General features: G+C 55.0%; 108 protein-coding genes, 1 other RNA gene and 1 other annotated feature (1 of these 110 only partly in view). Of the genes, 53 read left to right on the top strand and 56 right to left on the bottom strand.

All coding sequences use genetic code 11. The features are described from left to right. Positions 1-372: 372 nt before the first annotated feature. From clpB to rluD, 3 genes are all read right to left on the bottom strand, one after another. Positions 373-2,946 carry an ATP-dependent chaperone ClpB gene (gene clpB / locus BMI79_RS17070; protein WP_076943306.1) on the bottom strand — a complete coding sequence of 858 codons (2,574 nt, stop codon included), beginning with the start codon at positions 2,944-2,946 and terminating at the stop codon, positions 373-375. 130 nt (positions 2,947-3,076) lie between these two features. Then, on the bottom strand, positions 3,077-3,808 hold the full coding sequence (gene yfiH / locus BMI79_RS17075) for a purine nucleoside phosphorylase YfiH (protein WP_076943307.1): 732 nt from the start codon (positions 3,806-3,808) through the stop codon (positions 3,077-3,079). Then, positions 3,808-4,785, bottom strand: coding sequence for a 23S rRNA pseudouridine(1911/1915/1917) synthase RluD (gene rluD, locus BMI79_RS17080; protein ID WP_076943308.1), 978 nt, complete (start codon positions 4,783-4,785; stop codon positions 3,808-3,810). The genes yfiH and rluD overlap by 1 nt, the downstream gene beginning before the upstream one ends. Positions 4,786-4,918: 133 nt before the next feature. Between rluD and bamD the strand changes: the two genes are divergently transcribed. From bamD to pheA, 4 genes are all read left to right on the top strand, one after another. Beyond that, entirely contained in the window at positions 4,919-5,650 is a 732-nt protein-coding gene (gene bamD / locus BMI79_RS17090; protein WP_076943309.1) for an outer membrane protein assembly factor BamD, read from the top strand. Between the two features lie 292 nt (positions 5,651-5,942). Beyond that, positions 5,943-6,281 carry a ribosome-associated translation inhibitor RaiA gene (gene raiA / locus BMI79_RS17095; RefSeq protein ID WP_076943310.1) on the top strand — a complete coding sequence of 113 codons (339 nt, stop codon included), beginning with the start codon at positions 5,943-5,945 and terminating at the stop codon, positions 6,279-6,281. Between the two features lie 126 nt (positions 6,282-6,407). Continuing rightward, positions 6,408-6,534, top strand: a sequence feature (Phe leader region). Then, a complete protein-coding gene (locus tag BMI79_RS24120; RefSeq protein ID WP_197062210.1) occupies positions 6,409-6,456 on the top strand; it encodes a hypothetical protein in 48 nt (15 codons plus the stop codon). It overlaps the preceding feature by 48 nt. A gap of 166 nt (positions 6,535-6,700) precedes the next feature. Then, a complete protein-coding gene (pheA, locus tag BMI79_RS17100; RefSeq protein ID WP_076943311.1) occupies positions 6,701-7,858 on the top strand; it encodes a bifunctional chorismate mutase/prephenate dehydratase in 1,158 nt (385 codons plus the stop codon). 73 nt (positions 7,859-7,931) lie between these two features. Here the strand turns inward: pheA and gcvP are convergent, their stop codons facing one another. From gcvP to BMI79_RS17135, 7 genes are all read right to left on the bottom strand, one after another. Then, the gene (gene gcvP / locus BMI79_RS17105) at positions 7,932-10,811 is read right to left on the bottom strand and encodes an aminomethyl-transferring glycine dehydrogenase (protein ID WP_076943312.1); all 2,880 of its coding nucleotides are present in this window, start codon (positions 10,809-10,811) and stop codon (positions 7,932-7,934) included. A 91-nt stretch (positions 10,812-10,902) separates the two neighbouring features. Beyond that, entirely contained in the window at positions 10,903-11,289 is a 387-nt protein-coding gene (gene gcvH, locus BMI79_RS17110) for a glycine cleavage system protein GcvH (RefSeq protein WP_076943313.1), read from the bottom strand. Between the two features lie 29 nt (positions 11,290-11,318). Beyond that, positions 11,319-12,416 carry a glycine cleavage system aminomethyltransferase GcvT gene (gcvT, locus tag BMI79_RS17115; protein WP_076943314.1) on the bottom strand — a complete coding sequence of 366 codons (1,098 nt, stop codon included), beginning with the start codon at positions 12,414-12,416 and terminating at the stop codon, positions 11,319-11,321. Between the two features lie 542 nt (positions 12,417-12,958). Continuing rightward, positions 12,959-14,161 carry an FAD-dependent 2-octaprenylphenol hydroxylase gene (gene ubiI / locus BMI79_RS17120; RefSeq protein ID WP_076943315.1) on the bottom strand — a complete coding sequence of 401 codons (1,203 nt, stop codon included), beginning with the start codon at positions 14,159-14,161 and terminating at the stop codon, positions 12,959-12,961. Positions 14,162-14,206: 45 nt separating this feature from the next. Next, a complete protein-coding gene (gene ubiH / locus BMI79_RS17125; protein WP_076943316.1) occupies positions 14,207-15,385 on the bottom strand; it encodes a 2-octaprenyl-6-methoxyphenyl hydroxylase in 1,179 nt (392 codons plus the stop codon). A 1-nt stretch (position 15,386) separates the two neighbouring features. Continuing rightward, positions 15,387-16,700: a Xaa-Pro aminopeptidase gene (gene pepP / locus BMI79_RS17130; protein WP_076943317.1), complete on the bottom strand. Its 1,314-nt coding sequence runs from the start codon at positions 16,698-16,700 to the stop codon at positions 15,387-15,389. 59 nt (positions 16,701-16,759) lie between these two features. Beyond that, a complete protein-coding gene (locus BMI79_RS17135) occupies positions 16,760-17,338 on the bottom strand; it encodes a YecA/YgfB family protein (protein WP_076943471.1) in 579 nt (192 codons plus the stop codon). Between the two features lie 308 nt (positions 17,339-17,646). Here BMI79_RS17135 and zapA point away from each other — a divergent pair, with 308 nt between their 5' ends. The 3 genes from zapA to BMI79_RS17150 all read left to right on the top strand — a co-directional run bounded on the left by zapA (position 17,647) and on the right by BMI79_RS17150 (position 18,844). Further along, positions 17,647-17,976, top strand: coding sequence for a cell division protein ZapA (gene zapA / locus BMI79_RS17140; protein ID WP_021179791.1), 330 nt, complete (start codon positions 17,647-17,649; stop codon positions 17,974-17,976). A gap of 41 nt (positions 17,977-18,017) precedes the next feature. After that, a non-coding RNA gene (gene ssrS / locus BMI79_RS17145) (6S RNA) lies at positions 18,018-18,201 on the top strand. A 34-nt stretch (positions 18,202-18,235) separates the two neighbouring features. Further along, a complete protein-coding gene (locus BMI79_RS17150) occupies positions 18,236-18,844 on the top strand; it encodes a 5-formyltetrahydrofolate cyclo-ligase (RefSeq protein WP_076943318.1) in 609 nt (202 codons plus the stop codon). Between the two features lie 45 nt (positions 18,845-18,889). Here the strand turns inward: BMI79_RS17150 and serA are convergent, their stop codons facing one another. Both serA and rpiA read right to left on the bottom strand, forming a co-directional pair. Beyond that, positions 18,890-20,128 carry a phosphoglycerate dehydrogenase gene (gene serA / locus BMI79_RS17155; protein ID WP_076943319.1) on the bottom strand — a complete coding sequence of 413 codons (1,239 nt, stop codon included), beginning with the start codon at positions 20,126-20,128 and terminating at the stop codon, positions 18,890-18,892. Between the two features lie 311 nt (positions 20,129-20,439). After that, a complete protein-coding gene (gene rpiA, locus BMI79_RS17160) occupies positions 20,440-21,099 on the bottom strand; it encodes a ribose-5-phosphate isomerase RpiA (protein WP_076943320.1) in 660 nt (219 codons plus the stop codon). 152 nt (positions 21,100-21,251) lie between these two features. Here rpiA and BMI79_RS17165 point away from each other — a divergent pair, with 152 nt between their 5' ends. Continuing rightward, the gene (locus tag BMI79_RS17165; RefSeq protein ID WP_076943321.1) at positions 21,252-22,145 is read left to right on the top strand and encodes a LysR family transcriptional regulator ArgP; all 894 of its coding nucleotides are present in this window, start codon (positions 21,252-21,254) and stop codon (positions 22,143-22,145) included. 225 nt (positions 22,146-22,370) lie between these two features. Here BMI79_RS17165 and BMI79_RS17175 read toward each other — a convergent pair whose 3' ends face one another. The 3 genes from BMI79_RS17175 to BMI79_RS17185 all read right to left on the bottom strand — a co-directional run bounded on the left by BMI79_RS17175 (position 22,371) and on the right by BMI79_RS17185 (position 24,777). Next, complete coding sequence (locus BMI79_RS17175; protein WP_076943323.1) at positions 22,371-23,099, bottom strand: oxidative stress defense protein; 729 nt, start codon at positions 23,097-23,099, stop codon at positions 22,371-22,373. An 84-nt stretch (positions 23,100-23,183) separates the two neighbouring features. After that, the gene (argO, locus tag BMI79_RS17180) at positions 23,184-23,801 is read right to left on the bottom strand and encodes an arginine exporter ArgO (protein ID WP_076943472.1); all 618 of its coding nucleotides are present in this window, start codon (positions 23,799-23,801) and stop codon (positions 23,184-23,186) included. A 157-nt stretch (positions 23,802-23,958) separates the two neighbouring features. Next, positions 23,959-24,777, bottom strand: a complete 819-nt coding sequence (locus tag BMI79_RS17185) for an IclR family transcriptional regulator (RefSeq protein WP_076943324.1) — start codon at positions 24,775-24,777, stop codon at positions 23,959-23,961. A gap of 374 nt (positions 24,778-25,151) precedes the next feature. On the opposite strand from BMI79_RS17185, the gene BMI79_RS17190 reads away from it, so the two are divergent. From BMI79_RS17190 to araD, 11 genes are all read left to right on the top strand, one after another. Continuing rightward, positions 25,152-26,693 (top strand): sugar ABC transporter ATP-binding protein, encoded by a 1,542-nt coding sequence (locus BMI79_RS17190; protein ID WP_076943325.1) that lies wholly within the window; start codon positions 25,152-25,154, stop codon positions 26,691-26,693. After that, positions 26,683-27,768 (top strand): ABC transporter permease, encoded by a 1,086-nt coding sequence (locus tag BMI79_RS17195; RefSeq protein ID WP_076943326.1) that lies wholly within the window; start codon positions 26,683-26,685, stop codon positions 27,766-27,768. The genes BMI79_RS17190 and BMI79_RS17195 overlap by 11 nt, the downstream gene beginning before the upstream one ends. Positions 27,769-27,782: 14 nt before the next feature. Then, positions 27,783-28,871, top strand: coding sequence for an ABC transporter substrate-binding protein (locus BMI79_RS17200; protein WP_076943327.1), 1,089 nt, complete (start codon positions 27,783-27,785; stop codon positions 28,869-28,871). A 14-nt stretch (positions 28,872-28,885) separates the two neighbouring features. Beyond that, entirely contained in the window at positions 28,886-29,734 is an 849-nt protein-coding gene (locus BMI79_RS17205) for an SMP-30/gluconolactonase/LRE family protein (protein WP_076943328.1), read from the top strand. Between the two features lie 255 nt (positions 29,735-29,989). Then, the gene (gene yiaK, locus BMI79_RS17210; protein WP_076943329.1) at positions 29,990-30,988 is read left to right on the top strand and encodes a 3-dehydro-L-gulonate 2-dehydrogenase; all 999 of its coding nucleotides are present in this window, start codon (positions 29,990-29,992) and stop codon (positions 30,986-30,988) included. 10 nt (positions 30,989-30,998) lie between these two features. Continuing rightward, positions 30,999-31,487, top strand: coding sequence for a NanQ anomerase/TabA/YiaL family protein (locus BMI79_RS17215; RefSeq protein WP_076943330.1), 489 nt, complete (start codon positions 30,999-31,001; stop codon positions 31,485-31,487). 363 nt (positions 31,488-31,850) lie between these two features. Continuing rightward, positions 31,851-33,149 (top strand): MFS transporter, encoded by a 1,299-nt coding sequence (locus BMI79_RS17220; RefSeq protein ID WP_076943331.1) that lies wholly within the window; start codon positions 31,851-31,853, stop codon positions 33,147-33,149. Continuing rightward, a complete protein-coding gene (locus BMI79_RS17225) occupies positions 33,146-34,639 on the top strand; it encodes an FGGY-family carbohydrate kinase (protein WP_076943332.1) in 1,494 nt (497 codons plus the stop codon). The genes BMI79_RS17220 and BMI79_RS17225 overlap by 4 nt, the downstream gene beginning before the upstream one ends. Then, the gene (gene ulaD, locus BMI79_RS17230; RefSeq protein ID WP_076943333.1) at positions 34,636-35,292 is read left to right on the top strand and encodes a 3-keto-L-gulonate-6-phosphate decarboxylase UlaD; all 657 of its coding nucleotides are present in this window, start codon (positions 34,636-34,638) and stop codon (positions 35,290-35,292) included. The genes BMI79_RS17225 and ulaD overlap by 4 nt, the downstream gene beginning before the upstream one ends. Before the next feature lies 1 nt (position 35,293). Next, a complete protein-coding gene (locus BMI79_RS17235) occupies positions 35,294-36,154 on the top strand; it encodes an L-ribulose-5-phosphate 3-epimerase (protein ID WP_076943334.1) in 861 nt (286 codons plus the stop codon). Continuing rightward, positions 36,148-36,849 (top strand): L-ribulose-5-phosphate 4-epimerase, encoded by a 702-nt coding sequence (gene araD, locus BMI79_RS17240; protein ID WP_076943335.1) that lies wholly within the window; start codon positions 36,148-36,150, stop codon positions 36,847-36,849. The genes BMI79_RS17235 and araD overlap by 7 nt, the downstream gene beginning before the upstream one ends. A 58-nt stretch (positions 36,850-36,907) precedes the next feature. Here the strand turns inward: araD and mscS are convergent, their stop codons facing one another. From mscS to epd, 4 genes are all read right to left on the bottom strand, one after another. Further along, a complete protein-coding gene (gene mscS, locus BMI79_RS17245; protein ID WP_076943336.1) occupies positions 36,908-37,774 on the bottom strand; it encodes a small-conductance mechanosensitive channel MscS in 867 nt (288 codons plus the stop codon). Positions 37,775-38,073: 299 nt separating this feature from the next. After that, positions 38,074-39,153, bottom strand: coding sequence for a class II fructose-bisphosphate aldolase (gene fbaA / locus BMI79_RS17250; protein WP_076943337.1), 1,080 nt, complete (start codon positions 39,151-39,153; stop codon positions 38,074-38,076). A 172-nt stretch (positions 39,154-39,325) separates the two neighbouring features. Next, a complete protein-coding gene (pgk, locus tag BMI79_RS17255; protein ID WP_076943338.1) occupies positions 39,326-40,489 on the bottom strand; it encodes a phosphoglycerate kinase in 1,164 nt (387 codons plus the stop codon). Positions 40,490-40,561: 72 nt separating this feature from the next. Next, positions 40,562-41,578: an erythrose-4-phosphate dehydrogenase gene (epd, locus tag BMI79_RS17260; protein WP_076943339.1), complete on the bottom strand. Its 1,017-nt coding sequence runs from the start codon at positions 41,576-41,578 to the stop codon at positions 40,562-40,564. A 584-nt stretch (positions 41,579-42,162) separates the two neighbouring features. Here epd and BMI79_RS17265 point away from each other — a divergent pair. Next, complete coding sequence (locus BMI79_RS17265; protein WP_076943340.1) at positions 42,163-42,450, top strand: putative quinol monooxygenase; 288 nt, start codon at positions 42,163-42,165, stop codon at positions 42,448-42,450. Between the two features lie 88 nt (positions 42,451-42,538). Here BMI79_RS17265 and tkt read toward each other — a convergent pair whose 3' ends face one another. Continuing rightward, the gene (tkt, locus tag BMI79_RS17270; RefSeq protein WP_076943341.1) at positions 42,539-44,533 is read right to left on the bottom strand and encodes a transketolase; all 1,995 of its coding nucleotides are present in this window, start codon (positions 44,531-44,533) and stop codon (positions 42,539-42,541) included. A gap of 297 nt (positions 44,534-44,830) precedes the next feature. Here tkt and loiP point away from each other — a divergent pair, with 297 nt between their 5' ends. Further along, entirely contained in the window at positions 44,831-45,583 is a 753-nt protein-coding gene (loiP, locus tag BMI79_RS17275) for a metalloprotease LoiP (protein ID WP_076943342.1), read from the top strand. 225 nt (positions 45,584-45,808) lie between these two features. Here the strand turns inward: loiP and BMI79_RS17280 are convergent, their stop codons facing one another. The 14 genes from BMI79_RS17280 to BMI79_RS17345 form a co-directional block, all read right to left on the bottom strand. Then, the gene (locus tag BMI79_RS17280) at positions 45,809-47,446 is read right to left on the bottom strand and encodes a thiamine pyrophosphate-binding protein (RefSeq protein ID WP_076943343.1); all 1,638 of its coding nucleotides are present in this window, start codon (positions 47,444-47,446) and stop codon (positions 45,809-45,811) included. Positions 47,447-47,487: 41 nt separating this feature from the next. After that, positions 47,488-48,957 (bottom strand): aldehyde dehydrogenase, encoded by a 1,470-nt coding sequence (locus tag BMI79_RS17285; RefSeq protein ID WP_076943344.1) that lies wholly within the window; start codon positions 48,955-48,957, stop codon positions 47,488-47,490. A gap of 19 nt (positions 48,958-48,976) precedes the next feature. Then, positions 48,977-49,771: an aspartate dehydrogenase gene (locus BMI79_RS17290; protein ID WP_076943345.1), complete on the bottom strand. Its 795-nt coding sequence runs from the start codon at positions 49,769-49,771 to the stop codon at positions 48,977-48,979. A 14-nt stretch (positions 49,772-49,785) separates the two neighbouring features. Beyond that, positions 49,786-50,580 (bottom strand): SDR family oxidoreductase, encoded by a 795-nt coding sequence (locus tag BMI79_RS17295; protein WP_076943346.1) that lies wholly within the window; start codon positions 50,578-50,580, stop codon positions 49,786-49,788. Beyond that, positions 50,577-51,395: an alpha/beta fold hydrolase gene (locus BMI79_RS17300; protein WP_076943347.1), complete on the bottom strand. Its 819-nt coding sequence runs from the start codon at positions 51,393-51,395 to the stop codon at positions 50,577-50,579. The genes BMI79_RS17295 and BMI79_RS17300 overlap by 4 nt, the downstream gene beginning before the upstream one ends. Then, positions 51,395-51,919 (bottom strand): cupin domain-containing protein, encoded by a 525-nt coding sequence (locus BMI79_RS17305; protein ID WP_076943348.1) that lies wholly within the window; start codon positions 51,917-51,919, stop codon positions 51,395-51,397. Before BMI79_RS17305 ends, BMI79_RS17300 begins: the two co-directional genes overlap by 1 nt. Positions 51,920-51,937: 18 nt before the next feature. Beyond that, positions 51,938-53,200, bottom strand: a complete 1,263-nt coding sequence (locus BMI79_RS17310; protein WP_076943349.1) for an MFS transporter — start codon at positions 53,198-53,200, stop codon at positions 51,938-51,940. Positions 53,201-53,223: 23 nt separating this feature from the next. Further along, positions 53,224-54,435 (bottom strand): NAD(P)/FAD-dependent oxidoreductase, encoded by a 1,212-nt coding sequence (locus BMI79_RS17315; RefSeq protein WP_076943350.1) that lies wholly within the window; start codon positions 54,433-54,435, stop codon positions 53,224-53,226. Next, the gene (locus BMI79_RS17320; protein WP_076943351.1) at positions 54,432-55,373 is read right to left on the bottom strand and encodes a VOC family protein; all 942 of its coding nucleotides are present in this window, start codon (positions 55,371-55,373) and stop codon (positions 54,432-54,434) included. The genes BMI79_RS17315 and BMI79_RS17320 overlap by 4 nt, the downstream gene beginning before the upstream one ends. Before the next feature lie 118 nt (positions 55,374-55,491). Further along, on the bottom strand, positions 55,492-56,286 hold the full coding sequence (locus BMI79_RS17325; protein WP_076943352.1) for an IclR family transcriptional regulator: 795 nt from the start codon (positions 56,284-56,286) through the stop codon (positions 55,492-55,494). Between the two features lie 28 nt (positions 56,287-56,314). Further along, positions 56,315-57,070: an SDR family oxidoreductase gene (locus BMI79_RS17330; RefSeq protein ID WP_076943353.1), complete on the bottom strand. Its 756-nt coding sequence runs from the start codon at positions 57,068-57,070 to the stop codon at positions 56,315-56,317. Further along, entirely contained in the window at positions 57,067-58,110 is a 1,044-nt protein-coding gene (locus tag BMI79_RS17335) for an aromatic ring-hydroxylating oxygenase subunit alpha (protein WP_076943354.1), read from the bottom strand. Before BMI79_RS17335 ends, BMI79_RS17330 begins: the two co-directional genes overlap by 4 nt. Before the next feature lie 19 nt (positions 58,111-58,129). Further along, positions 58,130-58,438 (bottom strand): recombinase-like helix-turn-helix domain-containing protein, encoded by a 309-nt coding sequence (locus BMI79_RS17340; protein WP_076943355.1) that lies wholly within the window; start codon positions 58,436-58,438, stop codon positions 58,130-58,132. 2 nt (positions 58,439-58,440) lie between these two features. Continuing rightward, complete coding sequence (locus tag BMI79_RS17345) at positions 58,441-58,758, bottom strand: non-heme iron oxygenase ferredoxin subunit (RefSeq protein WP_076943356.1); 318 nt, start codon at positions 58,756-58,758, stop codon at positions 58,441-58,443. A 308-nt stretch (positions 58,759-59,066) separates the two neighbouring features. Between BMI79_RS17345 and BMI79_RS17350 the strand changes: the two genes are divergently transcribed. Beyond that, on the top strand, positions 59,067-60,251 hold the full coding sequence (locus BMI79_RS17350) for a M20 aminoacylase family protein (protein WP_076943473.1): 1,185 nt from the start codon (positions 59,067-59,069) through the stop codon (positions 60,249-60,251). Positions 60,252-60,275: 24 nt separating this feature from the next. Further along, entirely contained in the window at positions 60,276-61,574 is a 1,299-nt protein-coding gene (locus BMI79_RS17355; protein WP_083704471.1) for an MFS transporter, read from the top strand. A 61-nt stretch (positions 61,575-61,635) separates the two neighbouring features. On the opposite strand, the gene rluF is transcribed toward BMI79_RS17355, so the two are convergent. The 4 genes from rluF to msrB form a co-directional block, all read right to left on the bottom strand. Next, positions 61,636-62,499: a 23S rRNA pseudouridine(2604) synthase RluF gene (rluF, locus tag BMI79_RS17360; RefSeq protein WP_076943358.1), complete on the bottom strand. Its 864-nt coding sequence runs from the start codon at positions 62,497-62,499 to the stop codon at positions 61,636-61,638. A 55-nt stretch (positions 62,500-62,554) separates the two neighbouring features. Then, positions 62,555-63,475, bottom strand: a complete 921-nt coding sequence (speB, locus tag BMI79_RS17365; RefSeq protein WP_076943359.1) for an agmatinase — start codon at positions 63,473-63,475, stop codon at positions 62,555-62,557. Positions 63,476-63,670: 195 nt separating this feature from the next. Further along, a complete protein-coding gene (gene msrA, locus BMI79_RS17370) occupies positions 63,671-64,393 on the bottom strand; it encodes a peptide-methionine (S)-S-oxide reductase MsrA (protein WP_076943360.1) in 723 nt (240 codons plus the stop codon). Positions 64,394-64,417: 24 nt separating this feature from the next. Further along, a complete protein-coding gene (gene msrB, locus BMI79_RS17375; RefSeq protein WP_241680004.1) occupies positions 64,418-64,918 on the bottom strand; it encodes a peptide-methionine (R)-S-oxide reductase MsrB in 501 nt (166 codons plus the stop codon). A 760-nt stretch (positions 64,919-65,678) separates the two neighbouring features. Between msrB and BMI79_RS17380 the strand changes: the two genes are divergently transcribed. From BMI79_RS17380 to BMI79_RS17445, 14 genes are all read left to right on the top strand, one after another. Then, positions 65,679-66,212, top strand: a complete 534-nt coding sequence (locus tag BMI79_RS17380) for a fimbrial protein (RefSeq protein WP_158069125.1) — start codon at positions 65,679-65,681, stop codon at positions 66,210-66,212. Between the two features lie 66 nt (positions 66,213-66,278). Continuing rightward, the gene (locus tag BMI79_RS17385; RefSeq protein ID WP_076943362.1) at positions 66,279-66,971 is read left to right on the top strand and encodes a fimbrial biogenesis chaperone; all 693 of its coding nucleotides are present in this window, start codon (positions 66,279-66,281) and stop codon (positions 66,969-66,971) included. Between the two features lie 105 nt (positions 66,972-67,076). Continuing rightward, positions 67,077-69,611: a fimbria/pilus outer membrane usher protein gene (locus BMI79_RS17390; protein ID WP_076943475.1), complete on the top strand. Its 2,535-nt coding sequence runs from the start codon at positions 67,077-67,079 to the stop codon at positions 69,609-69,611. 49 nt (positions 69,612-69,660) lie between these two features. Further along, on the top strand, positions 69,661-70,677 hold the full coding sequence (locus BMI79_RS17395) for a fimbrial protein (RefSeq protein ID WP_158069126.1): 1,017 nt from the start codon (positions 69,661-69,663) through the stop codon (positions 70,675-70,677). A gap of 38 nt (positions 70,678-70,715) precedes the next feature. Beyond that, the gene (locus tag BMI79_RS17400; RefSeq protein ID WP_076943364.1) at positions 70,716-71,225 is read left to right on the top strand and encodes a fimbrial protein; all 510 of its coding nucleotides are present in this window, start codon (positions 70,716-70,718) and stop codon (positions 71,223-71,225) included. Positions 71,226-72,352: 1,127 nt separating this feature from the next. Then, the gene (locus BMI79_RS17405) at positions 72,353-72,898 is read left to right on the top strand and encodes a fimbrial protein (RefSeq protein WP_076943365.1); all 546 of its coding nucleotides are present in this window, start codon (positions 72,353-72,355) and stop codon (positions 72,896-72,898) included. Between the two features lie 85 nt (positions 72,899-72,983). Then, entirely contained in the window at positions 72,984-73,505 is a 522-nt protein-coding gene (locus BMI79_RS17410) for a fimbrial protein (protein WP_125828833.1), read from the top strand. 79 nt (positions 73,506-73,584) lie between these two features. Beyond that, the gene (locus BMI79_RS17415) at positions 73,585-76,158 is read left to right on the top strand and encodes an outer membrane usher protein (protein ID WP_076943367.1); all 2,574 of its coding nucleotides are present in this window, start codon (positions 73,585-73,587) and stop codon (positions 76,156-76,158) included. A gap of 26 nt (positions 76,159-76,184) precedes the next feature. After that, positions 76,185-76,925 carry a fimbria/pilus periplasmic chaperone gene (locus BMI79_RS17420; protein WP_244157357.1) on the top strand — a complete coding sequence of 247 codons (741 nt, stop codon included), beginning with the start codon at positions 76,185-76,187 and terminating at the stop codon, positions 76,923-76,925. A 49-nt stretch (positions 76,926-76,974) separates the two neighbouring features. Further along, a complete protein-coding gene (locus BMI79_RS17425; RefSeq protein WP_158069127.1) occupies positions 76,975-77,505 on the top strand; it encodes a fimbrial protein in 531 nt (176 codons plus the stop codon). A 15-nt stretch (positions 77,506-77,520) separates the two neighbouring features. Next, the gene (locus BMI79_RS17430) at positions 77,521-78,027 is read left to right on the top strand and encodes a fimbrial protein (RefSeq protein ID WP_076943369.1); all 507 of its coding nucleotides are present in this window, start codon (positions 77,521-77,523) and stop codon (positions 78,025-78,027) included. A gap of 12 nt (positions 78,028-78,039) precedes the next feature. Next, on the top strand, positions 78,040-78,552 hold the full coding sequence (locus BMI79_RS17435) for a fimbrial protein (RefSeq protein ID WP_076943370.1): 513 nt from the start codon (positions 78,040-78,042) through the stop codon (positions 78,550-78,552). Between the two features lie 12 nt (positions 78,553-78,564). Next, positions 78,565-79,089: a fimbrial protein gene (locus tag BMI79_RS17440; RefSeq protein WP_076943371.1), complete on the top strand. Its 525-nt coding sequence runs from the start codon at positions 78,565-78,567 to the stop codon at positions 79,087-79,089. Positions 79,090-79,098: 9 nt separating this feature from the next. After that, positions 79,099-80,037, top strand: coding sequence for a hypothetical protein (locus tag BMI79_RS17445; protein WP_125828837.1), 939 nt, complete (start codon positions 79,099-79,101; stop codon positions 80,035-80,037). Between the two features lie 244 nt (positions 80,038-80,281). Here the strand turns inward: BMI79_RS17445 and speA are convergent, their stop codons facing one another. Beyond that, a complete protein-coding gene (gene speA / locus BMI79_RS17450) occupies positions 80,282-82,270 on the bottom strand; it encodes a biosynthetic arginine decarboxylase (protein WP_422066800.1) in 1,989 nt (662 codons plus the stop codon). Positions 82,271-82,495: 225 nt separating this feature from the next. After that, a complete protein-coding gene (locus tag BMI79_RS24610) occupies positions 82,496-82,639 on the bottom strand; it encodes a hypothetical protein (RefSeq protein WP_422066799.1) in 144 nt (47 codons plus the stop codon). A gap of 488 nt (positions 82,640-83,127) precedes the next feature. Between BMI79_RS24610 and metK the strand changes: the two genes are divergently transcribed. Next, the gene (metK, locus tag BMI79_RS17455) at positions 83,128-84,282 is read left to right on the top strand and encodes a methionine adenosyltransferase (RefSeq protein WP_076943374.1); all 1,155 of its coding nucleotides are present in this window, start codon (positions 83,128-83,130) and stop codon (positions 84,280-84,282) included. 102 nt (positions 84,283-84,384) lie between these two features. Here the strand turns inward: metK and BMI79_RS17460 are convergent, their stop codons facing one another. The 3 genes from BMI79_RS17460 to hrpB all read right to left on the bottom strand — a co-directional run bounded on the left by BMI79_RS17460 (position 84,385) and on the right by hrpB (position 89,951). After that, on the bottom strand, positions 84,385-84,561 hold the full coding sequence (locus tag BMI79_RS17460) for a Hok/Gef family protein (RefSeq protein WP_425272359.1): 177 nt from the start codon (positions 84,559-84,561) through the stop codon (positions 84,385-84,387). A 335-nt stretch (positions 84,562-84,896) separates the two neighbouring features. Next, the gene (mrcB, locus tag BMI79_RS17465; protein WP_076943375.1) at positions 84,897-87,401 is read right to left on the bottom strand and encodes a bifunctional glycosyl transferase/transpeptidase; all 2,505 of its coding nucleotides are present in this window, start codon (positions 87,399-87,401) and stop codon (positions 84,897-84,899) included. Positions 87,402-87,500: 99 nt separating this feature from the next. Further along, on the bottom strand, positions 87,501-89,951 hold the full coding sequence (gene hrpB / locus BMI79_RS17470) for an ATP-dependent helicase HrpB (RefSeq protein WP_208611213.1): 2,451 nt from the start codon (positions 89,949-89,951) through the stop codon (positions 87,501-87,503). A 67-nt stretch (positions 89,952-90,018) separates the two neighbouring features. Between hrpB and thpR the strand changes: the two genes are divergently transcribed. The 6 genes from thpR (at position 90,019) to folK (ending at position 95,230) form a co-directional block, all read left to right on the top strand. Continuing rightward, positions 90,019-90,561, top strand: coding sequence for an RNA 2',3'-cyclic phosphodiesterase (gene thpR, locus BMI79_RS17475; protein ID WP_076943376.1), 543 nt, complete (start codon positions 90,019-90,021; stop codon positions 90,559-90,561). After that, complete coding sequence (gene sfsA, locus BMI79_RS17480) at positions 90,558-91,265, top strand: DNA/RNA nuclease SfsA (protein ID WP_076943377.1); 708 nt, start codon at positions 90,558-90,560, stop codon at positions 91,263-91,265. Before thpR ends, sfsA begins: the two co-directional genes overlap by 4 nt. 305 nt (positions 91,266-91,570) lie before the next feature. After that, on the top strand, positions 91,571-92,026 hold the full coding sequence (gene dksA, locus BMI79_RS17485; protein ID WP_076943378.1) for an RNA polymerase-binding protein DksA: 456 nt from the start codon (positions 91,571-91,573) through the stop codon (positions 92,024-92,026). Between the two features lie 197 nt (positions 92,027-92,223). Next, positions 92,224-93,135, top strand: a complete 912-nt coding sequence (gene gluQRS / locus BMI79_RS17490; RefSeq protein ID WP_076943379.1) for a tRNA glutamyl-Q(34) synthetase GluQRS — start codon at positions 92,224-92,226, stop codon at positions 93,133-93,135. A 62-nt stretch (positions 93,136-93,197) separates the two neighbouring features. Then, positions 93,198-94,745: a polynucleotide adenylyltransferase PcnB gene (pcnB, locus tag BMI79_RS17495; protein ID WP_076943380.1), complete on the top strand. Its 1,548-nt coding sequence runs from the start codon at positions 93,198-93,200 to the stop codon at positions 94,743-94,745. Further along, on the top strand, positions 94,745-95,230 hold the full coding sequence (folK, locus tag BMI79_RS17500; protein ID WP_076943381.1) for a 2-amino-4-hydroxy-6-hydroxymethyldihydropteridine diphosphokinase: 486 nt from the start codon (positions 94,745-94,747) through the stop codon (positions 95,228-95,230). The genes pcnB and folK overlap by 1 nt, the downstream gene beginning before the upstream one ends. Before the next feature lie 11 nt (positions 95,231-95,241). On the opposite strand, the gene qseC is transcribed toward folK, so the two are convergent. Together qseC and qseB are read right to left on the bottom strand one after the other, a co-directional pair. Further along, positions 95,242-96,600 (bottom strand): quorum sensing histidine kinase QseC, encoded by a 1,359-nt coding sequence (qseC, locus tag BMI79_RS17505; RefSeq protein WP_076943382.1) that lies wholly within the window; start codon positions 96,598-96,600, stop codon positions 95,242-95,244. After that, positions 96,588-97,259, bottom strand: a complete 672-nt coding sequence (qseB, locus tag BMI79_RS17510; protein ID WP_076943383.1) for a quorum sensing response regulator transcription factor QseB — start codon at positions 97,257-97,259, stop codon at positions 96,588-96,590. The genes qseC and qseB overlap by 13 nt, the downstream gene beginning before the upstream one ends. 431 nt (positions 97,260-97,690) lie before the next feature. Here qseB and panB point away from each other — a divergent pair, with 431 nt between their 5' ends. The 3 genes from panB (at position 97,691) to panD (ending at position 99,918) form a co-directional block, all read left to right on the top strand. After that, on the top strand, positions 97,691-98,485 hold the full coding sequence (gene panB, locus BMI79_RS17520; protein ID WP_076943384.1) for a 3-methyl-2-oxobutanoate hydroxymethyltransferase: 795 nt from the start codon (positions 97,691-97,693) through the stop codon (positions 98,483-98,485). 61 nt (positions 98,486-98,546) lie between these two features. Next, positions 98,547-99,401 (top strand): pantoate--beta-alanine ligase, encoded by an 855-nt coding sequence (gene panC, locus BMI79_RS17525; RefSeq protein WP_076943385.1) that lies wholly within the window; start codon positions 98,547-98,549, stop codon positions 99,399-99,401. A 136-nt stretch (positions 99,402-99,537) separates the two neighbouring features. Beyond that, complete coding sequence (gene panD, locus BMI79_RS17530) at positions 99,538-99,918, top strand: aspartate 1-decarboxylase (RefSeq protein ID WP_076943386.1); 381 nt, start codon at positions 99,538-99,540, stop codon at positions 99,916-99,918. Positions 99,919-99,992: 74 nt separating this feature from the next. Here panD and BMI79_RS17535 read toward each other — a convergent pair whose 3' ends face one another. The 3 genes from BMI79_RS17535 to BMI79_RS17545 form a co-directional block, all read right to left on the bottom strand. After that, positions 99,993-101,285, bottom strand: coding sequence for a polysaccharide deacetylase family protein (locus BMI79_RS17535; protein WP_076943387.1), 1,293 nt, complete (start codon positions 101,283-101,285; stop codon positions 99,993-99,995). A 181-nt stretch (positions 101,286-101,466) separates the two neighbouring features. Further along, on the bottom strand, positions 101,467-102,237 hold the full coding sequence (locus BMI79_RS17540) for an ABC transporter permease (protein ID WP_076943388.1): 771 nt from the start codon (positions 102,235-102,237) through the stop codon (positions 101,467-101,469). Further along, positions 102,234-103,157 (bottom strand): ABC transporter ATP-binding protein, encoded by a 924-nt coding sequence (locus tag BMI79_RS17545; protein ID WP_076943389.1) that lies wholly within the window; start codon positions 103,155-103,157, stop codon positions 102,234-102,236. The genes BMI79_RS17540 and BMI79_RS17545 overlap by 4 nt, the downstream gene beginning before the upstream one ends. Positions 103,158-103,346: 189 nt before the next feature. Here BMI79_RS17545 and can point away from each other — a divergent pair, with 189 nt between their 5' ends. Continuing rightward, positions 103,347-104,003, top strand: coding sequence for a carbonate dehydratase (can, locus tag BMI79_RS17550; protein WP_076943390.1), 657 nt, complete (start codon positions 103,347-103,349; stop codon positions 104,001-104,003). 58 nt (positions 104,004-104,061) lie between these two features. Here can and hpt read toward each other — a convergent pair whose 3' ends face one another. Both hpt and cueO read right to left on the bottom strand, forming a co-directional pair. Further along, complete coding sequence (gene hpt, locus BMI79_RS17555; RefSeq protein ID WP_076943391.1) at positions 104,062-104,598, bottom strand: hypoxanthine phosphoribosyltransferase; 537 nt, start codon at positions 104,596-104,598, stop codon at positions 104,062-104,064. Between the two features lie 94 nt (positions 104,599-104,692). Then, a complete protein-coding gene (cueO, locus tag BMI79_RS17560; protein WP_076943392.1) occupies positions 104,693-106,330 on the bottom strand; it encodes a multicopper oxidase CueO in 1,638 nt (545 codons plus the stop codon). A 217-nt stretch (positions 106,331-106,547) separates the two neighbouring features. On the opposite strand from cueO, the gene BMI79_RS17565 reads away from it, so the two are divergent. The 5 genes from BMI79_RS17565 (at position 106,548) to BMI79_RS17585 (ending at position 110,272) form a co-directional block, all read left to right on the top strand. Continuing rightward, positions 106,548-106,895, top strand: a complete 348-nt coding sequence (locus tag BMI79_RS17565; protein ID WP_076943477.1) for a YacC family pilotin-like protein — start codon at positions 106,548-106,550, stop codon at positions 106,893-106,895. A 112-nt stretch (positions 106,896-107,007) separates the two neighbouring features. After that, a complete protein-coding gene (speE, locus tag BMI79_RS17570) occupies positions 107,008-107,871 on the top strand; it encodes a polyamine aminopropyltransferase (RefSeq protein WP_076943393.1) in 864 nt (287 codons plus the stop codon). A gap of 27 nt (positions 107,872-107,898) precedes the next feature. Next, positions 107,899-108,693 (top strand): adenosylmethionine decarboxylase, encoded by a 795-nt coding sequence (gene speD / locus BMI79_RS17575; RefSeq protein ID WP_076943394.1) that lies wholly within the window; start codon positions 107,899-107,901, stop codon positions 108,691-108,693. Positions 108,694-109,117: 424 nt separating this feature from the next. Next, positions 109,118-109,390, top strand: coding sequence for a CD3324 family protein (locus BMI79_RS17580; RefSeq protein WP_076943395.1), 273 nt, complete (start codon positions 109,118-109,120; stop codon positions 109,388-109,390). A 135-nt stretch (positions 109,391-109,525) separates the two neighbouring features. Next, entirely contained in the window at positions 109,526-110,272 is a 747-nt protein-coding gene (locus BMI79_RS17585) for an SAM-dependent methyltransferase (protein WP_076943396.1), read from the top strand. Positions 110,273-110,490: 218 nt separating this feature from the next. On the opposite strand, the gene BMI79_RS17590 is transcribed toward BMI79_RS17585, so the two are convergent. The 6 genes from BMI79_RS17590 to BMI79_RS17615 all read right to left on the bottom strand — a co-directional run. Beyond that, entirely contained in the window at positions 110,491-111,249 is a 759-nt protein-coding gene (locus BMI79_RS17590) for a DeoR/GlpR family DNA-binding transcription regulator (RefSeq protein WP_076943397.1), read from the bottom strand. A gap of 13 nt (positions 111,250-111,262) precedes the next feature. Beyond that, a complete protein-coding gene (locus BMI79_RS17595) occupies positions 111,263-112,276 on the bottom strand; it encodes a D-threonate 4-phosphate dehydrogenase (RefSeq protein WP_076943398.1) in 1,014 nt (337 codons plus the stop codon). After that, positions 112,236-113,507, bottom strand: coding sequence for a D-threonate kinase (gene dtnK / locus BMI79_RS17600; RefSeq protein WP_076943399.1), 1,272 nt, complete (start codon positions 113,505-113,507; stop codon positions 112,236-112,238). The genes BMI79_RS17595 and dtnK overlap by 41 nt, the downstream gene beginning before the upstream one ends. Further along, the gene (locus tag BMI79_RS17605) at positions 113,504-114,460 is read right to left on the bottom strand and encodes a 2-keto-3-deoxygluconate permease 1 (RefSeq protein WP_076943400.1); all 957 of its coding nucleotides are present in this window, start codon (positions 114,458-114,460) and stop codon (positions 113,504-113,506) included. The genes dtnK and BMI79_RS17605 overlap by 4 nt, the downstream gene beginning before the upstream one ends. 194 nt (positions 114,461-114,654) lie before the next feature. Next, entirely contained in the window at positions 114,655-115,017 is a 363-nt protein-coding gene (gene yacL, locus BMI79_RS17610; protein WP_076943401.1) for a protein YacL, read from the bottom strand. Positions 115,018-115,233: 216 nt separating this feature from the next. Next, a protein-coding gene (locus BMI79_RS17615) for an AAA family ATPase (RefSeq protein WP_076943402.1) crosses the window boundary here: on the bottom strand, positions 115,234-115,343 show its 3' end. It continues 1,006 nt past the right edge of the window; the window shows 110 of its 1,116 coding nt (coding positions 1,007-1,116); its start codon lies off the right edge, out of view; the stop codon is at positions 115,234-115,236.

The following is a 115,343-nucleotide window of genomic DNA, read 5'->3' on the forward strand; positions in this document are numbered from 1 at the left end:
GTTACCGGTATGTTTCTCGGTAACGCGGGAGGCAGATAATACGCTTTCCCGCTGAAGAGTCAACCTTTTTTCTCTGTTGAGAACGGTGTTTTCACCGGGTTGGTTCTTCCTGGCTGGGCGACCTTGTCAGTCGTTGTTCCCGGTCAGTGGAGGCGCATTATAGGGAGTTCCGCGCCGGCCGCAACCCCTAAATTCAAAAAATGCCTCAAGCGTTCAAAAAACAGACAAAAACATCCTTTGAGGGTGTTTATTAGCCAGAAAGAGACCGCTTTTAGCGATCTGAACCAAGAAAAGGCACCAACTAAGCTAAACAAAAAGAAAGGGGGCGGTTCATACAGCACCGCCCCCCTTTGCTACAAACACTGACAACACTTACTGCTTGGCAACAATATGCTCGTTTTCCACATCCAGCGTCACAGGTTTGCCCGGTATCAGTTTCCCAGAGAGGATTTGCTGCGCCAGCGGGTTTTCGATTTCCTGCTGGATAGCACGCTTCAGTGGTCGAGCGCCATAAACCGGGTCGTAACCGGTTTTACCCAACAGCTCCAACGCTGGCTCAGTGATACTCACCTCATAACCACGCTCTTCCAGACGTTTGTATAGGCGAGCCAACTGAATCTTGGCAATCGCTGCAATATGTTTCTGGCCCAGTGGATGGAACACCACCACCTCATCAATACGGTTGATGAATTCCGGGCGGAAATGATGGCTCACCATCTCCATAACCGATTCTTTCATCTGCGCATAGTTCATCTGGCCAAAATGTTCCTGAATCAGATCGGAACCTAGGTTAGAGGTCATGATTACCACGGTGTTGCGGAAATCGACGGTGCGCCCTTGCCCATCCGTCAAGCGCCCGTCATCCAACACCTGCAATAGAATGTTGAACACATCGGGATGTGCTTTTTCCACTTCATCGAGCAGAATCACCGAATAAGGCCGACGGCGTACCGCTTCCGTTAAATAGCCGCCCTCTTCGTAACCGACATAACCTGGAGGTGCCCCAACCAACCTTGAGACGGAGTGCTTCTCCATAAACTCGGACATGTCGATACGCACCATGGCGTCATCACTGTCGAACAGGAATGAAGCCAGCGCTTTACACAGTTCCGTTTTACCTACCCCCGTTGGGCCAAGGAACAGGAATGAGCCGATCGGCCGGTTCGGATCGGAAAGCCCCGCCCGGCTACGACGAATGGCATTAGATACTGCAACCACGGCTTCGTCCTGCCCAATCACGCGCGAATGCAGCTCTTGCTCAAGACGCAACAGTTTGTCACGCTCACCTTCCAGCATTCTGGCGACCGGAATACCGGTAGCTTTTGCCAATACTTCGGCAATCTCCGCATCGGTAACACGGTTACGCAGCAGCTTCATGGTCTTGCCTTCAGCCTGTGTCGCAGCAGCGAGCTGTTTTTCCAGTTCCGGAATTTTGCCGTACTGCAACTCAGACATGCGGGCAAGATCGCCCAAACGGCGGGCCTGCTCCAGGCTGATTTTGGCCTGCTCAAGCTCAGCTTTGATATTCTGCGTACCGGAAAGCGAGGCTTTCTCCGCTTTCCACTCTTCTTCCAGTTCAGAATATTCACGCTCTTTCTGCTCGAGTTCACTGCTCAGCATCTCCAGGCGTTTTTTACTGGCATCATCAGATTCTTTATTCAGCGCCTGCTGTTCCAGCTTCAACTGGATGATACGGCGCTCCAGACGATCGAGCGATTCAGGTTTGGAGTCCATCTGCATACGAATGCTGGATGCTGCTTCATCGATCAGGTCAATGGCTTTATCCGGCAACTGGCGATCGGAAATATAACGATGCGACAAGGTCGCCGCTGCCACAATCGCCGGATCGGTAATCTGCACATGGTGATGCAGTTCATAGCGCTCTTTCAATCCACGCAAAATGGCGATGGTATCTTCGACCGTCGGTTCTGCCACATAGACTTTCTGGAAGCGGCGCTCAAGCGCGGCATCCTTTTCTATATACTGACGATACTCATTCAGCGTGGTGGCACCCACACAGTGCAGCTCCCCACGGGCCAGCGCTGGCTTGAGCATGTTGCCCGCATCCATCGCGCCGTCGGCCTTACCGGCACCGACCATCGTGTGCAGTTCGTCGATGAACAGAATGACGCTGCCTTCCTGCTTGGAGAGATCGCTCAACACCCCTTTCAGGCGTTCTTCAAACTCACCGCGATATTTTGCCCCGGCAATCAACGCGCCCATATCCAAAGAAAGTACACGCTTATGCTTGAGCCCTTCCGGCACTTCGCCATTAATGATGCGCTGCGCCAAGCCTTCGACAATCGCCGTCTTACCGACGCCCGGTTCACCGATCAGAACAGGGTTATTTTTGGTACGGCGCTGTAATACCTGAATGGTACGACGGATTTCTTCATCGCGGCCGATGACCGGGTCAAGTTTACCCTGCTCGGCACGCTCGGTGAGATCGATGGTGTATTTCTTCAATGCCTGACGCTGATCTTCCGCACCTTGATCATCCACGCTGTCACCACCTCGCATTTGTTCAATGGCTTTGGAGAGTTTATCCGCCGTTGCGCCAGCCGCTTTCAGCAGATCGGTCAACGTACCGCGATCTTCAAGCACCGCCAGAACAAACAGCTCGGAAGAAATAAATTTGTCTGCGCGTTTTTGCGCCAGTTTGTCGCACAGGTTGAGCACGCGCACCAGTTCGTGTGACGGTTGAACGTCACCACCAGTCCCTTCAACCTGCGGCAGACGGGTTAACGCCTGATCGATCTCGCTGCGCACACGCCCGGCGTCGATCCCGGCAGAAGTTAACAATGGGCGAACCGTTCCTCCCTCCTGATTGAGCAATGCGCTCATCAGATGTAACGGTTCGATAAATTGATTGTCGCGCCCTAGGGCCAAAGATTGGGCATCGGCGAGGGCAAGCTGGAACTTGTTGGTAAGACGATCCAGACGCATAACACCTCCAATATAGTGCAGAATTGCTACAGGAGATTAAATGAGGTCATCCCTCAAATTTTCAAGGTTATTCTGGCACTATATTATCAGTACAACGTCATGCATCTGTGGATCGTCCTAGGGCAGTAGGTTATCTCACCCAGATCAAACTTGCCAGACGTCCGGTTACTCCATCGCGCCGATAGGAGAAAAAATGACTCATTTCGCTCACGGTACATCGATTTCCACCGTAAATGGCGAAAATACCCGCACGCTGAAGGCGCTGGCGTGCCAAAAGATAGATATCGGCGAGAAATTTATCGCCATGGGGAGTAAATGCTGAAGCCGCCGCAGTATCTGCGGCAATAAACGCCGCGCGCACTTCTGCCCCCACTTCAAACTGCTGTGGGCCGATGGCCGGGCCAAGCCAGGCCGTGATTTTCCCCGGCACAGCGACAAAGTGTTCTATCGTGCGCTCTAAGATGCCATTACAGAGCCCACGCCAGCCCGCATGAGCGGCGGCCACTTCATCACCAGCCTGTGAAGCAAACAGCACCGGCAGGCAATCCGCCGTCATCACCGCACACACCTGCCCAGCCACCCGGCTGTAAACCGCATCGGCACGCAAATCATCCGGCGTTCGCCCGTCCAACGTCAGGACTCGAGTTCCGTGCACTTGCTCTAGCCACAGCGGCATCTGCGGTAAACCCGCTCCTACCATCAGCCGTTGACGGTTATCAGCCACTGCCTGGGCATCGTCACCCACGTGAGCCCCCAGATTCAATGAATCGTAAGGCGGTAGGCTGATCCCCCCATGACGGGTGGTACTGCAGGCCTTTACGCCTGCAGGTATCGGCCAATCGGGCAAAATGAGCGCGTCCATTACCAATCCATTTGGTCTTTGAATTCTTCGGTATCCGCTTTCAGCGCCTCGATCAGCTCAACCATATCCTGCGGCAATGGCGCATGCCATTCCATCTGGATACCGCTGATGGGGTGATACAAACGCAGCATCGTGGCGTGCAATGCCTGGCGATCAAACCCACGCAGGGTGTTGATGAATGCCTCTGATGCCCCTTTTGGCGGGCGCGGACGGCCACCATACAGCGGGTCACCCACCAGCGGGTGGTTGATGTGTGACATATGCACACGGATCTGGTGAGTTCTGCCGGTTTCCAGGCGCAGGCGCAGGCGGGTATGCGCACGGAAATGTTCCATAATGCGGTAGTGCGTTACCGCCGGTTTCCCCATCGGGTGCACGGCCATATGGGTACGTTTGGTGGAATGGCGCGCGATCGGCTCTTCCACCGTGCCCCCCGCGGTCATGGTGCCAATCGCCACCGCTTCATATTCCCGGGTGATGTCACGCGCCTGCAGTGCTTCTACCAGGCGGGTTTGCGCCGGGACGGTTTTCGCTACCACCATCAGGCCGGTGGTATCTTTATCCAGGCGGTGCACAATACCGGCACGCGGCACATCGGCAATTTCCGGGTAATGATGCAGTAACGCATTGAGCACCGTGCCATCCGGGTTACCGGCACCTGGGTGCACCACGAAATCGCGAGGTTTGTTGATCACCAGAATATCGGCGTCTTCATAGACGATATCTAATGTAATGTCCTGCGGTTCCCAACGGGCATCTTCTTCTATCTGTGCATCAATGGCGACCGTCTCTCCCCCCAGTACCTTCTCTTTCGGCTTGTTTACGGTTTTGCCATTGACCTGTACCCGATCTTCCAGGATCCAATCTTTTATGCGCGATCTGGAATAATCAGGGAACAATTCGGCCAAAGCCTGATCTAAACGTTGTCCGAGTTGAGTTTCGGCCACCGTTGCGGTGAGTTGTACTTGTTGTGCCATATGCAGCTTCTTTCGTTAACGTTGGGTTTTCACGGCGATGCCGTTTAATATAATGTGCTATTGTAACTGGTCTTTTGTCGGGAGCTTAACGGACAGTCTCCCGGAATAACACCCTGAGGATAATCAAAACGTCATGACGCGTATGAAATATCTGGTGGCGGCAGCCACGTTGAGCCTGGCGCTGGCTGGTTGCTCCACATCCAAGGATGCGGTTCCCGACAGCCCACCTTCGGAAATCTATGCTACTGCCCAGCAAAAACTGCAAGACGGTGACTTTAAGGGCGCGATTAAACAGCTTGAAGCGTTAGATAACCGCTATCCTTTCGGGCCGTACTCCCAGCAGGTCCAGTTGGATCTGATTTATGCCTACTATAAATCTGCCGATTTACCGTTGGCGCAGGCTTCTATCGATCGCTTTATGCGCTTGAACCCAACGCACCCGAACATTGATTACGTCATGTACATGCGCGGTTTGACGGATATGGCGTTGGATGACAGTGCGTTACAGGGCTTCTTCGGGGTTGACCGTTCTGACCGCGATCCGCAATATGCCCGCGCCGCATTCCGTGATTTCAGCCAGCTGCTTCAGCAGTATCCGAACAGCCAGTACGCCACTGACGCATACAAACGTCTGGTGTTCCTGAAAAACCGTCTGTCTAAGTATGAGCTTTCAGTGGCGGAATACTACACTAAACGCGGTGCTTACGTCGCGGTCGTTAATCGCGTTGAACAGATGATGCGTGAATTCCCGGACACTAAAGCGACCCGTGATGCGCTACCGCTGATGGAAAATGCCTATCGTCAACTGGAGTTGAATGCTCAGGCTGACAAAGTGGCGAAAATCATCGCTGCCAACCCGGCGTAACCTTTCAGGTAGTCACAGAAGTAAAAAACGGCAGCTTCGGCTGCCGTTTCCATTTGCGGTAAATCCACAAGCAAAAACACAATGTTAACAACCTTTTGCTGCTTGTTAACCTATCAATAATGCGCGTTCTGTCAGTAAGACTCAAGTGTTAGATAGCTGTTTCAGAGCCTAAATCACAGATTGCATTAACTTTGCAAAAAGTGACAAAAATACGTGATTTCTCTCACCCATTTCAGCAAAAAGCGAGTTATGCTGAACATATCCAAGACGGAAAGACAAAGAGGTAAGTTATATGACAATCAACATTACCAGCAAACACATGGATATCACCCCCGCAATCCGTAGTCACGTCGAAGACCGTCTCACCAAACTGGATAAATGGCAGGCTCAACTGATTAACCCGCATATTGTTTTATCCAAAGAACCTAAAGGGTTTGCCGTAGACGCAACCATTACCACCCCTAACGGCCCGCTGGTTGCCAGCGCAAAACATGAAGACATGTACACCGCCGTTAATGACCTGATCGCCAAACTTGAGCGTCAGCTGAACAAAGTGCAGCACAAGAGCGAAGCGCGCCGCGCATACGCTAGTGTGAAAGACATTGCTCCGGAAGTGATCCCGGAAGAGTAATCGCCTTTTCATGGTTGTTTTTCATCAAACGCGCCCTCGGGCGCGTTTTTTGATTACCGGTTTTTATTGACACAGAGAAAAGCCAGCGGTTACCTTAAAACCTGATGCATAGCGATTTTGGACAACAATGACTCGTAAACCGTTTTTCTTCGCATTCTTTTTTACCTTCCCCTGATTGGGAGGCGTTTCGTCGTGTGATAAAGAATGCGAAGACGAACAACCAAGCCTCCTGAAAACAGGGGGCTTTTTTTATGGCTATTTAACGACTTTACCCAAAATAATTCGCGTTGCCTGTAGGCGGCAACTGAGTGAAACCCTAGGGGCATAGATAAGCTCTGTGACTAGGGTGAACGAAGGCAGCCAACCCCCAAGCAGCTTGAAGTATGAAGGGTATATAAGAACACAAGGCAAAGCTGATTATGACTGACAACCCGTTACTCGTGCTGCGCGAACGCATCAGCGCACTGGATCTGAAACTGCTGGCACTGCTGGCAGAGCGTCGTGAGCTGGCGGTGGAGGTGGGCAAAACCAAGCTGCACTCACACCGGCCAATCCGCGATAAAGAACGTGAACGCGACCTGCTGGATGCGCTGATTAGCGCCGCCAAACCTTATGACCTTGACGGTTTTTACGTCACCCGCCTGTTTCAGCTCATCATTGAAGACTCTGTGCTCACGCAACAGGCCCTGTTACAGCATCAGCTTAACCAAATCAGCCAGCACTCTGCGCGCGTTGCTTTCCTCGGCCCCAAAGGGTCTTACTCGCACCTTGCGGCACGCCAATACGGCGCTCGCCACTTCGATCAACTCATCGAATGCGGCTGCCAGAAATTCCAGGATATCTTTACCCAAGTTGAAACCGGCCAGGCGGATTACGCCATTCTGCCAATCGAAAACACCAGCTCTGGTTCAATCAACGATGTGTACGACCTGCTGCAGCACACCAGTCTGTCGATCGTCGGGGAACTCACGTTACCGATCGATCACTGCGTACTGGTTGCTGGCGCAACCGATCTGAACCAGATCGAGATCGTTTACAGCCATCCACAACCTTTCCAGCAGTGCAGCCAGTTTATTAATCGTTATCCACATTGGAAGATCGAATATTGCGAAAGCACCGCTGCCGCCATGGAAAAAGTGGCTAAACTGAATTCACCAAAGGCGGCGGCATTGGGCAGCGAAGCCGGTGGTGCGCTGTACCAACTGCAGGTCCTTGAGCACAATCTGGCTAACCAGCAGCAGAACATTACCCGGTTCATCGTGCTGGCACGCAAAGCGATCGAAGTCTCAGAACAGGTTCCCGCCAAAACTACGCTGATCATGGCCACCGGCCAACAGTCAGGTGCACTGGTAGAAGCTTTGTTGGTGCTGCGTGACAACGGCATCATCATGACCAAGCTGGAATCACGCCCGATCAACGGCAACCCGTGGGAAGAGATGTTTTATATTGATGTACAGGCCAACCTGCGCTCTGAATCCATGCAGAAAGCCTTGAAAGATCTGACGCCAATCACCCGTTCATTGAAGGTGCTAGGGTGCTATCCGAGCGAAAATGTGGTGCCGGTAAACCCATCTTAAGACCAAAAATTCCAGGTATAAAAAAACCCCCGCATCATGCGGGGGCCCTTAGTCAAAAACCTGGCTGATTGTGTTACTGGTATTCGCTCATCGGTACGCAAGAACAGAACAGATTACGATCGCCATAAACATCATCAAGGCGTTTCACGCTCGGCCAGTACTTGTTTTCACGCACACCCGCCACCGGGAATACCGCCAGTTCACGGCTGTAAGCATGCTGCCAGTCGCTGACCAGTTCGGCCTGAATATGCGGCGCATTCACCAGTGGGTTATCGTCCAACGGCCATTCGCCTTTGTGCACCCGGTCGATCTCGCTGCGAATCGCCAGCATCGCGTCAATAAAGCGATCGAGCTCTGCTTTGCTTTCCGACTCGGTCGGTTCCACCATCAGCGTCCCCGCGACCGGGAACGACATGGTAGGCGCATGGAAACCGTAATCGATCAGGCGTTTGGCGATATCCATTTCGCTGATGCCGGTCTGCTCTTTTAACGGACGGATATCGAGAATACATTCGTGCGCCACGCGATGATCGCGGCCAGTATACAGCACCGGATAAGCCTCTTTCAGGCGGGTTGCGATGTAGTTGGCATTCAGGATCGCCACCTGGCTGGCCTGCTTCAGGCCTTCCGCCCCCATCATGCGGATATACATCCAACTGATAGGGAGGATAGAAGCACTGCCGAACGGCGCAGCAGACACCGCGCCCTGCTGTGTGGTCACACCGTCGATCTGCACCACGCTGTGGCCCGGAACGAAGGGGGCCAAATGCGCTTTAACGCCGATGGGCCCCATACCTGGGCCACCACCGCCGTGTGGAATACAGAAGGTTTTATGCAGGTTAAGGTGCGACACATCGGCACCGATGTAGCCCGGCGTAGTAATGCCCACCTGAGCGTTCATATTGGCACCGTCGAGATACACCTGACCGCCGAACTGATGCACAATCTGGCACACTTCACGGATGGTTTCTTCATACACGCCGTGAGTTGACGGGTAGGTCACCATGATGCACGAGAGCTCATCCCCGGCCAGCTCCGCCTTCATTCGCAGATCGTGCAGATCGATGTTGCCGTTCTTATCGCAGGCCACCACCACCACGCTCATGCCCGCCATCTGGGCAGAGGCCGGGTTGGTGCCGTGTGCGGAACTTGGGATCAGGCAGATATGACGGCCCGCTTCGTTGCGGCTTTCGTGATAACGGCGGATCGCCAGCAAACCGGCATATTCACCCTGGGCACCGGAGTTGGGCTGCATGCATACCGCATCATAGCCGGTCAGTTGCACCAGCCATTGCGTGAGTTGGCCAATCATCTGCTGATAACCAGCGGCCTGCTCTGGCGGGCAGAACGGATGCAGTTCAGCAAATTCAGGCCAGGTGATCGGGATCATTTCCGCCGCGGCATTCAGCTTCATGGTGCAGGAGCCGAGCGGGATCATCGCCTGATTCAGCGCCAAATCTTTGCGCTCCAGGCGATGCATGTAGCGCATCATCTCGGTTTCGCTGTGGTAACGGTTGAATACCGGATGAGTAAGGATCGGATCTTTACGCAGCATCGCCGCCGGGATTGATGCGCTACCGTTGCTGACTGCCGCGTCCAACGCATCGATATCCAACCCATGGTTATCCCCCGCCAGCACGGCAAACAGCGCCTGCACGTCTTCGCGCGAAGTGGCTTCGTCCAGCGTGATGCCCACTGCACCGTGAATATCGGTGCGCAGGTTAATACCGAAGCTTAATGCTCGCTCCAGCACTGCGGCTTTGTCTTTCACTTCCACGGTCAGAGTATCGAACCAGGTTTTATGGCGCAGTGGCAAGCCCGCCTGTTGCAGGCCTGCGGCCAGAATATCGGTCAGGCGGTGGATGCGCCCGGCGATACGCTGTAGCCCCTGTGGGCCATGGTACACCGCATACAGGCTGGCGATATTGGCCAGCAGCACCTGCGAAGTACAGATATTCGAGTTCGCCTTCTCACGGCGGATATGTTGCTCACGGGTCTGCATCGCCATGCGCAGCGCGGTATTACCGGCTGCGTCACGGGAAACACCAATGATCCGGCCCGGCATTGAGCGTTTGAATTCGTCACGGCAGGCGAAGAACGCCGCGTGTGGGCCACCATAGCCCATCGGCACGCCAAAACGCTGTGCGGAACCAAACACCACGTCTGCGCCCTGTTTGCCCGGAGCAGTCAACAGCACCAGCGCCATGATATCGGCCGCCATGCTGGTAATGATTTTACGGTTCTTCAGTTCAGCCAGCAAAACGCTGTAATCGTGCAGTTCCCCGGTGGTGCCCACCTGCTGCAGCAGCACGCCGAACACGCCTTGCAGCTCCAGCACTTTCGCAGGTTTATCGACGATCACTTCAAAACCGAAGGTTTCGGCACGGGTGCGCACCACGTCCAGCGTTTGCGGATGTACATCGTCGGCCACAAAGAAACGGTTAGCGTCCTTCAGCTTGCTGGCGCGCTTGGCCAATGCCATCGCTTCTGCGGCGGCGGTGGCTTCATCAAGTAGTGAGGCAGAAGCCAGGTCCAGCCCGGTCAGATCGAGCGTCACGGTCTGGAAATTGAGCAGCGCCTCGAGGCGGCCCTGCGATACTTCTGGCTGATAAGGAGTATAAGCGGTGTACCAGCCCGGGTTTTCCAGCATATTGCGCAGGATCACCGGCGGCGTCAGCACCGCGCTGTAGCCCATACCGATGTAGGATTTATAACGCTGATTTTGCGCCGCAATCGCCTTCAGTTCGGCCAATGCCTGATGTTCAGTAACCGCATCCCCCACCGGCGGTGGCCCAGGCAGTTGAATATCTGCCGGCACAATCTGTTGGATAAGCGCGCTGAGCGTGCGTGCCCCCACCACGTCCAGCATCTGCTGCTGTTGCTGCGCAGAAGGGCCGATATGGCGTTCAATAAACGCTTCGCTGTGTTCAAGTTGGCTGAGTGTCTGGGTCATTGCTACAAATTCCTGAATGCTTGCGAGGTACGGGATAGAGCCTGAACTGCAAAACGCCCCGCTGTGAGTCACATGCGGGGCGTTGAACTGATTACTCGTCGATGGAGGCTTGGTATGCATCAGCATCTAGCAGGCTATCTAGCTCTGCTTCGTCAGATGCCTTGATACGGAACAACCAGCCATCGCCATACGGCTCGCTGTTAACCATCTCTGGAGAGGCATCCAGCTCACCGTTGACGGCAATGATTTCACCGCTGATTGGCGCATAAATATCGGAAGCTGCCTTCACGGACTCTGCAACGGCGCAGTCATCACCGGCAGAAACGGTCGTGCCGACTTCCGGCAGATCGACAAAGACCATGTCACCCAGCAATTCCTGTGCGTGTTCGGTAATACCCACCACATATTCGCCATTACCTTCATCACGCACCCACTCATGGGATGCGGCGTATTTCAGTTCTGATGGCACATTACTCATTAGCCTGCTACTCCTTCGAAAAATAAAAACTAATTGATCACCGATTTACCAGCGCGCACAAAACCGGGCTTAGTCACTTTTACTGGCATTTCCCGGTTGCGGATCTGTACCACCGCCTGCTCGCCGATACCGGCAGGCACGCGCGCCAGCGCAATACTAAAACCCAGGGTTGGTGAGAAAGAGCCGCTGGTGATCACCCCTTCATGCACCCGCCCGGTTGCATCGGTGAAACGCACCGGCAACTCATTACGTAATACGCCTTTTTCCGTCATGATCAAGCCGACCAGTTGTTCCGTGCCCTTTTCACGCTGCTGTTCCAACGCCTCACGGCCAATAAATGGGCGATCCTGCGGTTCCCAGGCGATGGTCCAGCCCATATTGGCCGCCAGCGGTGAAACCCCCTCGTCCATTTCCTGCCCGTACAGGTTCATACCGGCTTCCAGGCGCAGGGTATCGCGCGCCCCCAGCCCGGCGGGCTTAACGCCTGCGGCCAGCAGTTGCTGCCAGAAGCTGGCCGCCTGCTGTTTTGGCAGAGCAATTTCATAGCCTGCTTCACCGGTGTAACCGGTGGTGGCGATAAACAGATCCCCGGCCTGCACACCAAAGAAGGGTTTCATGCCCTCTACTGCCTGCTTTTGTTGCGGGGTAAATAAGGTGGCGGCGCGTTCTTTGGCCTGCGGGCCTTGCACCGCGATCAGCGCCAGATCGTCACGCACCGTCAGTTCGACGCCGTAGGGCAGAGCATGCTGTTCGATCCAGGCTAAGTCTTTGTCGCGCGTGGCGGAATTCACCACCAGGCGGAAATAGTCTTCGGTAAAGAAGTAAACGATCAGATCGTCAATCACGCCGCCGGACGCATTCAGCATGCCGCTGTACAGTGCTTTACCGGGTTGAGTGAGCTTGGCGACATCGTTCGCCAGCAGGTAGCGCAGGAATTCACGGGTGCGGGCACCGTGCAGATCCACGATGGTCATGTGGGAAACATCAAACATGCCCGCATCCTGGCGCACGTTGTGGTGCTCATCAAGCTGAGAACCGTAATGCAGCGGCATCATCCAGTCATGAAAATCGACCATGCGCGCACCGCACGCCAGGTGCTGATCGTACAGTGGGGTTTGCTTTGCCATCTTTTCCCTCTTTCCACTCAAAAAGCCGAAGACAGGGTGTTGCTACGCAATAAGGCAGTGTGGCTCGTGGAACATCTCACGGGCCTGATTACGCGGCGCACGCTGACTGCTCAATACACATTACCGTGCTGGCATAGCTCGTAAACCAACACAGCGCAAACGATACCTTTACCTTGAACTTACCACTGAACGGGGGCGTTAACCATAAGTTAAAATATACCCAACCGCACTCAAGCGTAGTCAATTGCCGCGCTAGTGTGCAGAGTTTTTCACTGGAAAAATGCGCCTAAAGGCACAAAATTAACAATTGAAGCGGAAAACATCCGAAATTATATAACAAAAAAGCGGTTAGCCGGGCGCTTTCGGCTTTTCAACGCCAGCCATGAAATTAGAAAAAGTAATGATTAAAACCAACTGGAATTAGAATTTCTCAAATGAAGGGTGGGATAAGAAAAAACGATGGCGGCCTCAATCGGCAAGTTTTGATACGAGGAAATAAAGGAGAAACTGAAGAGGCCAGCACACTGGCCTCGGTATAAAGGTTATAGCAACCACTCAGGCAAGTCGTTCAACCCCATCGCCTGACGCACCAACTTAGGCTTCACGCCCGGCAGGCTATCTGCCAAGCGCAGGCCGACGTCGCGCAGCAGTTTTTTGGCTGGGTTGTTGCCGGCAAACAGCTCGCGGAACCCCTGCATGCTGGCCAGCATCACCGCCGCTCCATGCTTGCGGCGGCGCTCATAGCGGCGCAGATACAGGTGCTGGCCGAGATCTTTGCCCTGACGCTGCAAGCGTTTCAGTTCAGATATCAGTTCGGCTGCGTCCATAAAGCCCAGATTCACCCCTTGCCCAGCCAGTGGATGCACGGTATGCGCCGCATCCCCCACCAGCGCCAGACGATGGGCGGCAAAGCTGCGGGCATAACGCCCGGTGAGTGGGAAGGTCAGGCGTTCACTTTCCAACTGGCAGTTGCCCAAGCGCATATCGAAAGTCATCGCCAATGCGCGATTAAAGGCCACTGGTTCCAGTTGCTTCAGCCTTTCAGCTTCTTCCGGTGCCACCGACCAGACGATGGAGCTTAAATGCGGATCGTTAAATGGCAGGAAAGCCAGAATGCCGTCACCGTGGAAAATCTGGCGTGCCGTCGCTAAATGCGGTTCTTCGGTGCGAATAGTCGCCACCAGCGCGCTGTGGCGATAATCCCAGAAGGTCAGCGGAATATCAGCGTGCTGGCGCAGCCAGGAATTGGCACCGTCGGCCCCCACCACCAGGCGAGCGGTCAACATGCGGCCATCTTCCAGCGTGATAAAGGCATCATTCTCGCCCCACGCCACCTGTTTCAGCGCCGCTGGTGCGATCAACGTGACGTCGGCCAAGGTTTGCGCCTTTTTCCATAGCGCCTGCTGGATCACGTCATTTTCAATAATATGGCCCAAATGGCTGAAACCATATTCGTCGCCGCGAAAGGCGATCTTGCCGAAACTGTCCCGATCCCACACTTCCATCGCGTTATATGGGCTAGCGCGCAGATTGAGAATGTCATCCCACACGCCAATCTGTTGCAGCAAGCGTTCGCTGGCAGCGTTAATGGCGGAGACGCGCAGCGCCGGTTGTGCCTGCAACGGCGAGTTTTCCGGCTGCCGCTGTTCCAGCACCGCCACGCGCAGGCCGCTGCCCTGCAAGCCGCAGGCCAACGCCAATCCCACCATACCGCCACCGGCGATAATCACATCAAATGATTGCATGCTGCTTGAATTCCTTAAATTAGCGGACGTCCCAAAAAGGGATATTTAGCGCTCAACCCAGCCTAAAGTACGTTTGGCAAAAGCATCACGCACTGCCGGTAACTGCTCCATCGCCATCAGCCCCAGATTACGCCCGGCAACCAACGGCGCATAGTCGTTGGCAAACAGGCGGATCAAACCGTCGGTCACGCCGATCGTCGCCTGCTGATCCTGTTGCCGCCTTTGCTGGTAGCAGCTCAAGAGCGCATAAGCCCCTAGATCTTCACCAGCCTGTGCCGCTTCAGCCAGCGTTTCTGCCAGCGACATCACATCGCGCAGGCCCAAGTTAAAGCCCTGCCCGGCGATCGGGTGCAACGTCTGTGCCGCATTCCCCACCAGCGCCAAACGGTGGCTGACATGCTGATTCGCCGTCAGCAGGCTGAGGGGGTAACTGTGGCGCTTGCCTGCTTTCAGCATCTTGCCCAGCCGCCAGCCGAATGCCTGCTGTAATTCAGCGAGAAAACGCGCGTCATCCCAGCGATCCACCTGCGCACGATCTTCTTTGGCGTGGCACCACACCAGCGAGCTACGCCCTTGTGACATCGGCAGCAACGCCAATGGCCCGAAGCGGGTAAAACGCTCAAAGGCTCGGCCCTGCGGCGCTTGCGAGGTGGTGACATTGGCGATGGTCGCAAACTGCGGGTAATCACGTTGCTGCCACTGCACATTACAGGCCTGCGCCAATGCCGAGCGCGAGCCGTCCGCGGCAACCAGCAGTTGCCCGCTCAAGCGCCGCCCATTGTCTAACTGCACTTCCGCCTGAGTCAGCGTACGCAACACATCAACCACTTTGGCCGGGCAATGCAGCGTAACGCCGGGGGCTTTCGCCAGCAGCGCAAACAACCGCTGCCCAGCATCGTGCAACTCAATCACCTGCCCTAACGCATCAACCCGATAATCCTGCGCATAGAGATTCACAAACCCAGCATGGCCGCGATCGCTGACATGTACATGAGTAATCGGCGTGGCGCAATCGCGCAACGCAGGCCAGATGCCGATGCGCGCCAACTGCTGACAGGTTCCCTGCGCCAGAGCGATGGCTCGGGCGTCGAAACCAGGGTGTGTACGATCGTCAGGCCGCGTTGCCTCAACCAGATCGACCGCCACCTTGCCTTGAGTCAGGGATGAAATCGCCAGCGCCAGCGTTGCACCCGCCATCCCACCGCCAACAATAATGATGCTCATGCTATCTGGCCGCCGCCATCAGGGCTTCGATCGCATCGGCGTCCTTCACCACGCTGGCGGTGAGATTCTCATTGCCGTCTTGGGTAATCAGGATGTCATCTTCAATACGGATACCGATACCACGGTACTCCTGCGGCACGTCGGCATCTGGCGCGATATACAGACCAGGCTCGACCGTCAGCACCATGCCCGGCTCCAGAATGCGGTCACGGCTTGGGGAGCCGTAGTGACCAACGTCATGCACATCCAGCCCCAGCCAGTGGCTCAGGCCATGCATAAAGAACGGGCGATGCGCCTGCTCGGCAACCAGATGCTCTACCTCGCCCTTCAGCACGCCCAAATCAACCAGGCCAGCGATCATAATGCGCACCACCTGATCGTTCACCTCACGGATGCTGATCCCCGGTTTGAACATCTCTAAAGCACGGTTGATCGACGCCAGCACAATGTCATATACCGCACGCTGCGGTTTGCTGAATTTGCCGTTTACCGGGAAAGTACGAGTGATATCACCGGCGTAGCCACGATATTCACAGCCAGCGTCGATCAGCACCAGATCGCCGTCGCGCATTTCGCATTCGTTCTCGGTGTAATGCAGGATACAGCCATTCTCACCGCTGCCGACGATGGTATTGTAAGAAGGGTAACGCGCGCCGAGGCGGCCGAATTCGTGCAGAATTTCCGCTTCCAGTTGGTATTCAAACATTCCGGGGCGGCACTTTTCCATGGCGCGGGTGTGGGCCAGTGCGCTGATCTCACCGGCGCGGCGCATCACGGCCAGTTCTTCCGGCGATTTAAACAGGCGCATTTCATGCAGCCACGGGCGGTAATCGGTCACGCTCGCCGGGGCTTGCAGGTTCTGGCGGAAGCCTTTGCGTAGTTTATCCAACGCTGCAAACAGGATCTCATCCGCATAAGCGTATTGCCCCTGCGCGTGGTACACCACGTCGAGGCCGTTAAGCAACAGGTGCAACTGATCATTGATCTCGTTAAATGCCAAGGCGCGATCCACGCCCAGTTTCGCCGGCGCGGCCTCTTGCCCGAGGCGGCGGCCAAACCAGATTTCCGCCGTCAGATCCCGTACCCGGTTGAACAGGACGCTGTGATTATGGGTCTCATCGCTTTTCACCAGAATCAACGCGGCTTCCGGCTCATTAAAACCGGTCAGATACCAGAAATCACTGTTCTGGCGATAGGGGTATTCAGAGTCTGCACTGCGTGTCGCTTCCGGGGCGGCGAAAATAACCGCTGCACTGCCCGGTGCCATTTTCGCCAACAGCGCCTGACGGCGGTTGTGAAATTCCTGCTGAGTCATTCACCTTCTCCTGAAATCGGTTGAGCTGTGCTGATGAACAGCCGCGCAGAACTGCGCAATCAATGTAATGTCGGTTTGTTAACTTCCGGTGCCGTCGGCTTGTGACGGGTAAACTCGGTATGGCAGAGGATGGCGACGACGCGCACATATTCCACCACTTCTACCAACGACTGCTCCAACTCTTCCTGATCTTCGTCTTCGTCGTAGCCCAGTTGAGCGATGTTGCGCAGATCGTCGATCGCCTCACCCACTTCATCTTTCACCTGCGCCAGTTTTGGCTGCATCATGCCCAATCCCAGCAAGAAATGGTTCACCCATCCCGCCAGTGCGTCAGCACGCTCAAACACGCTGACCGTGTCACCTTCCGGCATCAGCAACTGGAACATAAACTCATCGTCTTCCAGCGTATCGCGAGTCGCTTCATGCAGTTGCTGTAACGGCACACCCAGCGTCTGCGGGAAAGCCACACCTTCGTTGGTCAGTTCAAACACCAGCATCTGCCAACTGGCATCGCGGTTGCCACCGCACAGCAGGCCGCTGATCAGGCCATGCATTTCTGCGGCCGTTAAGGCTACCGACTGCTGGTTGAGAGCAACGGTCAAAGATTGGTAACTTGGAAATGTATTCTGTATGGACATGCGCATTCGTCGTCGTTGGCAGGATAAGTTCGTGTTATGCTACCACCAAGGTCCGTCGCTATACCAGTTGAGCACAACACCTCAGTGGCGCGTTATAGTCGTGGCGTTTTAACCTATCGACCAGGCAAAATGGCGGTAAGTACGCATTTTGAAACCCTTTTTTGTCTGGTAATGTTGAGCGCTATCGATTAAAACCGGTACTGAAAAAGTGTTGTATCTTGGTACCGAGATATATATAGTGGCGCCCGCTTTGAGTTGCACGGCACAAGCTGGCCGGAGCTGGCGCGAAATTTAGGCAGGAAGGTGGCATGTCTGCACAACCGGTAGATATTCAAATTTTTGGCCGTTCGTTAAGAGTCAATTGCCCGCCAGAACAACAAGATGCGTTGAACATGGCAGCAGAAGATCTTAACCAGCGGTTGCAAGATCTCAAAGTTCGCACTAGAGTCACAAATACAGAGCAACTCGTTTTCATCGCAGCATTGAACGTCTGTCACGAACTTGCTCAAGAACGCTTGAAAACGCGTGACTATGCGGCCAATATGGAACAAAGAATTCGTATGCTGCAACAGACCATTGAACAGGCACTGCTTGAACAGGGTCGCATCTCTGAACGTCAGGATGCACAATTCGAATAACTTAAGTTGCTGAAGTTGAAGGTTTCGGCAATGAGTAAAAAATTTCTCTGAGATGTTTGCCAGCGGGCCAGTCCCCTGAGCCGATATTTAGTACCAATAGAATGTGATGACTCGTGATCGGTGTGCATGCTCGGCCCGTCCGAGAAGCCTTAAGGTTGCGACATCATGTTCACCTTGAACCATGGGTTCAAGGGTTACAGCCTGCGACGGCATCTCGGAGATTCCCTTCACTCGTGGTTTACCACACAAGTTCGCTACTATGTCTTTTCAGCCTCAGTTTATCCAGCAACGCCAAACCATCCGTAATACCATTCGCCAACGGCGCAGAGCCTTAACGCGCACGCAGCAGCATGGCTTTGCGTTACAGATCGCCGCACGCCTCGTCCAACATCCGCGTATTCAGGCCGCACAGCGTATAGCGGTATTTCTATCCTTCGACGGTGAGTTGGATACCCGCCCGCTGATCGAGCAGCTATGGCAACGGGGCAAACAGATTTATCTGCCGGTATTGCACCCGTTCAGCCACGGCAATCTGCTGTTCCTGCGCTATACCCCAGATACGCCGCTGGTGCGCAACCGCTTTAATATTCTAGAGCCTGCGCTGGATGTGCGCTGCGTATTGCCGGTGTTGCAGTTGGATGTCGTTCTAACGCCGCTGGTGGCATTCGACGCGTTAGGCCAACGCCTGGGAATGGGCGGCGGATTTTACGATCGTACCCTGCAGAATTGGCAGCATGGCGGCCCATACCCAATGGGGCTGGCACATGATTGCCAGCAGGTAGATCCGTTACCGGTGGAACACTGGGATATCCCGCTGCCGGAGATCATCACGCCCTCACAAATCTGGGCTTGGCAGAAGCTGGAATAGCAAAAGGCCGGATCGCTCCGGCCTTTTGGTCTAACACAACCTTAATCAGAACAGCAGGCGTGCGCGGATAGTGCCTTCGATCGCTTTCATCCGTTGCAATGCGGCATCTGCACGCTCGGTTTCCGCTTCGATATCGATCACCACATAACCGATTTCCGCACCGGTCTGCAGGTACTGCGCGGCGATGTTAACGCCTTCTTCTGCGAAGATCTGGTTAATCTGCGTCAGAATGCCTGGGCGGTTTTCATGGATATGCAGCAGGCGGCTGGAGTTCGGGCCATGCATCGGCAGTGAAACTTCCGGGAAGTTAACCGCAGACAGCGTAGAACCGTTGTCGGAGTATTTCGCCAGTTTCCCGGCCACTTCGTCCCCGATGTTTTCCTGCGCTTCCTGGGTCGAGCCCCCGATGTGCGGCGTCAGCAGCACGTTATCGAACTCGCATAGAGGTGAATTGAACGGATCGCTGTTGGTGGCAGGCTCTTCTGGGAATACGTCAATCGCAGCCCCCGACAGATGATGACTCGCCAGCGCATTGCAAAGCGCAGGAATATCCACCACGGTACCGCGCGAGGCGTTAATCAGAATCGCCCCCGGCTTCATCAGCGCTAGCTCTTCTGTACCAATCATATTCTTGGTCGACGGCGTTTCCGGCACGTGCAGCGTTACCACGTCGCTCATATTGAGCAGATCGGATAAGTGGCGCACCTGCTGAGCGTTGCCCAACGGCAGTTTGTTCTCAATATCGTAGAAGAACACTTTCATACCCAGGCCTTCCGCCAGGATACCAAGCTGGGTACCAATGTGGCCGTAGCCGATAATCCCCAGCTTCTTGCCACGCGCTTCATAGGAACCCACGGCCAGTTTTTGCCACTGGCCACGGTGTGCTTTGGCGTTGGCCATTGGGATACCGCGCAGCATCAGCAGCAGTTCGCCCAACACCATTTCAGCCACGGAACGGGTATTGGAGAAGGGGGCGTTAAATACCGGGATACCGCGTTTGGTCGCCGCTTTCAAATCAACCTGGTTGGTACCGATACAGAAACAGCCCACCGCCACCAGTTTCTCTGCGGCAGCAAAGACTTCTTCGGTCAGATTGGTGCGCGATCGAATACCGACGAAATGCGCATCGCGGATGGATGCCTTAAGCGCTTCGGTGTCTAATGCACCTTTGTGGTATTCAATGTTGGTATATCCGGCCGCACGCAGGCTGTCTACCGTGCTTTGATGAACCCCTTCCACCAACAGGAATTTAATCCTGTCTTTCTCCAATGATACTTTTGCCATTTACCCGACCCTATATTCAGACTTCAGAAACGACTGTCACAAAACAGCACATCCCCCCAACATAACAAAAATAACGCGCCCGGCAATACAAACGATTGCCCGCCGATCAGCACAAGGCTCATTGATGCCGGTGGTTTCTGGTGGAAGATGCCATAGTGGGAGAATTTAGTAGGAGCTTAGCGGAGGTTATTGGCATAACGTGACATATATCACTAAATTTAGCGCTTTTAAGATAAGATATTTTTTAGCCCAAAATCGCCAGAAGCGGCAAACCATCAGGGCGCAAGCTACTGCGCCCCTGTTCAGCGCCTTTATTTAATCACTTTCTTGACGCCATCCGGCGTGCCCACCAGCGCAACGTCCGCACCACGGTTGGCAAACAGGCCGACGGTGACCACCCCGGCGATACCGTTGATCTTGTTTTCCAACGCTACCGCATCAAGAATGTTCAGGTTATGCACGTCCAGAATCACGTTGCCGTTGTCGGTCAGCACGTTCTGGCGGTATTCCGGCAGGCCGCCCAGCTTCACCAGCTCACGCGCCACATAAGAGCGCGCCATCGGGATCACTTCCACCGGCAGCGGGAATTTACCCAACACATCAACCTGCTTGGTTGAATCGACAATACAGATGAATTTGCGGGCAATCGCGGCAATGATTTTCTCGCGGGTCAGGGCCGCACCGCCGCCTTTGATCATCTGCATATGGCCGTTGATCTCGTCCGCGCCGTCAACGTAAATATCCAGCGAATCCACTTCGTTGCTGTCGAAAACGTGGATCCCCAGGCTTTTCAACTTGGCGGTAGAGGCGTCGGAGCTGGATACCGCCCCTTCAATCTGATTTTTGATCGAGCCGAGCGCATCAATAAAATGAGCCGCCGTAGAACCTGTGCCAACCCCCACGATGGTGCCGGGTTTCACATATTCCAGCGCCGCCCAGCCTACCGCTTTTTTCAGTTCATCCTGAGTCATGTGTGTTCATTGCCTGTGTGCGAAAACGTGTGCGTATTATAGGGTAAATCGCCGTTTTGCACTCAGACGGGATCACACTTATTTCACCCGGAAAAGCGCAAAAATGTGGCATAGTGCAGGTATCAAATTATTTTTATAGGGATATCTCTCCGATGAAACGCCCAGACTATCGAACGCTGCAAGCGCTGGACGCGGTGATTCGTGAGCGTGGCTTTGAGCGCGCGGCACAAAAACTTTGTATCACCCAATCGGCAGTATCCCAACGTATCAAACAGTTGGAAAACCTGTTCGGCCAACCGCTGCTGGTGCGCACCGTGCCACCGCGCCCGACTGAACAGGGGCAGAAACTGCTGGCGTTACTGCACCAGGTTGAGCTGCTGGAAGAGGAGTGGCTGGGGAATGATAATGGCGTCGATACCCCATTATTGCTGTCGCTGGCGGTCAACGCCGACAGTCTGGCAACCTGGCTGTTACCGGCGTTGAAACCGGTTCTGACGGACTCACCGATCCGCCTGAATCTGCAGGTCGAAGACGAAACCCGCACCCAGGAACGCCTGCGCCGGGGTGAAGTGGTGGGTGCGGTGAGTATTCAGCCGCAGCCGTTGCCGAGCTGCCTGGTGGATCAGTTGGGCGCGCTGGACTATCTGTTCGTCGCGTCCAAAGGCTTTGCCGAGCGCTACTTCCCCAACGGCGTGACCCGCACCGCGCTGCTGAAAGCCCCTGCGGTGGCGTTTGATCATCTCGACGATATGCACCAGGCATTTCTGCAGCAGAACTTCGATCTTTCGCCGGGCAGCGTACCCTGCCATATCGTTAACTCCTCGGAAGCCTTTGTGCAGCTGGCACGGCAAGGCACCACCTGCTGTATGATCCCGCATTTGCAGATAGAGAAAGAGCTGGCCTCGGGGGAGTTGATCGATCTGACGCCGGGCCTATTCCAGCGGCGGATGCTGTTCTGGCACCGTTTTGCGCCGGAAAGCCGCATGATGCGCAAGGTCACCGATGCGTTGTTGGCTCATGGGCATCAGGTACTAAGGCAAGACTGATATAACCTTCATCTTTCACGTTGCAGGTATGTTGGTTGCGCTTTCCTGCATATTGAAATCTATTGGGTATATACCCAAATAATTCGAGTTGCTTGTAGGCGGCAACAGAGCGAAGCCCCAGGAGCTTACTCCAGTAAGTGACTGGGGTGAGCGAGGGCAGCCAACACCCAAGCAACTTGAAGTATGACGGGTATAGAGGGCGCAATGGCTGCGCCCTGCGGGCTATTACTGCGCCGCGTTACGCTGCAACTCAAACACCACATCGACCTGATCGTCAAAGTGAATGCTCTGCTGCTCGTAGGTCTGCGCCGCATCGTTTTCCGGTGCAGCAGCCGCTTTAAACATACGCGCTACCGGCATAGGTTGCGCGTTGGCCACGTGATAGCGAATGCTGTAAACCGGCCCCAAGGTCGCCTTAAAGCCTTTCGCCAATGAGGCTGCTTGCTGAGTGGCGTTTTCAATTGCTTTCTGGCGCGCCTGCTCACGATAAGCATCCGGGTTGGCCACACCCAGTTCAACCGAGCGAATCTCATTCAGGCCAGACTTCAGCGCCCCGTCCAGCAGATCGTTCAATTTATCCAGTTGGCGCAGCGTCACCTGCACCTGGCGCACCGCACGATAACCTTTCAGCACCGACTCACCGGTTTTCAGGTAGTCATATTCCGGCTGCGTGCGCAGATTAGCGGCGTTGATATCTTTCTTTTCAATACCGTTTTTTTGCAGGAAATCGAAATATTGCGCCACGCGCCCGTCGACCTGCGTTTTCGCCTGGGCGGCATCTTTGGAGGTAACGCTGACTTCGATCGCCAACGTGGCGATATCTGGCGTCGCATCCACGCTGGCCGTACCGGAAGTGATCACGTGCGGCCCAGCGGGCAATTCCGCCGCCTGCAGCGCCAGAGGTAACGCCCCAAATCCAATCATTGCGGCCATGGCCAATGCTTTCAGCTTCACAGGTGTCTCCTTTAGATGGCTTATTGCCTAAAGCTAAAACCTAACATATCCGGCGGAGATTTAAATTCGGATTAGTGACAAATTCTACAGATTTGCTCCACTCCAGGCCAATTGTAGTGCAATCGCCCACATCACCACGCCAACCAGAACGTTGATAATCCGTTGTGCCAGCTGGGTTTGCAGCCACGGAGCCAGCCAGGAAGCCAGCAAGGCCAAAGCGAAGAACCAGGCGAGCGACGCGCTGGCCGCCCCAAAGGCAAACCAGGAGCGCACCTCAGGCGCCAACTGGCTGCCAAGGCTGCCGAGCACCACAAAGGTATCAAGATATACATGCGGGTTCAGCCAGGTCACCGCCAGCATCGTCACCACAATGCGCCAACGGCTTTGCTTCATCTCTTCGGCGGTGGCTAGGGCCAAGTGCTGGCTGAACGCAGTGCGGAAAGCCCCCCAGCCGTACCACAACAGGAAGGCCACTCCCCCCCAGGTGACCAGCAACAGCAGTAGCGGCGAACGGCTCAGCAAAGCGCTACCGCCAAAAATACCGGCGCAGATCAAGGCGATATCGCTCAATGCGCACAGCGAGGCAATCATCAGATGATATTGGCGGCGGATCCCCTGGTTCATCACAAATACGTTTTGCGGCCCCAGCGGCAGGATCATCGCAGCGCTCAAGGCAAAGCCTTGCAAAAAGATGGTTAACATTTTGTTTCCTCTGGCTATAGAATGCAGGGCTTTTGGCAGCACCTCGAAGGCTGGAACACCAGAAAAGCGGCGCGTGTTATTCAGCACGCGCATCATACGAAGAGATAATTATTAGGGGAAATGGATATTTCTAATCAGGTATCAGCAGAGCTAATGTTCAGCCGTGAGTCACAAACCCCAGCTCCTGAGAAATGCGCTGCGCGGTGGCAAGCAGCGGTTTCATCAGCGCTTTCACCCCAACCTGCTGCAGCTTGGCAGTCGGCAGAGAAACCGATACCGCATAAGGCACCCGCTGCTGAATGTCGAACACCGGTGCGGCAATACAGGAGACGCCCAGCTCATTCTCTTCACGGTCCATCGCCATGCCCCGTTTGCGAATATCCGCCAGTTCTTCATACATATCCGGCAGTTGGGTAATGGTATTGCGTGTTAACGGCTGGATCGTCTGCTGATGGGTTTGCCAATAGTAATCCGGATAATCGCTCTTACCGTAGGCCATAAAAATTTTGCCCATGGCCGAGCAGTACAGCGGCATATGCTGGCCGATATAGGCACGGGTGCGCATCATGCCGGTGGTCGGCTCCAGCTTGTAGATCAGGATAACGTGATCGTCTTCACGGCTGGAAAAGTTCACGGTTTCGCCCACTTCCAGATTCAACTGTTCCAGATGCGGTGCGGCTACATGGATGATATTCAGCGAGGAGAGTGCCTTCTGGCCAATAGAAATAAATTTGGTGGTCAGCCGATAGCTACCGGGGGACGGTGCCTGGGTGACGTAACCGCTGGCGTGCAGCCCTTGCAGCAAGCGATGCACCGTGCTCTTGTTCATCTCCGCCAGCTCGGAGAGATGAGCCAGCGGGCAACCATTGGGGAAGTTGCTCAATATCTCAATCAGTTGCAAACCACGGAACAGGCTCTGGCTGCCCAGAGGTTTATCCTTTTTATCATCTCTCTCATCAATAGCTTTCAGGCTCATAGCGAAATCTCTCCAATGTCGAACCATTCGTCCATACCACGGCATGATCGGCAGGCTCTTTACCGGAGATGTTACTCCAATGGCCGCACCAGGTGAAGATGGAACGCCGTTTCATTGTCAGCAGCCACGTTAAAATGCGCAACGTTCTGGCAACTTATGAAGTGAGTTATACATCACAAATTCGCAAAGACAAAAATAACCCATTGTTTATTAAAAACAATTAAAAACTTTCGGGCTTTGCTTTAGCGCAAGGTTAGGCATATCATTTTTGAAATTGAATTTCGCATAATGAAATACACGGTAGATTTAACCACCAATAGTTCACTAACCTGCCCCAGGCAGGTTGCGCGAACCGGACACCACGGGGGCATCACATGACGCAGAGCAATGCGCATCAACCCATTCTGACACTCAGCCATATCGTGAAGCGGTTTGGCGGCAACATCGCGGTTAACGATGTCAGCCTGCAGGTGATGCCCGGCGAAGTGCTGGCGCTACTGGGTGAAAACGGGGCTGGCAAATCGACGCTGATCAAAGTATTGGCTGGGGTTTACCCACGCGATGGCGGTGATATTCGCTTTCAGGGCCAGAGTATTGTTTCAGCGGCGGCGATAAAGAGTGCCAACCGCCAGCCGATTGCCTTTATTCATCAGGACTTGGGGCTGATCGAATGGATGACGGTGGCAGAAAACATGGCGCTGGTGATGGGCTTTCCACGCCGTTTCGGGCTGATCGACTGGCGCGCCATCCGCCGGCGTGCCGCCGAGGCGTTGCAGGATGTGGGGATTGCGCTGGATCCCGACGCCCGGGTGTTTGAGCTTTCACGCACCGAGAAATCGCTGCTGGCGATCGCACGCGCGGTGGCGGTCAACGCCGAACTGCTGGTGCTGGACGAACCCACCGCGTCGCTGCCCGCCAACGACGTGCGCCATCTGTTTGCCGTGATCAACCGGCTGCGGGCCAGAAAGGTCGGCATGATCTATGTCACCCACCGCCTGGATGAAGTGATTGAGATTGCCGATCGGGTGTGCGTGATGCGCGACGGGCGCTACGTCGCCGGGGGCAACACCGCCGACTACTCGCTGCGCGATCTGGTGCAGACGATCGTCGGCGAAGCGATAACGGGCGATCAGCGCGCACCGCTGCCGGTGCGGCAACCGCCGGTGCTACAGCTCAACAACGTGGTAGTCGGTGAGATTGGCCCGGTCAGCTTCAGCCTGCAGCCGGGTGAAATGCTGGCCTTGGCCGGGCTGCGCGGTGCCGGGCAGGAAGAGATCGGCCGCCTGCTGTTTGGCCTGCGCCAGCGCGATGGCGGTGAAATCCAGTTCCGCAATCAGCCTTACGCTGCCACCAACCCACAACAGGCGATCGCCTGCGGCGTTTCGCTGGTGGCGGGCGATCGCACCGGCGAAAGCCTGGTGATGTCGATGAGCGTGCGCGAAAACCTGTTCCTCAACCCGTGCGCCAGCGGCCGCAAGCTGCTGGCGCGCTACAGCCGCCGCGCCGAAACCACCGCCAGCGAGCAGAAAGTGCAGCAGTTCGACGTGCGGCCAAAGGACGTTGATATCGATATCAGCGCCCTCTCCGGCGGCAACCAGCAGAAAGTGGTGATGGCGCGCTGGCTGCACCTGGGTGCTCCCTTGCTGATCCTGGAAGATCCTACCGCCGGCGTCGACGTCGGCGCGCGGGCGGAAATTTACCATCTATTAAATCAATCCCTGGCGGCAGGCGTGGCGGTATTGGTGATCTCCAACGACTTCGAGGAGATCGCCCATATCTGTAACCGCGCCTTGGTCTTCAACCGGGGAAGCGTGGTTGGCGAACTGCAGAACCAGCAGGTCTCGTTCGCCAATTTATTGGAGCTGGCCTCTGCCAGCACCGGGGAAGTTGCGCTGGAGAAACAGCATGTCGAATAAAACATCCGTTAAATCAACGGCATTAGAGCAACGTGTCAGCCTGACGCAGGACGGCGCTGGCCCGTGGCTAATGCAGATCCTCACCCGCTACGGCCTGCTGTTGCTGTGCGTCATGCTGGTGATCCTGTTTTCACTCACCACCCCGTCGTTTGCCTCCATGCTGACGCTGCAGGCGATCCTGTCGAGCAAAGCCAAGATTGCCCTGCTGGCGTTGGCCGCCACCATTCCGATGATCGTCGGCAAGATCGACCTTAACGTCGGTTTCGGCATTGTGCTATGGCACATTCTGGCGATCACCCTGCAGGTGGAATACGGCTTTTCCTGGCAGATGGCGGTGTTGGCCGTGCTGGTGATTTCCGCGCTGTATGGCCTGCTGAACGGCATTCTGGTGGCCTTGGCTGATATCGACAGCTTCGTCGCCACTCTGGGTTCCGGCACCGTGCTGTATGCCATCGCCCTGTGGCACTCTGGCGGGCGGCAGATCGTCGGGGATTTGCCCGACGCCTTTATCGCCCTGCATCACACCGAAATTGCCGGTATCCCGATCGTCGCCTTCTATGTGCTGATCGTGGCCGTGGTCCTGTGGTTGATCACCGAGCACACGCCGCTCGGCCGCTGCATGTATGCGGTAGGCGGCAACCCGGCGGCGGCTCGGCTGAACGGCATTTCCGTCAACCGCTTCACCATTGGCGCTTTTATCGCCTCAAGCGTGCTCACCGGTTTCAGCGGCGTGCTGATCGCCGCTGAACAAGGCGTCGGGCAGGCCAGCGTCGGCATGGATTACCTGTTACCGGCGCTGGTCGGCGCCTTCCTCGGCAGCACCACTATCCGCCCAGGCCGGGTCAACGTCTGGGGCACGGTGGTCGGTATAGCCATTCTGGCGATCGGCATTGCCGGTATCCAACAGTTTGGCGGCGAGTTCTGGGTTGAACCGTTATTCAACGGCGCCACCCTGCTGCTTTCCATCACGCTGGCGGGTTATGCCCAGCGCCGCCGGTTACTCAATCAAAAAGCGGTACAACACAGTCAGGCGGCTTTAGCCGAAAACAATAACCAGAAAGCGATCAATCCTTAATCAGGAGTTCACGTATGAAACGTTTTTGGATGTTATCAGGGGTCACCACGTTGCTGTTAGCCACCGCACCGGCGTGGGCGGATGCTTACCTCGATCAGGCCACCGCCGCGGTCAATAAGGCCACGGCCAGCGCCACACAATGGGACGGCCCCACCAGCGGCCCACGCTTGCAGCCGAACAAGAAAATCATCTTTATTGCCTCCGACATGAAAAACGGCGGCGTCCAAGGGGTGCAGCAAGGGCTGAGCGAAGCGGCCAAAGCGGCTGGCTGGCAGTTGGAAACGCTGGACGGCGGTGGATCGGTGAAGGATCAGCTGTCATCACTCAACCAGGCGATTGCTCAGAAGCCAGACGGCATCGTCATCGGTGGCTGGAACCCCAACGTCGCCAAGATCCCGCTGAAAAAGGCGATTCAGCAGGGCATCGTGCTCACCGCCTGGCACGCGGTGCCGGAACCGGGCCCGATCGCCAAATACGACGTGTTCTATAACGTTACCTCCGATTCCAACGAGGTAGCACGCATCGCGGCACAGTACGCGGTGGTGAAATCCGGCGGCCAGGCCAGCGTGCTGATCTTTACCGATTCGCTGTACCAGATCGCGCTGGACAAGGCTAACGTGATGAAAGAGGAGATCGGCAAATGCAGCGGCTGTAAAGTGGTGGAGTTCATCGACACGCCGCTGGCGGACACCGCCAACCGCATGCCCGCCATGACCTTCAGCCTGCTGCAGAAATACGGCGATCAATTCCAGTATGCGCTGGCGATTAACGATCTGTATTTCGACTTTATGGCCCCGGCGCTGAAAACCGCCGGGAAAGGCGGCCAAAATGCGCCGCATAACATCTCTGCCGGCGACGGTTCTATTTCTGCCTATCAACGCATCCGCTCGGGCGACAGCCAAGCCGCCACCGTGCCAGAGCCGCTGAAACTGCACGGCTGGCAGCTGCTGGATGAGTTCAACCGCGCCTTTGCCAACCAGCCGCCATCTGGCTACGTTACCCCGGCGCACCTGGTCACCCGCGATAATATCAGCGCCAATAACCTGTATGACCCGCAAAACGGCTATCAGGAACATTACAAAACCATCTGGGGCGTAAAATAAACGGAGGGGCTGGCATGAACGCACAATCATTGGAACGCTTATGCTCGCCCGCCATCTGGGCCGAAGGCCCGGTATGGCTGCCACAACAGGATGCCGTGGTGTTCAGCGATGTGAAGGGTAACCGCATGTTTCGCTGGGCGCGCAACGGGGAACTCAGCCTGTGGCGCTCCCCTTCGAACTATGCCAACGGCAATGCCCGCGACAGCCAAGGGCGCGTGGTCAGTTGTGAACACGGGCGGCGCGCCATCAGCCGCACCGAGCATGACGGCAGCATCACACTGCTGGTGGAACGCGTTGACGGTAAGCGCTTCAACTCCCCCAATGACGTGGTGGTGCGCTCCGACGGCACCCTGTGGTTTACCGATCCGCCTTACGGCATCATCGGCGACGAAGAGGGCTACAAATCAGAAAGCCAGGTGATCGGCTGCTACCTGTACTGCTTCGATCCCCGCGACGGCTCGCTGAATATCGCTGCCAGCGATCTGCAGCGGCCCAACGGCCTGGCTTTTTCACCAGACGAACGCCTGCTGTACGTGGCGGATATGTCGATCGTCGATTTCCCCACGCTTGGGCGCAGAGAACTGCGGGTCTACCCGGTAGAAGGGCGCAAACTGGGGGCTAGCCGCCATTTTGCCCAGGTTGCGCCCGGCTTCCCGGACGGCTTTTGCCTGGATGCTGCCGGTAATCTGTTCTGTAGCTGTGCCGATGGCATCACCATTTTTAACCCTCAAGGCCAGAAAATCGGCAAGATCGCCGTGCCGGAGCGGGTTTCCAACTGCACCTTTGGCGGGCCAGAGGGTAATGAACTGTACATCACTGCCACCACGTCGCTGTACCGGGTTACCCTGAATACTCACGGGTAAACACGGGTTATACCAATGCAGGGTGAGCCCGCCTCGCCCTGCTTCCCCACGTCTGTAGCACGCCAACACCACCAAAATGTGTCGACGATCACAAAATCGCCACATCAATTTAACCCACTGTTTTTAAGCACTAATTTTCCATTCCTCTGCTTTGACTTCCCCCCCATGCAGGTATAGCATTTATTTGAAATGTGATTTCGCATAATGAAATTTAAAGAGCATGAAAAATACAGATCGCCGTAACGGAGAAGCAGCATGAGAGTGAGTTACACCGAACTAAAACAGCAATTCAAACGCGTGTTGCTGGCACGGGGCGTGGCGGAACAGACGGCGGATGAATGTGCCGCAATGTTTGCGGAAACCACCGAAAGCGGTGTCTATTCCCACGGCGTAAACCGCTTTCCGCGCTTTATTCAGCAGTTGGAGGCCGGTGACATCGTTCCCGACGCCAAGCCGAGCAAGCTGCTGGCGCTGGGTGCTATCGAGCAGTGGGATGCCCATCAGGGGATCGGCAACCTGACCGCGCGCCAGATGATGGATCGCGCCATGCAACTGGCGGATCAACACGGTATCGGCCTGGTGGCGCTGCGTAATGCCAACCACTGGATGCGCGGCGGCGGCTACGGCTGGCAGGCGGCGGAAAAGGGTTATATCGGCATCTGCTGGACCAACTCGATCGCCGTGATGCCGCCTTGGGGAGCCAAACAGTGCCGCATCGGCACCAACCCGCTGATCGTCGCCGTGCCGAGTAACCCGATCACCATGGTGGATATGTCGATGTCGATGTTCTCTTACGGCGCACTGGAGATGAATCGCCTGGCGGGCAAAACGCTGCCGGTGGACGGCGGTTTCGACAATGACGGCAACCTGACGCGCGATCCGGCCACTATCGAAGAAAATCGGCGCATTCTGCCCATGGGTTACTGGAAAGGCTCGGCGCTGTCGGTGGTGCTGGATATGATCGCCACCCTGCTTTCCGGTGGCAGTTCCGTGGCGGAGGTAACTGAAGATCACCGCGACGAATATGGCGTTTCGCAGGTGTTTATCGCCATCGAGATCGAACGTTTGATCGACGGCAAAACGCGCGATGAAAAATTACAGCGCATCATGGACTACGTTACCAGCGCCGAACGCGATAACCCCGATGTCGCTATTCGCCTGCCTGGCCACAGGTTCCCACGCGTCCGCGCCGAGAATCAGCGCGATGGCATCCCGGTTGACGACCGCATCTGGGCGCGCATTCAGGCACTTTAAGGAGCAGACCATGATTTTCGGCCATATTGCCCATACGGCAGCAGAGCACTATCCCCCGGCAATCGCTAAAGCGGTGGCCTATTTGCAGAACACCGACTTCACCGCCCTGCCCGCCGGGCGCTATGAAGATGCGGAAACCGGCTATCTGGTGCAGGTGTTGGATTTACACACGCAAAATAAAGATGAGCTGCGGCCAGAAGTGCACCGCAAAAATATCGACGTGCAGTTTCTGGTGAGCGGCACCGAACTTATCGGCGTCGCGGCAGATAATGGTCAAAACCTTATTGAACAGGAGTTATTGGAACAGCGGGACATCATTTATTATCAGAACGTGGAAAATGAATCTTGGTTAACCATGCAGCCCGGCAATTTCGCGGTATTTTTCCCGCAGGACGTTCATCGCCCAGGCTGTATTAATCAGCACCCCTGCGATATTAGAAAAGTGGTGGTAAAAATACCGGTGGCATTAATTTCAGACAAGAAAGAAATACTAAATTAATCATCCAATACTAATGAGTTAAGACTATTCAGTTCCCTCTCCCTCGGGGAGAGGGTTAGGGTGAGGGGTATGGCACCGAGTTAAAGCCCCTCACCCCGGCCCTCTCCCGCAGGGAGAGGGGGCGTCATATGATATCAAGTGCTACGAGAAATTTATTCGCGCTATACCCAAACGACTTGGAGCTTTCAGCTTCAGGTAATTAAAGGAATGCCATTATACCCAAAATAATTCGAGTTGCAGGAAGGCGGCGATGCAGTGAATCCCCAAGAGCTTACTCAAGTAAGTGACTGGGGTGAGCGAGGAAAGCCAACGCACATGCAACTTGAAGTATGAAGGGTATATTTATATGAAGGTATTGATAATATGAATACAGCCTCTATTTCTGTTGGCCGTAGCCAAGCCATACCTAAATTACGCTGGTTACGCATAGTGCCCCCTATTCTTATTACCTGCATTATTTCTTATATGGACCGCGTTAATATCGCTTTCGCCATGCCCGGCGGTATGGACGAAGAATTAGGCATTACCGCTTCAATGGCCGGATTGGCAGGCGGTATTTTCTTTATCGGCTATCTGTTCCTGCAGGTGCCCGGCGGCAAACTGGCGGTTAATGGTAACGGCAAGAAGTTTATCGGCTGGTCGCTGCTGGCCTGGGCGGTTATTTCCGTGCTCACTGGCTTGGTCACCAACCAATATCAACTGCTGTTCCTGCGTTTTGCCCTCGGCGTCTCCGAAGGCGGCATGCTGCCGGTGGTACTGACCATGATCAGCAACTGGTTCCCAGACCAGGAACGCGGCCGTGCCAACGCCATCGTGATCATGTTTGTGCCGATCGCCGGCATTCTCACCGCCCCGCTTTCTGGCTGGATCATCACCGCCTGGGACTGGCGCATGCTGTTCCTGGTGGAAGGTGGGTTATCGCTGCTGGTGATGGTGCTGTGGTATTTCACCATCAGCAACCGCCCGCAAGAGGCGAAATGGATCTCGCAGGCAGAGAAAGATTACCTGATCAAAACCCTGCACGACGAACAGTTACTGATCAAAGGTAAAACCGTGCGCAATGCGTCGCTGCGGCGCGTACTGGGCGATCGGATCATGTGGCAACTGATCCTGGTGAATTTCTTCTACCAGACCGGCATCTACGGCTACACCCTGTGGCTGCCGACCATCCTTAAAGGGCTGACCAACGGCAATATGGAACAGGTCGGGATGTTAGCCATCCTGCCCTATATCGGCGCGATCTTCGGCATGCTGATTATCTCCACCCTGTCTGACCGCACCGGCAAACGCAAAATCTTCGTCTCCCTGCCGCTGGCCTGCTTTGCCCTCTGCATGGCGCTGTCGGTGCTGCTGAAAGAGCACATCTGGTGGTCCTATGCCGCATTGGTTGGCTGCGGGGTATTTATTCAGGCCGCAGCCGGGGTGTTCTGGACCATTCCACCGAAGCTGTTTAACGCCGAAGTGGCCGGTGGCGCACGCGGGGTGATCAACGCCCTCGGTAATCTGGGCGGGTTCTGCGGGCCCTATATGGTCGGCGTGCTGATCAGCCTGTTCAGCAAGGACGTCGGGGTTTACAGCCTGGCGGTCTCGCTGGCGATTGCCTCGCTGCTGGCACTGATGTTGCCGAACAAATGCGATCAAAGCGCAGGGAGCGCGCCATGAAATATTGGTTAGGGCTGGATTGCGGCGGCACCTTTATTAAAGCCGGGCTGTATGACCTACAGGGAAACGAACTGGGGATTGCCCGCCGGAATCTGGCCATTATCGCGCCTCAGCCCGGCTGGGCGGAACGGGACATGCCCGCGCTGTGGCAAACCGCCGCCGCAGTGATCCGCGAAGTGCTGGAGCTCTTTGGTATCAAAGCTACCGCCGTTCAGGGCGTGGGCATTTCGGCTCAGGGGAAGGGGCTGTTCCTGCTGGATCGACAGGGCCAGCCGCTGGGCAATGCCATGCTCTCTTCCGATCAGCGGGCGCTAGCGCTGGTGCAGGCATGGCAGAAAGCCGGGATTCCACAGGCGCTGTACGAGCAAACCCGCCAGACGCTGTGGACCGGCCACCCGGTTTCGCTGCTGCGCTGGGTGAAACAGCATCAGCCGGAACGTTATCGCCAGATCGGCAGCGTGCTGATGGCGCACGATTATCTGCGCTACTGCCTGACCGGTGAACTGGCCTGTGAAGAGACCAATATCTCTGAGTCCAATCTGTATCAGATGGCACGGGGCCGCTATGAACCCGCGCTGGCACAGTTGCTCGGGATCGGCGAAATCGTGGCCGCTCTGCCGCCAATCGTCGGTTCCGCCGAAGTTGCTGGCAGGGTCAATAGCTCCGCCGCCGCCGCAACCGGCCTGCTGGCGGGCACGCCGGTGGTGGGCGGGCTGTTCGACGTGGTGTCCACCGCGCTGTGCGCCGGGTTGCAGGATGAAACCCGGCTGAACGCGGTGATGGGCACCTGGTCGGTGACCAGCGGGATTAGCCAAACGATTGAAACCGGCTTCGATCACCCGTTTGTTTATGGCCGCCATGCCGAAGCGGGCCAATACATCGTGCATGAAGCCAGCCCAACCTCCGCCGCCAATCTGGAGTGGTTCTGCCAGCAATGGGGGATGCACGATTACCGCCAGCTCAACCAGTGGGTGGCAGCCTTGCCGAAAGCGGGCAGCCAACTGCTGTTTGCGCCTTTCCTCTACGGCTCCAACGCCGGGCTGGGCCTCTGCGCCAGCTTCTACGGCATGCAGGCCTTCCACCAGCGCGAGCACCTGGTACAGGCGATCTTCGAAGGGGTGGTGTTCTGCCATATGACCCACCTGAAGCGCATGTTGCAACGCTTCCCGCACACCCGCGCGCTGCGCGTGACCGGCGGCCCGGCGAAATCGGCCCCGTGGATGCAGATGTTGGCCGACGTCAGCGGCCTGCCGCTGGAACTGCCACAGGTGGAAGAAACCGGCTGCTTGGGGGCGGCGATGGCCGCCATGGTCGGCACCGGCGCGTTCCCAGACTTTACCGCTGCCCAACAGGCGCTGGCACCGCGCCTGGAAAGCGTGCAGCCAGACGCACAGGCGCAAGCGGCTTACCAGCACAAATACCAACGCTATCAGGCGCTGATTGGCGCGTTACAAACGCTGCAAAGCGGCCACTCCAAGGAGGCTTTATGACCATCAAACCGCGCCTGCAACTGGCGCTCGATCACACCCGGCTGGATGCGGCCCTGCAAACGGTAGAACGCCTCCATCCGCATGTCGACATTATCGAAGCAGGCACCATTTTGTGCATCAGCGCCGGGATCCAGGCGGTACGCGCCCTGCGTGAGCGTTGCCCGCAGCATACGCTGGTGGCCGATCTGAAGGTGGCCGATGCCGGAGCCACGCTGGCAGAGCAAGCCTTTGCGCAGGGGGCTGACTGGATGACGGTGATCTGCGCCGCCCCGTTGGCCACCATGGCCAGCGCGCAGGAAGTGGCAGCGCGTCATCAGGGGGAAATTCAGATCGAACTGTTTGGCCGCTGGACCCTGGAGGATGCCAAACACTGGCTGGATCTCGGTATCAGGCAGGCGATCTACCACCGGGGGCGCGACGCGCAGGCCAGCGGGCAAACCTGGGGCCAAGCGGATCTCGACACCATGAAGGCGCTGTCTGATTTAGGCATCGAGCTTTCGGTCACCGGCGGTATCACCCCCGCCGATTTACCACTGTTTAAAGATATCGCCGTTACGGCATTTATCGCCGGGCGCGCGCTGGCCGAAGCACAGGATCCGGTTGCCGCTGCGCGCCAGTTCCACACCGCCATTAATGACATCTGGAGAGGTTGATATGCGTCAGCATCCGTTAGGGATTTATGAGAAAGCCTTGCCGAAGCACCTGAGCTGGCCGGAGCGGCTGGCGCTGGCCAAAGCCTGTGGCTTTGATTTTGTCGAGATGTCGATCGATGAAAGTGACGAACGGCTGGCGCGCCTGAGCTGGAGCAAAGAGCAGCGCCTTTCGCTAGTGAGTGCCACACTGGAAACCGGCATTACCATTCCATCCATGTGCCTCTCCGGCCACCGCCGTTTCCCGTTTGGCAGCCACGACGAGGCCACGCGCCAGCAGGCCTACCGCATCATGGAGCAGGCTCTCCAACTGGCGAAAGACGTCGGCATCCGCACCATTCAACTCGCCGGTTACGACGTGTATTACGAACAGCAGGACGCAGGCACCCTCGCCCGCTTCAGTGAAGGGTTGCAGTGGGCGGTGGAACGCGCCGCCGCCGCGCAGGTGATGCTGGCGGTTGAGATTATGGATACCGCCTTTATGAACTCGATCAGCAAATGGAAAGCCTGGGACGCTTGCCTGGCCTCGCCGTGGTTCACGGTTTACCCGGACGTTGGCAACCTCAGCGCCTGGGGCAACGATGTGGCGCAGGAGCTAAAACTGGGCATCGATCGCATCGCCGCCATTCATCTTAAAGATACCTTCCCGGTCACCGACAGCTCGCCGGGGCAGTTCCGCGATGTGCCGTTTGGTGAAGGCTGCGTGGATTTTGTGGCGCTGTTCCGCACGCTGCAACAGCTCAACTATCGCGGCGCTTTCCTGATTGAGATGTGGACCGAAAAAGCCGATGAGCCAGTGGCCGAGATCGTGCAGGCGCGCCGTTTTATCGAACAGAAAATGCAGCAAGGGGGAATGCCATGCTAACTCTGCCACAGCTCAAGCAACAAGTGCTGGAAGCCAACCTCGATCTGCCGCGCCATAAGCTGGTGACCTTTACCTGGGGCAACGTCAGCGCGGTCGATCGCGAGCGTGGGTTGGTGGTGATCAAACCCTCCGGCGTGGAATATGAACAAATGACGGCGGACGATATGGTCGTGGTCGATCTCGCCACTGGCCGCACGCTAGAAGGCAGCAAAAAACCCTCTTCGGATACCGCTACCCATTTGGCGCTGTACCGCGAGTTCAGCGAGATCGGCGGGATTGTGCACACTCACTCACGCCACGCTACCATCTGGGCGCAGGCCGGGCTGGATATTCCCGCCTGGGGCACCACCCATGCCGACTACTTTTACGGCACGATCCCCTGCACTCGCTTGATGACCCCCGACGAGATTGAGCACGACTATGAACGGGAAACCGGTCAGGTGATTATTGAAACCTTCCACCGGCGCGGTATCAGCCCAAGCGCTATCCCGGCGGTGCTGGTCAACGCCCACGGGCCGTTCGCCTGGGGTAAAGATGCCCAAGACGCGGTGCACAATGCGGTGGTGCTGGAGGAAATTGCCTATATGGGGATTTTTTCCCGCCAGTTGACGCCGGGGATTGGTAATATGCAGCAGGTGTTGCTGGATAAACACTACCTGCGCAAGCACGGCAAACACGCTTATTACGGGCAGTAACCGTACCGATACGATACAGCGAGGCCACCATGACGGTGGCCTTTCTGATTAGCGCGGTTTATTCCGGCTGTTCGGCCGATTTCGCCACGTGACGGACATGCACGTCCATCTGCGGGCATGGCACCGCAATCTGGTTAATATCCAACTGACGTTTGAAATTTTCCATCAGATCAAAATAGACGTCCCAGAACTCGGCGTTGGTGGTCCAGCAGCGGGTGACAAAATTCAGCGCCGGCGGCGCCATTTCATTCAGGCGCACGGTGACGCCCTTGTCGTGCATGATGCGCTTGTCAGCAGCAATCACGTCGCCCAATACCTGTTTCACCCGATCGACGTCGGCGCTGTAGGCGACCGCCACCACGATATCCACACGGCGATTTGGTTCACGCGAGAAGTTGATGATATTGCCAGCGATGATTTTACCGTTCGGCACCACGATGATTTTGTTATCAGCCGTGCGCAGAGTAGTAGAGAAAATCTGCACCTGATCGACCGTACCAGCCACGCCGCCCAAATCGACAAACTCACCGGCACGCAGTGGGCGGAAGGCAACCAGCAGCACGCCCGCCGCAAAGTTGGACAACGATCCCTGCAGCGCCAAGCCAATAGCCAAACCCGCAGCACCCAAGACGGCAATCACCGACGTGGTTTGCACACCAATCCGCCCCAGCACCGCGATCAGCGTAAACGCCAGAATACTGTAACGCACCATCGCAGCGAGGAAATCTGCCACCGTGGCATCGATGCCGCGCAGTTTCATAACGCGATTGACCGCATTACTGATGACGCGCGCAATGATAGAACCGATGATGAAAATGACGATCGCAGCAACGATGTTTACCGCGTACTGGATCAACAGATCCTGATGATCCACCAACCAGCTGCCAGCGCTATTGATGTCCTCAATAATATTAAGATCTTTCATTCTAATACCCTACTTTATTCCCCCAATCGGGTGGGGATTCGCAACAATACTGACCACAATACCGCCAGTAAGGAAACCACGCCTTTAAGGGTAACCAACATTCCTCCCCTACGCCAACCACTACAAGTAAAATAACCCTCTGTTCTCTCTAAGTTATCTTATCTATTCTGACAACAATCGCGTTGGTGAAAGTCGAAAATAAGGAACGCCTGTAGTGATTAACGTCGGTGCCGGGTTACTGAAGCGGCAACAAAAAAGGCCCCCAGATGGGAGCCTTTCAGCATCAAGAAAAACAAATATTACAGCACGTTTACGGCGTTCAAATCTTTAAAAGCCTGTTCCAGACGGATAATCATAGAAGTCTGGGCAGCGCGCAGCCATACGCGTGGATCGTAGTATTTCTTGTTCGGCTGATCTGCGCCTTTAGGGTTACCCAACTGGCCCTGCAGATAAGCTTCGTTCTCTTTGTAGTAGTTCAAGATGCCTTCCCATGTTGCCCACTGGGTATCGGTATCGATGTTCATCTTGATCACGCCATAGCTAACGGATTCTTTGATCTCTGCGTCGCTGGAACCCGAACCGCCGTGGAACACGAAGTTCAGGCTGTTGTGCGGCAGATTGAATTTCTTGGACACGTAAGCCTGAGAATCACGCAGGATGGTTGGGGTCAGCTTCACGTTACCTGGCTTGTACACACCGTGTACGTTACCGAAGGACGCCGCGATGGTGAAATTCGGGCTGATAGCGTTCAGTTTTTCGTAGGCATAAGCCACGTCTTCTGGCTGAGTGTACAGTGCGGAAGCGTCCATATGGCTGTTGTCTACGCCATCTTCTTCACCACCGGTGCAACCCAGTTCGATTTCCAGCGTCATACCGATCTTCGCCATGCGAGTCAGGTACTTGCTGCAAATTTCAATGTTTTCTTCCAGGGATTCTTCAGACAGATCGATCATGTGAGAAGAGAACAGCGGTTTGCCGGTGGCAGCAAAGTGTTTTTCACCCGCATCCAACAGGCCGTCCAGCCATGGCAGCAGTTTCTTCGCACAGTGGTCGGTATGCAGAATCACCGGCACGCCATAATGTTCAGCCATCTGGTGAACGTGGTGTGCGCCAGAGATCGCGCCCAGAATGGCTGCACCCTGTGGAATATCCGTTTTCACGCCTTTGCCAGCGATAAACGCAGCGCCGCCGTTAGAGAACTGAACGATCACCGGAGCGCGCACCTTCGCGGCTGTTTCCAGCACGGCGTTGATCGAGTCGGTACCCACGCAGTTTACCGCTGGCAGAGCAAAGTTGTTCTCTTTAGCGATTGCGAATACTTTCTGAACGTCATCACCGGTGATCACACCAGGTTTTACGAAATCAAATATTTTAGACATGCGACTTTGTCCTGTTTCGTTGGCCGTTTATACCCTTCATTTTCAAACTATTGCACCGTTGGCAGCCGCTTGAAATCTGACGGGTAGGGATGGAAATCTATGTTACGTACCGCACCGCAATATGCCGGGCGGTACAAAGCAAACGGGCGGCTTACGCCCCCCGTCATCTGAATCACTTCTTAGCACGCTCTTCCAGCATCACCACTGCTGGCAGCTGTTTCCCTTCCACGAACTCGAGGAAAGCACCGCCGCCGGTAGAGATGTAGGAGATTTTGTCAGCAATACCGAACAGATCGATCGCTGCCAGAGTGTCGCCGCCGCCTGCAATGGAGAAGGCTTCGCTATCTGCGATAGCGCGAGCGACAATTTCGGTGCCCTTACGGAAGTTAGGGAACTCGAATACGCCAACCGGGCCATTCCACAGAATGGTTTTAGCGTCTTTCAGGATCTTGGCCAAACGCTCGGCAGAAACGTCGCCCAGATCCAGAATTTGTTCGTCGTCTTTGATCTCGCTGGCAGGCTTCAGGGTCGCCACCGCGGTTTCAGAGAACTCGGTTGCTACACGCACATCGGTAGGCACCGGAATATCACAGGTTTCCAGCAGCTTCTTCGCTTCTGGGATCAGATCGGCTTCGTACAGGGATTTACCGACGTTGTGGCCTTGCGCGGCGACGAAGGTGTTGGCAATACCACCACCCACGATCAGCTGATCGGCAATCTTGGACAGAGAATCCAGAACGGTCAGCTTGGTAGAGACTTTAGAGCCCCCGACGATCGCCACCATCGGACGCGCAGGGTTACCCAGAGCTTTACCCAACGCTTCCAGCTCGGCAGACAGCAGCGGGCCAGCACAGGCCACAGGAGCAAACTTGCCCACGCCGTGGGTTGAAGCCTGCGCGCGGTGCGCGGTGCCGAAGGCGTCCATCACGTACACGTCGCACAGCGCCGCATATTTCTTGGACAGGGCTTCGTCGTCTTTCTTTTCGCCTTTGTTGAAGCGCACGTTTTCCAGAACAACCAGTTCACCTGCAGCAACGTCAACGCCGTCCAGGTAATCCTTTGCCAGGCGCACTGGGGATTTCATGTGTTCTTTCAGGTAGTTCACCACCGGCAGTAGGGAGTACTCTTCGTTGTACTCGCCTTCGGTAGGACGGCCCAGATGCGAAGTGACCATCACGTGCGCGCCTTGCTTCAGCGCAGCTTCAATGGTCGGCAGGGAGGCACGGATACGCGCATCGGAAGTCACTTTACCGTCTTTTACTGGAACGTTCAGATCGGAACGGATCAGAACGCGCTTACCGGCCAGATCCAGATCGGTCATCTTGATTACAGACATGGTGAACCCTCTTGGTTGATTCTCTATAAAATTGCCTGAGCGGCACATCAACACGGCGTTGATGGTGCCTGATTAGAAACCGCTTGCGGCCATTGCCTGTGTTGTATCCAACATCCGGTTGGCAAAGCCCCATTCATTATCGCACCAGACCAAGGTCTTTATCAGGTGCTGCCCGCTGACCCGAGTCTGCGTGCCATCAACGATGGCGCTGTGCGGGTCGTGGTTAAAATCGATCGAAACTAATGGTAGTTCGGTGTAGTCAACTATACCACGAAATGATCCCCTTGCGGCCTTTTGCAACAACTGGTTGACCTCTGTCACTAACACCTTGGCACTCACGCTGACGCTGAGATCAATGGCCGTGACGTTGATCGTCGGCACACGCACGGAAATCGCTTCAAAACGATCGCAAAACTGCGGGAAGATGCGCGTGATGCCGGCAGCAAGCTTGGTGTCGACCGGAATAATCGACTGGCTCGCCGCGCGGGTACGCCGCAAATCCTGGTGATAAGCATCTATCACCGGCTGATCGTTCATCGAGGAGTGGATGGTGGTCACCGTACCGGATTCGATGCTGTAGGCATCGTCCAGCAGTTTGATAATCGGAATAATGCAGTTGGTGGTACAGGATGCATTGGAGACGATACGGTGTTCGCCACGCAGCGTCTGGTGGTTAACCCCAAACACGATGGTGGCATCCAGATCGTTGCCCCCCGGATGGGCAAACAGCACCTTCTTCGCACCGGCGGCCAAGTGGGCCTCACCCTCGGCACGGCTGCCGTACACACCGCTGCAGTCCAGCACCACGTCCACGCCCAACTCGCCCCAGGGCAGCTGCTCCAGCGCCGGTTGATGCAACAACCGGATGCTGTCATCCCCGACGATCAGCATCTCCGCCTCCTGGCGCACATCCCAGGCAAAGCGGCCATGGCTGGAGTCATACTTCAGCAGGTGGGCCATCCCTTCGGCATTCGCCAGTTCGTTGATGGCCACTACGGAAATTTCAGCGTGTCGTCCCGATTCGTACAGTGCGCGTAAAACGCTGCGGCCGATGCGGCCAAAGCCGTTTATCGCTATGCGGATTGTCATGCTACTCCCTGAGAAAGGGCCTTCCCTGCCGATAAGGTTCCGGTCAAAGGTCGGGTTGTCGTTATCCGCCTAGAGTACTTTAGCGTACCGCCTGCTGTGAATCGCTGCATTACATTATTCGTCAAAACCTGTTGCTCATCGCAACCGCTCTCTCAGGCGTTTGAGTTGCGCACAACGCTAACTGAAACGCTTCAGCCGAGAATAAACCAAACTTTTGCTAAAAGGAACAGGTGTAACCCCCCGCCTGTCGAGTGAAGGGCTTTTTGCGAAGATAAAATGATCTAGCGCACATTTTTACCCCCTCATCCCCAATAGCATCGTCAACGCGGGCAGCCAACGCATGAGCAAGCGTCAATAGTCAGATACTTAAGATAAATTCAGCATTTATTGAGAGAAACTGTTAGCCTGTCGGGTGCCCCTGACGGCGGGAAACCATCCGCTGCATGTTAAAGTATGACGGGTATGTGCCCTCCGGGTTGCAAGCTGCGGCGAGGTGTAGCCAACCGCGTGGCGTCTTGAAAGACGATGGGCACGGATATAAGTCGCTATTTTTTGTGGTCAATGTTGCATAACAAGGAGCAGAAATGAGTGAAGTTAAAGTAGTCGCCCTGATCAAAGCCCTGCCAGAACACCGCGCTGCCGTGGATAAAGCCGTGCGCGCCATGGTTGCTCCAAGCCGTTCTGAGCCAGGCTGCATCCAATATGATTTGCATGAAGAACAGGGCCATCCCGGCGCTTTCGTGTTTATCGAGCGTTGGACTTCTGAGCAGGCACTGAAAGAGCATATGGCGATGTCTTACCATGATGCCTTCCTGGCCGAGTTGGAAGGGAAACTGGTAAGCTTGGAAGTGAAAAAATTGACTCAGCTCTGAGTCAGTAAAAGCCCGGGGAACCGGGCTTTTGATCGTCGTTCAAACCTGCGGGAAAACCCATGGGAGCGGTATACCGCTCCCGGCAGATTTATTTCAACAGCGCTTTCGCCTTAGCCACCACATTGTCGACAGTGAAGCCGAACTCTTTGAACAGCAGATCCGCTGGAGCAGACTCACCGAAGGTGTGCATCCCTACGATCGCGCCATTCAGGCCCACGTACTTGTACCAGTAATCCGCGATACCTGCTTCGACCGCAACGCGGGCAGTCACGGAAGATGGCAGCACAGATTCGCGGTAGGCTGCGTCCTGCTTGTCGAACGCGTCGGTAGACGGCATTGAGACTACGCGCACTTTACGCCCTTCGGCGCTCAGTTTGTCAGCCGCTTGTACGGTAATCCCTACTTCAGAACCGGTCGCGATCAGGATCACTTCTGGGGTGCCCGCGCAATCTTTCAGCACATAAGCCCCACGGTAAACGTTCGCCAACTGCTCGGCGGTACGCGGCTGCTGGGTCAGATTCTGACGCGAGAATACCAGCGTGGTCGGGCCGTCGTTGCGTTCGATACCGTACTGCCAGGCAACCGCAGACTCCACCTGGTCACAAGGGCGCCAGGTGCTCATGTTTGGCGTCACGCGCAGGCTGGCCAGTTGTTCAACCGGCTGGTGCGTCGGGCCGTCTTCACCCAGACCGATCGAGTCGTGAGTGTAGACAAACACGTTGCGCAGTTTCATCAATGCCGCCATACGCACCGCGTTACGGGCATATTCCACAAACATCAGGAAGGTTGCAGAGTACGGCAGGAAACCACCATGCAGCGCGATACCGTTGGTGATGGCGGTCATGCCGAATTCGCGCACGCCGTAGTGGATGTAGTTACCCGCCGGGTCATCGCTCAGCGATTTGGAGCCAGACCACATGGTCAGGTTGCTCGGTGCCAGGTCAGCGGAGCCGCCGAGGAACTCTGGCAGCACTTTACCAAACGCTTCCAGCGCGTTCTGCGAGGCTTTACGGCTGGCAATGTTGGCCGGGTTGGCCTGCAGTTGCTCAACAAACGTCTGCGCTTCGGCTTTCCAGTTGGCAGGCAGTTCACCGTTCATACGGCGTTTGAACTCGGCAGCCAGCTCTGGGAAGGCCTTGGCGTAGGCAGCAAACTTGTCGTTCCAGGCCGCTTCTTTCGCCTTGCCTGCTTCTTTGGCATCCCATTGGGCATAGATATCCTGTGGGATCTCAAAGGCCGGGTAGTTCCACCCCAACTGCACGCGAGCCGCAGCCACTTCGGCTTCACCCAGCGGAGCACCGTGGGAATCGTGAGTGCCAGCCTTGTTTGGGGAACCGAAACCGATGATGGTTTTGCACATCAGCAGAGAAGGCTTGTCGGTAACCTTATGGGCTTCTTCGATCGCCGCCTTGATGGCATCGCTGTTGTGGCCGTCAACACCGCGCACCACGTGCCAGCCGTAGGCTTCGAAACGCTTGGCGGTGTCGTCGGTGAACCAGCCTTCTACGTGGCCGTCGATAGAGATGCCGTTGTCATCATAAAACGCGGTCAGCTTGCCGAGCTTCATGGTGCCAGCCAGCGAGCAGGCTTCGTGAGAGATACCTTCCATCATGCAGCCGTCACCCATAAAGGCATAGGTGTGGTGATCGACGATCTCATGGCCTGGGCGGTTGAACTGCGCGGCCAGCGTGCGTTCGGCAATGGCAAAACCAATGGCGTTGGCGATACCCTGGCCCAGTGGACCGGTGGTGGTTTCTACCCCTGGGGTATAACCGTATTCCGGGTGCCCTGGGGTTTTAGAATGCAGTTGACGGAAGTTTTCCAGTTCGCTCATCGGCAGATCGTAGCCGGTGAGGTGCAGCAGGCTGTAAATCAACATGGAGCCATGGCCGTTGGACAACACGAAACGGTCACGGTCAGCCCAGTGCGGGTTGGTCGGATTATGCTTCAGGTAGTCACGCCACAGGACTTCGGCGATATCTGCCATCCCCATAGGGGCCCCAGGGTGGCCGGAATTGGCTTTTTGCACGGCATCCATGCTAAGGGCGCGGATCGCGTTGGCAAGCTCTTTACGAGAGGACATGTTTTACTCCAGGTCGGATTAAAAAAGCAGTCTAGTTTTCTATTTTCTCAGACTCAGCATTAAAACGGCAATCCCTAATGCCGAATGAGAGTGAGTTCACAACTTATTATACCCGTTGCATTTCGCAAGACAGATACCTTAACTGCCTATTGAAACGATTGGGCATGGCACGTTAGGCCCGTTTTTCGGAATAACACTATTTCCACAATACTTGGCGTACAATAGGCTCATGCGGCAGAAATGACGTCGACAAACAAGGCACACACCACCTTTTTACTATCATGGGAAGATAGCTTTATGAAGATCCGTACTTCTTTGATTGCATTGAGCATGACCACTCTGTTGAGCGGCTGCCAGAACCTCAATACCGACACGCTGATGCAATCTGGAGCACAGGCCTTTCAGGCCGCCACGTTGAGTAACGATGATGTCAAAGCGCTAAGTGATAAATCCTGCGCCGAGATGGACAGCCAGGCGCAAATCGCGCCAGCAAACAGCCCCTACGCACAGCGCCTGAACAAGATCGCTGCCGCACTGGGTGATAATATCGACGGAACTACCGCCAACTACAAGGTTTACCTGACGAAAGACGTAAATGCCTGGGCGATGGCCAACGGTTGTATCCGCGTTTACAGCGGCCTGATGGATATCATGAACGACAACGAGGTCGAAGGCGTTCTTGGTCACGAAATCGGCCACGTCGCACTGGGCCATACCCGTAAAGCCATGCAGGTGGCTTATGGCACCGTGGCGTTGCGCACAGCCGCCTCTTCAGCGGGTGGCATTGTAGGTTCACTGTCTGAATCGCAGTTGGCCGATCTGGGTGAAAAACTGGTGAACGCCCAGTTCTCACAGAAGCAAGAAAGCCAGGCTGACGATTATTCGTTTGATTTGCTGAAGAAACGCGGTATCGATCCGAACGGATTGGTGACCAGCTTCGAGAAGCTGGCGCAGATGGAAGGGAACCGCAAGAGCAGCATGTTTGACGGCCACCCACCTTCAGAAGCCCGCGCGCAGCATATCCGTGAGCGCATTGCCGCCGGGAAATAATCCCCTCACCCTAACCCTCTCCCCCAGGGAGAGGGTACTCACCGTGCTACAGATTAACTTCTGAATCTCACCAATACATCGCATCAATTTCTTCTCCTTGGGATTAACCTCTGCGTCTCACCAAGACACCGCACTAACTCCCTCTCCCTGGGGGAGAGGGGCGGGGTGAGGGGGAAGCCGCTTATCAGGTAACCGACAAAACGGTGTTACTCCCCCATCAAATCATCAATACAGCTTCTGCGGTGGCCCGGCAAACGTCAGCGGCCCGACGCTCTTCATATCTACTTCCACTACCGACGGCCCCGGATAGTTGATCGCCTCTGCCAGCACACCGCTGAATTGCGCAGCATCGCTGACTTTCCAGGCTTTCAGCCCCATCGCTTCGGCCACCTGGCAGAATGCCGGGGTATGCAGATCGTTATAGTACTGACGCCCGGCGAAATACTTGTCCTGAATGCCGCGCATCACGCCATAGCCGCCGTCGTTCATGATCAGCAACGTGATATTGGCCTGCTCCTGCGCCATGGTCGCCAGTTCGCCCAGCCCCAGCGCCAAGCCACCGTCCCCCACCAGCCCGACCACTTTGCGCTGCGGATTGGCAATCGCGGTGCCAATCGCCATCGGCAACCCCATGCCGATCGCCCCGGCCAAGGAGTGGATATTACACAGCGGAGCGATCGCCCGGAACAGGCGGCTGCCCCATACGCTGCCAGAGACGGTGATATCGCGCACCAGCAGGCCATCTGCGGGCAGTGCAGCAGCAATTGCATCGTTCAATTTGGCATACTCACCCGATTGCTGGCGTAACGCCGCTTCGGCCTGCTGCACCGCCTGAGCGATCTCAGCGTCCCATTCGGCATTCACCTTCTCACCCGGTGCCAAGCGCGCCGCCAGGGCGCTGAGCAGTGCGCCACAGTCACCATTGACCTGCTCATCCGCTACGTAGTTGCGGTTGGCCGCCGCCGGATCGATATCAATCTGCACCAGCGGGCGCGGCAACGGCAGCGTCCAGGTGCGGGTTTCGTTGCTGCGCAGGCGGGAACCGGCCACCAGCGTCAAATCGCACTGTTTGAGGATCGCCTCAACGCTCGGCGAATTGTGGAAGGCGCGCAGGCTGCGCGGGTGGCTGTCCGGCAGAATGCCACGCCCGTGGGTGCTGGACATCACCACTACCCCCGCGTCCGCCAACTGTTTCACCGCCTCGCGGCAGGCCAGCGCGCCACCGCCAACCCACAGCAACGGGCGCTTGGCCTGTTTCACCTGCTGGTAAAGGCGTTCAACCGCCGCAGGGTTAGCCGCTGGCAACGCTGGCGGCTGTATCGCTTGACCAACCAGGTTAGCAGGCACCAGGCTGTTTTGAATATCGATCGGGATCTCCACCGCCACCGGGCCACAGGGCACGGTTTGCGCCTCCTTAATTGCCCGCTGGATCACCGCCACCGCCTGTTCGGGGGAGTTCACCCGGTAAGCCTGCTTCGAACAGGCGCGCAGAAAACCCAGTTGATCTTTGGTTTCGTGGATAAACCCGGCGTCGGCATCCAGGTAAGCCTTTTCCACCTGGCCAGTAATGTGCAGCAGTGGCGTATTAGCATTCAGCGCTTCGATCATCGCCCCCACCGCGTTACCCGCTCCGGCACCGGTGCTGGTCAGCGCCACGCCCAGGCCAGAGAAACGCCCGTGGGCATCTGCCATCGTCACTGCGCCAGCCTCGCCGCGCGCAGGCACAAAGCGGATCGCCCCGCGCTGCCCAACGGCATCGGCAATCGGCAGATTATGAATCGAGATAATGCCGTACATCGCGGCCACCTCGTACTGCTCCAGAGTTCGGGCTATCGCCTCACCAACCGTTATTTTTTCGCTCATTATCTGCCTTCTTAATTATCTGATGTCGTAGGGATCACAGCTCAATCGCTCCAGCGGTTAGCCTGATTGTTGAGAGCCAGATACAAGCTCTTCTGCTGCATATAGGCCTGAATGCCATGCAGGCCCTTTTCGCGCCCCAAGCCACTTTGTTTAAACCCGCCAAACGGCGTAGAAATCGAGAATGTCTTATAGGTGTTGATCCACACGGTGCCGGTTTCCAACTGCTCGGCCAGCGCCATGGCGCGGGTAAAGTCGCGCGTCCAGATCCCGGCCGCCAAGCCATAGACCGAGTCGTTGGCCTGCTCGATCAGTTGTTGCTCATCGTCAAACGGCAGTGCCACCAGCACCGGGCCGAAGATCTCTTCCTGGCAGGTACGCGCGCTGTTGCTCAACCCTTCGATAATGGTCGGCAGGTAATAACTGCCCTGCGCCAGTTGCGGATCGGCTGGCGCTTCGCCGCCGATCACCACCCGTCCCCCTTCCAACTGGGCTAGCGCGACGTAGTCCGCCACGCTCTGCCGGTGTTTTTCATTGATCAGCGGGCCCAGGTGCACCCCTGGTGTAAACGGGTTGCCGATACGCAGCCCGGCGGTCAGCTCACATAACCGCGCCAGCAGCGGTTGGTACAATGAACGGTGAACAAACAGCCGCGAACCGGCAATGCAGGCCTGCCCGGCAGAGCTGAAAATGCCATAGCAAATACCGCGCGCCGCCTGTTCCAGATCGGCATCGTCCAGCACGATGGTGGGGGACTTGCCACCCAGTTCCAGCGAGGTCGGGATCAGTTTTTCTGCGGCAATATGCGCCAAGTGGCGGCCAGTACTGGTGCCACCGGTAAAGGAGATCTTTTTCACCAGCGGATGGCGTGCCAGCGCTTCACCAATCACCGAACCTTTGCCCGGCAGCACGCTGAACAAGCCAGCGGGTAGACCGGCCTGTTCAAACAGCTCAGCCAGCTTCAGCGCCATCAGCGGCGTGGCTTCCGCCGGTTTGAGGATCACCGCGTTACCCGCCGCCAATGCGGGGGCCACTTTCTGCATTTCACTGGCGATCGGCGAGTTCCACGGCGTGATCGCCGCAATCACTCCCAGTGGCTGATATTGGCTCAGCGTCATCACGTCGCGGTTGCGCTGGGTCGGCAGTTCCCCTTCCAGCACTTCACAGGCCGCAGCAAAATAGCGGGCGGTAGCGGCGGCGCTCATCACTAAACCACGGGTTTCCGCCAGCGGTTTACCGTTGTCACGAGTTTGCAATTGCGCCAATTCCTCTACCTGAACGGTGATCAAATCGCTGACGCGGTGTAAAATCGCCGCGCGCTGGTGTGGCACCAACCCGCGCCAGGCCGGATCGCGCCAGGCACGTTCAGCAGCCTCTACCGCTTCGTTAACGTCTTCAACGTTGGCCGCGTGCAAGCGGGCATTGATGCTGCCGTCAGCCGGAAAAACTGAACTCATCGCTTCGCCGCGCCCTTCACACCAGCGGCCAGCAAGAAAAATCTTTAACATTTCCATGCGTCGTTGCTCCTGCCATTCAGGCAATAAAACCGCCATCCACCAGACTGCGGCAAGCTTGTACCGCGCTCAGCGCTGCCAGCGTGGAGGTTTTCGGGTTACTCGCCAGCGGATTACCACACAGCTCAATCTGGAACTCGCCAAACTGGCCGCGCACCTGTAAACGATGGGTGTTACGCTGGGTATGAGGATCTACCTGCAAGCGCACTCGCGTGGCATCCATCCCCAGGCCGTGCAAGGCAATCGTAGCCGCCACGTTGGCGTTAGCCGGGAATAGCTGCGCCGCCTCGCGCGCCGACCCCTCAAAGAACACCCGCGCTTCGCTGACAGCATTCAGATCAATCAGTTTTTCCGCCATGCTGCCACGCCAGCTGGCGGGGCTTTTGCTGGACTGATAGGTGACGCTCTCTAACCCGCCCTCGCGCGCCGAAGCCAGCCCGTCCATACCTGCTACCGCGCCAGAAAGCACGATCAGCCGCCCGTCAAAGCGCACGCAGGCCTGTTGCAGCCGCAGTTGCAGCGCCGCATCCGCCAGCGCACCGGTAGAGATCACCGCCAGCCGCCAGCCGCGCTTGACGATCGCTTCGCCGAACTCGGCCACCGCCTGCTGGCTGGCGCACTCCAGCACCAAATCCGGCCGTTCGCGGCACTGCTCAGGGTGAGTCAACGCCTGTACCCGCCCGGCAAAGGCCTGGTGGATCTCGGCGTGATATTTTTCACGGGCGACGATCCAAGCAGCTTCGACACCTTCCGGCAGGCGCGCCAGCACCTCTTTTGCCATCGCGCCGTAGCCAATCATCATGATCTTTTTCATCTTTTCGGCCCTGATTACAGATGGCGGCTGAAGCCGCCGGAAACGTCCAGCGCTGCGCCAGTGGTGAAGGATGCCATCGGCGAAGCCAAGAACAGCAAGGCCCGCGCCGGTTCCTGCGGCTTACCCAAGCGCCCCAATGGGATGCCGCGCCGGGCGGCGATCGCCGCCGTCCATTGCTCCCAGCTTTGTGCTTTATCCTCACGCTCGGCAAAACGCCTCCGCCATTGGCCGGACTCCACCATGCCAAGCAGGATGGAATTAACGCGGATCCCCTTGCCCACCAGCTCTTTCGACAGCGTCAGCGTCATGTTAAGCAAGGCGGCGCGGGCAGCCGAGGTGGCGATCATGTGCTCCTCCGGCTGCAGCGCCAGCAGCGAGTTAACGCAGGTGATGGAGGCGATATCCGAACGTTCCAGCGCCGGTAAAAACGCCCGCACCGGGTTGATCACGCCAAACAGCTTCAGTTCCGCTTCATGCAGCCAGGCTTCGCGCGGGGTTTGGTCGAAATGGGCAACAAACCCTTGCCCGGCGTTGTTGATCAGCATATCCACGCCGCCAAAGTGCTGAGTGACCTGCAGGGCAAACTGCGCAACCTGCTCTGCATCAAGCACATCGCAACACAGCGCCAGGATCTCCGCCTGCGGGAACTCCTCGCGCAGGCTGGCTTCGGCGCTGGTCAGTTTGTCCGGGTTGCGGCCACAGAAGGCTACCTTTGCCCCTTCCGCCAGCAGCAGGCGCAGGGTTTCAAAACCGATGCCTGAAGAACCGCCGGTCACCACCGCTACCCGCTGTTCAATCTGAAAATTCATGGTTGGATTACCCCCGTAAAGTCCTGCACATAGCGGTTGAATTGCGCCGGTGCATCGAGATAGCTGGCATGCCCTGCATCGCCAATCAGGCGAAACTGGGCATCCTGCTGTTGCGCCAGCGCCTGAGCCCCCTGCGCTGGCGTGATGCGATCCTCTCGCCCACACCACACCTGCAGCGGGCCGCGGTAGTGGCGCAGATATTGGCTGATATCGTCATTCGCCAGCATCCAGGCAGCACTGAGAAAACCCGCCGGATTAAGCTGCTGCATACCGCTGCGCACCCAGGCGATATCCTGCGGATCGGCGCTGTCACGCAGCAGCGCGGCGGCACGCTGTTCGCCGTAACCCTGCGGCCCCAGCGTTTCGATCATCTGCTTGCGCTGGCCATACACCTGTTGGCGTTTTTCTGCCGGTGCGCTGGCATACCCCTGCGCCGGATCCGCCAACACTAATCCACTCAATCCCGTTGGATAGGCCGCCGCATAGGCACTGCCGATCAGGGCACCAAGCGAATGCCCGACAATCAGCGGCTGCTCTAACTCCAGCTCAGCAATCAGCGCCGCCAGTGCGTTGGCATAAGCGGCAGCCTTGGGCTCAGCCTGAGGCAACGCCGCGCTGCCGCCATAGCCCGGCGCATCCCAGGCAATCAGGCGATGGCCGTTGGTCAAGGCGCTATCGCTGAACTGCTTCACCCAGGACGCAGAACCGGAACTGATGCCATGCAGCAGCACGACAGCACGGCCCTGCCCGGCTTCGCGCCAACCAAGCCAGAAACCACTACACTCTTCCTGCAGGCGTTCCGGTAATCTGCTCATCAGTAACGTTTCACCTTTGACAGTGGATGATCCGCCGGATAAGTCGGGGTTTCCGGCTTGGAGGTGCCGAGCATTACGCACATCAGCGCCTCTTCTTCACCATGGTTAAACAGGCCACGATAAATCCCTGCCGGTACGGAGATCAGGTCGCGCTCTTTCAGTTTGGTTTCGTAATACTCTTCACCGTCCTGAATCATCAGCGTGATGCTGCCTTTGAGCATAAAAAACACTTCTTCTACGTCGTCATGCAGGTGCAGTGGCCCTTCGCATTTGGACGGCAACACCATGGTAGAGAAGGTAAAATGCTCCGCCGGTACGGTATTGGTGTCGCTGACCACGCCGGTGGCGCCAGTGCCGATATAGCGCATCTGCGCACGGCGGTATTTCGGATCGTAATCAGCCTGGAATTTCAGCGCATTCCAGTCATATTTACGGCCTTCAAAGCGGGCAATGCGTGATTCCACCCACTCCGCCATCGACAGATCCTGCGGCTTGATGCCAGTTTTATTCTCAACCTGGGACATGTTGTTTCTCCTTCGTTGTCAATATTTCTTCAGCAACGGCAGCAGAATGGTGCTGCCGACCAAGGCCACCACCACCAGGAACAGCAGGCCGTTATCCATGTTGCCGGTGGCGGCGATCAGCGCCCCCATCAGCACCGGTGCCAAGGCACCGGCAAAATTACCCAATCCGTTAAAAATACCGCCCGCGGTGGCGCTCACTCGGCTGCTGGTGGCCTTCGCCAACAGGGCGAAAATGTTCGGCGCACCGGCCCCCCACATAAAGGTGCTGAAAGACATCGCGGCGATCACGCTGTAAGTCCCTTGCAGATGTAGCACCACTCCCAGCCCAAGCCCGGCCCCGCACAGCGAGATAAAGCAGGCCAAGGCGCGGCGATCCAGTTTGTCTGAAAGCCAGGCCCCCACCACTTCCCCCAGCAGCATGGCGATAAACGGCAGTGATGACAGATAACCGGCATGCTCCAGATGGATCCCCTTGCCTTTGATCAGGTAGCTGGGCAGCCAGCCGTTCATGCCCCACAGGTAGGTCAGAAAAGCGATATTAAACAGGCAGATCATCCAGAAATGCGGAGTACGGAACAGCTCACGGCGCAGCTGTTTGCGTTCGGCCGCCGCCGGTTGCGCAACGGTGCTCTTTGTCGAGCGGGCGACGTTCAGGTGACGTAAACCAAACATCACCAGCAGCATCACCGGCAGCGTCAGAAAAGCCATAAAGAAGAAGGTGGTTTGCCAGTCAAAACGGCTGAGGATAAACAGCGTCACCGGGAACCCCAGCGCCGCGCCGATCGGCGTTCCCAGCAGCCACATCATGGTGGCGCGCGCCTGCAAACGCTGCGGGAAAGCATGGCGGACAATGGCATAAGCTATTGCGATCAGCGGGCCTTCGGCGATGCCGAGCAAAATACGCAGGGTCATCATAGTGTGATAAGAGCGAGCCAACCCCATCAGCACCATCAGTACGCCCCACACCACCATCATGCCAATCAGCACGTTGACCGGATTCAGCCGATCGCCAATGCCACTCAACAGCATGGAAGAGAAGCCGTACGAAAACAGAAAAGCACTCATCAAGAGCCCCAGCCGGGTGGGATCAAAACCGATGCCCATCGCCTCTTGGAATGCACTGTCGGAAAACAGCGCTGCGATGCTGATCTTGTCGAAAAACGCCAACAAAACGCAGGCAAACAGGGCTATCGGCACCGACCAACGCACGCTGGTGGGCTGATTTTCGGCAACAGCGTTCCCCGCCCGAGTGCTTTGGGCGTCCATATCTTGCGTAGTCATAAAACGCTCCCTTGGGTCGGGCGTTATTTCAACGCCATCAGAGAAAACTCCACATCCGCCAACTGCTGCGGATCCAATACGCGGCCGCTGGCCAGCCAGCGTTTGCCCAGTTTGATGGTGCGCGCATCGTTAAACGCCACCATCTGCACCAGTTGCCGATCGGCATTCAGGGTGAAAAATACCTGCGCCTGCGGCGTGCGGCGCACCACCTGCTGCACGCCACCGGCCGGGACGCCGAGGATCTGGATATTGGCGTCGTATTGATCCGACCACAACCAGGCGAGGTCATCGTAAGGCGCAGCAAAGGCATCCAACATGGCGCAGGCGGTGCTGATGGCCTGATTCTGCGCGTAAGCCCAGGATTGCAGGCACAGGCCAAGTTTGGGGTGGCGCGCGACGTCACCGGCGGCGAAAATCGCCGGATGGCTGGTGCGCCCCTGCCCGTCTACCACAATGCCCGCCTCAACCTGCAGCCCGGCGCCGTGCGCCAGTTCCAGATTCAGCTCAACGCCAATACCCACCACCACCAGATCAAACGGCTGCGCTTCACTGATGTCGCTGCCGATCCAAGGCTGGCCCTGGCGATCCTCAAGGCGGATGTCGCCGCAGCCGCAAAGCACGCTGACGCCGTGCTGCTGATGCAGCTCCAGCAGTGCTTGCGAAACCTCAGTTCCGACGCTACGCATGCACAGCGCAGGCTGGCGCTCAAACACCGTGACGTCGGCCCCCAGTTTGCGCGCCGATGCGGCGATCTCCAGGCCAATCCAACCGCCGCCGACAATCGCCAGCTTCTTGCACTGCTGCAGCCCTTGGCGCAACCGCGCGGCATCGTCCCAGGAACGCAGCGTCATCACCTGCGGGTGAGTAGCCCAACTGGCATCCGGCAAGCGTGGCCGCCCGCCAGTGGCGATCAGCAGTTGATCAAACTTCAGTTGCTCGCCGTTGCTAAGCGTGACGATCTGCTGCTGGCCGTCGATCGCCTCGGCACGCAGTGGGCGGTGCCAGTCGATATTCAGCCCGGCAACCACTTCTGCGCTAAACAGGCGGCTGAGCGGCGCATCACCATCCAGCAATGCCGCTTTCGACAGCGGCGGGCGTTCGTAAAAGTCATAGGGCTCATCGCTCACCACCGTCAGCTTGCCGCCGTAGCCGCGATCGCGCAGCGTCTTGGCTGCCCAACCTCCGGCCTGGCCACCGCCGATGATGACGATGCCCGCATGGATCGGTTGGCTCATGCGGCCCCCGTTTTCTTGTGCTGGCGGCGCGTGTCGTGATCGATCCCCCCTTCCACCGCCCATTCGGTAAACGACACCAGCGAATGCTCCAGCTCGCGCGGCTGCCAGTTTTCCGTCAGGTAGTCGTCATTGGTGTAGTACTCGAACGCCCCGCCGGTGGGGCTGTTGACGTACCAAAAATAGGCTGAGGAGATCGGATGGCGACCGGGGCCGATAAAGGTGCTCCAGTTTTCTTTATTCATCGCGATCCCGCCGCCGATCACTTCGTGAATATCGCGCACGGTAAAGGCCACATGGTTCAGGCCGCGCGGGCGGTTAGGCAGCTTCAGCAGGAACAGGTTGTGATGCCCGCCGCGCACCTGAGTACGCAGGAACACCGCGCGATCGATATAGCGATCCGACACCTGAAAACCGAGATGCTCGCAGTAAAATTTTTCGGTGGCGGCCAGATCCTCAACAAAGAACACCACATGGCCGATATTGACCGGCTCAGCCTTGGCGTACACCGGGCTGGGTTGATCGATGCGGCGCACGTCGCCCCATTGGTTGATCGGGGTCACTGGCAGTTCAACCTCACGCAGGGCGGTGACGCCAAAACGCAGCGTCATGCCGTTTGGATCGCAGCACTCCAGCTCTTCCCCCACCTGGCGGAAACCCGGCATTTTTTCCAAGCGGGGTTGCAACGCCGCCAGCGCTGCCGGGCTGTCGACACCCCAGGTCATGCGGCGCAGGGTGGAACCGGCCTCAAATGCTGCCGGTAAAACCTCGCTATTTTTTGGATGCAACACCACGCTGGCACCGCTCAAGGTGGTGAATTCACGGCGCGGTTCTCCCCAGTGTTGGAGCATCGGTTGCAAGCCAAAGTCCTGCATAAATTTTTCACACGTTGGCAGATCTTCAACGCCAAATTCCAGCTTTTCGATTCCGGTTATGCTCATTATTGTGCCTCACGTTCTCGCTGAATGCGTTTTTCAGGCATGATCGAACCCCGACCCATCATTGCTATGAGTCTTATCCCTGCCTGAGTCAAAAATTCTGTCTGGCTGGCGGAAATGCCTAGCCCACTTTCGCCTGCGGCGTGGCGCCTAAAAACCCGGAGATCTTCTCTGCCGCGTCTCGTACTTCCATACGCAAGCGCTCGCGATCCGCTTTCGGGATCTCTTCGGACGGCACCATGATGCTCACCACCGCCTCCACTCGCTGTTCGTGGTTGAAGATCGGATAGACGATCGAAGAGATACCCAGGCGGAAGAAGGATTCGCCGATCACATAGCCGCGCGCCTTATCCTGCTGCACCATCTGCCATAAGGCCTCACGGTTAGCCGGTGCTCCAGGTGCCGCATCCGGCAATGTTTCATGCGGGAACAACCGCTCAAACTCTTCGCGGCTGGTGCTGGTCAGCAACATGCGGCCAAGAGAAGTGCGGTGCACCGGCAAACGGGTGCCGACGCTGACCTGATTGATCTGCGAACCGGCGGCGCTGACGCGGGCGATGTAGATCACATCATGCCCGTCACGGATCGCCAGATGGCTGCTGCACTGGCTGCGATCGCGCAGTTGTTCGATCACCGGCTGGCCCACCTGCGCCACATCCAGCGAGGCGATATATTCAAAGCCTAGCCGCAGCACCTTGATCCCCAACCCGAAGGTGTTCGTACGCGGGTTACGCTCCAGAAAGCCCAGATGCTCCAAGGTTTGCACCACGCGATAGGCAGTCGCCTTCGGCATGTCAACCAGGCGATGTAATTCTGCAAAGGTCATTTCCTTGTGCTGCTCACTGAATGCCAGCAACAGCTGCAGGCCGCGATCCAGACCCGGGATCAGATATTTACACTCTTGGTCTTCTGCCATGTGGTGCTCCTTGGTATCGATCGAGCAATCAGTTAAACACGAAACCACCGTTGACCGGCAGTAGCTGCCCCGTCACGAAGTTCGCCAGCGGCGACAGCAGGTACAGCACGCTGCCGGTGACGTCGTCGGGATGCTGCGCCCCCGCCAACGCCCGCCCTTGTTCATACAACTGGTGGCGCTCGGCTGGCACATATTCAGTGGCTTCGACGCGCGTCAGGCCCGGCGCAATGGCGTTGACGCAGATGCCCTGCGGCCCCAGTTCGCGCGCCATAGAACGGGTCATCGAGATGATCGCCCCTTTGCTCGCCACATAGGCCATCAGCCGTGGTGCGCCCCACAGTGCGGTATCCGAAGCAATATTGACGATCTTGGCGTGTGGGGTTTGTGCCAGCAGCGGCACCGCCGCCTGGCTCACCAACCAGGTTCCGCGCACGTTGACCTGCATCACTTTGTCCCACAGGTCGATGTCGTATTCCATCATGGTTTTGCCACCGACCCCGGTCGCCAACGCCGCGTTGTTCACCAGGCCGTCGATCGCCCCGCCGCGAGCAACGTTGCGGAACGCCTCGGTGATCGACTGCGGCGACGCCAGATCGATCACCTGTGTTTCCACCTGCGCCCCCTGCTCACGCAGGCTGGCTGCGCTATCCTGCAGCTCTTGCGCCAGAATATCGCACATCACCACGCTGGCCCCCGCCTGGGCGATCGCCGCCGCAAAGCTGCGCCCCAGGCCGCGTGCCGCGCCGGTCACCACAATGCGTTTCCCCACCAGCAAGCCATTCACTGTGCTGCCTCCAACTCACTGAGCATTGCCAGCTGTTTCTGCGCTTCTTTCTGCATCATGCGGCGCAGGCGTGAAAGGCCAACGTCATGCTGATAGAGGTATTCCTGCCCGCGCGCGTTCGGTGCCATGTTTTCCAGCACGATGCGATCCTGCTCCAGCACGTCCCAGTGCAGCTGTTCCAAACGGTTGCGATACATAAAGCGCCACATGTCGCGCTGCCAGTCTTTCACCTGGCGAATACGCCAGAAGAACACACGGCAATGATCTTTATCTTCCGGCACCACCATGCCGATGATCCAGAAGTGGCCACCTGGCCCGAAGCGTTTTTTATACGGGATCGACAGGCGCATCCAGTAGGCACCGCTGCTGCCAAACTCAACCCAGTCGAAGTTCACGCCGATCTGGCCGTTCTTTTTGAAGATGAAACCACTGTCGGTAGCTTCCAGCGCCATATCGGCCTTGCGATCCCCCTCCGCCATCGAGTGCGATGAAGAGTGCAGATAGGTGCCATGCATCGGATCCATCACGTTTTCCAACGCATATTGATAGTTACAGTTCCAACTGGCGGTACACAGGAAGTTGCTGTAGCTGGCTTCGTCCGCCAGTTCTTTCGGGAAGGTCAGTTCAGCAGGTTCTTCATCGGCAGTAATGCCGAAATAGAGGAATACGGCACCGTAGGCTTCTTTAGCCGGGTACGAGCGCAGGCATTTTTGCCCTACCAGCGGGCAGCGGTCCACCGCCGGAACGTCCTTTACCTCGCCATCACCGCCCACTTCCACACCGTGATACCAGCAGGCAATGCGATCACCCAGGTTCCAGCCCATGGAAAGGCGCGCACCGCGATGCGGGCAGCGGTCTTCCAGCGCATGGATCGCCCCGTCTTTATCGCGCCACAGCACGATCTGTTGTTCAAGGCGGGTGATGCCTACCGGGTTGTTGCCCACTTCCCAACTGGCCAACACCGGGTACCACATGCCGCGCAATCCCTGGTCAAGATAGTTCTGCAATGTTTGTGCAGAGGAGGCTGTAGTTGCTGTCATGCTCTTCTCCCTGTGCGGCTCAGAAACCGTTAACGTGAAGGAATTCGCGGAATGTGGCTTCATTCCAAGCCTGGCCGCTGCGATCAAACAGGCGGCGCTGGTTCAAGGCACTGATGACCTGATCCAGTTCTTCTGCGCCCTGCTCAAAGATTTCTTCCAATGCTGCTACCAGCGCAGTTTCAAACCCGTCCGGCACCCGCGCACGGGTTTGCCAGATAACGTTCCGGTATTGACCTGGTTGATGGATCTGGCCATTGCCGCCCTCGCGCGCCGGGATCACCTGTTGAGTGTCCGGCAACCAAGGATTGATGTCGGTAATGTGCTGCATGCTTATTCCTCCGCAATAAAGGTGATTTGGATTTGGTTATCCACCACCCGGGTGGGATAGATTTGCAGATCGCGGCCACCCGGTTCGCGCAGGCACTGACCAGTGCGCACATCGAACACGGCTTCGTGCAACGGGCACTCCACCTTGCCGTCATCAACAAATCCCTGGCTGAGCAAGGCATAGGCGTGTGGGCAGACGTCTTCCAGCGCGTAATATTGACCATCTACCAAATAAACGCCGACCTCTTTCCCTTCCACATTGGCGGAGAAAGGAAAATCCTCTTTCACCTGAGACACTTCACACACGTTCTTCCAGCTCATTGCTTCTTGTCTCCTATCTGATTGTTTCATATATGAAACTCAGTTTCTTATTTAATACGCTCAATATAGGTCTGGTGAATTTCTCGTCAAGTCAGCAGGAGGACAAATGTTAATAATTGGTTGTTTAAAAGTTGCAAATGCGGAGCGGATCACGAAAGCATGTACTGGCATGAAAAATGAGCAGTGAGAAATGTATATTCAATTCAGAGCAAATTTATAAGCTCCATGGACTTTATAGGCAGCCGAGGGCATTGCTGCGCAAGAGACTTGGAAGCTCCGCGTTGATCCCGCATCAAGAGGCTATCAGTATGACGTTTAATGCAATAAATCTGGATATCTTCAAAGAGTATGCCGCAGAAAGCCAGGCTCTTCGCCAGCACATTCATCAGCACCCCGAATTGGGTTATAAGGAGCAGCAAACCGCCGATCTGGTGGCAGAAAAACTGGCGGCCTGGGGGTATCAGGTCACGCGCGGGCTGGGTGTCACCGGCGTCGTCGGCACGCTGAAAAAGGGCGACAGCCAGCGTGCGATCGGGATCCGCGCCGACATGGACGCACTGCCGATTGTCGAAAATACCGGGTTACCTTATAGCAGCGTGCACCACGGCATTATGCACGCCTGCGGACATGATGGTCACACCGCCATGTTACTCGGTGCCGCACATTATCTGGCCGATCATCCCTCCTTCAATGGCACTTTAAACCTCATTTTCCAGCCCGCCGAGGAAGGTCTGGCAGGTGCGCAAAAGATGATGGACGATGGGCTATTTGAACAATTCCCCTGCGATGCCATTTTTGCCATGCATAACATGCCAGGGTTCCCTGAAGGGCAGTTTGTCTTCGGCGAAGGGGCATTTATGGCCTCCAGCGATAATGTCACCATCAGGATCCATGGCAAAGGGGGCCATGGCGCAATGCCAAAGGGAACCGTTGATGCCGTGGTAGTGGGTTCCAGCATCGTTATGGCATTACAAACCATCGTTTCACGTAATTTGGGCGCACAAGAACCGGGGGTCATTACGGTCGGTTCATTTCAAAGCGGCATTGCCAATAATGTGATCGCCGATTCGGCGGTATTAAAACTCAGCGTGCGTGCCTTGGATCCCGCAATAAGGGATGTGCTGGAAGAGCGGATAACAACGCTGGTCAAGGCTCAGGCAGCGGCTTTTGGCGCCACCGTCAGCATTGATTACGTTCGTTCCTATCCGGTATTAGTCAATAACCCTGAAATGACGCAGTTTGCCAAACAGGTGGCACTGAATATGCTGGGCGAACAGCATAGCGATCAGGTTATTGACATCCCCGAGCCATTAATGGGCAGTGAAGATTTTGCCTTTATGCTGCAACAGCGGCCAGGCAGTTATTTATTATTGGGCAACGGTGCAGGCGAAAATAGCTGCATGGTGCACAACCCTGGATACGATTTTAACGATGGGATTATTACGCGGGGTATCGCTTATTGGAGCGCTTTGACACAGGCATTTCTCAAATAAAGCCGTCTTGATTAAAGGACATAAATGAAAGGACACACGATGGACAGTGCCAAGAAAAAGATTTCCCCGGCAAAAGCAATTCTGGCCACCACATTAGGCAACGGACTGGAGTTTTTTGATCTGGTGCTGTATGCCTTTTTTGCCACTTACATCGCCAAAGCCTATTTCCCGGCGACAGATCCGTTAGTCAGTATGATGACCTCGTTTATGATCTTTGGTATGGGCTACCTTGCCAGGCCGATCGGGGCGCTGGCAATAGGCCACTATGCGGATAAAAAAGGGCGTAAACCCGCCATGGCGCTCACCTTCTTACTGATGGGCCTCAGTACCATGGTGATTGGTATCACGCCCTCTTATCAGAGTATTGGCGTTGCCGCCCCGATCATCATTACGCTGGCCAGGTTGGTGCAGGGCTTTTCTGCTGGCGGTGAATTAGGCGCATCAACCACGTTACTGGTGGAGTATGCCAAACCCCATAATCGGGGATTCTATGGCGGCTGGCAGGTGTCCAGCCAGGGTGCAGGGAACCTGTTTGCCGCCATGACGCTGGTGATCCTGGTTAACGTGATGCCCGCTGAAAGCGTACAGGATTGGGGCTGGCGTATTCCCTTTCTGCTTGGGGTTGTTATTGCCCCTATCGGTTTATATATCCGTTCCAAATTGGAGGAAACCGCGACCCACACCTTGCAGGCTACGCCAGCGAAAGCCGCTAAAATCCCGTTAATTGAAGTGATCACCACCTATTATAAAGAGACCTTGTCCGGCATTTTATTAACCATAGGGGGAACCATCCCTCATATGATTATTATGTTTTATCTGCCCAACTATGCGATCAGTATTTTAAAGCTGGATACCGGTTATAGCATGCTGATCGGTGCCATCGGCGGATTAATCACTCTGATAGGCGGCCCGCTGGCGGGAATGTGGTCCGATAAGATCGGCAGACGCCCGCTGATTGCCGGTTCCAGGATCGCCATTACCCTGTTAATTTACCCGGCCTTTTATCTGTTGAGCAGCTACCCCAGCGTGCATCTGATGTTTGCCATCATGATCGTGTTGAGTACGATCAATATTATTGGTGCCTCCCCTTCGATCACCATTTTGCCGGAAATATATCCGCGCCATGTCAGAACTACCGGGCTCTCTTTGGTTTACAGTGTCGCGGTGGGTGTTTTCGGCGGTTTTTCGCTCTCGATTGCCACTTATCTGATCAAAGTCACCGGTAATGCGGCAGCGCCAGCGTTCTATGTGATTGCCGGTTGCAGCCTATCGCTGCTGGCTTTTATCTTTATCAAAGAAACCAGTAAAGAGCGGTTAAATTAATACGGCGCGGAATCGCAACGGGCAGCCCCTTCGCTCATTGCAATCCGCACCATAATTCAGATCAGCGCCCTTTCTTTTTACGCCCTGGCTGGGTAAAGCGTTTGCGAGCCGCCGAATTGCTGCTGGGCTTATCGCTGTTTTTCGCCCCATTACCCTGCGGTTTTTTCACCGCAGGCTTGGCTTTCTTCGCCGGTTTAGCCTCTGAAGAAGAGTCTTCGATCAATTTAAACAAATCGATTAACTCATCGTCGGTTAAATCACGCCATTCCCCCAATGGGAGCCCTGCCAGGCTCACGTTCATGATGCGCGTGCGTTCCAGCTTGGTCACCTCATAGCCAAAATGCTCACACATGCGGCGGATCTGGCGGTTAAGCCCCTGCACCAGTACGATACGAAACACAAACGGCGCTTCTTTCTTCACCTTGCACTTTTTGGTCATCGTACCCAGCATTGGTACACCGGCCCCCAAACCACGAATAAAGTCGTCGGTCACCGGTTTGTTCACCGTGACCAGATACTCTTTCTCATGGTCATTACCCGCCCGCAGGATCTTGTTCACCAGATCGCCGTGGTTGGTGAGGAAAATCAGCCCTTGAGAATCTTTATCCAGCCGCCCGATGGGGAAAATGCGCGTGCTGTGGTTGACGAAATCGACAATATTGTTTTTTTCGCCATCTTCCGTGGTGCTGACAATGCCGACCGGTTTGTTGAGCGCAATAAAGATCAGGTCGTCTTCGTTACGCGGTTCGATGACCTGACCGTTAACCTTGACGACGTCGCCAGCAAACACCCGATCGCCCAGCCCAACGCGTTTACCATTGATAAAAACCTGGCCTTGTTCGATATAACGGTCAGCCTCACGGCGCGAGCAGATGCCGCTCTCGCTGATATATTTATTAAGGCGTGTAGAGGGTTTAGTCAGCACAATTTCTCCATTTTATCTTCACGGCAAACCACTGCCGATGCCATAGCACCGGATGTTATCCCTGCTTTTTAGCCGCTTGCAGATACAGCATTTCCAGGCCCAAGGTCGCAGCAGCCAGCGCGGTGATCTCTGACTGATCGTAGGCAGGTGCGACTTCTACCACGTCCATACCGACGATATTCAGCGACTGCATGCCGCGCACCAGCTTCAATGCGCGATCGGAGGTCAGGCCGCCGATCACCGGGGTGCCGGTGCCTGGCGCAAAGGCCGGATCCAGACAGTCGATATCGAAGGTCAGGTATACCGGCATATCGCCGACGATCTGCTTGATCTGAGTGAGCAGGTCGTCCACGCCGCGATCGTTGACCTGCGCCGCATCCAGCACGGTGAAACCGTTGTCACGGTCAAACTCGGTACGGATCCCGATCTGCACCGAATGATGCGGATCGATCAGGCCTTCATTCGGTGCGTGGAAGAACATGGTGCCATGGTCAAACTTGCTGCCGTTAGCATAGGTGTCGGTATGCGCATCAAAATGCACCAGCGCCATCTTGCCGAAATGCTTGGCATGCGCGCGCAGCAGCGGCAACGTGACGAAGTGGTCACCGCCGAACGAGAGCATACGCTTACCGGCTTGCAGCAGTTTTTCTGCGTGCGCCTGCAATTTGTCGCTCATGTCCTGTGCATCGCCAAAATTGAACACAATATCACCACAATCGACGACGTTCAGGCGATCGCGCAGCTCAAAACCCCACGGCCAACGTGCGCCTTCCCAGGCCAGATTGGTGGATACCTGGCGGATTGCCGCCGGGCCATGACGCCCACCGGCACGGCCTGAGGTGGCCATATCGAATGGAATACCGGTGATGACCCACTCTGCGTCGCTGCTGTAAGGCATAAAGTTCAGCGGCAAGCGTAGGAAACCAAAGGCGTTGGACACTAAAGAGTTATCGTACTGATGGCCTAAGGTGTTCATAGTAAATCCTCATATTTCAACGGTTCGCCCGTCATCAATCGTTCAGGCGGTAACAAAAAAAAATCCCTCCCGCGTCGTTAGCCCGACGAGAAAGGGATTGATTCGATGTCTGTTTCAGCGGGCGGATTATCGCCGCATTTCGCTTGCGCTTCAAGATACTCGTCGTCACCAAGTATAGAGGAAACGCCCCTGGATTCAGTTAACCAGCACCGGATCCGCACGATATTGTTGTGGGAAGAGTTGTTGCAGCTGTTTTACCTTCGGTAAATCGTTGATCACAATATAGGGATAATCAGGATTATCGTTTAAAAAATTCTGATGGTAAGCCTCGGCCGGATAAAAGTGCCCATTGCTTTCAATACGGGTCACCAAAGGTTTGGCAAAGCGTTTGCTGGCATCCAACTGCGCAATATAGGCCTCTGCCACCTGCTGCTGCGACTCTGTCAGTGGGAAAATAGCGGAGCGATACTGTGTGCCGCTGTCCGGCCCCTGGCGATTGAGCTCAGTCGGATTATGAGCCACTGAGAAATAGATCTGCAGCAGTTGACCATAAGATACCTGTGTAGGATCAAAGGTGACCTGCACCGATTCCGCGTGCCCGGTATTGCCGCCGCTGACGGCATCGTAATTGGCAGTTTGCGCCGTGCCGCCAGCATAGCCCGACACGGCGTTGGTCACGCCTTTAACGTGCTGGAAAACGCCCTGTACGCCCCAGAAGCAGCCACCGGCAAAGATCGCGGTTTCACTGTGTGACATGGATGGTGCTTCATCCTTGAGCGGTGCGGGAATCACCACTGCCGTTTCAACATTACCAAACGCGCCCGCCAGGCTCTGAAAACCCAGCATCATCGCCAGCAGCAACGCTCCCCATCCCCCGTAAGAACGCAGCAATACAACGAATCTGCTTCTACTTTTCATCTGATTTCTCGCTTATGTGAGTGGCTATGCCGATTGCGGCGTAAAGTTCATCGCCAAACCGTTCATGCAGTAACGTAACCCGGTTGGTGGCGGCCCATCGTCAAACACATGCCCCAGGTGGCCACCGCAGCGCCGACAATGGACTTCGTCGCGAATCATGCCAAATGAGGCGTCTTTACGCGTCGCCACGGCCTGTGCCAGCGGTTGATAAAAACTTGGCCAGCCGGTGCGGCTGTCAAATTTGGTCTGGGAGGAAAAAAGCGGCAGATTACAGCCTGCGCAAGAGAATACCCCGTTGCGGTGTTCGTCGTTGAGTGGGCTGCTGTAAGGCGGTTCAGTGCCCTCCTCACGCAACACCTCATACTGCGCCGGGCTCAGCCGCTGATGCCACTGCTCATCGCTATAGCTGATTTCAAACTGCTCCTTACTGGCAGCCCGTGAGAAAAACGTGGGTAGCACCCCCACCGCGAAAGCGGCAGATAGCGCGCCACCACCCAAAATAAAATGCCGTCTATTGATCATCATCGTTACCTCAGTGAATAACCGATGATGACAACTTACGCGGAAAACCTAGGCTAAATCCTCACGGAGAGTTAACTAATTTGTGATAACTTGCGCGCAATCGTGGGCGGCATACCTGAGTAACTTCGGGATGTAGCTTTTATAGCTTTCCTGCGTCAAGTTGCTTAGTTGTTGGCTATATCCTAGGGGGAGCCAGTGATTTCTGCCTGCAAGCGAATAGAATTATTGGGCGTATAGGGTCCTTCTTCATTTTACAAAAACAGCAAAATGCCCACAGTAAAGACAAGGATTAATATCATTCCGACACCTGTAGGATTATGGAGACATTAAAGTAATCAACATCGACACCAACACAGGCATTATTCTTAGCAATTACTCCCACACTTGTAGGAATACGATGACATTATAATAAACAACATACCTAAATCAGGGTGAATATTTTTATTAATACCTTTTATTAAACTGAGTATCTAACTCATGCCGTGAAAATTAACCAATTGATTTATATATTAAATTTCAAAAAAATACGACCAAAATCAAACGTTTTAATTTTACGTTTAACTCTTGTTTACCCTTATATTGATAAATTTATCTGGCGTTATCCAAACCAACGCTTATACCCAAGTTATTTCGATTTGCAGCGGTATTAACCGTAATTAAAATAGCCAAAACAGATATTCATCCGTGGCTATTAATATTATCAACCAGATGCAATTTGAATTATTTAGCATATATAACCCATCGTTTTAAAATAGGATTTATCGTGAAAAAGACTTTAATTGCAGCATCTCTATTCGCCCTGGCTGGTTCCGCTTTTGCTGCCGATGGCACCATTCAATTCACCGGTGCATTTACCGACGCACCTTGTGAAATCAACATCAATGGCTCTACCACAAATACAACTAATTCTGTCAGCGTTGCATTGGATACTTGGAACGCAGCAAACTTCAAAGATAACGTTGGCGCAACCACTGACCTGAAGCCTATCACCATCAGCCTGTCAGGTTGCCCAAACATGACCAAAGCGAACATTCAGTTCAATGGCGCAACAGACGCGGTTAATCCAACCCTGTTCGCTACGCAAACCGGTGCCGACACCGCGACCAATGTCGGTATCGCACTTTACAGCTCGGCCAACAGCGCTGACGTTATCACGCCAAACACCCGTAGCCTGTCTATTCCATTGACAGCCCAAACAGGCCAGTACACGATTTACGCCAGCTACATGACCACCGGCGCCACAGTCGGTCAGGGTGCGGCTAACGCAGATGTCACCATGGACATCTCCTACGAATAATCGCGTCATTATAATAATCAGCCCCACCCCGTGGGGCTTATCATCACTATCAAGAGCGTTGATGACATGTTAAGTAAATACTGTAAACCTTTATTGTCTTTATTGTTGGTCCTTTTTACCTTTGAGAGTTACGCCGGTGTCATTATTGGTGGGACGCGTGTCATTTATCAAGGAGACAAAAAAGAGAGTTCAATCTCTTTACGCAATCCGGATGATAAACCTTATCTGATACAGTCATGGGTCGAGCCCGAGGGTAAAAATGCGCAACAAACATCGACGTCTCCGTTTATCGTCACACCACCGCTGTTTCGTTTGAATGCGGACTCATCGAACGCGTTGCGGATCGTAAAATCAGGAGATATGCCTGAAGATAAAGAGTCTGTCTATTGGCTAAATATAAAGGCAATACCAACATCAGATCCCAATGCGAAGAATGAATTGCATATTTCAGTCAACAGCCGCATCAAAATTTTCTATCGCCCTAGTAGCTTAAATGATAAAGACGCTGCTGTTGCCTATAAAGCAGTCACTTTCACGCGCGCAGGCGATAAACTCGTGGCCAAAAACCCTACGCCTTATTTTATTTCCATCGGTGAATTAAAGGCTAACGGTGTTGAGATAGCAACCCCCGGCATGATTGCCCCCCTGAGTGAGGCATCTTGGGATCTGCCTGCAAAATCATCATCAACATTAAAAGTCACTTGGTCAGCCATTAATGACTATGGCGGTAGAACATCAGCAGAAACCCAAGCCCTTTAAGAAAACATTATCGCTAATGCTTTTCTTAATGACTTAAGCTCGCTTTGCATTCGCATTGAAATCTGTTTAACCCAAGAATAAATACGCATTATGAAAACGAACAAAATGACTAGCGGAAAATCTGTTTCTTCGCGGCTAAATGTCAAGCGATTCTCTTATTCTCCGGTGGCACTTTTAATATTAACGTCACTATTGGCTGCCGAGTTTATCAAAGAAGCCAAGGCAGAAGATTTCTTCAGCCCCTACTCTTTGGACAAAAGAGGTATGCAGTCGATTGCCGATATTGACACCCTAGATGTCTTTGCAAAGCAAAGTGGTCAGATGCCTGGAAAATACGCCGTTGAGGTTTATCTCAATAATGATTTTATTGAACTCGCAGAAATTAATTTTGTGAATGCCGACGACGGTAAATTATCGCCCGAACTGACCAAAAAGCAGTGGCTGGACTGGGGTGTAAACCCGAACGTCTCCTCAGAGTTGGCCGGGCTGGCTGACGAAGCCAAAATAGATAAGATTACACACTATATTCCTGATGCAACGGTGAAGTTCGACTTTTCACAACAAAAGCTGCTGATCGGTGTACCGCAAATCGCTATAAAATCCACCGCCAGAGGGTATGTATCTCCTGAGCAATGGCAGCAGGGTATGCCAGCCTTCACGCTAAACTATGGCCTGAGCGGCTCGAAAACCTGGCAAGAGGGATCCGCCGGCCAGAATGCCAATTTTCTGAGCCTGCAAAGTGGCGCCAATCTGGGAGCCTGGCGTTTGCGCAACTATTCGGTGTATTCCCAGAGTGACACTGAACGCCACTGGCAAAGCATCAGTACCTCTTTAACACGCGACATTGCCACCTTAAAAAGCCAATTTACCGTTGGGCAAGTGGCTTCATCGGGTGAGATTTTTGACAGTTTCCCGTTTACCGGTGTACGCCTGGCGTCGGATGACAGCATGTTGCCCTACAGTCTGCGCGGGTTTGCACCCGTGGTTAAAGGTATTGCAAAAAGCAATGCCAAAGTGACCGTGCAGCAAAACGGCTATGTTATTTATCAGACCTATGTCTCTGCCGGGCCCTTTGAGATTACCGACCTTTACCCAACCTCGGGAAGCGGCAATCTGGAAGTGAGCGTGGAGGAAATGGATGGCAGTGTACAGACGTTCATTACCCCATTCTCCTCCGTGCCCATCATGCAGCGCGAGGGGCAATTGAAGTATGCGTTGAGCGGTGGGAAGTACAGAGAAAACTCAGGGCATGCCAAAGAGCCACAGTTTTTTCAGCCCACACTCAGCTATGGTCTTCCCTGGAATACCACCCTGTATGGGGGGGGGTTGTTCTCATCAGACTATTCGGCTCTGGCATTGGGGGTCGGACTGAACCTGGGCAGCGCCGGTGCGTTATCTTTTGACGTGACCGATGCCAAGACGGATTTTACCCATGAGACATCTCGTGGACAGTCCTATCGTTTCCAATACGCCAAAAGTCTGTTGAACAGCGGTACTTCGGTCACGCTGGCAGGCTACCGTTACTCGACGGAAGGGTACTATGACTTCTCAGAAGCCAATGACGACATTCTGGCACAGACGAGAATTAACAAGCGCTCGCGCCTGCAGGCGAATGTTAGCCAAACGTTAGGCAGTTACGGCTCTGTCTATCTGAACAGCTACCAACAGGATTTTTGGGGCCGCTCAGGAACGGAAAAAACCGTCAGCGCCGGGTTTAATTCAAGCTGGAACGCGGTGACCTATGGCGTGAACTACGCCTACAGTGATATGCCAGGCAATGGCAAGGCCAATCACCTGCTGGCCTTTAATATGAGTATCCCGTTCGATGCCTGGTTACCCAATAGCCGTATCAACAGCAGTATAGGGACGGATAATCGCGGTATAGCTAACATGCAACTGGGGTTGAGCGGCAATGCGCTGGATAACACATTGAACTACGGTATCCAGCAGAGCCTTGGTAACAGAGATCAGCAGAGTAATGGCAACCTGACCCTTTCCTACCGAGGCAACAACGGTATCGTCAATGGCGGCTATAGCTATAACTCACAGTCACAGCGGCTCAACTACGGGGTGCAAGGCGGCATGGTGCTGCATCCGGAGGGGGTCACGCTTTCTCAACCGTTGGGTGAAACAGTGGCAATCGTCAGAGCGCCTGACGCAGAGAACGTGACCGTCAAAAACCGCACAGGCATTACGACCAACGCCTTAGGGTATGCCGTCGTGCCTTATTTGACGCCTTACCAGCGTAACAATATCCAGCTTGATGTCGAGAGCCTGGGTAACAATGTTGATCTGGCGAGCACCAGCGCCACTGTGGTACCTACCCGTGGCGCAGTGGTCTGGGCCGATTTTGAAACGCATATTGGCTGGCGAGCACTGATTAAGTTGGTAGCCCAGGGGCAAAACATCCCCTTTGGGGCGGTGGTTTCCCTCGTCAACACGGACAGCGCCAAGGCGGAGATCGTGACCGGTATTGTCGGTGACAACGGCGAAGTATACCTGAACGGCCTGCCCGAAAAAGGGCGCTTGCTGGTCAAATGGGGGGAACGCAGTCACCAACGGTGTGTGGCCAACTTCGCCTTGCCGAAGAATAAAGATGTACCGGTGATCCAAACGACGGCGACCTGTATCCCCGAGTGAGCAGTCAATCGAGACTGACGCTATGACCTGTATTGACGAGAACAAAACTATGAAAAAAAAATTGTTATGCCTTTTATTCGTGTTACCCGCGATGAGCGGATACAGCGCCAACCTGGCCCTGAGCCCAGCGACCATCAATTATCAAAACCCCGTTGACGCCGTGTCTGATTTTAATTTGTTGACGGGGGGATGGAACGCCACCGGGAGTCAGCCAAGATTTTGTGATAGCACCACCGTATTCAACCGAGCCGTCATTACGTCGAGTAATCCCTCGTCCGGTTATACAACGACGATTGACGGCTCTACGTATACGATTTTCTCTTCCAATATGCCGGGGATTGGCTGGATCATGGGTGCACGCGATACCAATGCGCCTTTATGGACGCCATTAACCAACAGCACGACGCAGGTTTATCCTTTTACAGGGGGTTCAACGGGCGGTTCCACTAGCCTGGGGGCCAACGTGCAGTTTGCTTTCGTCAAGCTGCCCGGGAACCTGTCTACTGGCGCGAATACGTTTCCCGCACAAAAAATTGCGACCTTTGCGTGCTATCGGAACACCACCACACTTGCTCAAAGTGCAAATATCACGGTTAACGCATCGCAGATCAACGTACAGGCGCTGGCCTGCCAGGTGACAACGGCCAAAAACGTCGCGATCCCGCTGGGTGAGTTTAACCTGGGGCAATTACCGCCGGTGAACGGAAATTTTGGCGAGTATTCCTCCACGGTAGAACTAAGCTGTGATTCGGACGTCACGCCGTGGATGACCATTTCAGATGCCTCGAACGCGGGAAACACCTCCAACGTGATCAAACTTTCACCCGACTCAACGGCAAGTGGCGTGGGGGTGCAGGTCTTTTACAACAACCAACCCATGGCCAAACCATTAGGGCTGGACAGTTCATCGAAAGGCAACCCTAATCAATTTCAGGTGAATAACAAAACCACCGGTAATGGACAACACGTTTCCGTACCGCTGCAGTTTAAATACATTCGCACCGAGCAAGTGGTCACGCCGGGTGATGCCAATGCAGCGGCGACGGTCACTTTTTCTTATCAGTGATCGCCTTGAAATTAGACACATTAACTCTGGGAACCACCATGAAAGCTTTTTGGACAACACTAATCCTGCTTATGGGTTCTGCGGTGCCCTCTGCACAAGCCGCCGATGTGACATTTAATATCAGTGGCAAAATAACCCCTTCGTCCTGCGATGTGACGCTGGGGAGTGGGCAAACTGTACCATTAGGGACGTATAGCACCAACGTTCTGGACCGGGTAGGGAAAATTACCGACCTGAAGCCGTTTGAGATCACGCTGGAGAATTGCCCGCAGAATTATAACGATGTGCAAATCAAGTTCTCAGGGAGTACGGCCAGCCCAAATACACAACTGCTGGCCCTGCAACCGGATGGGGCAACCAACGTGGGCATTGCCATTTATGATAACGACAAGACTACATTAATCCCCTTGGATAACTGGTCTGCGGGGAAAAGTGTGTCAACAGCGCAATCCACGACCCTGACCTTCTATGCTGCCTATATGTCGATGGGGCAGGTCACGCAAGGCCAGGCAAACGCTGAGGCGACTTTTACGCTTTCTTATAACTAGATTGTGCACCTTACTCATTGCCCATAGTGCCGTCACAGCCCCAAAAGCCTGATATCAAGGCGTAAAAGAAAGTACAGAGTAGTGCTCTGTTCAAACCTGACTTTACCTTGGTCAGGCTTTGGGGAAATGCCCCTTCGGGATGGTGTCGTTTATGCGCCGTGGTTCTGCGAGCAAATAGTCGCAGCGATCTAAACCAGCCTAAAGACAAAATCAGTACGTCAGTGTCCGTGGTATGGGTGATAGAGTGCCGGTGCACCCTCACCGCGTGTCAGCAGACACAAAGTTGATTGCTTAAATAATGCCCACGCTGCTATTTAGCCCAATACTTGAAAGACGCAAGAATGATTATGCCCGCCCCCAAGGATGCCCTGCATTATATTTATCACCAAGAAAAATCCTATATGCGTGTGTTTTTTTTAATTTAACTTCATATTTTTATTTACATTAATGACCACCACGTTCATCACATCAAGAAGACGTGAAATTAAAAAAACAATATTTAACAATAGGTTACATAAAAACCCCTGATTGAAATAATATATCTGTGGATTATTTTATTTGAAAATTCTTATTTGCGACCAAGTGTCACTAAAAAAAACAAAAAATCAGGATAAAAAACCAAAAAAACAACACACAATAAGGCACAAAAGAATATAACCCCAACAAGGTTGTCCGTAAAGTATTTTATGGCGTAATTTACCACACAATAAAAACGGCTTTTTTTAAAAAAATTTTTTTGTCAGAATAATCTCGCACTCAAGGAGAAAGATATGATGGATTATTGCTTACTTCGGCTACTTTCATCACCTCTATTTATTGCAGGGAAAATGATAAAATAATCGCTATGACTTCCCATAGCGGTGATTTACTTTGGTTAATATAAACCATAAGCATTTTCTTCAATTAATAGAGAGAAATACCAGATAGATTTCTGGTTCCCCTTTCTGTGCAAAAGGGGAAGGAAAGGAATTCCTTCTTTTCAAATTAAAATGAAAGGATGCAGCCTGATTTAATCGTCTTAATCGTTGGAAATAAAAAAGGGCAAAATACATTTCGTCCTCTTATTACTTCGTGATGCGTTTATCAGGATATTTCGTTAATTAACGTATTTTAAGGACAAAGCAGAAATGAAATTAACTAAACTTGCACTGGCGGCAGTATTGGCTTTTGGCGTGACCTCTGTAGCAAATGCTGATCAAGGGAGCGGTAAAGTAAACTTCAAAGGTTCCATCATTGACGCACCTTGCTCTATCGCGCCAGAGAGCCTGGATCAGACAGTTGACTTAGGTGCCGTAGCTAATACCGCGTTGGTTAATGGTGGCATGTCAGCAGAGCAACCTTTCGATATTAAACTGATTAAATGCGATTTGAGCGGTACCAAAAACAAAGTTAAGGCGGCTTTCGCAGGTGCATTGGGGGGAGCTACTGGTACTACTGTTGATATGCTGGGTATTGCCGGTGGCGCCAAAGGGGCCAGTATCGTACTGTTTGACGGTTCCAACAAGCAAATCAAACTGGATGGTACGACAACAACTGGCCTCCAAAATTTGATCGGTGCTGATAACGTCCTGCATTTCTCCAGCGCTCTGAAGGGTCATGATGGCGTCGCTCTAGCTGGTATCACAGAAGGTGGCTTCACTGCAGTAGCAACCTTCGCTCTCTATTACGAGTAATTGCCAGTATTGCGTAATTGATTCTGCTGCATGCGAATTATCGCATGCAGCATGTTGCGCACTCAGAGATGACAGGAGTCTGGAAATGCCAAGGAAAATAGTTGGCGTGATGTTGTTGCTGGCTTGGGGCCTTCAGGCTTTGCAAGCTCAGGCAGGCGCATTGTTTGAGATGCGTGGCGCGATCGTCGCTACCGCCTGCGATATTGATACGGCCAGCCAGTACCAGACAATCAATATGGGAACAAAGACCGTTGAGCAACTGATGCAAGACAGTGCTGCCACAGCACAACCTTTCAGTCTGAAATTAGTCAATTGTGTGCTCGCCCACCGCGACAATCGAGCCTTGAGCCATCAACTGTTTCAAGTCACCTTTTCAGGGCGTGAAGAGGGGGGGCATTTTGGGCTCGAAGAACCGGGCCGTGGCGTGGTGTTGATGCTTACTGACCGCACAGGCAATACGGCAAAACCGGGAGTGCCTCTGCCTCCCCAATCCATGCAGCCAGGCGAAACCGAATTGCACTACCGTGCCAGCCTGAAGCCCATGGGGCCTTCGGTACAAACCGGGGTATATCACGCGCTGGTCCGCTACCACCTGGATTATTACTGATTGTCGCAGGCCAGCCTTTCGACCACTCATGTCAATATTCAAGGCGGGCAAGCCGTTAACATATAAAGGTCAATGGATAATGATCACTCCCCCTTCCAAAGCACGGGTTTCGCGTCCCCGTCTGTTAACGCTACTGATTGCACTAGCGCTGCTGAACGGCCAGGCTGCTTATGCACAGCCCATTGAATTCAATAACGAAGTTCTCGACTTACAGGATCGTTCCCAGATCGACTTGGATCGGTTTTCCCGCGCTGGCTATGTGATGCCGGGCGATTATCGCCTAGAGGTCAGGGTCAACCAATTAACGGCATTGCCGGAGCAAACCATCGTCTTTCACCCCTCCGAGCAGGATCCTCAGGATAGCGAGCCCTGTTTACCGCCGACGCTGGTGGAAACCTTAGGGCTCAAGCCGGAAGCCTTGCATCAACTTCGCTGGACTGAAGGGGGGAAATGCCTGGTGCTCGGCAGCATAGAGGGCCTGACTGCGCGTGCCGATCTGGGCGCAGGCGCACTCTATCTCAGTGTCCCGCAGGCATACCTCGAGTACAGCGCCGAGGATTGGGATCCGCCATCGCGCTGGGATGAAGGTATTCCCGGTCTGCTGCTGGATTACAACGTGAATGGACAGGTACAGCGCCAGACTAATGATAATCAGGTTCAGAAAGGCTATAGCCTGAATGGCAGCGGTGTCGTGGGAGCTAATGCCGGTTCCTGGCGTTTGCGTGCCAGTTGGCAGTCGGCCATCAACCACCAGACCGGATCGGGCGAGCCCACCACTCAGAACTTTGACTGGACCCAATATACCGCTTACCGGGCATTGCCTAATCTGGGGGCGAAACTGACGCTGGGTGAGGATTTTCTGAACTCCAGCATTTTTGACAGTTTCCGTTTTGCCGGGGTGAATCTGGCCACCGACGACGCTATGCTGCCGCCAAACCTGCGTGGCTATGCCCCTGAAGTGAGCGGCGTGGCGCGTACCAACGCGCGGGTGGTGGTCAGCCAGCAGGGCCGAGTGCTGAAGGAAACCCTGGTCGCGCCGGGGCCATTCCGCATCGAGGACCTGAATAACGCAGTGACCGGGCAACTGGACGTGAAGGTGGAAGAGCAAGACGGCAGTGTTCAGAGCTTCACCGTCAGTACCGCCAATATCCCTTACCTAACGCGCCCTGGCCGAGTGCGTTATCGCCTTTCTGCCGGGCGGCCGACTGACCTGCGGCATCATACTGAGGGGCCAGCCTTTGCTGGCGGAGAGTTTTCCTGGGGGGTTACTAATGGCTGGTCTCTGTACGGCGGCCTGATTGGCGGTGAAGAGTACAACGCCCTGGCGATGGGCATCGGGAGTGATCTGATGGCACTCGGCGCACTCTCTTTTGATATCACACGCTCCAGGGCGGATTTACCCGGCCAGATCGTGCTGGCGGGTAACTCATTCCGGCTCAACTACGCGAAACGCTTTGACGAGATTAACGGCCAGCTCTCTTTTGCCGCCTATCGCTTCTCAGAGCGTAACTTTATGAATATGAATGACTATTTGACGTTACGCAACCGTGGAGAGCGCGAGCAGAGCGGCAAAGAGCGTTATTCCGTCGCCTATAACCAGCAGTTTGCTCAGCTCGGCGTCAGTGCCTCCCTGAGTTACAACCACGATACCTACTGGGATCGCGGTTCAAGTGACTACTTGGGGCTGTCGCTAACACGTTACTTTGACCTTGGGCAGTTAAAAAATATCAGCCTGTCGCTAACGGGCTATCGCAACCAGCTTAACGGCAAACCGGACGACGGCCTGTACCTGTCGCTTTCCATGCCGTGGGGGAACGCGGGCTCTATCAGTTACAGCGGCACGCTGGACCGGCGGGACAATACCCACCGGGTGACCTATGCGGACAAGATCAACGATCGCAGCAACTACCAGGTGAGCAGCGGTTGGAATCGTAAAGGCGGGCTGGTCAACGGCTATTTCCGCCATGATGCGGACTGGGCGCAGATCAACGCCACGGCGGGAAGCCAGCCGGGTAGCTATACCTCAGTAGGGCTCGGGGTACAAGGGGGGATTACCGCCACCCGCGATGGGGCCGCCGCGCACCGCGTCTCCATGCCGGGGGGGACCCGCTTGCTGGTTGACACCGATGGCGTCCCGGGTATTCCGATCCGCGGCTATGGTGCAGCGCTGAAGAGTAACCGTTATGGCAAAGCGGTAGTAGCCGATATCAACAACTACTACCGCAACCAGGTGAACATCGACCTTGATCAGCTCCCCGAGAATGCGGAAGCCTCGACGTCGGTGGTCATGGCGACGTTGACGGAAGGGGCAATTGGCTACCGTAAATTTGATGTGGTCGCTGGTGAAAAGGCGATGGCGGTGATACGCCTGGCCGATGGACGCATGCCGCCGTTTGGCGCGCAGGTCATCAATCATAAGCTGCGCGAGGTGGGCATTGTTAATGATGGGGGCCAGGTTTACCTCAGCGGTATTGAGCGTGGTGAGCAGATGACGGTGCATTGGGACGATCGTGCGCAGTGCGAGCTGACGCTACCGTCGGTACTCCCTTCTGCCCTTGACCCGACAGATCTACTGCTGCCCTGCAGGGAGTTATCCGGCGGTGCACCTAACGATTTAGCCGCAAGGCGAAACAATCCAGAGAAAAGCGAATAATGAGACACAAGATGAAAAGAGTGAAGATGAAAAGTATCGGGCTGTCTGGCGTGGTGCTGTATGCCCTAGCCACTTCGACAGCGCAGGCGGCGATTGCGTTAGATCGTACCCGAGTGGTGTTTGAGGGGGATAAGCAGTCCGTCAGTCTGAACATCAGCAATGACAACAAGCAACTGCCCTACCTTGCCCAGGCGTGGTTGGAGGATGAGCAAGGTAAGAAGGTGAGTTCTCCGCTGACGGCGCTGCCGCCGGTGCAGCGCGTTGAACCGGGTGCTAAAAGCCAGGTGAAGGTACAGACTTTACCGGCTGCAGCTACGTTACCGCAGGATCGGGAGACGTTGTTTTACTTTAACCTGCGCGAAATTCCGCCAAAGAGCGGAAAAGCGAACACCTTACAGATCGCCTTGCAGACGCGGGTCAAGCTGTTCTATCGGCCCAAAGCGCTGATCAAAACAACGACAGAGATGGCAACGCCGTGGCAGGAGCAACTGACGCTGACCAAGCAGGGTGACCGCTACGTGGCCAACAACCCAACACCTTATTACATCACTGTGGTAGATGCCTCAAATCGCAAGGATGGGGTCAGTGTCGCTGGGTTTGAGCCGGTGATGCTGGCACCGAAGAGCAGTGCGCCTTTGGGTGGCAATCTGGCCTCATTGGGCAATAGCCCGGTGCTGACCTATGTCAATGATTACGGCGGGCGGCCCACGCTGAGCTTCCGTTGTGATGGCAGCCAGTGCCAGGTGGTACCGGAGAAGAACGGCTGACGGTGGCAACAGGATGTTCGCCACTATCTGGCCGACAAGGAGAGAGACTATGCAACAGGATAATCCGGTGTTGACATCGGCCACTGGCGGCAGATGGAAGAATAAGGTGTGGGTACTCTTGGGGGCACTGGCGTTCTGGTCACAGGTAGCCACCGCCGATCAGGCCTATCTGTCGCTTAGGTTGACTATTTATGCAACCCCGAGTTGCACGATCAACAACAACTACGCCATTTCAGTGAATTTCGGCGACATCCTGAGTACCCTCATTGATGGCGCCAATTACAAAAAAGAAGTTCTCTATAACCTAAGCTGCAGCAACCTGAACGGTGCGGTGACGATGAACCTATCCGGCGCGGGCGCCACGTTTGCAGGCGGTAGCGGTGCACTAAGAACCGATATCAACGATTTAGGTATTGCGTTTTACACGGAGAATACCCGGCTAGATATAGGGAGTAACTTTAATTTTAGCTACAACAGCCGGCCAAGACTTTACGCAGTGCCGATCAAGGCCACTGGCGTCACGCTAACCACCGGCGGTGATTTCACTGCGGGGGCAACCCTGATCATCACCTACAACTAAATGGGAGCTTATAGGATGAAGCAGATAACACTTATCGCTCTCTTGTTGGGGGGGCTCTTCAACCACCTGAATGTGCAGGCAGCGGCGACGTGGGCCACCGTTTCCCTGAGAGGGAAACTGATAGTCCCCGCGCCCCCGGCAACCTGCACCCTGAGTATGAGCAGTAACAGCGTACATTTCGGGGATGTGCTGAGTTCACGTATTGATGGTTACACTTATCGGCGGATGCCGTTGCCTTATACGCTGGCCTGTGACAGAACGCCAAACGGTGCGCTAACGATCACTCTCTCTGGCACTCCTGCTACTTTTGGCGGCGGGAGTGGGGTGCTGCGTACCTCAATCAACAATCTGGGTGTCGCATTTTATAACGGCAATGTCCAGCTCACGCTGAACAACGCTCTGGCGTTCAGTTATACCAATCAGCCTACATTATTCGCCGTACCGACCAAAGCGGCCGGGGCTACGTTCAGCACTGGGGGTTATTTCACAGCAGCTGCAACCCTGATCGTCAACTACAGCTGAGGAGCACAACGGATGAAACAGCAAACGATGATACTGCTTCTGGTTGGGTTGCTCGTAGGGGTGCCGAACACACGGGCAGCGCAGGAAAACAGCGCATTTTCTTTGGACGGCTATTTGATTCTGCCACCGGTGTGTACGTTGAATAATAACGCGCAGATAGAGGTATCATTTGGCAACGTCGGGGTGGGGAAGGTGGACGGCGTACAGTACAAAAAACCCATTCCCTATACGCTGGCATGCACCGGCGACACCAGCAAACCCTGGACAGTGAGCCTGACGTTTACCGGGACTGCGGCACCGTTTGCAGCGGACAGCGCTACGCTGTTAGCCAACTCGCCGCAGAATGGCAATCGCCTGGGGATCAGACTGTTACGCAATGGTGTTGCGTTGCCGCTGAATACCGCAATCACCATCGATCCTGCGAGCCCACCCGCGCTAGAGGCCGTGCCGGTAAAACAACCAGGCAGTACGCTGCTGGCGGACCCGTTTAACGCCACCGGCACGCTGCGCATAACCTACCAGTAAAGGACAAGATTGATGAATGGACGAATGCGTTACTGGCTTGCCATTACGCTGTTGGTATTAAGTGGTTCGGGATACGCCGAGGATGTCCACTTCAGCGGTACGTTGATTGCCGACGCCTGCGTGATCGCCCCTGGTGATGAAACGGTGGAGTTGGATTTTCGCGGTATCCGGGATCAGGATCTGTATGCCAACACGCGAACCCCCAGTGAGAATTTTGAGATACGGCTGACAGATTGTGACCTGACAATGGGAAATGTAGTGAAGGTAAAACTGTCGGGGCCGGAGAATACGGCGGTACCCGGAGCGTTAAAACTGGATGCTGGAAGTATGGCTTCCGGTGTAGCGATTGGGTTAGAAACCGCCTCCGGGCAACCCCTGTTGCTTAACCAGGGAGTGGCATCCTACCCCCTGACTGCAGGAACCAACCAACTAAGGCTGCGTGCCTATATTCAGGGGGAGCCTGCCGCCTTGACGGCACGGACAATCGGTATTGGCCCGTTTAACGCAAGCGCGACTTTCACGTTGGATTATGAATGAGGTGTTTCCATGGCTGGAAAATTTTTAACAAGAGTACGCAGCAGAGCGTTAATCCCCCACTTTTTTACCAAGAGTACGTTGTCCGGTTTATTGCTACTGCTGGGGTTATGCGCCAGTGAGCGTTCGGCCCAGGCAACTCTGAAGCTGGAATTGCTTGGGAATTATCCGAATATTACTGCCGTCAAAATCACCGGTGATGTCAATGATATGCCGTTGTTCTATTATCCTTCTCTTACGACCAATGGGCTATACTTTAGTACCTTGAACACTCCGATTGATCCCAATGGCACATCTGATGCCATTCAAGTCAATGCCTACTTTGGCTCGGTTAATAAGCGTTATGCCTTCGCCAGATACAATTTTAGCGGTAACTGCCCTACCGACGCGGGAGGAGTGCGTGCTAAGGCAAACCAGGTCTTAAACGGGCTGACCTTACCACTCAGCGGGACTTATGATGGTGGCATGGGGAATAATATGGTGAGTCTTGTTTATCAGTGCACCACGACCCTTAACCATATCAAATACAGTATGTCCGCCGTGGCGCTTACCCCCGGTTATGATATTGAAGTTATCAACCCGCCACCCGCCAAATCGGTTTGCAGCCTGAACGGTCAAAATATGTCTTTAGATTTTAGCTCGGCTTCGCTGAATGTGAATGGTTTGAGCCAAAGTCAAAACCTTAACGTTTCTTGCACCACCGGTACTGCCAAAGACTACAATTTGCGCCTTACCGGCAGTAACGTCACCGATGGGCGGCTCAATTTTGGTAATGGAGTTTCGGCACAGATTTACCTGAATGGTACGGCGGTGAGGGCCAATGATTCATCGGGCATCAGACTGAACGCCCTGACGAATAGAACCGTCTCTGTGAGGGGGGATCTGGTGGGAACCGCCTCAGGGGCAGGAACTACCAATGCGTCTGGCGTGCTGATCCTTGATGCGCTATAGCTATAAATGCCCCGTACTTTACATTGCATATGCGGAGGGTATAACCATAAATAATAAGAGACACAGGCCGTGTCTCTTCATTTTCTTTGGTTTATATTTTACCGGATATAATAACCATAATTATTAACCAAAAAACACAGGTTCATAGAGAACTCCCTATTCGCTATGATCCCGTCTGCGTTCGCATAAGTCATCTCAAATAAAGGTTGAGCACTGCTTTGGTGCTCAACCCTTCCAGGCTTAATTACTCATCTTCGAGATAGGTGTAGCCATAAAGCCCGGCTTCAAACTCTTCCACAAATTGTGCCTGTAATACGCTGTCCAGATCGGTTTGTTTTACCTGATCACGGAAGCGGGTCAGCAACACTTTCGGATCGAGCTGCACGTATTCCAGCATATCAGCGACGGTATCCCCCTCGTCAGACAGCTCGGTTTCCACGCTGCCATCAGGGAAGACATACACATCTACCGAGGCCGTATCCCCAAACAGGTTATGCATGTTACCAAGGATCTCCTGGTAAGCCCCCACCATAAAGAAGCCCAGCGCGGGTGGGTTCTCAGGATCGTACGGCGGCATTGGCATGGTTGTCGCCACCCCGTCGCCATCGACATAGTGATCGATAGTGCCGTCAGAATCACAGGTAATATCCAGCAGCACGGCGCGGCCTTCCGGCGGCTTATCCAACCCTTCCAGCGGTAATACCGGGAACAACTGGTCGATGCCCCAGGCATCCGGCATGGATTGGAACAACGAGAAATTGACGTAAAACTTATCCGCCATCCGCTCCTGCAGCTCATCAATAATCGGGCGGTGAGCGCGATTGCTGGGATCAAGCTGCTGCTGGATCTTGTTGCAGATGTTCAGATACAGCTGCTCAGCCCAGGCACGCTTGGTCAGATCCAGCATGCCGTGAGCATACTGGGTATGCACATCGTGCAGGTCCATCTGGCTGTCGTGCAACCATTCACGCAGTGAGCGGCGGTTTTCCGGTTCATTCAGCTCCTGCCAGGTTTCCCACATGCTTTCCAACGCGCGCGGGGCATCGTCAGCCGGTGGAAGCGGATCGCAGAACTCATTACGCTCAACGCCAATCACATTAGAGACCAACACCGTGTGATGAGCCGTAACGGCACGGCCAGATTCGGTGATCACCGTGGGGTGCGGCAGGCCATGCTCATTACAGGCATCACCGATCCCCCAGATCACGTTGTTGGCATATTCGTTCAAGCCGTAGTTCACCGAACAATCAGACTGCGAACGTGTGCCTTCGTAATCGACCCCCAGGCCGCCACCCACGTCGAAGCATTGAATGTTGACGCCCAGCTTGTGCAGTTCCACATAGAAACGCGCTGATTCACGCACGCCGGTGGCAATATCACGAATATTCGCCAACTGCGAACCCAAGTGGAAATGCAGCAGTTGCAGGCTTTCTAGGCGGCCCGCTGCACGCAGGGTTTCCACCAGCTTCAGCACCTGCACCGCCGCCAGACCGAACTTGGATTTCTCACCACCGCTCGACTGCCACTTGCCCGAGCCCTGTGAGGCTAAACGCGCGCGCACACCGAGACGCGGCACCACGTTCAAACGCTCGGCTTCTTCCAGCACCAGTTGGATCTCCGACATTTTCTCGATCACCAGGTACACTTTATGCCCCAGCTTTTCACCGATCAGCGCCAGACGAATATATTCACGATCTTTATAGCCGTTGCAGACGATCACCGAACGAGTCATGCCGGCATGGGCCAGCACGGCCATCAGTTCCGCCTTCGAGCCAGCCTCTAATCCTAGCGGTTCGCCAGAGTTAACCAGGGATTCAATCACCCGGCGGTGCTGGTTGACTTTGATCGGGTAAACCAGGAAGTAGCCACCTTCATAGCCGAAAGATTCACGCGCCCGCTTGAATGCGGCGTTAATCGAACGCAAACGGTGCTGCAAAATCTGCGGGAAGCAGAACAAGGCTGGCAGACGTTGGCCGTCTTTTTGCCGTTCTTTCACCAGTTCGGCGAGATCGACACGCGCATGCGGGACGTCCGGATCCGGGCACACGCTGATATGGCCCAGTTCGTTGACGTCATAATAATTGTTGCCCCAGTAGGCGACGTTATAAGTACGCAGCATCTTGCTGGCATTAAGATCATTCATGGCAACCTCCTGCATGGAGCGCAAAGATAAATTTTCATCCGCTACTGACGGATGGTGAATCAACAGATCATCAGACATTACTCGCCTCATATCGCACACCGGCGATACAGTCAGCCACTATCGCAGCTAAAATCTGTGATAACAACCCAACAACTCGCCATCTTTGCAGTGAATTAATCTGCCGTTCATAGCATGCGATCGGTTGATACCCAATAGATTTATTGTAAGACACCCTATCCAAACCTTCTGAATCGGGGCAAAAAAGATCCCACAGAAAAGCAGCAGGCTACCCTTGTTCAGTGCTTCAGACGGGCGTTAGCCGGCCCGAGAATCCTGAGTAGCGCCCATATGCGTATAACATCGGGTAGATGGTGTGGAGACAAGACGGGAAATAACAGAAGAATAGGCGCCAGAACGGCACTGCTGTTGAGAGCCAACAACCGGTAGACAACGGATCATTAATCCAACCACCTCCACGCACGTCGCTCGGAATGAACGACTAAGCCTCTATATAGTGTAAGAACGTGAACGTTCAGTGAAGCGGCGGCACCACTTATCGGGTGCCTACGGTGGTTATGATGCCGTGGGCTGGAATTTAAGCAAAACCACACTGTGCATCAAATGAACCGCGCGCGCCGTTTATACCGAACCCCCAGGGAAAATGCAAAATGAAAATTCGCCAGAAACTGTTTCAAGCGCTGAAAATGGCGTCAGCAACCTAATGTAAAAGTTCCAGGGTAAAAAATTACTGGCAATCCGGCTAAAGGCTGACCTAAAATAGACGTCCAGATGTTAATACATCTATACTGGTTAACTGCTTAACGGCTTTGCCTGAGGGGCGTTGCAGGATGCATCTCGCCATCAGCGGAAGACCCTTCGCTTTGATGCCCGGAGCTCCAGCGCTGTGCAGTAATTTCTAACCCGTCTTATGCAAGGTAAAGAACACAATGGCTAAACACCTCTTCACGTCCGAATCTGTCTCTGAAGGGCATCCGGATAAGATTGCCGACCAGATCTCTGATGCCGTTCTCGACGCCATTTTAGAGCAAGATCCTAAAGCACGCGTAGCCTGTGAAACCTACGTGAAAACCGGCATGGTCTTGGTTGGCGGTGAGATCACCACCAGCGCCTGGGTTGATATCGAAGAGATCACCCGCAAAACCGTGCGCGAAATTGGTTACGTCCATTCCGATATGGGCTTTGACGCCAACTCTTGTGCGGTGTTGAGCGCCATCGGTAAACAATCGCCGGATATCAATCAGGGCGTTGACCGTGCCGATCCGCTAGAACAGGGTGCTGGCGATCAGGGCCTGATGTTTGGCTATGCCACCAACGAAACCGACGTGCTGATGCCTGCACCAATCACTTATGCACACCGTCTGGTTCAGCGCCAGGCTGAAGTACGTAAGAATGGCACGCTGCCTTGGCTGCGCCCGGACGCCAAAAGCCAGGTCACCTTTCAATATGACGAAGGTAAAATCGTGGGTATCGATGCGGTGGTGCTTTCCACCCAGCATTGCGAAGATATCGCACTGAAAGATCTGCAAGAAGCGGTGATGGAAGAGATCATCAAGCCGGTTCTGCCCGCAGAATGGCTCAGCGCCAGCACCAAATACCACATTAACCCAACCGGCCGTTTCGTTATTGGTGGCCCAATGGGCGACTGTGGGCTGACTGGGCGTAAAATCATCGTGGATACCTACGGTGGTATGGCGCGTCACGGCGGTGGCGCGTTCTCCGGTAAAGATCCTTCCAAGGTTGACCGCTCAGCGGCTTACGCGGCGCGTTATGTAGCCAAAAACATCGTTGCGGCAGGCTTGGCCGATCGCTGTGAGATCCAGGTTTCCTACGCTATCGGCGTGGCAGAACCGACTTCCATCATGGTGGAAACCTTCGGTACTGAGAAAGTCGCTACCGAGCAGTTGACCCTGCTGGTGCGCGAGTTCTTCGACTTGCGCCCATACGGCCTGATCCAGATGATGGACCTGCTGCAACCGATCTACCGCGAAACCGCGGCTTACGGTCACTTTGGCCGCGAACACTTCCCATGGGAAGCGACCGACAAAGCCGCGCAGTTGCGTGAAGCGGCCGGCCTGAAGTAAGTTTGTCTTTCAGTTGTAACAACGGCGGGCCAGTGGCTCGCCGTTGTTGTTTGAGTGGATGGGTGCTCATAGATCAAACCGCCAACAACCAACGGGCGGGAGCTAACTCCCGCCGTTGGGTTGCCTTACCGTTCGGATTCGTAGGCCAGAATAGCTGCAACCTCCTATGTTGCCCGATCGAATGCGCAGCTCACAAATCTTGCTACGTGTTATCCATACCAATGATATTACCGTGGCACAAATAACGACCAGTTTTACGACATCACCTTTGTTCAGCATCTTGCCTCCTTCTCCTTGCCTTGCGGCGGGTGAGAGGCTAACCTAACGTTGTCTGGCGTTAGAGTTGGCCTCGGGTTGATATCATCGACTCGGGGCTTTTCTCTTTGCACCTTTCGTTCAGGCTCCAGATACAAAGATCCAGAGTACCCGCGCGCAGTATATTCATCTCTCAGCCCATAAGATCTGCCGTTTTATCTGCGAATGCCCAGGTTGCGCAGTGCCACGCAACGCCTTGTAACAGCCTGAAAAAAGCGCAGCAATGCAGAGTACCAACGTGATAAATACAAAAAAGCCCGCAACAAAAAGTCACGGGCCTGATAACACAAAAAGCTTAATTACTGACCAAACATGTCCTTAATCCAGCCCGCAACGCCGTTGGCATCTTTCTGTTCACCTGACGGTTGCTGTTGCTGCTGTTGTTCAGCCGCCTGGCCTGCCTGGCATAACCCCTGCGGGTTTTCAGTCCAGACCGGGATAGTGCGTGAGCCACCGCCGCCACAGACAAAGTTACCGGCAGTATCAATCCCCATCTGGCTGATCCCTTCCGGCTGTTGCAGCATCAGCGGCAATGGCGTCTGGTTTTCCAGATAGCGGCGATACAGGGTCAAAGCACCGTTAGCACCGGTCAGCTTGGCCGGGCCGTTGTTGTCGCGCCCAACCCAGGCAATCGCCACTTCTTTACCGTCGATCCCGGCAAACCAGCTATCACGCAGATCGTTGGTGGTACCGGTTTTCGCCGCCAGATTGTAGTTCGGGAATTTCACCGACAGCGAACGGGAGGTTCCGCGCGCCACGCCTTGCTGCATGGCATACAACGTAAGGTAGGCCGCCTGGGCTGGCACCATACGCTCCGCCTGCGGGAAGCTCTGATACAGCACCGAACCGTCTTCTGCAATCACCGAGCGTACCGCAGACAGCGGCGCACGGTTACCGCCGCTGGCAATGGTCTGATATTCCTGCGCGACTTCCATTGGCGTCAGGCCAATCGCCCCCAGCAGCATAGAAGGCACCGGGGTAATTGCCGTTTTCGGGATGCCCAAGCGTTGTAAGGTGGCGCTGATCTGATCCAGCCCCACCGACATCCCCAGATTTACCGTAGGTATATTGAGGGAGTTCGCCAACGCATCCACCAGCATCACCCGACCACGGAACTGGCGATCGTAGTTGTTCGGCTGCCACAGGCTGCCGTTCGGTAACTTGAGCGACAGCGGCTGATCTGCCAACCAGGTATTAAGACGGTATTTATCCGGTTCTGACAGCGCCGCCAAATAAGTTGGCGGTTTGGCCAGCGAACCAACCAGACGACGTGCCTGAAGTGCGCGGTTAAAACCAGCAAACTGTGGATTAGCCCCGCCCACCATGGCACGCACTTCTCCGGTGAAGCGATCGACGATCACCATCGCTGCTTCAAGATCGTCGAGATGACGCGCAGCGCGCAAAGCCGGGATCCCCTCCTCGACGGCCTTCTCAGCCGCATCCTGCGAAACCGGGTCCTGCGTGGTGAAAATCTTCACGCCGGAAAGATCGTTAACCTTATCGCCCAGTTTGTTCTGCAGTTCCTGACGCACCAGTTGCATAAACGCAGGCTGCGGTGAAATCACTCCGCCCTTCGGCTGAACACCCAGCGGGCGGGCACTCAGCATGTTATACAGCTCGGCATCGATCACCCCCTGGTTCTGCAACAGCTTCAGCACCACATTGCGGCGTTCCAAAGCCAACTGAGGGTTACGCCAAGGGTTGTACAGCGATGCGCCTTTCACCATGCCCACCAGCAGCGCCTGCTGATCGAGACTCAGTTCATCCACCGGACGGCCAAAGTAATACAGGCTAGCCAGCGGGAAACCGCGGATCTGATCGCTGCCGCTCTGGCCGAGATACACTTCGTTCAGGTACAGCTCCAGAATGCGGTCTTTGCTATAGCGATAATCCATCAACAGCGCCATATAGGCTTCGTTGAGCTTACGCGCCAGCGAACGCTCGTTGGTCAGGAACAGGTTCTTCACCAACTGCTGGGTCAGGGTACTGCCCCCTTGCACCGCGCGCCCGGCGGTCAGGTTGGCCAGCACCGCACGGCCAATAGAGTAAGGGCTAACACCATCATGCTCATAGAAACGGCGGTCTTCGGTCGCCAGCAGCGTATCCACCAGCAGATCCGGGAAGCCAGAGCGCGGCACAAACAGGCGCTGTTCACCGTTTGGCGACTGCAACATGGTGATCAAGCGGGGATCGAGACGGAAGAAACCAAAGCTGCGCTGGTTTTCCATATTCACGATTTTTGCCAGACCGTTATTCTGGAAATCCAGCCGCGCGTGGATCTGGCCCTCTTTGCCGTCTGGGAAATCAAACGGACGACGCAGCATCTCAATGCTGTTGCCCTGCACGGTGAATTCGCCCGGGCGCGTCATACGGCTGACTTGGCGATATTGCATCCCTTCCAGCAGATTGATCATTTCCTTTTTACTGTAGGGCATGCCGGGTTCCAGGTTGACCATGCGGCCATACACCGCCGCCGGTAACTGCCAGACTTTACCGTCGATACGGCTGCGGATCTGGGAATCCAGATAGATGCCGTAAATCGCCAGCAGCACGGCGACCACCAGGAACAGTTTGATCAACAGGCCAAGCCAGCGGCGTTTCTTGCGTGGAGGACTCGCTTTTACCTTACGCGGCATGCGTTCTTCCTCGACATCGTATTCATCATCGTCATACTCATCCTGATACTCGTCGTCTTCGTAATCATCATAATCGTCATCACGACGACGGCGCGCCGGTTTACGCGGCACGTTACGTTTTGGTTGTTTCCCTTTGCGCCCGATAGGCTCGCGGTCATCCCCAGCCATTGCTGTCGTTCTCCACGCTTACGGCACTGGTAGCCGATATTTTGTCGCTTAATCTGTTCTTGCGCCTCTAGGCTGAACAGAAGAAACATCTGAATTATTTTACTGATATTTTTTGGTGCGCCTGGTGGGCGCAGTATTGGCCGGATCGTCCGGCCAGACGTGTTTCGGGTAGCGCCCCTTCATCTCTTTTTGCACTTCCCGATAAGCCCCTTGCCAAAAAGCCGCCAGATCGCCGGTGATCTGCAACGGCCGGTGCGCCGGTGAGAGTAACTCAAGCACCACCGCGATGCGACCTTCGGCCAGCATCGGGCTGTGCTGTTCACCAAACATCTCCTGTAAACGCACGGCCAGAGCCGGGGGCTTGTCGGCATCATAACGGATCGGCAGGCGGCTACCGGTCGGCACAGTGTAATGAGTGGGTAAGGCATTATCCAGCCGCTGTTTCTGCTGCCAGTTCAGTAAGCGGCCTAGTGCTTCGGCGATGTTGACCTGCTTTAGCCCACGCAGATCGCGCACGCCGTTCAGCGAGGGCAGCAGCCAGGTTTCCAGGCTTTCCAGCAAGGCTGCATCATCCACCTGCGGCCATGCGGCTTCCGGCAACCAGCGCTGTGCACATTGCAGACGCAGGCGTAATTGTTCCGCGGCAGTATCCCAGTTAAGCACCGCTATGCCCTGCCCTCGCACCCAGCCGATAAGCGCCTGTTGCAGCTCCTCATCGGCCGGTTTGGCCAAAGGCTGAGCACGCAGCGTCAAACGGCCAATCTGCTGGCGCTTCCAGGCACGCAAGGAGCCTTTTTCTTCATCCCACTCTACCGCCGTCTGGCTGCTGACCAAGGCGGGCAATTGGGCCACCAGCGCGTCAACCTCCACCGGTAACGCCAGCAGGATTCGGGCATCCGGGCTGTTATGGCCTTGTAACAGACTGGGGATAATCAGCCAAGGGGCCCGCGACAGCGCTTCGTCCTGACTCATTGCCGCCCCCATCCCGTTGGCCAGCAGATAGCGGCCATCCTGCCCGCGCCGCTGGGCAATGCGATCGGCAAATCCCTGTGCTAACAGCGGGGCCGCCAGATCGGCATCAACCTGCCCCGCTTTTTGTGGTAAGCGCTTACTAAGTTGGGTAGCACGGCGCTGCCAGTGCGGCTGCGGACGGCTCAACCAGTAACCGATGTCCATCTGCCCACTCCGCGGTGGTTCCTCCAGCAGCGCTGCCAGCAGTGCCGCCGTGGCCAAACCGTCGCCCCCCAATGCCGCACCGGCGCACAGCATCGCCGCCAAACGTGGCTCACAGCCAAGTCCGGCCATCTGGCGGCCTTGGGTGGTGAGTTTTTCAGCGTCGTCAATAGCGCCCAAAGATTGCAGCAAACGGCGGGCGGTGGCCAGCGCTAAGGCAGGTGGCCGATCGAGCCAGGTGAGTTGCCCGGCATCCACGCAGCCCCACTGCAACAGTTCAAGCCAAAAACTGGCGAGATCGCTTTGCAGTATCTCCGGCTCGGCGTGTTCCGCCGCACGTTCCGCCTGCTCTTTGGCAAACAAATGCCAGCAGATACCGGGCTCCAGGCGCCCGGCACGCCCGGCGCGCTGGATCATCGAGGCCTGGCTGATGCGCTGCGTTACCAGCCGGGTCAGGCCGTTACGCACGTCGTAGCGCGCTACCCGTTCCAAACCGCTGTCCACCACCAGCCGGATACCTTCGATCGTCAGGCTGGTTTCAGCAATGTTGGTGGCCAACACCACTTTACGCCGCCCGCTGGCAGCGTGTTGGATCGCTTTTTGCTGCTGTGCCAGCGGCAGCGCACCGTACAGCGGGCAGAGATCGGTATCAGCCGCCACTTCGCCGGTCAGGCGCTCCAGCACGCGGTTGATCTCCACCACGCCGGGCAGGAACAGCAGCAACGAGCCGGGCTGTTCGGCCAACAGGCGTTTCACCGCGGTGGCAACCCCCTCTTCCAGCCGCTGATGGCTGGCCAGCGGCTGATATTGTCGCTCAACCGGATAGCTGCGCCCTTCTGATACCACGACCGGAGCCTCTGGCAGCAACTGTGACAGGCGCACGTTATCCAGCGTTGCCGACATGATCAGCAATTTCAGATCGTCACGCAGCCCCTGCTGCACATCGAGCAGCAACGCCAGAGCCAGATCGGCTTGCAGGCTGCGCTCATGGAATTCATCGAGAATGATCAGCGAAACGCCCTGCAGTTCGGCGTCCTGCTGCAACATACGGGTGAGAATGCCCTCGGTCACCACTTCCAGCCGAGTATGCGGCCCGCTTTTGCTTTCGGCACGCATGCGGTAGCCGACGGTCTGGCCGGGTTCTTCGCCAAGCTGCTGCGCCAGGCGGTAAGCAACGTTCTTGGCCGCCAGCCGCCGTGGTTCCAGCATAATGATGCGCCCCGCCAGCCCGGCATTGGCCAGGATCTGTAACGGCAGCCAGGTCGATTTACCTGCGCCGGTCGGGGCATGCAGTAATACCTGTGGGGCGGATTGTAATGCAGCGAGCAACTCATCAAGAACCGCGCTGACGGGCAGTGAAGACACAAAACTCTCCATGGGGTAGTTAATAGGCAGCGCACATTGTAGCATTACGCAAAGCATTTCATTTATTTACCGGGGATCCATGTCCAGTTCGCGTCGCCTGTTTTTTGCCCTGTCGTTGCCCGATGCCTTGCAGCAGCAGGTGATCCGCTGGCGCGCCGAGGCTTTTCCACCCGAAGCTGGCCGCCCGGTTGCCGCCGCCAATCTGCATCTGACGCTGGCATTTCTCGGCGATGTCAGCGCGCAGAAAGAACGGGCGCTGCAAACGTTGGCCGGGCGCATCAGGCAGACGGGCTTTAGCGTCTGCCTTGACGATCTCGGCCACTGGCCGCGCCCCGGCGTAGTGTGGCTCGGCAGCAAACGTGCGCCACGCGCGCTGCTGCAATTGGCGGAGCTATTACGTTCGCAGGCGGCACGCAGCGGTTGTTATCAAAGCCCGTTGCCGTTTCACCCGCATATCACCTTATTGCGGGCTGCCACCCAGCCCGTCGCCGTTCCGCCAGCCACGCCGGGCTGGATCTTCAGCGCCGATCACTTTTCTTTGTATCAATCAGCCGTTGAGCATGGCCGTACCCGCTATCATCAGTTGGCACAGTGGCCGCTCAATAACCAGGATAATCCATGATCTTCACTCCGCCCCTGAAGCCCGCCACGCTGATTAAGCGCTACAAGCGTTTTCTCGCCGATGCCATTACCCCCGAGGGCGAAACCTTTACCCTGCACTGCGCCAATACCGGTGCTATGACCGGTTGCGCCACGCCCGGTGACACCCTCTGGTATTCCACTTCGGACAACGCCAAGCGCAAGTATGCCCACAGTTGGGAGCTGACGCAGACGCAACAGGGAGACTGGATCTGTGTGAATACGCTGCGGGCCAATACTCTGGTACGCGAGGCGATCGAGCAGAACCTAATCGATGAATTATCCGGTTACAGTAAAATCAGCAGCGAGGTCAAATACGGCGGCGAAAATAGCCGTATCGATTTGTTATTACAGGCAGAAAACCGGGTTAACTGCTATATTGAAGTGAAATCAGTCACACTATTGCAACATGAACGTGGTTACTTCCCTGATGCCGTAACGCTGAGAGGGCAAAAGCATCTACGGGAGTTGCAAAGCGTGGTTGAAAACGGCCAGCGGGCGGTATTGTTCTTTGCTGTGTTACACACGGGCATCGAGCAGGTCGCTCCGGCACATCATATAGATGCACGTTATGCGGCACTACTAGCGCAGGTTCGGCAAGCAGGAGTGGAAGTGATTTGTTATGGGGCAACATTATCGCCTGACGGTCTCTCTCTCTGCGAGAAGTTACCGTTTTTTATCGATTAGCAGGTCCAGGCACCAATAAATTGATCGCTGGATATTGCGTCGCAAATACGCCTGCCTTCACACCCTTGTCAAGCAGGTGACAGGAATAATTGCCATCCCCCTTCCCTTCTGTTATTTATAGCGGCCTGTTTTTCCCCCGTATTGGGGATTCGACATACCCTATAGCATTTAAGATGCAGGTAGGCGGCAACTGAACGAATCCTTGGTCGCTTGATTCACCAAGTCACCAGGGAGAAAGAAGGCAGCCACACTCCTGCACCTTGATAGATGATGGGTATAGTGCGTGTGTATGTAGGAGAAGCAATATGCAAGAAGGGCAAACCCGTAAAACCTCGTCCTTGAGCATTCTCGCCATCGCTGGGGTGGAGCCGTACCAAGAGAAGGCAGGCGAAGAGTATATGAACGCCGCTCAACTGACGCATTTCAGGCGCATTCTTGAGGCATGGCGCAATCAGCTCAGGGACGAAGTAGACCGTACTGTATCGCACATGCAAGACGAAGCTGCCAACTTCCCTGATCCGGTCGACCGTGCCGCGCAGGAAGAAGAGTTCAGCCTCGAACTGCGTAACCGTGACCGTGAACGCAAACTGATCAAAAAGATCGAGAAAACGCTGAAGAAAGTAGAAGACGAAGATTTCGGCTACTGCGAATCCTGCGGCGTGGAGATCGGTATTCGCCGCCTTGAAGCGCGTCCGACTGCCGATTTGTGCATCGACTGCAAGACGTTGGCCGAAATCCGCGAAAAGCAGATGGCCGGCTAAGCAGTTGTTATCGTTCGCGGCGCGTACCTATATACCCGAGGATTTCAAGTTGCAGCTAGGCGGCAAGCACATGAATCCCTAGGAACTTATACATCATAAGTGACTGGGGTGAGTGTACGTAGCCAACAACGCTGTGGCTTGAAAGACGATAGGTATACGCGCCGCATACAGAACCAAGGGAACCCCTCCCTTCCGATATGCTAGAAAGTCATTATGTGGGGCGTTTTGCTCCATCGCCTTCCGGGGATCTGCACTTCGGTTCGCTGATTGCCGCTCTGGGAAGCTACCTTCAGGCTCGTGCCCAACACGGGCAGTGGCTGGTACGTATTGAAGATATCGATCCTCCGCGTGAAGTCGCCGGGGCTGCCACCCGTATCCTGTCTGCCTTAGAACATTATGGTCTCCACTGGGACGGCCCAGTCATCTATCAATCCCAACGCCAAGAAGCCTACCGCGCAACGCTTGACTGGCTGCGACAGCAGGATCTCAGCTATTACTGCACCTGTACCCGCAGCCGTATCCAGCAGATCGGGGGATTGTATGACGGCCACTGCCGCAGCTTGCGCTTAGGCCCACAGGGTGCGGCGATCCGCTTGCGCCAGTCGGCACCAGTATATGGGTTTCACGATCGGCTCCAAGGGGAACTGCGTGCCGATCCTGCACTGGCTCGGGAAGATTTTATCATCCGCCGCCGCGACGGCCTGTTTGCCTATAATTTAGCGGTGGTGATCGACGATCATTTCCAGGGCGTCACCGAGATCGTGCGCGGTGCCGATCTGATCGAACCTACAGTGCGCCAGATCGCGCTGTATCACCAGCTACAGGCCCCCGTGCCAACCTATCTCCATTTACCGCTGGCGCTGGGCGTAAATGGGATTAAGCTGTCGAAGCAGAATCATGCCCCGGCGCTGCCCACGGGCGATCCGCGCCCGGTGTTGATTGAAGCGCTGAGGTTTCTGCAGCAACCCCTGCCAGAAAGCTGGCAAGATCTTGATCTATCGTTATTATTGGGCTGGGCAATCAGGCACTGGCAACTGGAGAAGGTGCCGCGTCGTTTGGCTATTCCCCTGTGCGAAAACACAACAGCATTCTCAAAGGAGCCATGGTGAGCTATGATTAGCCGCTATTTTTTTGTTAGCACTATTTTGATCCGTCACTATCGAGGTGTACCATTTTTACCCGAGTAGCCAATTTCTGCCGTAAGGTACTAACCCGCGATGACAAGTTGACCCGCGATGATGCACCGGTCAGCGATAAAAAACCCGTCCGCGAAGAAAGTGCCCCCGCAGAGCAGCAGAAAGCCACGCCACAGCGTCCTGCCGATATCGGCAGAGAGACTTCTGCTCGTCGCCCGGCGGCGCGTAAACGCCCACCATTGCCAGCCGCAGAGGGAACGCGCCCAATGACCGTGATCCCACGCGAACAGCATTCGATCTCACGTAAAGACATCAGCGAAAACGCGCTGAAAGTACTGTATCGCCTGAATAAATCGGGTTATGAAGCCTATCTGGTCGGCGGCGGCGTACGCGATCTGTTGCTCGGTAAAAAACCGAAAGATTTCGATATCACCACCAGCGCCACGCCGGAGCAGGTGCGTAAGCTGTTTCGTAACTGCCGCCTGGTTGGCCGCCGTTTCCGCCTGGCGCACGTGATGTTCGGCCCGGAAATTATTGAAGTCGCCACCTTCCGTGGTCATCACGAGCAAAACCCGGAATCAGACAAGAATTCTTCACAGCAGGCTCAGAACGGCATGCTGCTGCGCGACAACATCTTCGGTTCGATCGAAGAAGATGCCCAACGCCGCGATTTCACCATCAATAGCCTGTATTACGGCGTAGCCGACTTCACCCTGCGTGACTACGTGGGTGGCCTGCGCGATCTGCAACAGGGCGTGATCCGCCTGATTGGCGATCCGGAAACGCGCTATCGCGAAGATCCGGTGCGCATGCTGCGTGCGATACGTTTCGCCGCCAAGCTGGATATGACCCTCAGCGAGGAAACGGCCGAACCGATCCCGCGCCTGGCGTCGTTGCTGCATGAGATCCCACCTGCGCGCCTGTTCGAAGAGTCGCTCAAGCTGTTGCAGTCCGGTTTTGGTTACCCCACTTACCTCAAGCTGTGTGAATACCAACTGTTCCAGCCGCTGTTCCCATTGATCGCCCGTCACTTTACGCCGAATCACGACACGCCAATGGAACGCATTCTGGTGCAGGTACTGAAAAATACCGATTACCGTCTGCAAAACGACATGCGCGTCAACCCGGCGTTCCTGTTTGCCGCCATGTTGTGGTATCCGCTGCTGGAGCACGCGCAGAAGCTGGCACAGGAAAGCGGCTTGGCCTACTACGACGCCTTTGCGCTGGCTATGAACGATGTGCTGGATGAAGAGTGCCGCTCGCTGGCCATTCCTAAGCGCATCACAACGCTGGTGCGCGATATCTGGCAGTTGCAGTTGCGCCTTTCTCGCCGCCAGGGCAAACGCGCGCACAAGCTGATGGAGCACCCGAAATTCCGCGCGGCTTACGATCTGCTGGCGCTGCGCGCTGAAGTGGAAAACAACCCGGAAATGCTGCGGCTGGCCGAATGGTGGGATGAATTCCAGGATGCTACCCCGGCAGTGCAGAAAACCATGTTAAACACCCTGGGTGACGATCCGGCACCGCGCCGTACGCGCCCACGCCGCCCACGCCGCCGGGCTCCGCGTAAAGAAGGGGCATAATGATCCGCGTTTATATTGCGCTGGGCAGCAACCTGGCACAGCCACTGCAACAGGTGAAGACCGCGTTGGAGGCGTTGGAGCACATTCCTCGCAGCCAACTGATTCTTTGTTCGTCGTTTTACCGCACCAAGCCACTGGGGCCACAAAACCAGCCGGATTTTCTCAACGCGGTAGTGGCACTGGATACGTTTTTACCTGCAGAACAGTTGCTTGATGAGACCCAGGCGATCGAACGCAATCAGGGCCGTGTGCGCAAAGATCAGCGCTGGGGCCCACGTACGCTGGATCTGGATATCATGCTGTATGGCGATCGGGTGATTGCGACCGATCGTCTGACGGTGCCCCATTACGGGCTGAAAGAGCGCGAATTTATGCTCTACCCGTTGGCTGAAATAGCGCCTGACCTGGTTTTTCCCGATGGGGAAACCTTGGCCGCTTGCCTGAAGCGGGTGCCAAACAACGGCATGGTGCTGTGGCATCAATAAGTTCGCTATGTTTAAAATATTACCGTAGCGGAAAATCCCCCTTCAGGCCGGTTAGCAAAATTCACACGCAGGCCATGCAGGCTGGCAATACGCTGCACGATTGAAAGCCCGAGCCCGCTGCCGGTCTGTTCCTGCCCTGGCGGGCGATAGAAACGCTCCCCCAACCGCGCCAAATGTTCCACCGTGACCCCAGGGCCATTATCTTCCACCTGCAGTTGCTGCGGACTGAGCGTGACCCTGACCGTACTGCCCGCTGGCGTGTAACGCACGGCGTTATCCACCAGATTGCGCACCAGCAGTGACAGCAACAGTGGCTGGCCTGGCAACGGCGCTGGCACCCCTTGCTGCTCATAATGCAGCGTAACGCCAGCCGCATGGGCATAGCGATCCTGCTCTGCCAACACCCTAGGCACCAGTTGCTGCCAGTCAACCTGCTCCAACTCGCCCAGATCGGAAAGCGAATCCAGCCGCGACAGCGTAAGCAACTGATCGACCAACCTTGTGGCACGATCGATGCCAATCGTCAGGTTTTGCACCGCATGTTCCCGCATCTGCTCGTCGTCGCCCGCCAGTTGCACCACTTCCGTCTGCACCCGCAGTGCCGCCAGCGGGCTGCGCAGTTCATGGGCGGCATCCGAGGTAAAACGCCGCTCACGCACCAGCATGGCGCTGATGCGGGCAAACAGCGCGTTAAGCGCGTCCACCAGCGGGCGAACTTCGGTAGGCACCTGCTGATTGTCCAGCAAAGTGGCATCATCGGGGGCTCGTTGCCGCAGGCCTGCGGCCACGCTCTTCAGCGGCCGCAGCTCACGCCCGACCATCAGGGCAATCAGCAGCATCAGGATGGGCAACGTGACTAGCCAGGGGATTAATTGCCCTGTCACCATCCCCAGCGCCATCTCATGCCGATAATCCCACTCCTGACCGACGACGATACGATAGCGCCCATCAGGCGTGGTCAGCCATAACAGGCGCCAGCTGTCATCGTCGCCCCGGCGTTGGCCATCGATAAAGCCTTCATGTTCACTATCAAACAGAAAATCTTCACCGTTTTCACCATCGTTGAGCAGCATTCTGCCCTCGCGGGAGAAGATAGCAAACGCCAGAGCGTCGTCTTCCTGTTCACCACGCTTGCCATGACGGAGGATTTTTTTGGTCTTCGGTAAACTACGCACATCCTGATTCGCCAGCAGAACACCCAGGTTGGCCGTGGCCAGCCGTTTGGCGAACAGCATCTGCTGAGTATCAAACACTTCGTTAATCTTGTGACGCGTCATCATCCACGCCACCACGCTGGCGGAACACCAGGTGAATAACGCCAACAGGCTGAAAATCAGGATCAGGCGCAACCGCAGGCTCAAGCGCTGCACTCCGCATCCCCCAGCGTATAGCCCACACCATGCACGGTGCGGATAAAGCCGTTACCCAATTTGCGCCGTAAATGATGTATATGCACCTCAACCGCGTTACTGCTCACCTCATCGTCCCAGTTATACAGTTTTTCCTGAATCAGCGGCCGCGCCAGCACCCGCCCTTTGTTGTTAAGAAACAGTTCCAGCACCGCCAGTTCGCGTGGAGTCAGCGTCACAACCTCGCCGTTGTGGCTCACCGTACGGGCCGCCACGTCGAATACCACACTGCCGTGAACCAGTTGCGGGGTCAGTTGACCGTGGCGGCGGCGGATCAGCGCCTGTAAACGTGCCGCCACTTCTGCCAGTGCGAACGGCTTGCACAGGTAATCATCGGCACCGCTCTGCAAGCCGGTAACCCGCTGCTCCAGCGCATCGCGTGCCGTGAGGATCAATACCGGCACGTCCTGCCCGGCCTGGCGCCACTGGCGCAGCAGATCAAGCCCGTCAAGGCCCGGCAGGCTGAGATCGAGGAGCACCGCATCGTAGGGCGCACTTCCCAGCGCATTTTTACCGATTGCCCCATCGGTGAACCAGTCAAGGTTAAAGCCCAGCTTGGTCAATCCAGCTTTGAGGCCATCGCCAATCAGTTTGTCGTCTTCAATCAGCAGAATTCTCATGCGCTCCCCTTTTAGCTTTACTGCCTATACCCTCATAATTCGAGTTGCAGGAAGGCGGCGACACAGTGACAAATCGGTCTTTGACCGATTTGAACAGCGCTTGCGCTGGCCCGCAGGGTGAGCCTCTTTGAGGCTCATAATCCCCAGGAGCTTACACCAGTAAGTGACTGGGGTGAGTGACAAATCTGCCAGGAGCAGATTTGAACGCTGCTTGCAGCGGCCCCGAAGGGGCGAGGCCCACGGATGGGCCGAGTAACAAAGCCAACGCACATGCAACTTGAAGTATGGCGGGTATATTACATCACAAGGTTCTTAAGAACCCCTTAAGCATCATGATCGGTGCTACCCACCCCGTAAGGCTTACAGTAGAATGTCACCACTTTGCCCGTACCGCAGCCCTGCGCTGCGCGGTTATTTCAGGAGACGTTGTGATGAAACCCACCACCGTGAGCCATTTACGCCAGTGGAAACAGGAGCAACGCAAGTTTGCTACCATTACCGCCTACGATGCCAGCTTTGCCCAACTGTTTGCGGAGCAAGGCATCAAAGTGATGCTGGTTGGCGACTCGCTGGGCATGACGTTGCAAGGCCACGACTCCACGCTGCCCGTGACCGTCGCTGACGTAGCCTACCACACTCGCGCCGTACGCCGCGGCGCTCCAGCCTGCCTGCTGCTGGCCGATCTCCCCTTCATGAGTTATGCCACCCCGGAACAGGCGTTTGCCAGCTCCGCAGAGCTGATGCAGGCTGGGGCGAACATGGTCAAACTGGAAGGCGGCAGTTGGCTGTACGAGACGGTGAAAATGCTCACCGAACGCGCGGTGCCGGTCTGTGGCCACCTCGGCCTGACGCCTCAGTCGGTCAACGTTTTCGGCGGTTATAAAGTTCAGGGCCGCGATGAACTGGCGGCTAAACAGCTGTTGGAAGATGCGCAAAATCTGGAACTGGCGGGTATGCAACTGCTGGTGCTGGAATGCGTTCCCGCCGCTCTGGCACGCAAGGTCACCGAAGCGCTGTCGATCCCGGTGATCGGCATCGGTGCCGGTAACGGTACCGATGGGCAGATTCTGGTGATGCATGACGCCCTGGGCATCACCGGCGGCCACACGCCGAAATTCGCTAAAAACTTCCTGGCGCAGAGCGGTGATATCCGCAGCGCCGTGCAGCAATACATGCAGGAAGTTGAGCAAGGCACTTATCCCGGTGAAGAGCACTCCTTTAATTAATAATCTGAGCTAATTCTCCGCTGATTTGGAGCGGAAACAAAAAAGATCGAGGAGTTATAGGATGGTCATTATCGAAACCCTGCTGTTACTGCGCCAACAGATCCGGCGCTGGCGGCAGGAGGGCAAGCGCATCGCGCTGGTGCCCACCATGGGCAACCTGCACGAAGGCCATATGACGCTGGTCGAAGAAGCACGCGCGCGCGCCGATGTCGTTGTCGTCAGTATTTTCGTTAACCCGATGCAGTTCGATCGCCCGGACGATCTGGCGCGCTACCCACGCACCCTGCAGGAAGACTGCGAAAAACTGAACCGTCGTCATGTCGATCTGGTCTTTGCACCTGCACCGGCAGAAGTTTATCCGCAAGGGCTGAACGATCAGACCTACGTCGATGTTCCTGGCATTTCCACCATGCTGGAAGGTGCCAGCCGCCCAGGGCATTTCCGCGGTGTTTCCACCATCGTCAGCAAGCTGTTCAACCTGGTGCAGCCAGATCTGGCCTGCTTCGGCGAAAAAGATTACCAGCAACTGGCGCTGATCCGCAAAATGGTGGCGGATATGGGTTATGACATTGAGATCGTCGGTGTGCCGATCGTGCGCGCCAAAGACGGCTTGGCGCTCAGTTCACGCAACGGCTATCTAAGCGCAGAAGAACGTAAGATCGCCCCTCAGCTCAGCAAGATCATGCATGCGCTGGCAGAGCAGCTCAGTAACGGTGAGCGCCAGATTGATAGCCTGCTGGAGCAAGCCGCTGAGCAACTGCGCGCCGCCGGTTTTACACCGGATGAATTGTTTATCCGTGACGCCGACAGCCTGCAGCCGCTGAATGTGGACAGCCGCCGTGCGGTGGTGCTGATGGCAGCCTGGCTCGGCAAAGCGCGCCTGATTGACAATCAGCAGGTTGATCTCACGCTCTAAGCTATTTTTTATACGCTCATTGCCGTTTTCAACTGGTTAGCGGTAGACTGAGCGAGTTTATTGGTGACGATAGATCTTGCAAGGAATCTTCAACCCCCGGTCGCCTGCAAAGGCCGATATTCAGTTAGGTAAAGCCATGATACGTACTATGTTGCAAGGCAAGCTGCATCGAGTGAAAGTGACTCAGGCTGACTTGCATTATGAAGGGTCCTGCGCCATCGATCAGGATTTTCTGGAAGCCGCAGGGATTCTGGAATATGAAGCCATTGATATTTACAACGTTGATAACGGTCAGCGTTTCTCCACCTATGCTATCGCCGCTGAACGTGGCTCACGCATTATCTCGGTTAACGGAGCCGCAGCCCGCTGCGCCTGCGTGGGCGACAAACTGATCATCTGTTCTTATGTGCAGATGAGCGACGCCGATGCCCGCCAACACCATCCTAAAGTCGCCTACTTTGAAGGTGACAACCGCCTGCAACGCAAAGCGAAAGCGGTGCCGGTTCAGGTTGCCTGAAACTATCGCTAAGGCTGTTCAGCCAACACTCATCGGCTGCTCCCCCCAAGGGGAGCAGCCATCTTTGAGGCAGATTACTCAATAGGCGACTGCGTTACCGGCGCACTGGGCTTATTGGCTATCCGCTCCGCCATCGTTGGAATAGAGTCGGTGCGCAGAATATACAATCGCTTCAACGTGAATAGATTGTCCCCAGGTTTCACTTTCCCTTGCACAGTGGTCAGGGCCATATGCAACCCGGCATCCTTAGCCGCTTGAATGCCATTCTGGTTATAACCACCAAACGGATAGGCCAGATACAGAATATGCGGATTGAACTGCGACAGCGCGCGCCGGGAGCGCTCAAGATCGAACTCAATATTATGCAGCGAACGGCTCAACAAGACTGGCCGACGCTTGTTGTCAAAGCGATGCAAGAAATGGGTATGTGTCTGGATATCAAACACATCCTGAATTTCCCTCAGCTCAGAAATACTCATAAACTGCAGCGCATCCGGGTTCCATTTCTGCGGGTGGCGTTTAATGCGTGAAGAAATGACAAACGCCGTGGCTCGAAATCCGTAATTCTTCAGAACTGGATAGGCGTAACGATATACCGACTTCAATCCGTCATCAAAAGTCAGCACTACCACCTTGCCCGGCAGGTTGATCTGATTTTTCAGATAAGCCTCCAACTGATACAGCGATATGGTGTCATAACCGGCGCGTTTCAGGTAGGTCATCTGGTTACTGAATGCCGCGTCTGAAGTGGTGGTTGACGTATTGCGAAAACGCTTGTTCTCTTCGTTCTTCAGCATGTGGTGATAAGTCAGCACCGGGATCCCGGTGTCGATCTCACTGTCCAGTTCGCTGACATACCCCAGGCGTTCGCCAATATTGACTTCATACCAGGTATTGTTTAACCGATCTTTCAACTTGCCGATGATCGGGTAACGCAGGTTCTCTTCCAGCACGCCAAAGATTTCACTTTTATTATCGGCGGCAATATAAACGTTGATCGGGCGGGATGTGATCAGGTTCTGGTTGGTCAGCGGTTTTTTCAGTTCCCCCAGCTCGTCTTTCAGTTTTCGCGATTTACTGCTGCTTTTCACATCGCCTTTATCAATAAAACCAATACCCTGACCGAACTTGAATTCATAGTATTCCGCATCAGCAGGAAACACCTTGAGCAGTTGCCCCCGCTTCACTTCCCCCACCGGAATAACATGCTCCCCAATCAGCGAATAAACTTCGCTATCGCGTTGCACTTCCATGTATTCAGATTTAACAGCGCCGTCTTCCGACAACAAATTCGCCAAGGCTGCCGGTGCCATCAACGACATAAAAATGCCGAGTAGCATTGCCGCTATCTTATGTTGAGACCGCATGATTTGCTCTGCTTACGAGTAGATAGTGAAAAATGGAGAAAAAATGGAGCGTCAGCATAACACGATTTTTAAAACGGGGAGAAAGGGGTTAGTAATGCAATTTAATAGATTTCGTTAGTACCTGTGTCAAATCAATAAACCTCTCTTTCCCGCCCCGGGAAAGAGAGGCAACCGGCGCCGCTTAGCTACGCAAACCGCGTCCGCGCTCGATCAGATACCAAGCCAGCCCATAGAACACCACGATAAAGGCCACCAGCACGATCATGGTCAGCGCCAGCGGCACATCGGAAATACCGAGGAAACCAAAGCGGAAACCGCTGATCATATACACGATCGGGTTAAGTTTAGATACCGCCTGCCAGAACGGTGGCAGCAATGTCAGCGAGTAAAACACCCCGCCCAAATAGGTCAATGGCGTCAGCACAAAGGTTGGGATCAGGCTGATGTCATCAAAGGTGGTGGCAAACACCGCGTTAAGCAGGCCCCCCAGAGAGAACAGGATCGCCGTCAGCAGCAGCGTGAGCGCAATTACCCACCAGGCATGCACCTGCAGCGGCACAAAGAACAGCGAGATCGCGGTCACCAGCATACCCACGCAGATCCCCCGCGCAACCCCACCGCCCACGTAACCGGCGATCACCACGTGAGTCGGCACCGGGGCCACCAGCAACTCTTCAATATTGCGCTGGAATTTGGCGCTGAAAAACGATGCCGCCACGTTGGCATAGGCATTGGTGATCACCGCCATCATGATCAGGCCGGGAACGATAAATTGCATATAGTCGAAACCATGCATTTCACCAATGCGCGAACCGATCAGGTTGCCAAAGATAATGAAATAGAGCGTCATGGTGATCACTGGCGGCACCAGCGTCTGCACCCAGATGCGCGTAAACCGGTTAATCTCCTTGGCCCAGATGCTCTTCAACGCCACCCAATACAAATGCATCATGATTTTTCCCCATTGCCGTTAACCAGGGTGACAAACAGCTCTTCCAGCCGGTTGGCCTTGTTACGCATACTCAATACCTGAATCCCTTGCGCGCTCAGTTGGGTGAACAAGCCATTCAGCCCTTGCTCACGCATCACCTCCACCTCCAGCGTAGAGGTATCCGTCAGGCGGCTGTGATAACCGTCGAGCTTCGGCAATGGGCTTTTCGTTGCCAGATCGAGAATGAAGGTTTCTGACTGCAGCTTCGCCAGCAGCCCCTTCATTGAGGTGTTTTCCACCAGTTCGCCATTCTGGATAATGCCGATATTGCGGCACAGCATTTCTGCCTCTTCCAGATAGTGGGTGGTCAGGATGATGGTGGTGCCTTGCGCGTTCAGCTCTTTCAGGAACCCCCACATCGAGCGGCGCAGCTCAATATCCACCCCCGCGGTCGGTTCATCGAGGATCAGCAGTTTCGGCTGGTGCATCAGGGCTCGGGCGATCATCAGGCGGCGTTTCATACCACCGGAGAGCATGCGGGCACGCTCATTGCGTTTGCCCCACAGATCGAGCTGATTAAGGTATTTCTCTGCCCGTACCAGCGCCTCGCGCCGCGTGACGCCGTAGTAACCCGCTTGATTGACCACTATCTGCAGCACGGTTTCAAACGGGTTAAAGTTGAACTCTTGCGGAACCAGCCCAAGCTGACGTTTGGCGTTGACGATATCTTTGTCGATGTCGTAACCAAACACCCGCACCGAGCCTGAGGTTTTATTGACCAGCGAACTGATAATACCGATGGTGGTCGATTTACCGGCACCATTTGGCCCCAGCAGGGCATAAAAATCCCCCGCTTCAACGTTCAGATCGATACCGCGCAATGCCTTTACGCCACCGGCGTAGGTTTTGGTTAACCGCGCTATTTCCAGTGCATAATTCATAGGTTAGAAAGTACCTTGTGGAGATGTGTATGCTGCTGTGTCTGACAATGAGAACGAGTTTACCACCGGCCGCATTCTGACTGAGTCGAATCCGTGCGGAAAATTAGCCTCACTGTTCCGATTTCCAAATTGTGACGCTTGTCCTATATTACATCAACGCAATTCGTTCATTACAGGCCAATAACCGCCATGAAAGAAATCGAAAGGCTTATCGCCAATAACCAAGCTTGGTCCACCACCATTAACCAGGAAGATCCCGGCTTTTTTGAACGTTTATCCCAAGCACAAAAACCACGGTTCTTGTGGATTGGCTGTTCCGACAGCCGGGTTCCTGCCGAACGCCTGACCGGCCTGGAGCCAGGGGAGCTGTTCGTGCATCGTAACGTGGCGAACCTGGTGATCCATACCGACTTGAACTGCCTGTCCGTCGTGCAATATGCCGTCGACGTACTGGAAGTTGAGCATATCATCATCTGCGGTCACCTGGGCTGCGGCGGCGTAGAGGCCGCGGTAGAAAACCCGGAACTGGGCTTGATCAATAACTGGCTGCTGCACATCCGCGATCTCTGGTACAAACACAGTTCACTGCTGGGCGAACTGGAACCGGAACAGCGCCTTGATGTTCTGTGTGAGATCAACGTGATCGAGCAGGTTTATAACCTGGGCCATTCCACCATCATGCAGTCTGCCTGGAAACGCGGCCAAAAAGTGATGGTGCACGGCTGGGTATATGGGATTCAGGATGGTCGCTTGCGCGACTTGGAAGTGACCGCCACCAGCCGCGAAAGCCTGGAGATGGGCTACCGTAAAGCGATAGCCACACTGCTGCAGGATAAAGGCTTATAATCTGCCATCATCAAGGCGCGCTTGCCGCGCCTTGCATCAATAACCGCGCTAGCTCCGGTTATTCATCCAGCAACACCACTTTGCCGATATACGGCAGATGGCGATAGCGTTGGGCATAATCGATACCGTAACCCACCACAAACTCGTCCGGAATGGCGAAACCGACGTATTCCACCGGCACATCTACTTCGCGGCGTTCGGGTTTATCCAGCAACGTACAGATCGCCAGGGATTTTGGCCCACGCAGCGCCAGAATCTCACGCACCTTGTTCAGCGTATTGCCGGAATCGATGATATCTTCAACGATCAACACGTCTTTGCCACGAATGTCTTCGTCGAGATCTTTCAGGATCTTTACATCACGCGTGGTGGACATCCCGCTACCGTAGCTGGAGGCAGTCATAAAATCGACTTCGTGCGGTACCTCAATGGTGCGGCACAGATCGGCCATAAACATAAAAGAACCGCGCAATAACCCGACCAACACCATCTCACTGCCGCTGTCGCGGTAATGTTCGGTGATCTGACGGCCAAGTTCAGCAATACGGGCCTTAACTTCCTGCTCGGAAATCATTACTTCTACGGTGTGTTTCATAGTTTTCAGGTCAGTTGCCGGAAGAAAGGCGCAGAGTTTAACATAGCTGAGAGACGGTGGCGACGCGAGCGCATCGCCCCGATGTGCTCAAGAATCAGTCAACCACGTTAAAACCCAGCATCATACCGGTATCTTCATGTTCCAACAGATGGCAATGCGCCATGTAGGCATGCTCCGCCTTGGCCAGATGGTTGAAACGGACCAGCACTTCACTGCGCTTGCCTTCCACCAGCACGGTGTCTTTCCAACCCGCGCGGTGTGCCGCTGGCGCCTGGCCATTTTCCGACAGAATGCGGAACTGGGTGCCATGAATATGGAACGGATGCAGCATCATGTCGCCCTCACCCGAGATGGTCCATTTCTCATATTGACCACGCTTGGTGGTAAACATCGGCTTGGCCATATCAAAGGCTTTACCGTTGATCATATTGCCATTGCTGAAATCAAAGGGCTTGGCGCTATGATCCATACTGGCCATATTACCGTGATCCATCCCCGGCATGCTGCCGTGATCCATAGCTTTCATATCACCATGATCCATCCCGGCCATGCTGTCATTGCTGGCCTGACTGGCGTTGCCGTGATCCATACTCATGCCCGCCATCGCCTGATGGCCATAGCGATCCATCAGGGCCTGCATACCCAAGGTATCGAGCTTGGGATCCATCGACAATTGCAGTAAGCGCTCCTGCAAGCCCGTTGATGGCGGCAATGCAGGCAATTTCACCAGGCTATCCGGCATCGTTTTCACGCCTTGCACCAACGAAGGCTGAATACGCAATACCGGCAACGGCCGATCGAACGGCGCTAACGTCATCCCCATCTGCACCACTGGCAGGGTGACAATATCAAACGGCTTGCCGTCAGAGGCATCCACCAGCACTTCAAAACGTTCGCCCATCAGGATCGGCAACTCGGTCAGTTTTACTGGCTCTGCAAGGAAGCCGCCGTCGCTGGCGATCACATATAAAGGCCGGTTATCGCTGGCAGCAAGATTGAGTGAACGCGCGTTACAGCCGTTGAGGAAACGCAAGCGCAGCCAACCACGCGGTGCAACGTGCTGCGGATAAGCTGCGCCGTTGGTAAACATGCGATCGCCAAACCAGCCGACTGCGGCGCTCATTACGTCCAACTGATATTCGATCTGGCCGTCTTTCCCCAGGCGTTTATCTTGCAAAATCACCGGAATATCGTCTTTACCCCAGGTTTTCGGCAACGGCAATTGGCTGCTTTCCTCATCTTCCAGCAACACTAGCCCACCCAACCCCATCATTACCTGATGGCCGGTTTTACCGTGGGTATGAGGATGGAACCAACAGGTGGCGGCAGGTTGATCAGCCGTGAAACTCACCGTACGCGTGCTCCCAGGATGGATCAACGCATGCGGGCCGCCATCGACCGCGCCGGGAATTTCCAACCCGTGCCAGTGCACGGTACTGGCTTGCGGCAGCTTATTATGAATATCGACTTTAACTGGTTTACCACGTTGTAAACGCACTGCCGGGCCCAGTAACGCGCCGTTGATCCCCCAGGTTCGGGTGGCAGCAGCGGGCAACCAGTTCATTTCGCCAGTTTGCAGCGTCAGGGCAATCTTGCCCTGCGCATCGGGCAGCAATAACGGTGGGATCGGTAAAGCAGGCTGTTCAGCCGCCCAGGCAGCGCGGCTCCACAAAGGCAAGGCACTTGCCGCACCCAGTGCGGCGGTCAATTTAATAAAATCACGGCGTAACATCGCTGACTCCCTTTTTTCAGTGACTGACAGCTCAATGCCACAGGCTAAACCCTCCCCTTGCAGGAAGGTCAAGTAATAGATGCAAGCCGGTCGGAAAGCGCCCGCACTCTATGTACTTCAGATATCCCCTGATTAAGGTTAAGCCCGTGTAATAAATTTGGTGCCTTTGCAGGCAAGTGTGGTAACGTCAGTAAATAATATACGGGTCTATTTTATGATGAAAAAAACAACGTTATTGCTGCTGTTGCTGACCACGCTGGGTTTTTCCAACGCCAGTCTGGCACTGAATGAATCTGAGGCAGAAGACTTGGCCGATCTGACGGCGGTGTTTGTCTATCTTAAAAATGAGTGCGGGTACAATGAATTGCCCAACGCGCAAATCAAACGCGCCATCGTTTATTTCGCTCAGCAAAATCGCTGGGATTTGAGCAACTATAATAGCTTCAATATGAAGATGCTGGGTGAGGAGAGCTATCGCGATCTCAGCGGTATTGCTATCCCAACCGCCAATAAATGTAAGTCGTTAGCTCGGGACTCACTGAGCCTGCTGGCTTACGCCAACTAAGTCATCCCCGCCTGTTTTCAGCCAGCGTAGCTTGAATTCTGCCGTGCATCCTCCGGCAGAGTTAGCTATGATATTTCGCCATTTTCATGGCTGTTTACGGAGTTTCCCGAACATGACCCAGAAAGACATTTGGTATGAAACGCTGCATGCCAACTTCGGCCAGTACTTCGCGGTGGAAAAAGTGTTGTACCGTGAAAAAACGGGGCATCAGGATCTGGTGATCTTCGAAAACCCGGTGCTGGGCCGCGTCATGGCGCTTGATGGAGTGGTGCAAACCACGGAGCGCGACGAGTTCATTTACCATGAAATGATGACTCACGTGCCGTTACTGGCGCACGGTCAGGCGAAGAAGGTGCTGATCGTCGGCGGTGGCGATGGCGGTATGCTGCGCGAAGTCAGCCGCCACCTGGGCGTTCAGCAGATCACCATGGTTGAGATCGACGCTGGCGTGGTGGAGTTCTGCCGCCAGTATCTGCCTAATCATCATGCTGGAGCCTATGACGATCCCCGCTTTAAGCTGGTGATCGACGACGGTGTTAATTTTGTGACGCAGACCGCGGAAAAATTCGATGTGATCATCTCTGATTGCACCGACCCGATCGGCCCCGGTGAAAGCCTGTTTACCTCCGCATTCTACGAAGGCTGCGCACGCTGCCTGAACGAAGGGGGTATCTTTGTGGCACAAAACGGCGTCTGCTTCCTGCAGCAGGACGAAGCGGTCAACAGCCACACCAAACTGAGCCAGTACTTCAAGGATGTGAGCTTCTACCAGGCGGCAATCCCCACCTATTACGGTGGCATCATGACCTTTGCCTGGGCGAGCCAGAACCCGGCACTGCGCCAGCTTGATGTCGCTACGCTGCAACAGCGCGTTAATCAACAGGGCTTAAGCTGCCGCTACTACAATCCGGCAATTCACGTGGGTAGCTTTGCTCTGCCACAGTATTTGCTCAACGCACTGAACGTTTCACGTTAAGCGAGAAGATAAGGAAGGTGAACCCAATTGCATAAGCTAAAACTGCACGGCTTTAACAACCTGACCAAGAGCCTGAGTTTTTGTATTTACGATATTTGTTACGCCAAAACCGCGGATGACCGCGATGGCTATATCGCCTACATTGACGAACAATACAACGCCAACCGCCTGACCGAGATCCTCAGTGAAACCTGCTCGATCATTGGCGCCAATATTCTGAATATCGCACGTCAGGACTACGATCCCCAGGGTGCCAGCGTCACTATTCTGGTAAGCGAAGAGCCGGTCGATCCCAAAGATGTTGATACCTCAGAACACCCCGGCCCGCTGCCCAACACGGTGGTCGCGCACCTCGATAAAAGCCATATCTGCGTTCATACCTACCCGGAAAGCCATCCGGAAGGTGGCCTGTGCACCTTCCGTGCCGATATCGAAGTCTCTACCTGTGGCGTAATTTCGCCGCTCAAGGCTCTGAACTACCTGATCCACCAGTTGGAGTCCGATATCGTCACCATGGATTATCGCGTGCGTGGTTTTACCCGCGATGTAAATGGGGTGAAACATTACATCGATCATGAGATCAATTCGATCCAGAACTTTATGTCGGAAGACATGAAGTCGCTGTACCACATGATGGATGTGAACGTGTACCAGGAAAATATTTTCCACACCAAGATGCTGCTGAAGGATTTCGATCTGAAGCACTACCTGTTCAACGCCAAGCCGGAAGAGCTCAGCACCGCCGAACGTAACAGGATCACCGATCTGTTGTGGAAAGAGATGCAAGAGATTTATTACGGGCGGAATATTCCGCATCTGTAATTCAGTTGAACAGGGCAACGGGCGTTGCCCTGTTCGAGCTGTTATTATTTTTTACCCCCCGATTCTAATAGATAAAACCTGTTTTCATACCTACTTTACCCGCTCATACCCCAACATAGCTGATAAGTTTTTCTGGATGTAAACTTTAAATAATTGGTATTGCTTGTAGGCACCGCAGCCTGGAAACATCGGGATTCGCGAATAACATTCTGCCTATCGCATATTGACGAGATCGCTTGGCTGGCATACTTTTATCAAGGCATAAGCCTTATTGATAGTAAAAACAAAATGTTAAATCAATGGGAGACAAAATGTTTAATCAATTAGAGCGGGTTCGTTATGCATAGCAGGAGCTATTGCATACCGACATGATTTTTAAGCAATAGCTCTTGCTCAATCCTGACACAAAATTAGGAGGAGCATAATGAGCTATAAAAAAGCCAATGACGTATTACCACATAATTTATTGCATGCAATTCAACAGTATATAGACGGCCAATATATTTATATTCCGCGTAAGGCAGACAACAAGCTAGCGTGGGGGGCAAATACCGAGACGAGGAAAAGTCTCCAAGTAAGGAACGGAGAAATTCTAGCAAAACGTCTGGCCGGTTGTTCCGTTAGTGACTTGGCGGAACAATATTTCTTGTCAGAAAAAACCATATACAAAATCATTAACGCCAGTAAAAACAGCTAAAAGTACACGCGCCCTAACCTGGTTTGGGCGCTTTTTTGTTTCTGAAACGATGAATAGGATGCATTCCCACACCATGCATCATACGTTATTGGCATATCACAAGTATCAAGCCATTGAGTAAAAGGAGTTTTTACCTTGGATATCCCACGTATTTTTACCATTACCGAAAGCGCTCACCGCATCCATAACCCGTTCACGCCGGAAAAGTACGCCACGCTTGGGAAAGTCTTGCGCCTGGAGCCAGAGACAAGAGTACTTGATCTTGGTAGCGGCTCGGGCGAGATGCTGTGTACTTGGGCTCGTGATCATAAAATCACTGGTCTGGGCGTTGATATGAGCCAACTGTTCTCCGCTCAAGCGAAATACCGAGCTGAAGAACTTGGCGTTGCCGACCGGGTCCAGTTCATCCACGCGGATGCTACCGGTTATGTCACCAACGAAAAGGTCGGCGTGGCCGCCTGTATTGGTGCCACCTGGATTGGTGGTGGCGTTGCCGGAACCCTCGAACTTTTGGCAAAAAGCCTTTGTCCTGAAGGTATCATTCTTATCGGCGAGCCTTACTGGCTGAAATTGCCAGCCACGGAAGACATCGCCAAGGGATGCGGAGCCAATGCCATTTCCGACTTCCTGATACTCCCAGAGCTCATTGGATCATTCGAAAACCTCGGTTACGAGCTAGTAGAAATGGTTCTCGCTGACCATGAAGGTTGGGATAGATACTCGGCGGCCATGTGGCTCACCATGCGTAAATGGCTCAACGCCCATCCTGATGACGATTTTGCGAAAGAAATTCGAGCGCATTTGGCCTCAGAACCCAAACGCTATGTGACTTATACGCGTGAATATCTTGGATGGGGCGTGTTCGCTTTGATGGCACGGTAATGTGGGGCAACTCGCTACATGACCCATCTGGCGTTAAGCCTCTAATAAACCCGCCGGCCACACGACTGCACAGGGCAGGGTGATACGTAATTTTTGAGGAGGTGGTACCGCCTGCGTCGTGCTCCTTGTCTTTGGCGTTAAACAGCACAGGTATGAATAAGCCGACTTTTATCAAAAGGACAGGGCAGAGGGTACATATATTCTGCCTGTCCGGTGTTTCACACCAGATGCAAGCCGCAGGGTAAATCAGCCAACTGCTGTTGCGCCGCCGCAGGCAAGGATTTATCAGTCACAATATCGGTCAGGTGGCTGAGCGGAGCCACACAGAATAACGAATAAGCGTCGTATTTGCTGCTGTCGGCCAACAACACGCGCTGCCGGGCATTGGCCATCAGATCCTGTTTCAGGCCCGCTTTCTCTTCGGTGGGAGTGGTAATGCCTTTTTCCATGCTCCACGAGTTGCAGCTGACAAAGGCCATATCCGGGTAAATCCCCCGCAGCAACCTGCGCCCGTGATCGCCGATGCAGGACTGGCTGCTATCGTCAATCCGGCCCCCAATAATCGTCACCTCTATCTGCTTAAACCCTGAAAGAAACAGGGCAATATGCAGATCGGCGGTAATCACCCGTAACGGCAGATGGGTTAAATGCCGAGCCAGTTCTAGCATGGTAGTTCCGGCATCCAACACCAGCGAGTCACCGGCCTTAACCATCGTCATCGCATAGCGGGCAATCGCGCGTTTTTCCTGCGGAAAACGCAGTTGCTTCTCGTTGGTGGTGGGCTGTGCGGGAATAAAACGGTTGAGCGCCACTCCGCCATGGCTGCGGTTGATGATCCCCTGCTCATCCAGTTTGATCAGATCGCGCCGGATGGTGGCAGGCGAGGCATTAATCGCGCTGACCAGTTGCTCAACGGTAACCAGATTATGAGCTTTGAGGTATTCCAGAATCTGGTTCTGACGGCTTTGTGGCTTCATAACATCCGTTTGATCATGCCAACTGTGTGGCCAGTTGAATTGAGATCGCCATGCTCTCAGACTTGGCTTTACCTGTCCAGGCAATATCAAACGCAGTGCCGTGATCGGCAGAGGTGCGAATAAACGGCAAACCGGCGGTAATATTCACCCCATCATAAAACCCGAGCAGCTTAAGCGGAATATGGCCCTGATCGTGGTACATCGCCACCACCATATCGTACTGCCCTTCATAGGCTTGCAGGAAAACGGTATCCGGCGGGCATGGGCCATAAACGTCGATCCCTCGCTGTTTTACCGCGGCAATGGCCGGACTGACAATCGTGATCTCTTCATCACCAAACAGGCCGTTTTCCCCCGCGTGCGGATTAACCCCGGCCACGGCAATGCGTGGCTGTTGATAGCCGACACGTCTGAGGAAGGTATCGGCCATCGCCACCACCGTCTCAATGCGTTCCGCATTCAAGGTATCGAGGAACTTACGCAAGGCAATGTGCGTAGAAACATGGATAACCTTCAGTTTATCGGTATACAACACCATGGCGTAATCCCGGCTGTTGGTCAGGTGCGCCAACAGCTCGGTATGACCAGGATAGAGATGCCCAGCCAGATGCAGAGCCTCTTTATTCAATGGCGCCGTCGCTATCGCCTTGACCTCGCCAGCCATCGCCAGTTCGGTGGCACGCTTTACACAGCGGTAAGCCAGATCGCCCGCCTGTGATTGCACTTTCCCTGGTATTAGCGCAGCGGGATCCTCCAGCGCTTCATCAATAATGTTGATCACACCGGGTGCAAAGCGTGCCTCCGAAACGCGCTGGATCGGCTTTAACTCCACCATCGGCGCGATCCGCAAAGCCTGAATACGTTGTAACGTTTGCAGACAGCCCACCACGACCGCAGGCGCTCCCGCCAGTTCCCCTTCAGACAGCGCCTTGATGATAATTTCTGGCCCAATACCTGCCGGATCCCCCATGGTGACTGCAATCGTGTTATTTACCACTGTACATCTCCTCAATAAAATAAAGGGCATCACGCAGCGTTGACGCACCACCAAACCCGCCCGCTTTAGTAATTACCGGCAAATCATCTATTTCGCTGTTGACGAAGGTGCCACAGGGCACACAAGGTGCCACCTCATGGGTGATACGATATCCTTCCGCCCCTAACGCTCTGGCAACCGCAATCGCGATATCCCCACCGGTAAGGAACAGCCCACCAATTTGTGACTGATTGATAATCGCCAGCGTGATCGCACCTAACGCTTCGCTGATGCGGTCGCCCAGCTGCTGGCGCGTGAGATGGTGCCGCTCGCACAGCAGATCGATCATCTGGCGCGCATTGGCATCGCGGCAGGTGCGCAACACACAGTGTTGCCCGTCTCGCAGCACCGCCGTTGCCTGGTGAGCGATCGCCTCCTGCGCGTGCTGACGGCTGGGTTGCAATAACCCTTCGACATCAACCTCGACCACCCCCAGCAATTTTTCTTCTGCTGCAAACAGGATCTGTTGCTGGGTAGCCTCACTCATCGACCCTGCGACCACCAACACCGGCAACCGCTGGCGCGTGGCAAGATAACAACTGGCAGGAAGCGCATTAGCCAACCCGGCAGCCCCCACCAGTAAATAGCGTGCACTGAGCTGCAAAGTAGCCTGTGCCAGAAGCGCCAGATCGCCATCATTTTCCGCATCCACCACCACCATCGCGGGCCCTGTGCGGCCGATCTGTTGTAATTCAGCACCTAGCTTGCCACCGCGCACCGTCAGCAAATCCAGTTCATAAACCGGATAATCGCTCTGTAGCCCGATCAGGGTTTTGATGTGTGAAGAAACAATCGGCGTTTTCGGATCGCTGGCAAACTCGGTTTCTGCCAACGGCACACCGTTAACCCAACATTGCCCGTTGCGGGTCACGCGGCCTGCGGCAGGGATCGCCGCGGCGACGATCGCCAATTGCGCCCCGCAGGCGTTCATCGCGGCTTCGACTTCTGCCCCGACGTTACCGCGAAAGGTAGAGTCGATCTTTTTATACACCAATGGTGGAGCATCGCTTTGGCAATAGGGCCGCAAGGCTGCGGTTACTTTGGCTTTGGCCATAGCGGCAGTGAGTGCCCTGCTTTCTGTGTTGATCACCAACACATCGGTCCGCTGTATAGAACGAGGCGAATCGTTGAGTACCACGTCGGTACGTGCGCCTTTTTTCGCCAATTGCACGCCGGTATCATTAGCACCGGTAAAATCATCCGCGATCACAATCATCTTCATGCCGCTTTCTCCACCGTAGTGCCCTTCGCTGCATTACGCTTTGCCACCCAGGAGGTGAGAATCGGAGTCAGTATGGCAGTGGTGATCACCGATGCGGCGATCAGCGGTGCTGCAGCTGCGGCCACGCTGGCCAATGAAGGATCCGCCTGAGCAATTGCCAACGGCGTGGCCACCGCATTACCCGCGGTGCTTGATGCTGCCGCCCCGGCAATCCCTGAACCGCCTACCAGCCGATCGGCCTTAATGTTAAAGAAGCCGCCGACAAAGGTGGTTAATGCACCGAGCAACACCCCAGCAACGCCGCCTTGTAACAGCATTTCCAGGTTGATCCCTGCCCCGAGAGCAAACGCAAAGAAGGGGATCAGGATCGGGCCGCCTTTGGTCAGGAAATCACGCATCTGATGATCCAGATTCCCCAGCAGCATTCCCACCAACAGCGGGACCAACACCGCCACCAGCGCCATCATCGGGATGTTCGCCATGCCTGCGGCACCGAGGGCGATCATGGTAAAGAATGGCCCATCATTCAACGACAGGATCGAAATCGCCCCCACATCTCGCTCATTGCCAAACTCCCCCACCAGCGCCGCATACAAACCGCCATTAGAGTTACTCACCGCGGCAATGATCGCCAACCCCGTGAGGCCAAAAATGCCCTCTGAGCCAAACAGATGTTCAACGCCCAATCCCAACGCCATCGCGACCAACAATTTGGTCAAGGTGATCGTACCGCCTTGTAGCAGCGCCTGCGGTGCCGCTTTGAAGCTGATCCCTGCCCCCATGCACAACAGGAAAGCGCCAATCAACGGAGCAGCGCCGTTCTTGAATAACGCAGTGGTAAAGCCGCCGATCTGCAACGCCTGCGGTGCAAAGGTATTGATCATCGCGCCAAGCACCAGTGGGACGACCATCATCCCGCCAGGGATTCTCTCTATTGCCGCCTTAATTTTCATCCTTGCCTCTCATTTTGATTTATTTCAATCAAAATGATTATATTAAATCAAAAAAAGCAAAGTGAGCGCTAAGTCGCAGATCGAAAAATCAGCATTGTGATTTTTTGATTTAATTTAATCAGTATAAAGAGAGTGAGCAGAATGACGTGGAGGAGGTGCCCCAGAAGGAGACACCTCTTTAAATGAAATGGAAATCAGTAATTTAGCATAAAGGAACGGTAAGCCTTCAGCACCGCCAGAAAATCCTCTACACCGCAGAAAGAGAGGCTTTCTTCGTCATAGTAATTCATCCCTTCTTCCATCTCGTCGCCTTCAAACTCCAGCTGGTTGGCACGGATCATCACTTCTTCGCCATCCATCAGCAGGGTGTACTCATGGCCTTCCAACTGCCACTGACGCTCGCTGCCTTTGACCTCTGCCGCACCGGCCTCAATCCGATCCAGCAGGTTAAAATCCCCTTTCAGCTCTTCGTTGATCCAATGCCCGATAGCCTCATGCCCCATCGAAAATCTGACCACCACCTGGCCGGTAACGTCACGCAGAAATTCGTAATCCATAGCCTGCCCTCCTGAGCCGTTTTTATTAGTTTAAACGTTAATTCGCGACTGTCTCAGTGAAAGCTCGCAAAGTGGATAACTGGGTGTAGATAGCCGTAAATCAGCAACCGCCATCGAGTAATAAAGAAACACCATAACAACCTGATTTTGCTCAATTATAACATGCCGCGAGTGCTACGGCAGAATCCATGTCTCTGGCTTCTGCCACAGGCTGCTTTATTTAATGCCCTGAATTTGCCATTCAACTTCATGCGCTTCATCAAGCTGTGGAATTTCCAGCTTGCTCAGCATACGTTCCATGGCACGAATCGGCACGCTGTGCTCAC

This window comes from Serratia oryzae (genome assembly GCF_001976145.1).
Lineage (GTDB): Bacteria > Pseudomonadota > Gammaproteobacteria > Enterobacterales > Enterobacteriaceae > Chania > Chania oryzae.

What these genes read in the sequence shown, in the direction of transcription:
- clpB (WP_076943306.1), bottom strand. Translation starts at nt 2,946, where the DNA reads ATGCGTCTGGATCGTCTTACCAACAAGTTCCAGCTTGCCCTCGCCGAT.
- yfiH (WP_076943307.1), bottom strand. Translation starts at nt 3,808, where the DNA reads ATGGACGCGCTCATTTTGCCCGATTGGCCGATACCTGCAGGCGTAAAG.
- rluD (WP_076943308.1), bottom strand. Translation starts at nt 4,785, where the DNA reads ATGGCACAACAAGTACAACTCACCGCAACGGTGGCCGAAACTCAACTC.
- bamD (WP_076943309.1), top strand. Translation starts at nt 4,919, where the DNA reads ATGACGCGTATGAAATATCTGGTGGCGGCAGCCACGTTGAGCCTGGCG.
- raiA (WP_076943310.1), top strand. Translation starts at nt 5,943, where the DNA reads ATGACAATCAACATTACCAGCAAACACATGGATATCACCCCCGCAATC.
- pheA (WP_076943311.1), top strand. Translation starts at nt 6,701, where the DNA reads ATGACTGACAACCCGTTACTCGTGCTGCGCGAACGCATCAGCGCACTG.
- gcvP (WP_076943312.1), bottom strand. Translation starts at nt 10,811, where the DNA reads ATGACCCAGACACTCAGCCAACTTGAACACAGCGAAGCGTTTATTGAA.
- gcvH (WP_076943313.1), bottom strand. Translation starts at nt 11,289, where the DNA reads ATGAGTAATGTGCCATCAGAACTGAAATACGCCGCATCCCATGAGTGG.
- gcvT (WP_076943314.1), bottom strand. Translation starts at nt 12,416, where the DNA reads ATGGCAAAGCAAACCCCACTGTACGATCAGCACCTGGCGTGCGGTGCG.
- ubiI (WP_076943315.1), bottom strand. Translation starts at nt 14,161, where the DNA reads ATGCAATCATTTGATGTGATTATCGCCGGTGGCGGTATGGTGGGATTG.
- ubiH (WP_076943316.1), bottom strand. Translation starts at nt 15,385, where the DNA reads ATGAGCATCATTATTGTTGGCGGTGGGATGGCGGGTGCAACGCTGGCG.
- pepP (WP_076943317.1), bottom strand. Translation starts at nt 16,700, where the DNA reads ATGACTCAGCAGGAATTTCACAACCGCCGTCAGGCGCTGTTGGCGAAA.
- BMI79_RS17135 (WP_076943471.1), bottom strand. Translation starts at nt 17,338, where the DNA reads ATGTCCATACAGAATACATTTCCAAGTTACCAATCTTTGACCGTTGCT.
- zapA (WP_021179791.1), top strand. Translation starts at nt 17,647, where the DNA reads ATGTCTGCACAACCGGTAGATATTCAAATTTTTGGCCGTTCGTTAAGA.
- BMI79_RS17150 (WP_076943318.1), top strand. Translation starts at nt 18,236, where the DNA reads ATGTCTTTTCAGCCTCAGTTTATCCAGCAACGCCAAACCATCCGTAAT.
- serA (WP_076943319.1), bottom strand. Translation starts at nt 20,128, where the DNA reads ATGGCAAAAGTATCATTGGAGAAAGACAGGATTAAATTCCTGTTGGTG.
- rpiA (WP_076943320.1), bottom strand. Translation starts at nt 21,099, where the DNA reads ATGACTCAGGATGAACTGAAAAAAGCGGTAGGCTGGGCGGCGCTGGAA.
- BMI79_RS17165 (WP_076943321.1), top strand. Translation starts at nt 21,252, where the DNA reads ATGAAACGCCCAGACTATCGAACGCTGCAAGCGCTGGACGCGGTGATT.
- argO (WP_076943472.1), bottom strand. Translation starts at nt 23,801, where the DNA reads ATGTTAACCATCTTTTTGCAAGGCTTTGCCTTGAGCGCTGCGATGATC.
- BMI79_RS17185 (WP_076943324.1), bottom strand. Translation starts at nt 24,777, where the DNA reads ATGAGCCTGAAAGCTATTGATGAGAGAGATGATAAAAAGGATAAACCT.
- BMI79_RS17190 (WP_076943325.1), top strand. Translation starts at nt 25,152, where the DNA reads ATGACGCAGAGCAATGCGCATCAACCCATTCTGACACTCAGCCATATC.
- BMI79_RS17195 (WP_076943326.1), top strand. Translation starts at nt 26,683, where the DNA reads ATGTCGAATAAAACATCCGTTAAATCAACGGCATTAGAGCAACGTGTC.
- BMI79_RS17200 (WP_076943327.1), top strand. Translation starts at nt 27,783, where the DNA reads ATGAAACGTTTTTGGATGTTATCAGGGGTCACCACGTTGCTGTTAGCC.
- BMI79_RS17205 (WP_076943328.1), top strand. Translation starts at nt 28,886, where the DNA reads ATGAACGCACAATCATTGGAACGCTTATGCTCGCCCGCCATCTGGGCC.
- yiaK (WP_076943329.1), top strand. Translation starts at nt 29,990, where the DNA reads ATGAGAGTGAGTTACACCGAACTAAAACAGCAATTCAAACGCGTGTTG.
- BMI79_RS17215 (WP_076943330.1), top strand. Translation starts at nt 30,999, where the DNA reads ATGATTTTCGGCCATATTGCCCATACGGCAGCAGAGCACTATCCCCCG.
- BMI79_RS17220 (WP_076943331.1), top strand. Translation starts at nt 31,851, where the DNA reads ATGAATACAGCCTCTATTTCTGTTGGCCGTAGCCAAGCCATACCTAAA.
- BMI79_RS17225 (WP_076943332.1), top strand. Translation starts at nt 33,146, where the DNA reads ATGAAATATTGGTTAGGGCTGGATTGCGGCGGCACCTTTATTAAAGCC.
- ulaD (WP_076943333.1), top strand. Translation starts at nt 34,636, where the DNA reads ATGACCATCAAACCGCGCCTGCAACTGGCGCTCGATCACACCCGGCTG.
- BMI79_RS17235 (WP_076943334.1), top strand. Translation starts at nt 35,294, where the DNA reads ATGCGTCAGCATCCGTTAGGGATTTATGAGAAAGCCTTGCCGAAGCAC.
- araD (WP_076943335.1), top strand. Translation starts at nt 36,148, where the DNA reads ATGCTAACTCTGCCACAGCTCAAGCAACAAGTGCTGGAAGCCAACCTC.
- mscS (WP_076943336.1), bottom strand. Translation starts at nt 37,774, where the DNA reads ATGAAAGATCTTAATATTATTGAGGACATCAATAGCGCTGGCAGCTGG.
- fbaA (WP_076943337.1), bottom strand. Translation starts at nt 39,153, where the DNA reads ATGTCTAAAATATTTGATTTCGTAAAACCTGGTGTGATCACCGGTGAT.
- pgk (WP_076943338.1), bottom strand. Translation starts at nt 40,489, where the DNA reads ATGTCTGTAATCAAGATGACCGATCTGGATCTGGCCGGTAAGCGCGTT.
- epd (WP_076943339.1), bottom strand. Translation starts at nt 41,578, where the DNA reads ATGACAATCCGCATAGCGATAAACGGCTTTGGCCGCATCGGCCGCAGC.
- BMI79_RS17265 (WP_076943340.1), top strand. Translation starts at nt 42,163, where the DNA reads ATGAGTGAAGTTAAAGTAGTCGCCCTGATCAAAGCCCTGCCAGAACAC.
- tkt (WP_076943341.1), bottom strand. Translation starts at nt 44,533, where the DNA reads ATGTCCTCTCGTAAAGAGCTTGCCAACGCGATCCGCGCCCTTAGCATG.
- loiP (WP_076943342.1), top strand. Translation starts at nt 44,831, where the DNA reads ATGAAGATCCGTACTTCTTTGATTGCATTGAGCATGACCACTCTGTTG.
- BMI79_RS17280 (WP_076943343.1), bottom strand. Translation starts at nt 47,446, where the DNA reads ATGAGCGAAAAAATAACGGTTGGTGAGGCGATAGCCCGAACTCTGGAG.
- BMI79_RS17285 (WP_076943344.1), bottom strand. Translation starts at nt 48,957, where the DNA reads ATGGAAATGTTAAAGATTTTTCTTGCTGGCCGCTGGTGTGAAGGGCGC.
- BMI79_RS17290 (WP_076943345.1), bottom strand. Translation starts at nt 49,771, where the DNA reads ATGAAAAAGATCATGATGATTGGCTACGGCGCGATGGCAAAAGAGGTG.
- BMI79_RS17295 (WP_076943346.1), bottom strand. Translation starts at nt 50,580, where the DNA reads ATGAATTTTCAGATTGAACAGCGGGTAGCGGTGGTGACCGGCGGTTCT.
- BMI79_RS17300 (WP_076943347.1), bottom strand. Translation starts at nt 51,395, where the DNA reads ATGAGCAGATTACCGGAACGCCTGCAGGAAGAGTGTAGTGGTTTCTGG.
- BMI79_RS17305 (WP_076943348.1), bottom strand. Translation starts at nt 51,919, where the DNA reads ATGTCCCAGGTTGAGAATAAAACTGGCATCAAGCCGCAGGATCTGTCG.
- BMI79_RS17310 (WP_076943349.1), bottom strand. Translation starts at nt 53,200, where the DNA reads ATGACTACGCAAGATATGGACGCCCAAAGCACTCGGGCGGGGAACGCT.
- BMI79_RS17315 (WP_076943350.1), bottom strand. Translation starts at nt 54,435, where the DNA reads ATGAGCCAACCGATCCATGCGGGCATCGTCATCATCGGCGGTGGCCAG.
- BMI79_RS17320 (WP_076943351.1), bottom strand. Translation starts at nt 55,373, where the DNA reads ATGAGCATAACCGGAATCGAAAAGCTGGAATTTGGCGTTGAAGATCTG.
- BMI79_RS17325 (WP_076943352.1), bottom strand. Translation starts at nt 56,286, where the DNA reads ATGGCAGAAGACCAAGAGTGTAAATATCTGATCCCGGGTCTGGATCGC.
- BMI79_RS17335 (WP_076943354.1), bottom strand. Translation starts at nt 58,110, where the DNA reads ATGACAGCAACTACAGCCTCCTCTGCACAAACATTGCAGAACTATCTT.
- BMI79_RS17340 (WP_076943355.1), bottom strand. Translation starts at nt 58,438, where the DNA reads ATGCAGCACATTACCGACATCAATCCTTGGTTGCCGGACACTCAACAG.
- BMI79_RS17345 (WP_076943356.1), bottom strand. Translation starts at nt 58,758, where the DNA reads ATGAGCTGGAAGAACGTGTGTGAAGTGTCTCAGGTGAAAGAGGATTTT.
- BMI79_RS17350 (WP_076943473.1), top strand. Translation starts at nt 59,067, where the DNA reads ATGACGTTTAATGCAATAAATCTGGATATCTTCAAAGAGTATGCCGCA.
- BMI79_RS17355 (WP_083704471.1), top strand. Translation starts at nt 60,276, where the DNA reads ATGAAAGGACACACGATGGACAGTGCCAAGAAAAAGATTTCCCCGGCA.
- speB (WP_076943359.1), bottom strand. Translation starts at nt 63,475, where the DNA reads ATGAACACCTTAGGCCATCAGTACGATAACTCTTTAGTGTCCAACGCC.
- msrA (WP_076943360.1), bottom strand. Translation starts at nt 64,393, where the DNA reads ATGAAAAGTAGAAGCAGATTCGTTGTATTGCTGCGTTCTTACGGGGGA.
- msrB (WP_241680004.1), bottom strand. Translation starts at nt 64,918, where the DNA reads ATGATGATCAATAGACGGCATTTTATTTTGGGTGGTGGCGCGCTATCT.
- BMI79_RS17385 (WP_076943362.1), top strand. Translation starts at nt 66,279, where the DNA reads ATGTTAAGTAAATACTGTAAACCTTTATTGTCTTTATTGTTGGTCCTT.
- BMI79_RS17390 (WP_076943475.1), top strand. Translation starts at nt 67,077, where the DNA reads ATGACTAGCGGAAAATCTGTTTCTTCGCGGCTAAATGTCAAGCGATTC.
- BMI79_RS17395 (WP_158069126.1), top strand. Translation starts at nt 69,661, where the DNA reads ATGAAAAAAAAATTGTTATGCCTTTTATTCGTGTTACCCGCGATGAGC.
- BMI79_RS17400 (WP_076943364.1), top strand. Translation starts at nt 70,716, where the DNA reads ATGAAAGCTTTTTGGACAACACTAATCCTGCTTATGGGTTCTGCGGTG.
- BMI79_RS17405 (WP_076943365.1), top strand. Translation starts at nt 72,353, where the DNA reads ATGAAATTAACTAAACTTGCACTGGCGGCAGTATTGGCTTTTGGCGTG.
- BMI79_RS17410 (WP_125828833.1), top strand. Translation starts at nt 72,984, where the DNA reads ATGCCAAGGAAAATAGTTGGCGTGATGTTGTTGCTGGCTTGGGGCCTT.
- BMI79_RS17415 (WP_076943367.1), top strand. Translation starts at nt 73,585, where the DNA reads ATGATCACTCCCCCTTCCAAAGCACGGGTTTCGCGTCCCCGTCTGTTA.
- BMI79_RS17420 (WP_244157357.1), top strand. Translation starts at nt 76,185, where the DNA reads ATGAAAAGTATCGGGCTGTCTGGCGTGGTGCTGTATGCCCTAGCCACT.
- BMI79_RS17425 (WP_158069127.1), top strand. Translation starts at nt 76,975, where the DNA reads ATGCAACAGGATAATCCGGTGTTGACATCGGCCACTGGCGGCAGATGG.
- BMI79_RS17430 (WP_076943369.1), top strand. Translation starts at nt 77,521, where the DNA reads ATGAAGCAGATAACACTTATCGCTCTCTTGTTGGGGGGGCTCTTCAAC.
- BMI79_RS17435 (WP_076943370.1), top strand. Translation starts at nt 78,040, where the DNA reads ATGAAACAGCAAACGATGATACTGCTTCTGGTTGGGTTGCTCGTAGGG.
- BMI79_RS17440 (WP_076943371.1), top strand. Translation starts at nt 78,565, where the DNA reads ATGAATGGACGAATGCGTTACTGGCTTGCCATTACGCTGTTGGTATTA.
- BMI79_RS17445 (WP_125828837.1), top strand. Translation starts at nt 79,099, where the DNA reads ATGGCTGGAAAATTTTTAACAAGAGTACGCAGCAGAGCGTTAATCCCC.
- speA (WP_422066800.1), bottom strand. Translation starts at nt 82,270, where the DNA reads ATGAGGCGAGTAATGTCTGATGATCTGTTGATTCACCATCCGTCAGTA.
- BMI79_RS24610 (WP_422066799.1), bottom strand. Translation starts at nt 82,639, where the DNA reads ATGATCCGTTGTCTACCGGTTGTTGGCTCTCAACAGCAGTGCCGTTCT.
- metK (WP_076943374.1), top strand. Translation starts at nt 83,128, where the DNA reads ATGGCTAAACACCTCTTCACGTCCGAATCTGTCTCTGAAGGGCATCCG.
- BMI79_RS17460 (WP_425272359.1), bottom strand. Translation starts at nt 84,561, where the DNA reads ATGCTGAACAAAGGTGATGTCGTAAAACTGGTCGTTATTTGTGCCACG.
- mrcB (WP_076943375.1), bottom strand. Translation starts at nt 87,401, where the DNA reads ATGGCTGGGGATGACCGCGAGCCTATCGGGCGCAAAGGGAAACAACCA.
- hrpB (WP_208611213.1), bottom strand. Translation starts at nt 89,951, where the DNA reads ATGGAGAGTTTTGTGTCTTCACTGCCCGTCAGCGCGGTTCTTGATGAG.
- thpR (WP_076943376.1), top strand. Translation starts at nt 90,019, where the DNA reads ATGTCCAGTTCGCGTCGCCTGTTTTTTGCCCTGTCGTTGCCCGATGCC.
- sfsA (WP_076943377.1), top strand. Translation starts at nt 90,558, where the DNA reads ATGATCTTCACTCCGCCCCTGAAGCCCGCCACGCTGATTAAGCGCTAC.
- dksA (WP_076943378.1), top strand. Translation starts at nt 91,571, where the DNA reads ATGCAAGAAGGGCAAACCCGTAAAACCTCGTCCTTGAGCATTCTCGCC.
- gluQRS (WP_076943379.1), top strand. Translation starts at nt 92,224, where the DNA reads ATGCTAGAAAGTCATTATGTGGGGCGTTTTGCTCCATCGCCTTCCGGG.
- folK (WP_076943381.1), top strand. Translation starts at nt 94,745, where the DNA reads ATGATCCGCGTTTATATTGCGCTGGGCAGCAACCTGGCACAGCCACTG.
- qseB (WP_076943383.1), bottom strand. Translation starts at nt 97,259, where the DNA reads ATGAGAATTCTGCTGATTGAAGACGACAAACTGATTGGCGATGGCCTC.
- panB (WP_076943384.1), top strand. Translation starts at nt 97,691, where the DNA reads ATGAAACCCACCACCGTGAGCCATTTACGCCAGTGGAAACAGGAGCAA.
- panC (WP_076943385.1), top strand. Translation starts at nt 98,547, where the DNA reads ATGGTCATTATCGAAACCCTGCTGTTACTGCGCCAACAGATCCGGCGC.
- panD (WP_076943386.1), top strand. Translation starts at nt 99,538, where the DNA reads ATGATACGTACTATGTTGCAAGGCAAGCTGCATCGAGTGAAAGTGACT.
- BMI79_RS17535 (WP_076943387.1), bottom strand. Translation starts at nt 101,285, where the DNA reads ATGCGGTCTCAACATAAGATAGCGGCAATGCTACTCGGCATTTTTATG.
- BMI79_RS17540 (WP_076943388.1), bottom strand. Translation starts at nt 102,237, where the DNA reads ATGATGCATTTGTATTGGGTGGCGTTGAAGAGCATCTGGGCCAAGGAG.
- BMI79_RS17545 (WP_076943389.1), bottom strand. Translation starts at nt 103,157, where the DNA reads ATGAATTATGCACTGGAAATAGCGCGGTTAACCAAAACCTACGCCGGT.
- can (WP_076943390.1), top strand. Translation starts at nt 103,347, where the DNA reads ATGAAAGAAATCGAAAGGCTTATCGCCAATAACCAAGCTTGGTCCACC.
- hpt (WP_076943391.1), bottom strand. Translation starts at nt 104,598, where the DNA reads ATGAAACACACCGTAGAAGTAATGATTTCCGAGCAGGAAGTTAAGGCC.
- cueO (WP_076943392.1), bottom strand. Translation starts at nt 106,330, where the DNA reads ATGTTACGCCGTGATTTTATTAAATTGACCGCCGCACTGGGTGCGGCA.
- BMI79_RS17565 (WP_076943477.1), top strand. Translation starts at nt 106,548, where the DNA reads ATGAAAAAAACAACGTTATTGCTGCTGTTGCTGACCACGCTGGGTTTT.
- speE (WP_076943393.1), top strand. Translation starts at nt 107,008, where the DNA reads ATGACCCAGAAAGACATTTGGTATGAAACGCTGCATGCCAACTTCGGC.
- BMI79_RS17580 (WP_076943395.1), top strand. Translation starts at nt 109,118, where the DNA reads ATGAGCTATAAAAAAGCCAATGACGTATTACCACATAATTTATTGCAT.
- BMI79_RS17590 (WP_076943397.1), bottom strand. Translation starts at nt 111,249, where the DNA reads ATGAAGCCACAAAGCCGTCAGAACCAGATTCTGGAATACCTCAAAGCT.
- BMI79_RS17595 (WP_076943398.1), bottom strand. Translation starts at nt 112,276, where the DNA reads ATGCCCTTTATTTTATTGAGGAGATGTACAGTGGTAAATAACACGATT.
- dtnK (WP_076943399.1), bottom strand. Translation starts at nt 113,507, where the DNA reads ATGAAGATGATTGTGATCGCGGATGATTTTACCGGTGCTAATGATACC.
- BMI79_RS17605 (WP_076943400.1), bottom strand. Translation starts at nt 114,460, where the DNA reads ATGAAAATTAAGGCGGCAATAGAGAGAATCCCTGGCGGGATGATGGTC.
- yacL (WP_076943401.1), bottom strand. Translation starts at nt 115,017, where the DNA reads ATGGATTACGAATTTCTGCGTGACGTTACCGGCCAGGTGGTGGTCAGA.